Source organism: Acinetobacter sp. AOR14_HL, assembly GCF_027855175.1.
Classification (GTDB): domain Bacteria; phylum Pseudomonadota; class Gammaproteobacteria; order Pseudomonadales; family Moraxellaceae; genus Acinetobacter; species Acinetobacter calcoaceticus.
In genome coordinates this window covers 1-115,343 of record NZ_JAKTII010000005.1, presented here as the reverse complement: position 1 = coordinate 115,343, position 115,343 = coordinate 1, and the positions used below count along the sequence as shown (strand labels likewise).

The 115,343-nt window shown below is 38.6% G+C and carries 112 protein-coding genes, 1 tRNA gene and 3 pseudogenes (1 of these 116 running past the window's edge); 56 read left to right on the top strand and 60 right to left on the bottom strand.

Annotation, left to right across the window (positions count from 1 at the left end):
- Nucleotides 1-820, bottom strand: partial view of an excinuclease ABC subunit UvrB gene (gene uvrB / locus MKL38_RS05705; protein WP_005038916.1) — the start only. 1,202 nt of this gene lie to the left of the window's left edge; only the first 820 of its 2,022 coding nucleotides appear in the window; its start codon is at nucleotides 818-820; the stop codon falls past the left edge of the window.
- Nucleotides 821-1,000: 180 nt separating this feature from the next.
- Here uvrB and MKL38_RS05700 point away from each other — a divergent pair, with 180 nt between their 5' ends.
- Complete coding sequence (locus MKL38_RS05700; protein ID WP_005038915.1) at nucleotides 1,001-1,792, top strand: A1S_2505 family phage non-structural protein; 792 nt, start codon at nucleotides 1,001-1,003, stop codon at nucleotides 1,790-1,792.
- A gap of 175 nt (nucleotides 1,793-1,967) precedes the next feature.
- Nucleotides 1,968-3,404, top strand: a pseudogene (locus MKL38_RS05695) (diguanylate cyclase domain-containing protein); the annotation flags it as partial.
- Nucleotides 3,405-3,436: 32 nt separating this feature from the next.
- Here the strand turns inward: MKL38_RS05695 and MKL38_RS05690 are convergent.
- Complete coding sequence (locus MKL38_RS05690) at nucleotides 3,437-3,616, bottom strand: hypothetical protein (protein WP_045429644.1); 180 nt, start codon at nucleotides 3,614-3,616, stop codon at nucleotides 3,437-3,439.
- A 207-nt stretch (nucleotides 3,617-3,823) separates the two neighbouring features.
- Between MKL38_RS05690 and MKL38_RS05685 the strand changes: the two genes are divergently transcribed.
- On the top strand, nucleotides 3,824-5,059 hold the full coding sequence (locus tag MKL38_RS05685) for a pyridoxal phosphate-dependent aminotransferase (protein WP_270902774.1): 1,236 nt from the start codon (nucleotides 3,824-3,826) through the stop codon (nucleotides 5,057-5,059).
- 88 nt (nucleotides 5,060-5,147) lie between these two features.
- On the opposite strand, the gene MKL38_RS05680 is transcribed toward MKL38_RS05685, so the two are convergent.
- The gene (locus tag MKL38_RS05680; protein WP_270902773.1) at nucleotides 5,148-5,564 is read right to left on the bottom strand and encodes a GFA family protein; all 417 of its coding nucleotides are present in this window, start codon (nucleotides 5,562-5,564) and stop codon (nucleotides 5,148-5,150) included.
- Between the two features lie 186 nt (nucleotides 5,565-5,750).
- On the opposite strand from MKL38_RS05680, the gene MKL38_RS05675 reads away from it, so the two are divergent.
- Nucleotides 5,751-6,188, top strand: coding sequence for a PaaI family thioesterase (locus MKL38_RS05675; protein ID WP_005045861.1), 438 nt, complete (start codon nucleotides 5,751-5,753; stop codon nucleotides 6,186-6,188).
- 15 nt (nucleotides 6,189-6,203) lie between these two features.
- Here MKL38_RS05675 and MKL38_RS05670 read toward each other — a convergent pair whose 3' ends face one another.
- On the bottom strand, nucleotides 6,204-6,635 hold the full coding sequence (locus MKL38_RS05670; RefSeq protein WP_005038905.1) for a hypothetical protein: 432 nt from the start codon (nucleotides 6,633-6,635) through the stop codon (nucleotides 6,204-6,206).
- 41 nt (nucleotides 6,636-6,676) lie between these two features.
- Nucleotides 6,677-6,817 (bottom strand): annotated as a pseudogene (locus MKL38_RS05665) (hypothetical protein); the annotation flags it as partial.
- Nucleotides 6,818-6,869: 52 nt separating this feature from the next.
- Between MKL38_RS05665 and MKL38_RS05660 the strand changes: the two are divergent.
- Nucleotides 6,870-6,945: transfer RNA gene (locus tag MKL38_RS05660), tRNA-Asn, on the top strand.
- Nucleotides 6,946-7,131: 186 nt separating this feature from the next.
- Here the strand turns inward: MKL38_RS05660 and MKL38_RS05655 are convergent.
- From MKL38_RS05655 to MKL38_RS05595, 13 genes are all read right to left on the bottom strand, one after another.
- Entirely contained in the window at nucleotides 7,132-7,890 is a 759-nt protein-coding gene (locus MKL38_RS05655) for an SDR family oxidoreductase (protein WP_270902772.1), read from the bottom strand.
- 298 nt (nucleotides 7,891-8,188) lie between these two features.
- A complete protein-coding gene (locus MKL38_RS05650; protein WP_003650317.1) occupies nucleotides 8,189-8,833 on the bottom strand; it encodes a tRNA-(ms[2]io[6]A)-hydroxylase in 645 nt (214 codons plus the stop codon).
- A 6-nt stretch (nucleotides 8,834-8,839) separates the two neighbouring features.
- Nucleotides 8,840-9,565 carry a pyridoxine 5'-phosphate synthase gene (gene pdxJ / locus MKL38_RS05645; RefSeq protein WP_270902771.1) on the bottom strand — a complete coding sequence of 242 codons (726 nt, stop codon included), beginning with the start codon at nucleotides 9,563-9,565 and terminating at the stop codon, nucleotides 8,840-8,842.
- Nucleotides 9,566-9,578: 13 nt separating this feature from the next.
- Nucleotides 9,579-10,292 carry a DNA repair protein RecO gene (gene recO / locus MKL38_RS05640; RefSeq protein ID WP_270902770.1) on the bottom strand — a complete coding sequence of 238 codons (714 nt, stop codon included), beginning with the start codon at nucleotides 10,290-10,292 and terminating at the stop codon, nucleotides 9,579-9,581.
- Nucleotides 10,293-10,301: 9 nt separating this feature from the next.
- Nucleotides 10,302-10,499, bottom strand: coding sequence for an NF038104 family lipoprotein (locus tag MKL38_RS05635; RefSeq protein WP_004643661.1), 198 nt, complete (start codon nucleotides 10,497-10,499; stop codon nucleotides 10,302-10,304).
- Nucleotides 10,500-10,516: 17 nt separating this feature from the next.
- The gene (era, locus tag MKL38_RS05630; protein WP_080028321.1) at nucleotides 10,517-11,539 is read right to left on the bottom strand and encodes a GTPase Era; all 1,023 of its coding nucleotides are present in this window, start codon (nucleotides 11,537-11,539) and stop codon (nucleotides 10,517-10,519) included.
- A gap of 11 nt (nucleotides 11,540-11,550) precedes the next feature.
- Nucleotides 11,551-12,243, bottom strand: a complete 693-nt coding sequence (gene rnc, locus MKL38_RS05625) for a ribonuclease III (protein ID WP_004643662.1) — start codon at nucleotides 12,241-12,243, stop codon at nucleotides 11,551-11,553.
- On the bottom strand, nucleotides 12,215-12,589 hold the full coding sequence (locus tag MKL38_RS05620; RefSeq protein WP_004643664.1) for a DUF4845 domain-containing protein: 375 nt from the start codon (nucleotides 12,587-12,589) through the stop codon (nucleotides 12,215-12,217). The genes rnc and MKL38_RS05620 overlap by 29 nt, the downstream gene beginning before the upstream one ends.
- Before the next feature lie 24 nt (nucleotides 12,590-12,613).
- The gene (gene lepB, locus MKL38_RS05615; RefSeq protein ID WP_231762759.1) at nucleotides 12,614-13,441 is read right to left on the bottom strand and encodes a signal peptidase I; all 828 of its coding nucleotides are present in this window, start codon (nucleotides 13,439-13,441) and stop codon (nucleotides 12,614-12,616) included.
- Nucleotides 13,442-13,516: 75 nt separating this feature from the next.
- Entirely contained in the window at nucleotides 13,517-15,334 is a 1,818-nt protein-coding gene (lepA, locus tag MKL38_RS05610) for a translation elongation factor 4 (RefSeq protein WP_270902769.1), read from the bottom strand.
- 183 nt (nucleotides 15,335-15,517) lie between these two features.
- Nucleotides 15,518-16,066: a GNAT family N-acetyltransferase gene (locus tag MKL38_RS05605; RefSeq protein ID WP_270902768.1), complete on the bottom strand. Its 549-nt coding sequence runs from the start codon at nucleotides 16,064-16,066 to the stop codon at nucleotides 15,518-15,520.
- Nucleotides 16,067-16,086: 20 nt separating this feature from the next.
- Entirely contained in the window at nucleotides 16,087-16,539 is a 453-nt protein-coding gene (locus tag MKL38_RS05600) for an acyl-CoA thioesterase (RefSeq protein WP_198495320.1), read from the bottom strand.
- A gap of 125 nt (nucleotides 16,540-16,664) precedes the next feature.
- Nucleotides 16,665-18,041, bottom strand: a complete 1,377-nt coding sequence (locus MKL38_RS05595; RefSeq protein WP_270902767.1) for a Do family serine endopeptidase — start codon at nucleotides 18,039-18,041, stop codon at nucleotides 16,665-16,667.
- A gap of 230 nt (nucleotides 18,042-18,271) precedes the next feature.
- Between MKL38_RS05595 and nadB the strand changes: the two genes are divergently transcribed.
- Complete coding sequence (nadB, locus tag MKL38_RS05590; protein ID WP_270902766.1) at nucleotides 18,272-19,915, top strand: L-aspartate oxidase; 1,644 nt, start codon at nucleotides 18,272-18,274, stop codon at nucleotides 19,913-19,915.
- A gap of 57 nt (nucleotides 19,916-19,972) precedes the next feature.
- Here the strand turns inward: nadB and MKL38_RS05585 are convergent, their stop codons facing one another.
- The 4 genes from MKL38_RS05585 to pabC form a co-directional block, all read right to left on the bottom strand.
- Nucleotides 19,973-20,389, bottom strand: coding sequence for a PaaI family thioesterase (locus MKL38_RS05585; protein WP_005038892.1), 417 nt, complete (start codon nucleotides 20,387-20,389; stop codon nucleotides 19,973-19,975).
- A 134-nt stretch (nucleotides 20,390-20,523) separates the two neighbouring features.
- On the bottom strand, nucleotides 20,524-21,123 hold the full coding sequence (gene tmk / locus MKL38_RS05580) for a dTMP kinase (protein WP_005038890.1): 600 nt from the start codon (nucleotides 21,121-21,123) through the stop codon (nucleotides 20,524-20,526).
- Between the two features lie 9 nt (nucleotides 21,124-21,132).
- Nucleotides 21,133-22,203: an endolytic transglycosylase MltG gene (gene mltG, locus MKL38_RS05575; protein ID WP_270902765.1), complete on the bottom strand. Its 1,071-nt coding sequence runs from the start codon at nucleotides 22,201-22,203 to the stop codon at nucleotides 21,133-21,135.
- A 1-nt stretch (nucleotide 22,204) separates the two neighbouring features.
- Nucleotides 22,205-23,017: an aminodeoxychorismate lyase gene (pabC, locus tag MKL38_RS05570; RefSeq protein ID WP_270902764.1), complete on the bottom strand. Its 813-nt coding sequence runs from the start codon at nucleotides 23,015-23,017 to the stop codon at nucleotides 22,205-22,207.
- Between the two features lie 263 nt (nucleotides 23,018-23,280).
- Here pabC and MKL38_RS05565 point away from each other — a divergent pair, with 263 nt between their 5' ends.
- The 6 genes from MKL38_RS05565 to MKL38_RS05540 all read left to right on the top strand — a co-directional run bounded on the left by MKL38_RS05565 (nucleotide 23,281) and on the right by MKL38_RS05540 (nucleotide 28,747).
- Entirely contained in the window at nucleotides 23,281-24,288 is a 1,008-nt protein-coding gene (locus MKL38_RS05565) for a sulfate ABC transporter substrate-binding protein (protein WP_270902763.1), read from the top strand.
- A gap of 30 nt (nucleotides 24,289-24,318) precedes the next feature.
- A complete protein-coding gene (locus tag MKL38_RS05560; protein WP_270902762.1) occupies nucleotides 24,319-24,927 on the top strand; it encodes an RBBP9/YdeN family alpha/beta hydrolase in 609 nt (202 codons plus the stop codon).
- 80 nt (nucleotides 24,928-25,007) lie between these two features.
- Nucleotides 25,008-25,841 carry a sulfate ABC transporter permease subunit CysT gene (cysT, locus tag MKL38_RS05555; protein ID WP_003650283.1) on the top strand — a complete coding sequence of 278 codons (834 nt, stop codon included), beginning with the start codon at nucleotides 25,008-25,010 and terminating at the stop codon, nucleotides 25,839-25,841.
- Nucleotides 25,838-26,722 (top strand): sulfate ABC transporter permease subunit CysW, encoded by an 885-nt coding sequence (cysW, locus tag MKL38_RS05550; protein ID WP_045429575.1) that lies wholly within the window; start codon nucleotides 25,838-25,840, stop codon nucleotides 26,720-26,722. The genes cysT and cysW overlap by 4 nt, the downstream gene beginning before the upstream one ends.
- 11 nt (nucleotides 26,723-26,733) lie before the next feature.
- Nucleotides 26,734-27,795, top strand: coding sequence for a sulfate/molybdate ABC transporter ATP-binding protein (locus MKL38_RS05545; RefSeq protein ID WP_003650279.1), 1,062 nt, complete (start codon nucleotides 26,734-26,736; stop codon nucleotides 27,793-27,795).
- Nucleotides 27,796-27,823: 28 nt separating this feature from the next.
- A complete protein-coding gene (locus tag MKL38_RS05540; RefSeq protein ID WP_004790709.1) occupies nucleotides 27,824-28,747 on the top strand; it encodes a CysB family HTH-type transcriptional regulator in 924 nt (307 codons plus the stop codon).
- 89 nt (nucleotides 28,748-28,836) lie between these two features.
- Here MKL38_RS05540 and carO read toward each other — a convergent pair whose 3' ends face one another.
- Nucleotides 28,837-29,577: an ornithine uptake porin CarO type 3 gene (gene carO / locus MKL38_RS05535; RefSeq protein ID WP_198495315.1), complete on the bottom strand. Its 741-nt coding sequence runs from the start codon at nucleotides 29,575-29,577 to the stop codon at nucleotides 28,837-28,839.
- A gap of 287 nt (nucleotides 29,578-29,864) precedes the next feature.
- Between carO and dapD the strand changes: the two genes are divergently transcribed.
- The 8 genes from dapD to MKL38_RS05495 all read left to right on the top strand — a co-directional run bounded on the left by dapD (nucleotide 29,865) and on the right by MKL38_RS05495 (nucleotide 34,943).
- Nucleotides 29,865-30,686 (top strand): 2,3,4,5-tetrahydropyridine-2,6-dicarboxylate N-succinyltransferase, encoded by an 822-nt coding sequence (gene dapD, locus MKL38_RS05530; RefSeq protein WP_004643678.1) that lies wholly within the window; start codon nucleotides 29,865-29,867, stop codon nucleotides 30,684-30,686.
- Between the two features lie 78 nt (nucleotides 30,687-30,764).
- Nucleotides 30,765-31,475 carry a 7-carboxy-7-deazaguanine synthase QueE gene (gene queE, locus MKL38_RS05525; protein ID WP_270902761.1) on the top strand — a complete coding sequence of 237 codons (711 nt, stop codon included), beginning with the start codon at nucleotides 30,765-30,767 and terminating at the stop codon, nucleotides 31,473-31,475.
- 40 nt (nucleotides 31,476-31,515) lie between these two features.
- Nucleotides 31,516-32,184, top strand: coding sequence for a 7-cyano-7-deazaguanine synthase QueC (gene queC / locus MKL38_RS05520; protein WP_004643680.1), 669 nt, complete (start codon nucleotides 31,516-31,518; stop codon nucleotides 32,182-32,184).
- A 16-nt stretch (nucleotides 32,185-32,200) separates the two neighbouring features.
- Nucleotides 32,201-32,617, top strand: a complete 417-nt coding sequence (locus MKL38_RS05515) for a hypothetical protein (protein WP_017387866.1) — start codon at nucleotides 32,201-32,203, stop codon at nucleotides 32,615-32,617.
- 96 nt (nucleotides 32,618-32,713) lie between these two features.
- On the top strand, nucleotides 32,714-33,400 hold the full coding sequence (locus MKL38_RS05510) for a diphthine--ammonia ligase (protein ID WP_270902760.1): 687 nt from the start codon (nucleotides 32,714-32,716) through the stop codon (nucleotides 33,398-33,400).
- Nucleotides 33,401-33,418: 18 nt separating this feature from the next.
- Nucleotides 33,419-33,880, top strand: a complete 462-nt coding sequence (locus MKL38_RS05505; protein WP_270902759.1) for a peroxiredoxin — start codon at nucleotides 33,419-33,421, stop codon at nucleotides 33,878-33,880.
- A 118-nt stretch (nucleotides 33,881-33,998) separates the two neighbouring features.
- The gene (locus MKL38_RS05500) at nucleotides 33,999-34,568 is read left to right on the top strand and encodes a CAP domain-containing protein (protein WP_270902758.1); all 570 of its coding nucleotides are present in this window, start codon (nucleotides 33,999-34,001) and stop codon (nucleotides 34,566-34,568) included.
- A gap of 12 nt (nucleotides 34,569-34,580) precedes the next feature.
- Nucleotides 34,581-34,943, top strand: a complete 363-nt coding sequence (locus MKL38_RS05495; protein WP_004643686.1) for a glyoxalase superfamily protein — start codon at nucleotides 34,581-34,583, stop codon at nucleotides 34,941-34,943.
- A gap of 11 nt (nucleotides 34,944-34,954) precedes the next feature.
- Here MKL38_RS05495 and MKL38_RS05490 read toward each other — a convergent pair whose 3' ends face one another.
- A complete protein-coding gene (locus MKL38_RS05490) occupies nucleotides 34,955-35,530 on the bottom strand; it encodes a nicotinate-nicotinamide nucleotide adenylyltransferase (RefSeq protein WP_270902757.1) in 576 nt (191 codons plus the stop codon).
- Nucleotides 35,531-35,639: 109 nt separating this feature from the next.
- On the opposite strand from MKL38_RS05490, the gene MKL38_RS05485 reads away from it, so the two are divergent.
- The gene (locus MKL38_RS05485; protein ID WP_003650247.1) at nucleotides 35,640-36,440 is read left to right on the top strand and encodes an enoyl-CoA hydratase-related protein; all 801 of its coding nucleotides are present in this window, start codon (nucleotides 35,640-35,642) and stop codon (nucleotides 36,438-36,440) included.
- On the opposite strand, the gene MKL38_RS05480 is transcribed toward MKL38_RS05485, so the two are convergent.
- From MKL38_RS05480 to purL, 4 genes are all read right to left on the bottom strand, one after another.
- Nucleotides 36,433-36,753 carry an NGG1p interacting factor NIF3 gene (locus tag MKL38_RS05480; protein ID WP_080027602.1) on the bottom strand — a complete coding sequence of 107 codons (321 nt, stop codon included), beginning with the start codon at nucleotides 36,751-36,753 and terminating at the stop codon, nucleotides 36,433-36,435. The genes MKL38_RS05485 and MKL38_RS05480 overlap by 8 nt on opposite strands.
- A 70-nt stretch (nucleotides 36,754-36,823) precedes the next feature.
- A complete protein-coding gene (locus MKL38_RS05475) occupies nucleotides 36,824-36,949 on the bottom strand; it encodes a KGW motif small protein (protein WP_265597146.1) in 126 nt (41 codons plus the stop codon).
- 200 nt (nucleotides 36,950-37,149) lie between these two features.
- Nucleotides 37,150-38,355 (bottom strand): multidrug effflux MFS transporter, encoded by a 1,206-nt coding sequence (locus MKL38_RS05470; protein ID WP_270902756.1) that lies wholly within the window; start codon nucleotides 38,353-38,355, stop codon nucleotides 37,150-37,152.
- 76 nt (nucleotides 38,356-38,431) lie between these two features.
- A complete protein-coding gene (gene purL / locus MKL38_RS05465) occupies nucleotides 38,432-42,265 on the bottom strand; it encodes a phosphoribosylformylglycinamidine synthase (RefSeq protein WP_270902755.1) in 3,834 nt (1,277 codons plus the stop codon).
- Nucleotides 42,266-42,574: 309 nt separating this feature from the next.
- On the opposite strand from purL, the gene MKL38_RS05460 reads away from it, so the two are divergent.
- The 11 genes from MKL38_RS05460 to pal all read left to right on the top strand — a co-directional run bounded on the left by MKL38_RS05460 (nucleotide 42,575) and on the right by pal (nucleotide 52,963).
- The gene (locus tag MKL38_RS05460; RefSeq protein WP_003650236.1) at nucleotides 42,575-43,915 is read left to right on the top strand and encodes a deoxyguanosinetriphosphate triphosphohydrolase; all 1,341 of its coding nucleotides are present in this window, start codon (nucleotides 42,575-42,577) and stop codon (nucleotides 43,913-43,915) included.
- On the top strand, nucleotides 43,915-44,583 hold the full coding sequence (locus MKL38_RS05455; protein ID WP_270902754.1) for a hypothetical protein: 669 nt from the start codon (nucleotides 43,915-43,917) through the stop codon (nucleotides 44,581-44,583). Before MKL38_RS05460 ends, MKL38_RS05455 begins: the two co-directional genes overlap by 1 nt.
- An 8-nt stretch (nucleotides 44,584-44,591) precedes the next feature.
- Nucleotides 44,592-45,191, top strand: coding sequence for a Holliday junction branch migration protein RuvA (ruvA, locus tag MKL38_RS05450; RefSeq protein ID WP_270902878.1), 600 nt, complete (start codon nucleotides 44,592-44,594; stop codon nucleotides 45,189-45,191).
- A gap of 7 nt (nucleotides 45,192-45,198) precedes the next feature.
- Entirely contained in the window at nucleotides 45,199-46,203 is a 1,005-nt protein-coding gene (gene ruvB / locus MKL38_RS05445) for a Holliday junction branch migration DNA helicase RuvB (protein WP_004643694.1), read from the top strand.
- A gap of 204 nt (nucleotides 46,204-46,407) precedes the next feature.
- A complete protein-coding gene (locus tag MKL38_RS05440) occupies nucleotides 46,408-47,742 on the top strand; it encodes a M20 family metallopeptidase (protein WP_270902753.1) in 1,335 nt (444 codons plus the stop codon).
- A gap of 210 nt (nucleotides 47,743-47,952) precedes the next feature.
- The gene (gene ybgC, locus MKL38_RS05435) at nucleotides 47,953-48,360 is read left to right on the top strand and encodes a tol-pal system-associated acyl-CoA thioesterase (RefSeq protein WP_004643695.1); all 408 of its coding nucleotides are present in this window, start codon (nucleotides 47,953-47,955) and stop codon (nucleotides 48,358-48,360) included.
- 23 nt (nucleotides 48,361-48,383) lie between these two features.
- A complete protein-coding gene (tolQ, locus tag MKL38_RS05430; RefSeq protein WP_003650232.1) occupies nucleotides 48,384-49,082 on the top strand; it encodes a protein TolQ in 699 nt (232 codons plus the stop codon).
- Nucleotides 49,082-49,534, top strand: a complete 453-nt coding sequence (gene tolR, locus MKL38_RS05425) for a protein TolR (RefSeq protein WP_003650231.1) — start codon at nucleotides 49,082-49,084, stop codon at nucleotides 49,532-49,534. The genes tolQ and tolR overlap by 1 nt, the downstream gene beginning before the upstream one ends.
- A 3-nt stretch (nucleotides 49,535-49,537) precedes the next feature.
- The gene (tolA, locus tag MKL38_RS05420; RefSeq protein WP_270902752.1) at nucleotides 49,538-51,001 is read left to right on the top strand and encodes a cell envelope integrity protein TolA; all 1,464 of its coding nucleotides are present in this window, start codon (nucleotides 49,538-49,540) and stop codon (nucleotides 50,999-51,001) included.
- 93 nt (nucleotides 51,002-51,094) lie between these two features.
- Nucleotides 51,095-52,375 carry a Tol-Pal system beta propeller repeat protein TolB gene (tolB, locus tag MKL38_RS05415; RefSeq protein WP_270902751.1) on the top strand — a complete coding sequence of 427 codons (1,281 nt, stop codon included), beginning with the start codon at nucleotides 51,095-51,097 and terminating at the stop codon, nucleotides 52,373-52,375.
- A 27-nt stretch (nucleotides 52,376-52,402) separates the two neighbouring features.
- Nucleotides 52,403-52,963 (top strand): peptidoglycan-associated lipoprotein Pal, encoded by a 561-nt coding sequence (gene pal, locus MKL38_RS05410; RefSeq protein WP_009393712.1) that lies wholly within the window; start codon nucleotides 52,403-52,405, stop codon nucleotides 52,961-52,963.
- A 58-nt stretch (nucleotides 52,964-53,021) separates the two neighbouring features.
- Here pal and MKL38_RS05405 read toward each other — a convergent pair whose 3' ends face one another.
- Nucleotides 53,022-53,207 (bottom strand): NF038105 family protein, encoded by a 186-nt coding sequence (locus MKL38_RS05405; protein ID WP_003650227.1) that lies wholly within the window; start codon nucleotides 53,205-53,207, stop codon nucleotides 53,022-53,024.
- A gap of 184 nt (nucleotides 53,208-53,391) precedes the next feature.
- Between MKL38_RS05405 and MKL38_RS05400 the strand changes: the two genes are divergently transcribed.
- From MKL38_RS05400 to MKL38_RS05380, 5 genes are all read left to right on the top strand, one after another.
- Nucleotides 53,392-54,363, top strand: a complete 972-nt coding sequence (locus MKL38_RS05400) for a class 1 fructose-bisphosphatase (protein WP_045429509.1) — start codon at nucleotides 53,392-53,394, stop codon at nucleotides 54,361-54,363.
- 59 nt (nucleotides 54,364-54,422) lie between these two features.
- The gene (locus tag MKL38_RS05395; RefSeq protein ID WP_270902750.1) at nucleotides 54,423-55,199 is read left to right on the top strand and encodes a TrmH family RNA methyltransferase; all 777 of its coding nucleotides are present in this window, start codon (nucleotides 54,423-54,425) and stop codon (nucleotides 55,197-55,199) included.
- A gap of 159 nt (nucleotides 55,200-55,358) precedes the next feature.
- Entirely contained in the window at nucleotides 55,359-55,973 is a 615-nt protein-coding gene (locus MKL38_RS05390; RefSeq protein ID WP_005045802.1) for an RNA polymerase sigma factor, read from the top strand.
- Nucleotides 55,963-56,283 (top strand): hypothetical protein, encoded by a 321-nt coding sequence (locus tag MKL38_RS05385; protein WP_004643705.1) that lies wholly within the window; start codon nucleotides 55,963-55,965, stop codon nucleotides 56,281-56,283. The genes MKL38_RS05390 and MKL38_RS05385 overlap by 11 nt, the downstream gene beginning before the upstream one ends.
- Nucleotides 56,273-56,662 carry a DUF3106 domain-containing protein gene (locus MKL38_RS05380; RefSeq protein WP_004790640.1) on the top strand — a complete coding sequence of 130 codons (390 nt, stop codon included), beginning with the start codon at nucleotides 56,273-56,275 and terminating at the stop codon, nucleotides 56,660-56,662. The genes MKL38_RS05385 and MKL38_RS05380 overlap by 11 nt, the downstream gene beginning before the upstream one ends.
- 92 nt (nucleotides 56,663-56,754) lie before the next feature.
- Here the strand turns inward: MKL38_RS05380 and MKL38_RS05375 are convergent, their stop codons facing one another.
- From MKL38_RS05375 to cxpE, 4 genes are all read right to left on the bottom strand, one after another.
- Nucleotides 56,755-59,187, bottom strand: coding sequence for a CSLREA domain-containing protein (locus MKL38_RS05375; protein ID WP_270902749.1), 2,433 nt, complete (start codon nucleotides 59,185-59,187; stop codon nucleotides 56,755-56,757).
- Nucleotides 59,188-59,202: 15 nt separating this feature from the next.
- Nucleotides 59,203-61,053: a rhombotarget A gene (rbtA, locus tag MKL38_RS05370; protein WP_270902748.1), complete on the bottom strand. Its 1,851-nt coding sequence runs from the start codon at nucleotides 61,051-61,053 to the stop codon at nucleotides 59,203-59,205.
- Nucleotides 61,054-61,388: 335 nt separating this feature from the next.
- Nucleotides 61,389-62,087, bottom strand: a complete 699-nt coding sequence (gene hda / locus MKL38_RS05365; RefSeq protein ID WP_003650214.1) for a DnaA regulatory inactivator Hda — start codon at nucleotides 62,085-62,087, stop codon at nucleotides 61,389-61,391.
- Between the two features lie 20 nt (nucleotides 62,088-62,107).
- Nucleotides 62,108-63,301, bottom strand: a complete 1,194-nt coding sequence (cxpE, locus tag MKL38_RS05360; RefSeq protein ID WP_045429480.1) for a chloramphenicol efflux transporter CxpE — start codon at nucleotides 63,299-63,301, stop codon at nucleotides 62,108-62,110.
- A 135-nt stretch (nucleotides 63,302-63,436) separates the two neighbouring features.
- On the opposite strand from cxpE, the gene purM reads away from it, so the two are divergent.
- Nucleotides 63,437-64,507, top strand: coding sequence for a phosphoribosylformylglycinamidine cyclo-ligase (gene purM / locus MKL38_RS05355; RefSeq protein WP_004643711.1), 1,071 nt, complete (start codon nucleotides 63,437-63,439; stop codon nucleotides 64,505-64,507).
- Entirely contained in the window at nucleotides 64,504-65,133 is a 630-nt protein-coding gene (purN, locus tag MKL38_RS05350) for a phosphoribosylglycinamide formyltransferase (RefSeq protein WP_270902747.1), read from the top strand. Before purM ends, purN begins: the two co-directional genes overlap by 4 nt.
- A gap of 69 nt (nucleotides 65,134-65,202) precedes the next feature.
- On the opposite strand, the gene MKL38_RS05345 is transcribed toward purN, so the two are convergent.
- Together MKL38_RS05345 and sppA are read right to left on the bottom strand one after the other, a co-directional pair.
- Nucleotides 65,203-66,012: an alpha/beta fold hydrolase gene (locus MKL38_RS05345; RefSeq protein WP_270902746.1), complete on the bottom strand. Its 810-nt coding sequence runs from the start codon at nucleotides 66,010-66,012 to the stop codon at nucleotides 65,203-65,205.
- Nucleotides 66,013-66,033: 21 nt separating this feature from the next.
- Nucleotides 66,034-67,050, bottom strand: coding sequence for a signal peptide peptidase SppA (gene sppA / locus MKL38_RS05340; protein ID WP_017387852.1), 1,017 nt, complete (start codon nucleotides 67,048-67,050; stop codon nucleotides 66,034-66,036).
- A gap of 133 nt (nucleotides 67,051-67,183) precedes the next feature.
- Here sppA and MKL38_RS05335 point away from each other — a divergent pair, with 133 nt between their 5' ends.
- Nucleotides 67,184-68,167: a lysophospholipid acyltransferase family protein gene (locus MKL38_RS05335; RefSeq protein WP_080758339.1), complete on the top strand. Its 984-nt coding sequence runs from the start codon at nucleotides 67,184-67,186 to the stop codon at nucleotides 68,165-68,167.
- Here the strand turns inward: MKL38_RS05335 and MKL38_RS05330 are convergent.
- The 3 genes from MKL38_RS05330 to MKL38_RS05320 form a co-directional block, all read right to left on the bottom strand.
- On the bottom strand, nucleotides 68,120-70,552 hold the full coding sequence (locus MKL38_RS05330; RefSeq protein ID WP_270902745.1) for a DNA internalization-related competence protein ComEC/Rec2: 2,433 nt from the start codon (nucleotides 70,550-70,552) through the stop codon (nucleotides 68,120-68,122). The genes MKL38_RS05335 and MKL38_RS05330 overlap by 48 nt on opposite strands.
- Before the next feature lie 83 nt (nucleotides 70,553-70,635).
- Entirely contained in the window at nucleotides 70,636-71,322 is a 687-nt protein-coding gene (gene lolD, locus MKL38_RS05325; protein WP_198079535.1) for a lipoprotein-releasing ABC transporter ATP-binding protein LolD, read from the bottom strand.
- Nucleotides 71,315-72,550: a lipoprotein-releasing ABC transporter permease subunit gene (locus MKL38_RS05320; protein WP_045429455.1), complete on the bottom strand. Its 1,236-nt coding sequence runs from the start codon at nucleotides 72,548-72,550 to the stop codon at nucleotides 71,315-71,317. Before MKL38_RS05320 ends, lolD begins: the two co-directional genes overlap by 8 nt.
- 149 nt (nucleotides 72,551-72,699) lie before the next feature.
- On the opposite strand from MKL38_RS05320, the pseudogene MKL38_RS05315 reads away from it, so the two are divergent.
- Nucleotides 72,700-72,780: pseudogene (locus MKL38_RS05315) on the top strand (PilZ domain-containing protein); the annotation flags it as partial.
- 29 nt (nucleotides 72,781-72,809) lie between these two features.
- Here the strand turns inward: MKL38_RS05315 and MKL38_RS05310 are convergent.
- Together MKL38_RS05310 and MKL38_RS05305 are read right to left on the bottom strand one after the other, a co-directional pair.
- The gene (locus MKL38_RS05310) at nucleotides 72,810-73,718 is read right to left on the bottom strand and encodes a DMT family transporter (protein WP_151743881.1); all 909 of its coding nucleotides are present in this window, start codon (nucleotides 73,716-73,718) and stop codon (nucleotides 72,810-72,812) included.
- A 7-nt stretch (nucleotides 73,719-73,725) separates the two neighbouring features.
- Nucleotides 73,726-74,214 (bottom strand): YaiI/YqxD family protein, encoded by a 489-nt coding sequence (locus MKL38_RS05305; protein WP_016801978.1) that lies wholly within the window; start codon nucleotides 74,212-74,214, stop codon nucleotides 73,726-73,728.
- Nucleotides 74,215-74,460: 246 nt separating this feature from the next.
- Here MKL38_RS05305 and MKL38_RS05300 point away from each other — a divergent pair, with 246 nt between their 5' ends.
- Complete coding sequence (locus MKL38_RS05300) at nucleotides 74,461-75,402, top strand: hypothetical protein (RefSeq protein ID WP_270902744.1); 942 nt, start codon at nucleotides 74,461-74,463, stop codon at nucleotides 75,400-75,402.
- Nucleotides 75,403-75,435: 33 nt separating this feature from the next.
- Nucleotides 75,436-75,582 carry a hypothetical protein gene (locus MKL38_RS05295; RefSeq protein ID WP_005038822.1) on the top strand — a complete coding sequence of 49 codons (147 nt, stop codon included), beginning with the start codon at nucleotides 75,436-75,438 and terminating at the stop codon, nucleotides 75,580-75,582.
- Nucleotides 75,583-75,641: 59 nt separating this feature from the next.
- On the opposite strand, the gene serC is transcribed toward MKL38_RS05295, so the two are convergent.
- On the bottom strand, nucleotides 75,642-76,721 hold the full coding sequence (gene serC, locus MKL38_RS05290) for a 3-phosphoserine/phosphohydroxythreonine transaminase (RefSeq protein ID WP_270902743.1): 1,080 nt from the start codon (nucleotides 76,719-76,721) through the stop codon (nucleotides 75,642-75,644).
- 387 nt (nucleotides 76,722-77,108) lie between these two features.
- Here serC and MKL38_RS05285 point away from each other — a divergent pair, with 387 nt between their 5' ends.
- From MKL38_RS05285 to MKL38_RS05270, 4 genes are read left to right on the top strand one after another with little or no spacing between them, the layout of a single operon-like run.
- Entirely contained in the window at nucleotides 77,109-78,596 is a 1,488-nt protein-coding gene (locus MKL38_RS05285) for a TolC family protein (RefSeq protein ID WP_270902742.1), read from the top strand.
- Between the two features lie 12 nt (nucleotides 78,597-78,608).
- Entirely contained in the window at nucleotides 78,609-79,730 is a 1,122-nt protein-coding gene (locus MKL38_RS05280; RefSeq protein ID WP_270902741.1) for an HlyD family secretion protein, read from the top strand.
- Between the two features lie 3 nt (nucleotides 79,731-79,733).
- The gene (locus tag MKL38_RS05275) at nucleotides 79,734-80,864 is read left to right on the top strand and encodes an ABC transporter permease (RefSeq protein WP_270902740.1); all 1,131 of its coding nucleotides are present in this window, start codon (nucleotides 79,734-79,736) and stop codon (nucleotides 80,862-80,864) included.
- Entirely contained in the window at nucleotides 80,861-81,958 is a 1,098-nt protein-coding gene (locus MKL38_RS05270) for an A1S_2622 family ABC transporter permease subunit (RefSeq protein ID WP_270902739.1), read from the top strand. Before MKL38_RS05275 ends, MKL38_RS05270 begins: the two co-directional genes overlap by 4 nt.
- Before the next feature lie 45 nt (nucleotides 81,959-82,003).
- Here MKL38_RS05270 and gyrA read toward each other — a convergent pair whose 3' ends face one another.
- The 4 genes from gyrA to xerA form a co-directional block, all read right to left on the bottom strand.
- Nucleotides 82,004-84,718 carry a DNA gyrase subunit A gene (gene gyrA / locus MKL38_RS05265; RefSeq protein WP_003650180.1) on the bottom strand — a complete coding sequence of 905 codons (2,715 nt, stop codon included), beginning with the start codon at nucleotides 84,716-84,718 and terminating at the stop codon, nucleotides 82,004-82,006.
- 365 nt (nucleotides 84,719-85,083) lie between these two features.
- A complete protein-coding gene (locus MKL38_RS05260) occupies nucleotides 85,084-86,016 on the bottom strand; it encodes an electron transfer flavoprotein subunit alpha/FixB family protein (protein ID WP_004643792.1) in 933 nt (310 codons plus the stop codon).
- Nucleotides 86,017-86,033: 17 nt separating this feature from the next.
- On the bottom strand, nucleotides 86,034-86,783 hold the full coding sequence (locus MKL38_RS05255; protein WP_003650176.1) for an electron transfer flavoprotein subunit beta/FixA family protein: 750 nt from the start codon (nucleotides 86,781-86,783) through the stop codon (nucleotides 86,034-86,036).
- Nucleotides 86,784-87,244: 461 nt separating this feature from the next.
- On the bottom strand, nucleotides 87,245-88,135 hold the full coding sequence (gene xerA / locus MKL38_RS05250) for a site-specific tyrosine recombinase/integron integrase (RefSeq protein ID WP_270902877.1): 891 nt from the start codon (nucleotides 88,133-88,135) through the stop codon (nucleotides 87,245-87,247).
- Nucleotides 88,136-88,308: 173 nt separating this feature from the next.
- Between xerA and MKL38_RS05245 the strand changes: the two genes are divergently transcribed.
- Nucleotides 88,309-88,932 carry a LysE family translocator gene (locus tag MKL38_RS05245; protein ID WP_270902738.1) on the top strand — a complete coding sequence of 208 codons (624 nt, stop codon included), beginning with the start codon at nucleotides 88,309-88,311 and terminating at the stop codon, nucleotides 88,930-88,932.
- Nucleotides 88,933-88,981: 49 nt separating this feature from the next.
- Here the strand turns inward: MKL38_RS05245 and MKL38_RS05240 are convergent, their stop codons facing one another.
- The 6 genes from MKL38_RS05240 to MKL38_RS05215 form a co-directional block, all read right to left on the bottom strand.
- Nucleotides 88,982-89,587 (bottom strand): alpha/beta fold hydrolase, encoded by a 606-nt coding sequence (locus tag MKL38_RS05240; RefSeq protein WP_270902737.1) that lies wholly within the window; start codon nucleotides 89,585-89,587, stop codon nucleotides 88,982-88,984.
- Between the two features lie 102 nt (nucleotides 89,588-89,689).
- Nucleotides 89,690-90,535 carry a diaminopimelate epimerase gene (gene dapF / locus MKL38_RS05235; RefSeq protein WP_270902736.1) on the bottom strand — a complete coding sequence of 282 codons (846 nt, stop codon included), beginning with the start codon at nucleotides 90,533-90,535 and terminating at the stop codon, nucleotides 89,690-89,692.
- A 5-nt stretch (nucleotides 90,536-90,540) separates the two neighbouring features.
- Nucleotides 90,541-91,791 carry a diaminopimelate decarboxylase gene (lysA, locus tag MKL38_RS05230; protein ID WP_270902735.1) on the bottom strand — a complete coding sequence of 417 codons (1,251 nt, stop codon included), beginning with the start codon at nucleotides 91,789-91,791 and terminating at the stop codon, nucleotides 90,541-90,543.
- Between the two features lie 22 nt (nucleotides 91,792-91,813).
- Nucleotides 91,814-92,038 (bottom strand): LPS translocon maturation chaperone LptM, encoded by a 225-nt coding sequence (lptM, locus tag MKL38_RS05225; RefSeq protein WP_035357278.1) that lies wholly within the window; start codon nucleotides 92,036-92,038, stop codon nucleotides 91,814-91,816.
- A gap of 140 nt (nucleotides 92,039-92,178) precedes the next feature.
- Nucleotides 92,179-93,585, bottom strand: coding sequence for an amino acid permease (locus MKL38_RS05220; RefSeq protein WP_270902734.1), 1,407 nt, complete (start codon nucleotides 93,583-93,585; stop codon nucleotides 92,179-92,181).
- 310 nt (nucleotides 93,586-93,895) lie between these two features.
- A complete protein-coding gene (locus tag MKL38_RS05215; protein ID WP_270902733.1) occupies nucleotides 93,896-95,389 on the bottom strand; it encodes an alanine/glycine:cation symporter family protein in 1,494 nt (497 codons plus the stop codon).
- 343 nt (nucleotides 95,390-95,732) lie between these two features.
- Here MKL38_RS05215 and radA point away from each other — a divergent pair, with 343 nt between their 5' ends.
- Both radA and MKL38_RS05205 read left to right on the top strand, forming a co-directional pair.
- Nucleotides 95,733-97,121 carry a DNA repair protein RadA gene (radA, locus tag MKL38_RS05210; RefSeq protein ID WP_003650164.1) on the top strand — a complete coding sequence of 463 codons (1,389 nt, stop codon included), beginning with the start codon at nucleotides 95,733-95,735 and terminating at the stop codon, nucleotides 97,119-97,121.
- Nucleotides 97,122-97,203: 82 nt separating this feature from the next.
- Nucleotides 97,204-98,175, top strand: a complete 972-nt coding sequence (locus tag MKL38_RS05205) for a Tim44 domain-containing protein (RefSeq protein WP_270902732.1) — start codon at nucleotides 97,204-97,206, stop codon at nucleotides 98,173-98,175.
- Nucleotides 98,176-98,233: 58 nt separating this feature from the next.
- Here the strand turns inward: MKL38_RS05205 and epmA are convergent, their stop codons facing one another.
- The 5 genes from epmA to MKL38_RS05180 form a co-directional block, all read right to left on the bottom strand.
- Nucleotides 98,234-99,208, bottom strand: coding sequence for an EF-P lysine aminoacylase EpmA (gene epmA, locus MKL38_RS05200; protein WP_270902731.1), 975 nt, complete (start codon nucleotides 99,206-99,208; stop codon nucleotides 98,234-98,236).
- Nucleotides 99,205-100,272 (bottom strand): 4-phosphoerythronate dehydrogenase, encoded by a 1,068-nt coding sequence (locus MKL38_RS05195; RefSeq protein ID WP_270902730.1) that lies wholly within the window; start codon nucleotides 100,270-100,272, stop codon nucleotides 99,205-99,207. Before MKL38_RS05195 ends, epmA begins: the two co-directional genes overlap by 4 nt.
- Nucleotides 100,273-100,377: 105 nt before the next feature.
- Nucleotides 100,378-100,770, bottom strand: coding sequence for a YkvA family protein (locus tag MKL38_RS05190; protein WP_004643806.1), 393 nt, complete (start codon nucleotides 100,768-100,770; stop codon nucleotides 100,378-100,380).
- Nucleotides 100,771-100,913: 143 nt separating this feature from the next.
- Nucleotides 100,914-101,705 (bottom strand): formate dehydrogenase accessory sulfurtransferase FdhD, encoded by a 792-nt coding sequence (gene fdhD, locus MKL38_RS05185; protein WP_057085834.1) that lies wholly within the window; start codon nucleotides 101,703-101,705, stop codon nucleotides 100,914-100,916.
- Between the two features lie 78 nt (nucleotides 101,706-101,783).
- Nucleotides 101,784-104,192, bottom strand: a complete 2,409-nt coding sequence (locus MKL38_RS05180; protein ID WP_270902729.1) for an FdhF/YdeP family oxidoreductase — start codon at nucleotides 104,190-104,192, stop codon at nucleotides 101,784-101,786.
- A gap of 398 nt (nucleotides 104,193-104,590) precedes the next feature.
- Here MKL38_RS05180 and MKL38_RS05175 point away from each other — a divergent pair, with 398 nt between their 5' ends.
- A complete protein-coding gene (locus MKL38_RS05175; protein WP_270902728.1) occupies nucleotides 104,591-105,748 on the top strand; it encodes a glycerate kinase in 1,158 nt (385 codons plus the stop codon).
- Here the strand turns inward: MKL38_RS05175 and MKL38_RS05170 are convergent.
- Nucleotides 105,745-106,311: a TetR/AcrR family transcriptional regulator gene (locus MKL38_RS05170; RefSeq protein ID WP_270902727.1), complete on the bottom strand. Its 567-nt coding sequence runs from the start codon at nucleotides 106,309-106,311 to the stop codon at nucleotides 105,745-105,747. The two genes, MKL38_RS05175 and MKL38_RS05170, sit on opposite strands and share 4 nt — an antisense overlap.
- Nucleotides 106,312-106,433: 122 nt before the next feature.
- Between MKL38_RS05170 and MKL38_RS05165 the strand changes: the two genes are divergently transcribed.
- A complete protein-coding gene (locus MKL38_RS05165; protein WP_270902726.1) occupies nucleotides 106,434-107,219 on the top strand; it encodes an SDR family NAD(P)-dependent oxidoreductase in 786 nt (261 codons plus the stop codon).
- 33 nt (nucleotides 107,220-107,252) lie between these two features.
- On the top strand, nucleotides 107,253-107,858 hold the full coding sequence (locus MKL38_RS05160) for a nitroreductase family protein (RefSeq protein WP_151743855.1): 606 nt from the start codon (nucleotides 107,253-107,255) through the stop codon (nucleotides 107,856-107,858).
- Between the two features lie 77 nt (nucleotides 107,859-107,935).
- On the opposite strand, the gene adeE is transcribed toward MKL38_RS05160, so the two are convergent.
- Complete coding sequence (gene adeE, locus MKL38_RS05155) at nucleotides 107,936-111,049, bottom strand: multidrug efflux RND transporter permease subunit AdeE (protein ID WP_270902725.1); 3,114 nt, start codon at nucleotides 111,047-111,049, stop codon at nucleotides 107,936-107,938.
- 9 nt (nucleotides 111,050-111,058) lie between these two features.
- A complete protein-coding gene (gene adeD, locus MKL38_RS05150) occupies nucleotides 111,059-112,183 on the bottom strand; it encodes a multidrug efflux RND transporter periplasmic adaptor subunit AdeD (RefSeq protein WP_333724200.1) in 1,125 nt (374 codons plus the stop codon).
- Nucleotides 112,184-112,263: 80 nt separating this feature from the next.
- On the opposite strand from adeD, the gene MKL38_RS05145 reads away from it, so the two are divergent.
- Nucleotides 112,264-112,881, top strand: a complete 618-nt coding sequence (locus tag MKL38_RS05145) for a TetR/AcrR family transcriptional regulator (protein WP_270902724.1) — start codon at nucleotides 112,264-112,266, stop codon at nucleotides 112,879-112,881.
- A gap of 74 nt (nucleotides 112,882-112,955) precedes the next feature.
- On the opposite strand, the gene MKL38_RS05140 is transcribed toward MKL38_RS05145, so the two are convergent.
- Nucleotides 112,956-113,516: a TetR/AcrR family transcriptional regulator gene (locus tag MKL38_RS05140; RefSeq protein WP_270902723.1), complete on the bottom strand. Its 561-nt coding sequence runs from the start codon at nucleotides 113,514-113,516 to the stop codon at nucleotides 112,956-112,958.
- Nucleotides 113,517-113,927: 411 nt separating this feature from the next.
- Between MKL38_RS05140 and MKL38_RS05135 the strand changes: the two genes are divergently transcribed.
- Nucleotides 113,928-114,437: a helix-turn-helix domain-containing protein gene (locus MKL38_RS05135; protein ID WP_270902241.1), complete on the top strand. Its 510-nt coding sequence runs from the start codon at nucleotides 113,928-113,930 to the stop codon at nucleotides 114,435-114,437.
- Nucleotides 114,438-114,442: 5 nt separating this feature from the next.
- A complete protein-coding gene (locus MKL38_RS05130; RefSeq protein ID WP_270902571.1) occupies nucleotides 114,443-115,312 on the top strand; it encodes an IS3 family transposase in 870 nt (289 codons plus the stop codon).
- Nucleotides 115,313-115,343: the final 31 nt, after the last annotated feature.

The following is a 115,343-nucleotide window of genomic DNA, read 5'->3' as shown; positions in this document are numbered from 1 at the left end:
TGAGCTGATCTTGTAATTCATCTTTAATTGTATCGATAGCACGGGTCAAATGATCTTTTGGTGTTACATAGTGGCTTTTCGGATAAATCGTTATCCGAGAAACTTTACGAACCATTTTACCAGTTAGCGGGTCAAACCAACGGATTGAATCGACCTCATCATCAAATAGTTCAATACGAATCGCATGTTGATCAGATTCCGCTGGGAAAATATCAATAATTTCGCCGCGAATACGATAAGTACCACGTAAAAATTCAAGTTCATTACGCGTATATTGCATTTCAACCAATCGGCGGATGATTTCATCGCGGCTTACTCGATCGCCCTCAACCACATGCAGCAACATTTGCATATAAGCATTCGGGTCACCCAAACCATAAATTGCAGAAACCGATGCCACAATAATTGCATCACGACGTTCTAATAAAGCTCGTGTTGCTGATAACCGCATCTGATCAATGTGATCATTAATGGCTGAATCTTTTTCAATAAACGTATCCGAAGATGGAACGTAAGCTTCTGGTTGGTAGTAATCGTAATAACTTACAAAATATTCAACCGCATTATTAGGGAAGAAAGATTTAAACTCACCATAAAGCTGGGCAGCCAAAGTTTTATTATGAGCCATCACAATTGTAGGTCGCTGTGTTTGGGCGATCACATTTGCCATGGTATAGGTCTTACCTGAGCCCGTTACCCCTAGCAATAACTGATTACGAAAACCATGCTCGATACCATTGACCAGCTTTTCAATTGCCTGTGGCTGATCACCTGCTGGCTGATAATGAGTGACCAAATCGAAAGGTTGATTTTCGTTCAAAGTTATCTCTCTTTATGAAAAAATTGAATTTAACGTCTCCCCCATTAATGGGGATTTTTATCTTAATTTAAAGTGCAAATTGAGTTGGAAATTCAATGTAAAAGATTAAGCATCTTAACACTTGACCAATACCATAATCAGTTGCAACATGAAGCTATCCATTAAATAAAAAGCATAACCATGACCTATCAATATCATGATGAAAGTATTGTAACCGAACTTCCCGAAGATACAGTTTTTGTATTTGGAAGTAACCTTGCTGGACAGCACGGTAGCGGTGCAGCACGCGTTGCCAGTCAACACTTCGGTGCAGTTGAAGGTGTAGGTCGCGGCTGGGCTGGTCAAAGCTTTGCAATTCCCACCTTAAATGAACATATTCAACAAATGCCTCTTTCACAGATTGAGCACTATGTTGAAGATTTTAAGATATATGCAAAAAATCATCCTAAAATGAAATATTTTGTCACGGCTTTAGGTTGTGGCATCGCAGGTTATAAAGTTTCTGAAATTGCACCACTGTTTAAAGATATTCATCACAATGTTATCTTTCCAGAATCTTTTAAACCTTATGTTGAAGATAATGCAGTTTCTGAATTTCCGACATTAACCCAAAAGATGGTGAAAAGTTTCATTAATGATGATGTTATTTTTTACTTTAATCATGGAAGTGAATCTTTTGAAGAAGCCTTAGATAAAACAGATTTATCAAGTGCCGAAAAAGCCATTGCTCTTATTGTTTTAAATGAAGAACTGTACCCTCGGGATCGTTATGGACGAGGCCGTGATCATGAGCTGAGTGATATTTTAGGAAAGCTCAATGGTAAAATTTTTGATCTGCACGGAAACTCAGAGGGTGCCATGATTTTTGTAAGTGCTGTGGTTGCACTCATGGAACTTTACGATTTTGACGAGCAAGACTTTATCAAACTCTGGCGTGGTGAAAAGAATATTGACCACCCTATTAATCGTTAATTTTTCTTATAAATTTATGAGCTAAGCAGATAATATCTGCTTTCTCATTATTTTATTTTTACTTACATTTAATCTTTATATTTTTAATTATTCTAATAGATTTAAGTTCTTTAGCTTCCCAAATCTTAATTTTTCTCATTATACTTTAAGGCAAACTGAATACTTAAAGAAACATATGGAAACTTTAGATTCTTCAATTTTTGACCTTAGCCCAATTCCAATGTGGATTGAGGATTTCAGTGAAGTTAAACAACAATTTGACTTATGGAGAAATCAAGGTATTGAAAACCTCCATGAATTTTTAAGTCAAAATAAAAACTTAATCAGTGAATGTGCCCATAAAATTAAAGTCGTTCGCGTTAATCAAAAAACATTAGAACTTTTTGAAGCTAAAACTCACGAAGAGCTATATTCGAATTTAAATCTTATTTTTAAAAAAGAAATGTTCGAATCTCATATTTTTGAACTTGAAGAACTATGGAATGGTAAAACTCACTTTTCAAGTACGACTGTAAATTACACCTTATCAGGCAAACGTATTGATGTTCAGCTAAGAGGTTCTATTTTACCCGGCTCTGAATCGACCTTTGAGCGTGTATTAATTACCACCGAAGACATTACGCCCTATCAAAATGCACTTCGTGAGGAAGCAAAAAATCGTCGATTAGCTGAGTCTATGTTTATCTATTCTCCCACTTCTCTTTGGGTCGAAGATTTCAGCCGTATAAAAAATAGAATTGATCAACTCAGGTTATTAGGTATTGAAGATTTTAGAACTTTTCTAGATGTCCATCCTGAGTTTGTCCGTCAGTGTGTAGAAGATATTCTGATTTTAGATGTTAATCAGGCAACTCTTGATTTATTTAAGGCTCCTGATAAGTCGACACTTTTAAGAAATACACACAAGATTTTTGCTGAAGAGATGATTGAAACCTTTCGGGAACAACTCATCGAATTATGGCAAGGTAATATTCACCATAAGCGTGAAGCGATTAACTATGCCTTAGATGGGCAAATAAGAAATGTATTGCTTCAATTTACCGTTTTTCCGGGTTATGAAGACACTTGGGGACTGGTACAGGTTGCACTTACCGATATTACGGCGCGAAAAAAAGCCGAAAACTATCTTGAATATTTGGGGCAACACGATGTCCTGACCAAACTATATAATCGCGCTTTTTTTACAGAGGAACTTAATCGTTTAAACCGGAGTATTATTCGACCTGTTTCTTCAATTTTCTTAGATATGAATGGATTAAAAGAAACAAATGATCAGTTTGGTCATGATATTGGGGATGGCTTATTGCGCCGCGTCGGAAATATTTTAAGTCAGGCTATTTTAAATACAGCATATACGGCTTCTAGAATAGGTGGCGATGAATTCGTGATTTTAATGCCGGGGGCAGATGAGGCGAATGTTCTAATTATGCTTCAAACCATCCAAGAGCTTTTTAATATCGACAATCAATATTATTCAAGCCACCCAATTAGCATTGCAATTGGACATGCAACAACTCAAGCAAATGAACAAATTGAGGACATGTTGAAGCGAGCTGACCATCACATGTACCAAAAGAAAAAAAGCTATTATCAGGAAATTTTATTTAATCAATAAAAAAACAGGCATATTGCCTGTTTTCGAGATTAGCGTTTTCCCATAGAACGACGAGTACCACGCGGAGGCATCCACGTTCTATCTGCGTATTGCTCTGGTTTTGGACGCACTTGGTTGTGTACCGCGTCGTCGGCTGCATTGCTATCATTCGGCATTGGGAATGGCAATTTCACCAAAGCCTTTTTCTGTTTTGGCTGTTGCTCAGTCATGATTCATTCTCGAAATTTCGATTGCGACCTATTATAAATGATTTTCTCATTTCTTTCTAAAAAAGCTTCAATTGAATAAATATTGCTTAAGATGATTACTAAACTAAACTTTTTTACATCTGAAAAGGTTCACATCCGCAAATTACTTAATTTTTGCGATAAGATAGTATGCTTTTTATTTTTTAATCCCATAAGAGGAATATTGCCGTGGACGTACGTCTTTCTGATCGTGTCAATGCCATCAAACCGTCCCCTACACTTGCTGTAACCAATAAAGCTGCCGAACTTAAAGCTGCTGGCAAGAATGTGATTGGTTTAGGTGCTGGCGAACCAGACTTTGATACCCCTCAACACATCAAAGATGCTGCAATTGAAGCGATTAATAATGGTTTCACCAAATATACGGCTGTAGATGGTACTCCTGGGTTAAAAAAAGCAATTATTGCTAAATTTAAACGCGATAATAATCTTGATTATCAAGCAAATCAGATTTTGGTTTCATGTGGTGGTAAGCAAAGCTTCTTTAACTTGGCACTTGCTCTATTAAACAAAGGCGATGAAGTTATCATTCCAGCACCGTTCTGGGTAAGCTATCCAGATATGGTCATTATTGCTGAAGGTACTCCTGTCATTGTGAAATGTGGCGAAGACCAACGTTTTAAAATTACTCCTGAACAATTAGAAGCGGCTATTACTCCTAACACTCGTTTAGTTGTATTAAACAGCCCATCTAACCCGACAGGTATGATCTATAGCAAAGCTGAATTAGAAGCTTTAGCTGAAGTATTACGTAGCCATCCACAAGTGTTTGTTGCATCTGACGATATGTATGAACCAATTCGTTGGGAAGATGAGTTCTACAACATCGCAACTGTTGCTCCAGATTTATATGATCGCACGATTGTTTTAAATGGTGTTTCTAAAGCATATGCGATGACAGGTTGGCGTATTGGCTATGCAGCCGGCCCAGCAAAAATCATTGGAGCAATGAAAAAAATCCAGTCTCAATCAACTTCAAACCCAACTTCTATTTCGCAAGTTGCTGCTGAAGCTGCATTGAATGGCCCACAAGACGTACTTCAACCAATGATTAAAGCGTTCAAACGTCGTCATGACTTAGTCGTAAACGGCTTGAATGAAATCAAAGGGATTTCTTGCTTGCCTGCTGACGGTGCTTTCTATGCCTATGCAAACATTCGCCCACTCATTCGTGCAAAAGGCTTAAAGTCTTGCACCGAGTTCTCTGAATGGTTACTAGAAGAAACTGGTGTAGCAGTAGTGCCTGGTGATGCATTTGGTTTAGGCGGTTTTATGCGTATTTCATATGCAACAGCTGACGAAGTGCTCGTTGATGCGTTAGCACGTATCAAAAAAGCTGCTGACTCAATTGAAGGCGTAGATGCTGCAATTGCTTCTATTGAAGCTGAAAAAACAGCTAAGTAATTTATAATTAAAAAAAAGAGGCCTCCACTTCAAGTTGAGGCCTCTTTTTTATGAATAGAAGATTAAAAATTTTATTCGTAGCTACTATTTATGACTCAGCAGAATTAAATAAAGCCATGACCTCAGCTTCAGTCATTTTTTTTGTATCATTTTTAAAGGCATAAAAATCGGGTTTTGAATCAATAAAAATTTCCAGATCTAACTTTAAGTCATCTACTAGTTCATCTAAAGAAAATGCATTAATGTTGCAGTAGCCTTGATCCTTAGTTCTCCAAAAAATTGTAGTTCCACAAGCGTTGCAAAAGCCTCTTTCGCCCCACTCAGAAGAGTTAAAAATACTCAGATGCTCTTGTTGAATAAACTTTAGACTATCTTGTACAACATCAATCGTCATAATAACACCACTAGTTTGTCGGCGGCACATCGAACAATGGCAAACATGCACATCATGATTTTTTAGCTCTACCTCAAATGTAGTCTTACCACATAAACATTGACCGTTCATTATTATTTCCCATTGATAAGTTTTATATTTTTAATTTCATAAAATATTCTGTCTAATTAAAATTTACAAGTTTGTAAACTATAACTGAACTTATCACTTCATTTTTCTAACTTGACAATAGTACTTTTACATCATAATTTAAAATTAAGTTCCATTTAAGAACTTATAAAATTAAAGGACTCAAAAATGAAAAATCCCATGGAAATGACTGGTCTTGAATTTTTACAAGCGATGATTGATGGCCATATTCCAGCAGCAAGTATTAGTAAAACCATACCTATGCAACCTACTGAAATTTCAGAAGGTTCTGTTACTTTTAAAGCGCAAGCAGATCATAATCATCTAAATCCGCTAGGGGGCGTACATGGTGGTTTTGCTGCTACAGTTTTAGATTCTGTGACTGGCTGTGCAGTACATACGATGTTACCTGCTGGCGTAGGCTATGGAACCATCGATCTCAATGTAAAAATGTGTCGTCCAATCCCCAAAAACCATCCTTTAATTGCAACAGGTAAAGTCATTAATATAAGCAAAAATTTGGGTATTTCTGAAGGTAAAATTATTGATGAAGAAGGTAAACTTTATGCATATGCAACAGCAACCTGCATGATTATTCGCCCATAGTCATAAGAGGCAGCCTTAAACCGCTGCCTTTTTTATTGAGTAATCTGGATTATCTGGACGATCACAGGTTTGCGCCACTATATAAGGTGCCCAAATATTTTTAAGTTGAAGTTCTATAACTTCTTGATGTTCAGTAGACCAAGCTAGAACTTTATTTTTGCCCAGCAGTAACTCCCCTTCTAATTGAAAAATATATAGGGGTTTAGATTTATCTAATACTTTTGAACACTTTAAAACTTTTAGTGAACTATGCACATTCCATTTAGAACTGAACCAAAGCTGCAATAAATCACCTAAGTACAAGTCTTGCTTTTTAAAAGGATAAGCATCAATCGACGCACCCTCTACAGGTATGTAATAAGAGTCTGGTCGACTTAAGATATTGAGATAATTGCGTTGATAAAAATCAAAATTAGAAAAAATAGAGGCAACAGTAAGTGTTTTCATACTTATCTCCGATTTAGCCATTTTAGTGCTGGCAAGTTGGTTTAAATCCACACTGTTTGAATTTCTTCAAACGCTTGTTCTGTTTTGAATCTAGCAATTGAATTTTTAAAGCGCAAGTAATTTCTCAGCTCACCGCTCAACTGGTCAAATAAAAAGCATACAACACAAAAATGAAGGAAACATGGCGATTTTCACTTGACCCTTCTCAAAATCTCCTTATAATCGCATGCAGATTCTCCCATAGCTCAGTCGGTAGAGCGACGGACTGTTAATCCGCAGGTCCCTGGTTCGAGCCCAGGTGGGAGAGCCAAATACTAAAAAGCCCGCAGCATTAAAGCGGGCTTTTTTTTGCCATAAATTTATCAATAACTATAAAAAATCCCCTATCACAACATAGAGGATTTAATTATTAATCTATTAATTTCATTCAATGTCCGAATCAAAATTCAAAAGACATAGCATCTATAAACTCACTGTCGGTTCATTCTGAACCTTATTACTCTACCTCAACAACTTTTAGGGGATTAAAAGACTGAGAAGTCGGCATCATTTCAATACGGTTAATATTAATATGTGGAGGCTGTGATGCGACCCACGCTACCGTATTTGCAATATCTTCAGGCAAGATTGGGTTCTTTTTATCATACAAACTATTTACCTTTTCCTGATCGCCCTTAAAGCGCACCAAAGAAAATTCTGTACCACCACAAAGACCTGGCTCAATATTAGTTATTCGAATACCAGTACCTGACAGATCAGCTCGAAGGTTTAAACTAAATTGCTCCACAAATGCTTTGGTTGCACCATAAACATTACCACCCGGATATGGGTATGTACCTGCAATTGATCCCATATTGATGATTAAACCGGACTTTTTCTTCACCATATTCGGTAAAATTAACCGCGTAACAGTAATCAATCCCTTAATATTGGTATCCACCATGCTGTACCAATCATCCAAATCTGATTTATCTGCTGGCTCTAGGCCTAATGCTAATCCGGCATTGTTAACCAATAAATCAATTTGACTGATTTGGAATTCGGCTGGTAACTCAACCAATGCTTTATTTATATTTTCTACTGTATCTGTCATATCAAATACGAGTGGATAGAATTTTTCACCAAGCTCTTGCTGTAATTCTTTTAGTTTTTCTGCTCGTCTTCCACAGCCAATAACTTTATAACCTAACTCAATCAGTTTTTTTGAAATACTATAACCAAAACCCGCAGAAGCGCCTGTAACTAATGCTAACATTCTTATATCCTTAAAATATTCGACTACTTTAGTTGAACCGATTATGAACAAACCTATCTTTATATTTACATAATATTCGTTATTACTTTAAAAAATAAAAGATTTTTCTAAAAAATTTAATTATGGATAACAATATTTAAGGAAATTAATTATATAGATATGATTTTATCAGGAGTATCAGGTAATAAATACCGCATCCCAGATGCTAACCACTTATAAAAAATAATTAAAAATTTAAAGGTTAAAATAAAAAAAGTTTACCTAGAAAGATAAACTTTTTTATTCACAACTTTTTTGATTATGCAGGCACGCCGCTGTGAAAGCGGAAGGTATCATCAGGTGTTAAAATCAGGTTCTTTTCAACCTCGCGAATATGCTCAATGCGCTGCTGAATATCCTCTTTAGGATTTTTCATTTTTGCAGTTTTTGCAACATCAAGTGCAAGTGCCAAATAGTCTTCAAAATGACGAGACTCTGACTTAAGCAAATAGCGATAGTAGCGTCCTAACTCTTCATCTACACGTGGGGCAAGTGCATGAAAGCGTTCGCATGAGCGCGCCTCAACAAAAGCACCTACCACAAGTACATCAATTAAAGCTTCTGGCTCATAAGTACGAATCTCTTTACGCAACCCACCTGCATAGCGCCCTGCACTTAAGCCATCCCATTTCTGACCACGCTTGGCCATTAGCTCAAGCACTTGTTCATAATGGAGCATTTCTTCCCGTACTAGTTGTGCAAGCTTTACTTGCAAATCAGGGAAAAAACTATAGCGGAACATTAAGTTCATTGCTGTACTAGCTGCTTTTTTTTCGCAGTTAGCATGATCTTGCATCAAGATATCTAAATTATTGATCGCCTCATCCAGCCATGCCTTTGGCGTTTGGCATCCTAAAAAGGCCAAGACAGGTTGCATTAGTTCATCGTAATTGATACTCGACATAACCAATTATCCTGCCACCTGAATTGCTGCTTTCATATCTTTGACAGCTTGAACAAGACCTACAAAAATACTTTCAGCAATAATTGAGTGCCCAATATTTAACTCATGAATTTGTGAAATAGCAGCAATTGGACCAATATTTTTAAGGTTAAGGCCATGACCAGCATTTACCACCAAACCTTTTGAAGCTGCGTATTCAACACCTTTAATAATACGCGCCAACTCAGCCTGTTGATCTTGGTCCGTTGCTGCATCTGCATATGCACCCGTGTGCAACTCAATCGTAGGTGCGCCACATGCAACTGCTGCATCAATTTGAGCTAGATCAGCATCGATAAATAATGACACGTCACAGCCAATAGCAGCTAAAGTCTGAGTTGCAGCTTTAACTTTTTCAAAGTTACCTACTACATCCAAACCACCTTCAGTTGTTACTTCTTGGCGTCTTTCAGGAACGAAGCATACATGCTGTGGCTGAATTTCTTTCGCAAACTCGACCATTTCATCAGTAACAGCCAGCTCTAGATTCATGCGTGTTTTTAGTAATGGTCGCATACGACGTACGTCATCATCCTGAATATGGCGACGGTCTTCACGCAAATGCAAGGTAATCCCCTCTGCACCAGCTTGTTCACAAATGAGAGCAGCTTCTACAGGGTCTGGGTAAGTAGTACCGCGCGCCTGTCTTAAAGTAGCAACATGGTCTATGTTTACACCAAGCAATGCAGCCATAAAAAAATCCTAATTACGATTGAGTTTGAGTATTTTGAATCCACAACTGTCGACTTTTTAGGGGACGATCTCCTAAAAGCGATGTAATCATTTGACGGTATAGTTTACCTAATAATTGCAGTTGTTCGTGAGAAAAATCCTGTCCTTGCTCATAATCCACCATAGACAAAATCGCTTTTCCTGACAAAGAGGAACGACTCGCCTGCGCAACAGGAGCAAAACCTTCGGTCACTTGAAATTGATAAAACTGTTGAGACTGAATCGGTTGCTGCTGAGTATCAATTGAGAAATCAAGTGCGTACCCAAGTTCAGGCAAAAGCACATGTTCGAACTGACGCAATATCTGTCTTAAAAAAAGATCGGGTTGATCATTAGAAGCGAGCTGCTGTAACTGCAATAGAGTTAACTGATATTGCTCAAAAGATTGAGGCATTGCCTCTTCTAGTGGACATAGCCGAAGAATGATTTCACTTAAATAAAATCCGGCAAAAAATGCGTCACCGAAAAAGAAAACAGGCTGATTTAATATTTCTAACTTAGTAAAGTTCTTCAGCTCACTTTTACCAGTTGCTTGTAATCGGATAGGTTGATACTGAGGGGGCGGAGTCTGTCTTAAAATACCATCGACTCGCCCATACTCCTGAGTAAAAAGATGCACAATATGACTTTTTTCACGGTACTTACGGTGATGAATCATATATCCATGAAGGACTTCATTGCGCATCATAAAAAGAAACTATTCCTCAGATTCTTTTTCTTTTTTGTCATCATCACCATCAGGGATCACCGCACCTACAACAGCTGCTGTACCTTTGACAACACCTTTTGTAGTTTTATAAGCGATACCTACTGGTACGGTTACAAGCTTATATACACAACCTTGTAACATCAATGTACATCCAATTATAGCGACCAATGATGTAATTGTTTTCATACCAGTATCCTTATCCTTTAGATATCACTATACCCTAAGCTTTTTAAGGCACGCTCATCATCAGACCAGCCACCCTTCACTTTTACCCAAAGTGTGAGCATAATTTTTTGCTCAAACATCTTTTCCATGTCTTTTCGAGCATCCATACCGATTGTTTTAAGCTTGGCACCTTTTTCACCAATCACAATCGCTTTCTGGCCCGCACGATCTACAAAAATCGTTGCATCAATATAGGTACAAGCTGGTTTTAAACGACCAGTTTTCTCATTAACAGCAGCCTCTTCCGTTTTGAAAGATTCAATTTGTACTGTTAAATCATAAGGTAGTTCTTCACCTAACTGGCGCATGATTTTTTCACGAATAATTTCGCTAGCTAAAAAGCGTTCAGAACGGTCAGTAATCTGATCAAATGAATACAAAGGCGCTTGATAAGGAAGATACTTCTCAATCGTTTCACTCAAGTGTTCCAGATTTGCTCCGCGTAATGCAGATACAGGAACAATCTCAGCAAAATTCATAAGCTTGGCACGCTCTTGAATTAAAGGAAGAATATCTCTTTTATCTTCAAAAGTATCAGCCTTGTTAATCACCAAAATAACTGGCATTTCAGCATTCTTGAGTTTTTCAAGCACTAAGTCATCATTTGGGGTCCACTTATAAGCATCAATAACAAATAAGACCAAATTGACGTCGCGTAATGCAGAATGAGCTGCACGGTTCATCATTTTATTAATAGCGCGCACTTCTTTTTTATGCATACCTGGGGTATCTACATATACCGCCTGCATTTTTTCACGCGAATCAATACCAATAATTTTATGACGTGTTGTTTGAGGTTTACGCGAAGTAATCGAGAGCTTTTGACCTAATAAATGGTTCATGAGGGTAGATTTACCCACATTTGGACGTCCTACAATCGCCACAAATCCGCTCTTAAAATCCGAAGGAATTGTCACGCCTTTGGAACTAAAAAATTGATCAATCAGATTATTAGGATCTTGGTTATCATTTGAATCTGGATTGATTTGATCAGAATGCATCGACATGCAGGTTATTGCTCCAATAACTTTAAAATTTCCGCCGCTGCTGCCTGCTCGGCAAAACGACGACTTGAACCCTCACCATAAATCTTTGATAAACCATCTATCAAACATTCAACTTTAAAGTGCTGGTGAGGTGCATCACCCTGAATATCTACAACCTCGTAAACAGGGAGAGGTTTTTTACGTGCTTGTAGATACTCTTGTAAACGTGATTTCGGGTCTTTAAGTTGATCCGTAGGTTCAATATGGTCTAAATAGGGTACATACCATTTTAGCACAATATCTGTAAGTAAGTTGAGATCACCACTATCAATATAAATTGCACCAATAATCGCTTCTACCGTATCAGCCAATATTGACTCACGATGATGACCACCAGATTTCAATTCACCCGTACTTAATATTAAACACCGACTAAGTTGCAAATCGGTTGCAATCTTACCTAAAGCTTCCTGACGGACTAAAGTCGCTCGCATACGCGTTAGACGACCTTCGTTTTCATTTGGATAGGCATGATATAGATAATTGGCAACAATCATGCCTAATAATGAATCGCCTAAAAACTCCAAGCGCTCGTAATTGTATTTATGACTCACCGAACGATGAGTCAAAGCTAACTGTAACAACTCAAGCTGCTTGAATTGATATCCGATTCGACTCAATAAGCGAGGATCACTTAGTTTGAACTGATGTTTTATCAAAACTCTTCTCAAATGTTAAAACTAAATCAATATTTGATAAGAAAGGTTTTCTTACTTCATATTTCTTTTTGACTGTCAGACCAGACTGATTAAACACTTGCGCAATCTCTTTAAAGTGGAGATCACGAATATTGTTCATTTCCAGTCGCTGATCCATTTGTGTCACAAACTTCTGTGGTGTGATCTCAGAAGAACTTTCTTGTAAAAGCTCTTCTATTTGATTATTAATCAATCGATCATCCCAATATGCTGGCCAAACTGCAAGTACAGCTTTTACTGCAACTGCAAATATAACCACCCCAAATAAAATTGCTAAATACGAAGTACCTTGTTGTGCCTTACGCATTTCTTTTTTTCCTAATGGTTGTTTTTAATCTATTTTTCCATTTCGGCCAAAGTTAGGAAGATGTAAACCCGGTTCTTTATGCATCCACACATAGAATGCTCGCCCTGTTAAATTTTCTTCAGGAACGAAGCCCCAGAAACGACTGTCTGCACTTTGATCACGGTTATCTCCCATTGCAAAGTAATGTCCTTTTGGAACAGTCACTTCCCAATATAAACCGTCTTGGTTTGCATATTTACCATTTTCAACATAGTTGATAAACGGTGCTTGACGCGCCACATTTACGCCTTCAAGTTCACGCATCGTAAAGGTGTGCGTACCAATCGTCTCTTTATGATAAATAGACGTTGGGGTATCTAACACATCTTTTTCGCGACTAAACTGTGTTAATACTTTCGGTACTTTTTGTCCGTTAATAATCAATTGTCCATGATCATAAACAAGATGATCACCCGGTAAACCGATTACACGTTTAATATAACTAATGGTAGGTTGAGGTGGATAACGGAACACAATCACATCACCACGCTTTGGTTCTCCCACATCAATAATTTTCTTATTGACAATAGGTAAACGTACACCATAATCAAATTTATTAACCAGAATAAAATCACCAGTTTCTAGGGTAGGTACCATAGAGTCTGATGGAATATTAAATGGTTCATAAAGAAATGAACGAAGCACAAGTACTACAGCTAAAACTGGCCAAAAGTCATAGGCCCATGTAATAACAAAATTTTCGTTCCCGCGCCCTTTATTTGCACGCTGTTTGAATACAAATTTATCTAACAACCACACTGCAAATAGAATCAGCGTAACTGGAACAAGAATTAAATTAAAATCAAAATCCACACGACCTCACTCGCAGCCTAGCTGCTTGTCTTAAAGTGGGGGAAAAGTAATATCTTACTTCTCCCCCCTCATTTCTTATCTTTCTACTTTCAATACAGCCAAGAACGCTTCTTGTGGAATTTCAACACTTCCCACTTGTTTCATACGTTTCTTACCTTCTTTTTGTTTAGAAAGTAGTTTTTTCTTACGTGAAACGTCACCACCATAACATTTCGCTAATACGTTTTTACGCATCGCTTTTACAGTAGAACGAGCAATAATTTGTGCACCGATAGCTGCTTGAATAGCAACGTCGTACATTTGGCGAGGAATCAAATCTTTCATTTTCTCAACCAATGCAATACCACGATGACGCGCGTCATTACGGTGACAAATCATAGCCAAGGCATCAACCTTGTCACTATTAATTAATACATCAACCTTAACTAAAGCTGAACTTTCGAAACGCACGAAGTTATAGTCTAGCGATGCAAAACCACGAGAGCATGATTTTAATTTATCAAAGAAATCCATAACGACTTCAGCCATCGGGATTTCAAAGGTAATAGAAACTTGATTACCCAAGAATTTCATATCTTTTTGAACACCACGGCGCTCAATACATAGGGTCATTACATTCCCTAAGTACTCTTGAGGAACAAGGATATGACACTCTGCAATCGGCTCACGCAAATCTTCTACAGTAGATCCGTCTGGCATTTTTGATGGACTATCGATATAAATCGTTTCGCCCTTCTTGGTTAATGCTTCATAAATTACAGTAGGCGCAGAACTGATGAGATCAAGGTCATATTCACGCTCTAAACGCTCTTGTACAATCTCCATGTGTAGCATTCCTAAGAAGCCACAACGGAAACCAAAACCTAGTGCATCTGAGCTTTCTGGTTCAAAGAACAAAGCTGAGTCGTTGATCTGCAATTTTTGTAACGCTTCACGGAATGGCTCAAAATCACTCGCATCAATCGGGAAAAGACCAGCATAAACCTGTGGCTTAACCTTTTTAAAACCCGGTAAAATTGCAACATCAGGTGTAGCAGCAAGGGTAATAGTGTCACCTACTGGTGCACCAAAAATATCTTTAATACCCGCAATAACAAAACCTACTTCACCAGCTTCAAGAATATCTGTTTCAGTATGCTTAGGATTAAATACACCCACTGAAGTTACCGGATGAGTTTGTCCTGTCGATTTAACCAACATTTTGTCGCCCTTACGGATACGACCTTGTTTAATACGTACAAGAGAAACTACACCTAAGTAGTTATCAAACCATGAGTCGATAATTAATGCTTGCAATGGAGCATCACGATCGCCTTCAGGCGCTGGAATAACATCGACTAAACGCTCTAAAACGCCATCAACACCCAAACCTGTTTTTGCTGAACATGTCGGTGCATCTGTCGCTTCAATCCCGATGATTTCTTCAATTTCATGAATTACACGTTCAGGTTCAGCCTGTGGTAAATCAATTTTATTTAAAATAGGAAGAACTTCGAGACCTTGTTCAATTGCGGTATAACAGTTTGCAACTGATTGTGCTTCTACACCTTGTGCAGCATCTACAACCAATAGCGCACCTTCACATGCAGCTAATGAACGGGAAACTTCATACGAGAAGTCTACGTGTCCAGGAGTATCAATAAAGTTAAGTTGATATTCCTGACCATTCGGATGAGTGTAATACAGCGTGACAGAAGCGGCTTTAATGGTAATCCCACGTTCACGCTCAAGCTCCATTGAGTCTAAGACTTGGGCTTGCATTTCACGATCTTGTAGACCACCACACATCTGAATAAAACGGTCAGCCAATGTAGACTTACCATGGTCAATGTGAGCAATAATCGAGAAATTTCGTATATTTTTGATATCGACGGATTTTTTAGCTTGCGCCATGGGTTACCTTGAGAAAATATAGAGTGCTATGTAGCTTGTTTTAATACACAGCCAAAGCAGTTAAATTAATTGCGTGCGATTATAACAGATTGCAGATATGAAAAAGACATAAATTCTTTCTTTTAAAAAAGCTTTTTAAACTTCTCAACATAACAAACTATTTCTCTTTGAAGAGTATGTAAATCAGTACAGCTTTAGCTCAAACCTAAGCAGGCTTGCAGATAAATTATTGCCAGTATGATTAGCTGTCTTTCCAATCAATTTGAAACCAAGTTTGTGAACAACTTGCTGGGATCTAATGTTGGGCTCAAATATCTCAGCCCAAACATATTTTATTTTTCGTTGGAATAATCCCTCTTGTTTCAAAGAATGAATTAGCCCTGTAAGAGCTTCATGCATATATCCCGAACCCCATGCATGAGGATGAAGCTCATAACCAATGACTACCGCAAGATCATCACCAATTGGTTTGACAGCATTTACTCCACATGTTCCCAGCATAGTTGCATCTTGTTTAAGACGAATAGCATGTCTAAAACCTAGCCGTTGGTCCCATTTTTTATGCATTTTTTCAATTAGAGCCTGAGCTTCTTCTAATGCAGTAAAGGCTTTTAAATCATAAAATTCGAGTACGCTTGAATTTGAAAATAATTCAAAGACAAAATCTTTATCATCATCTGTAAGATCACTTAAAACCAATCGATCAGTTTCTATGGAAAATGAATACTCCAAATTTCAGCCTCTCTTTTTTACTAGCTAACATATGAAACAGTAAAATCATAAGGATTTATGCTTGAATCAAGCGGTTTGTATGCATGAGTAAAAGTTGGAGACATTCGTTTTGGGCGCCCTGTGGCAATTTCAATACATGCCCATTTGGTATTTCCAACAAATAATACAGCCTGATCTGATGGACGGAAAAATACATACTGGCGGAAAGAATAAAGAGCGTTGATATCATCTAACCATGTGCGTAATACAATTTGTTCACCTTCAAATGCAGCTTTACGATATTGCACATGATGCTCAACCGCGACCATTGCATGTTTTAACTCGAGGTATTTAGTGACCCCCACTCCTAACGTTTCAACATGAGCAGCAGCTACATCCTGCATCCACTGTACATACATCACATTATTCACATGTCCTAACGCATCAATATGATGTGGCTGTACCTGAATATGTAAATCAAAAATACTACTCACGAATGTTCACACTCTTATTTATTAACTTTCAAACTGAAATAAGTGTAGGTAGATATCACTATACGCTCAAGATAAATAACAAAAAACCACCCATGTTTAGGGTGGCTCATTGTTTCTTTTTAAGTTTACTGAATACGTAAACCAAGCATTGCGCGTTGTCCCTGACGAATAATTGCAATACGTGCTACCGTATTTTTTTGCAAGTTAGAAACAACTTTTGCAAAATCCTGACTATTTAAAATCTGGTTATTATTGACTTGAACAATCACATCACCCGGAATGATATTTGACAATGATGCTAAGCCACCACGGCGAACATCTTGTACATAGATACCACCTTTTACACTTAAAGCACTTTTTTCTGGTTCAGCCAAATCACGAATGCTCATTCCTAGAACTGGACCTTTAGATACAGCACCTTGTGCACCTGTGGCAGGCGTTTCATCTGGGGCAGTCGTTAAAGTTGCTGAAATATTACGGGTTTTATCATCACGTAATACTTCAAACTGAATAGTTTGATTCGGCTGTACTTTGTTTAATGCATACAGTAATTCACTGGTGCGCGATACCGGATTACCGTTATATTTCAAAATCACATCTCCAGCTCTCAGTCCTGCTTTTTGTGCAGGTGAGTTCGGAGAAATTTGAGTAATTAAAGCACCTTCAGGTTTTGGTAACTTGTAAGCATCGGCAAGGTTTCGGTCAATGTCTTGCATCATCACACCAAGATAAGAGCGTGTTACCTTACCTTTAGTTTTAAGCTGTTCGGCAACATCCATCGCTACGTCAATCGGGATAGAGAAAGACAAGCCCATATAGCCGCCAGTACCACTAAAGATGCGAGAGTTTACTCCAACCACTTCACCATTTTGGTTAAACAATGGACCACCAGAGTTACCTGGGTTTAACGCAACATCAGTTTGAATAAACGGTATAGAGGTTTCACCACTCATATTTCGTGATTTAGCGCTAACAATACCTGCCGAAGCTGAATAGTCAAAACCAAACGGCGAACCAATTGCTAAAACTGGCTCTCCCACTCGTAAGCGATCAACATTCCCCACTTTTAAAGCTGGATAGCTATTTCCAGTTACCTTTAACAATGCAACGTCTGTACGCTCATCACTACCGACCACCGTTGCATCAATTTCACGACGATCATTTAAAGTGATACTAATGCGTGAGGCATTTTCGATCACATGGTGGTTAGTGAGTAGGTAACCATCTTTACTAATAAAAAATGCACTACCGTATGCAGTTTTTTCTTGTGGACCTTGTTGCTGCGGAATGATGACCTGATTACCAAAAAAACGTTTTAAAATTTCAGGAACTTGCTGCTGCAACAATTCATCCTGAGTCATTTTTTTTACGACGTTTACACTCACCACTGCTGGACTAACTTGTTCAACGAGGTTTGAAAAATCAACAGTAGCATTTGCCTGAACAGCAGCAACTGTAAATACCGCTGCATACATTCCTTGTTGTAAATAGCGAGTTTTCATTTGGTGCTCACCCACAATTGGTCTACGAGAATAAGAATAAAACTGTTGTATCACAACGCTTTGGAGTTGTGCGTAACAATATGTTTATTTGTAAGACATCATCACAATGATTATTTTACGCATTGCAACTTTTTAAGCCAATTGCAATTTTTCTCTGAGTTAGAGCGCTTAAGCTCTTGCCTTTTTAGATAAAAAGGGGTGTCATTAGCGGACGTTTTAGATTGTTGCGAATGGACATGCCTAATTTACAGACAATTCACCACTTTGACGTGATTATTGTGGGCAGCGGCGGCGCTGGTTTAAGTCTGGCTTTATCGTTACCAAATCATTTTAATATTGCAGTCTTAGCCAAAGCTGCTTTAACCGAAGCAAGTACCTTCTACGCTCAAGGTGGAGTTGCTGCTGTTCTTGATGAGACTGACTCTATTCAACAGCACATTAATGACACTATGATTGCAGGTGCTCATTTGTGTGAAATGGATGCGGTACAACATACCGTAGAAGGTGGTCGTCCTTCTGTAGATTTTCTTTTAAAGCAAGGCGTGCAGTTTACCTTAGATGAAGATGAACAACTTCATTTAACCCGCGAAGGTGGTCATTCGCAGCGCCGTATTATCCATTCTGCGGATGCAACAGGTAAAGCTATTTCAACCACCTTGGTTGAACGTGCCCAAGAACGTAAAAATATTACTATTTTTGAAAACTACATTGCGATTGATTTAATTACATCACAAAAATTAGGACATGTTGACCAAGCGAATCGCGCTATTGGTTTATATGCATTAGATGAAAACACAGAACAGGTTCATACCTTCCTTGCTCCATTTACCGCGCTTGCTTGCGGCGGTGCAATGAAAGCTTACCTCTACACATCTAATCCAGATATTGCCACTGGTGACGGTATTGCCATGGCTTACCGCGCAGGTTGTCGTGTTGCGAATATGGAATTTAATCAGTTCCATCCAACTTGTCTCTATCACCCCCAAGCTCGCTCTTTTTTAATTACCGAAGCCATGCGTGGTGAAGGTGCTTATTTACGCTTGCCTGATGGTGAACGTTTCATGCTGCGTTTTGACGATCGTGCGGAACTGGCTCCACGCGATATTGTTGCACGTACCATTGATCATGAAATCAAACGCCTCGGTATTCGCCATGTGTGGTTAGACATCACGCACAAATCACCAGAGTTTATTAAAGAACACTTCCCTACACTTTATGCACGATTGCTTGAATTGGGCATCGACATTACCAAAGACATGATTCCTGTCGTGCCAGCAGCTCATTACACCTGTGGTGGTGTTGTGGTTGACTCAAATAGCCAGACCGATATTGAAGGCTTATATGCTATTGGGGAAACGTCTTATACCGGTTTACATGGCGCAAACCGTATGGCGAGTAATTCATTACTTGAATGCTTCGTCTATGGCATGAGTGCAGCAAAAGACATCGAAAATAAATTTGATAAAGATTTAAAACTACCAGAAGTACCAAGTTGGGATGACTCTCAAGTCACCAATCCAGATGAAGATGTGGTGATTTTACAAAACTGGGATGAGTTACGTTCTACCATGTGGAACTACGTTGGTATTGTAAGAACCACAAAACGTTTAGAACGTGCTTTACACCGTATTGAAATGTTAAAACGTGAAATCACTGAGTATTATCAAGACTACCGTGTTAGCAAGAACCTGATTGAACTGCGTAATCTTGTTCTCGTATCTGAAATGATTGTTCGTTGTGCGATGCAGCGCAAGGAATCACGTGGTCTACATTACACACTCGATTATCCGGAAACCTCGAGTGAGATTCGTAAAACAGTTTTAACTCCTCCAAATTTTGCAGTAGAACAGCCATTGGTTAATACTGATATTTAAGCTGTTTTTCTACAAAAAAAGCACAGTTCAAACTGTGCTTTTTATTTGGTTTGATATTTATGATTTAGGTGGAATTGAATAAGTCGCGGTCACATGTGCAACGGGTTCATCCAACCCTACTGAATAAATCCAAACCTCACCCACCACCAAGCTCTTTCCTACTTTCATGAGTTTACACTCACTGCGTAAGTCTTGATCACCCGCAGGTTTGCGTAAAAAGTTAATATTAAAGTTAGTCGTCACAGCTAAACCAATAATTCCGATTTCACCTAAGATAGCAATATATAAAGCAAAATCTGCTAAGGTCATCATGGTTGGACCTGATATGGTGCCACCGGGACGTTGATGCCTTTGATCGACATGATAATAAACAACTGCGGCTTTGGGCGAGACTGATTCAATAGTGCAATGTTCAAGACTTGGTGGAAATTCCTTTTCAAGAAATGCCACGATTTCTTCTTTTGAGCTTTTCATCCTTGTTATTCTTCAATCTATAAATCATATGTAAGATAGCATAAGAAAATAACAGATATTTTCTATGACGATTCAAACCAGAATTGTCATCATTTTTAACCACTCTTATAAAAATAAGAGTGGTCAATCAATTTTTATCTTAAATATTGCAATGCCTGTTCAAATACCTGATCAGGACTTTGTGTAGCATCTAAACGCTTAATCCGTTCAGGTTCAGCTTTCCATAAGGTTTCATAACCTTCACGAACCTTAGTGAAAAAACTTAACTTTTCTTGTTCAAAACGGTCTAAAGCTCCACGTTCACGCGCACGATCCATCCCGAGTTCAATCGGAGCATCTAGCCAGAAAGTCACTTCTGGCATGCGTGAAACAAAGTTTTGATTTAAAAGCTGTAGCTTATCTTGGCTTAAACCACGACCAGAACATTGATAAGCAAAACTTGCATCGGTAAAACGATCACTTAATACAATTTTATTAGATTCTAAAGCAGGCAAAATGACCTGTTGTAAGTGTTGAGCACGTGCCGCATAAATGAGTAATAGCTCGGTATCATGACTCATATTTTCATCATGATTCACTGCCAAAAGCATTGAACGAATTTGTTCAGCTAGCGGAGTACCACCCGGTTCACGTGTTAAAACAACTTGTTTACCTTGCTCTTCAAAATGCTGATGAATTTTTCGAATGAGTGTAGTTTTACCTACCCCTTCCGTGCCTTCAAAGCTAATAAACATCTCTTTTCCTTATTTTTTCGATCTCAACACGGATAAGTACTCTTGCACCGCTTGATTATGCGCTTGCAAGCTTGCCGTAAATTTATGTCCACCATTACCAGTTGCTACAAAATAGATGTTGTTTGAATCATCTGGATGCAATGCAGCTTCAATTGCTTTTTGGCTTGGTAAAGCAATTGGCGTTGGTGGTAAGCCATTAATAGTATAAGTATTATATGCTGTTGGAGTACGCAGGTCTTCTCGGGTAATGTTTCCCTTATAGTTATTGCCCATACCGTAAATAACAGTTGGATCCGTTTGTAAACGCATACCAATTTTTAAACGGCGGACAAAAACACCAGAAACTTGTGTAAGTTCACTATCTAAACTTGTTTCTTTCTCAACAATAGAAGCCATAATTAATGCTTCATATTTGTCTTTGTAAGGTAAATTCGGCGCACGATTTGCCCAAGCTGCATCTAAAGCTTTGATTTGACGATGATATAAATCGGTAAGAATTTTCTTGTCAGTCTCACCTTTGGCAAAGAAATACGTATTAGGTGCAAACAAACCTTCTGGATGATCATAAGGAATGCCAAGCGCCTTCATAAGTTGATCATCGGGTAAATCTAATATTGTATTTTTTACGTTTTTATCATTTTTTAATGCAGTAATAAGCTGTTTAAAAGTTGTGCCTTCAATAACCAAAACACGGTTCATCTGAGCATTATCCGCATCAGATAACATCTCTAATACTTCTCTTACACTCATACCCTGTTCAATTTCATACACACCAGCTTTCATGCTGTCATGAATCATAAATTTCTGATAAAGCTTTAATACCACTGGAAAGCTAATTTTGCCTTCTTTCGCCAACCGATCAATAAAACCAGAATAGGTCTCACCAGATGTAATGGATAACATCTGTTTTTTGCCTTCAATCGGATAAGCTTTAAATAGACTCGACCATAAAATGGCAAAAGTAGAAATTAAAACAATAAACAGGCCAATTAGAACCAATCGCTTAGAAAATTTTGGAGCTTGTTTTTTGTTATTTTTCTTGGCGTTTTTTGCTTTCGCATTCACAGGTGGCTTCGGCATATTAATGAATCTGATTTAAGTTAAGGAGATGAAATAAATCTATGCATGCCTGTGTTTCTAACGTTTTCGCTCCTAAATGAGTGACCACTCGCATAGGATGTAAAGCATTACAAAAGAATAGACTTTGTATTTCAGATACTTCATCTAACTCAATTACACGTACTTCACAGGCAATACCATGGTGCTGCATACGTGCTAAAATTTCTGCCCGCATTACACCGTGGACGCCATTATAACGAAGTTCAGGAGTAATCCATCTATCATTTAAACGAATAAAACAATTACTACTGACCCCTTCAACAATATAACCTTGTACATCAGTAACTAATGCTTCAGCCCACCCAAGTTGATCTGCTTCTTTTTTTAGCAATACTTGTTCAAGACGGTTTAAAGATTTAAGCCCGACTAAGCTTGGCATGGTTAAACCTAAGGCCTGATTTAAAACGCCACACTGAATAAAGTCCGGCTGAAATGGCTCTAAAGCTTTCGGATAAAACCAGATATAAATATCAGCCTGATGCTTTGGCAAACTATAACCACGGTCACCTATCCCACGACTAATCACAATTTTTAAAGTGCCATTGAGCACAAGATGCTGATTTTGTAGTTGCTGCAAACTTTGTTCTACTAATTCAAAATCCGCAGTTAAAGACAGTTTTTGACATGCAAGTTTTAGGCGTTCCCAATGTCTTTCTTTAAGCTCAATCTGGTTTTGAAAAACACGAATTGTGGTAAAGCATCCATCTCCATAATGAAATGCTCGATCCAGTAAAGGAATGGTTTCAACAGGTTGCCCATTTTTAAAACACCACATGTTTAATCCACCCTTTGCTTAAAACGATCCAACAATACAACACCTTTCATTTAAATAATAAATGACTGATTTTAAAAAATTATACCGATTTCGTATCTACTTTTGAAACTTGTTGTATATCAAGATTTAAGAATAACTTATCTGTTTTTACTATTTCTATTTTTTTCATATTAAATTCGTTTTTTATTATTTTTTTAGAATAAAGACTAGCGCTATTCTGCGTTCATGTTTTGAACATTTCATATTTTTTGAGGACTTATCTCATGCGTTTTTCTCAGTTAAAAGTCGGGGTTATCGCTGCACTTCTTTCAGTTTCATCATTTGCAGCTCAAGAATTTTTAAACGTCTCTTACGATCCAACTCGTGAGTTATATACAGATTTCAATAAACAATTTGGTGCTTACTGGAAAAAACGCACTGGGCAAGATATTGAGTTTAAACAATCACACGGCGGTTCTGGTAAACAGGCACGTGCTGTTATCGATGGCTTAAATGCAGATGTAGTGACATTAGCGCTCGCAGCAGATATCGATGAAATTGCTGAAAAAGCAAAATTACTTCCAACTGACTGGCAGAAAAAGTTACCGCAGAACTCTACCCCATACACCTCAACAATTGTGTTTTTAGTGCGTAAGGGTAACCCTAAACAAATTAAAGACTGGGGTGATTTAATCAAACCGGGCGTAGAAATTATTACACCAAACCCGAAAACATCTGGTGGCGCTCGTTGGAATTATCTTGCAGCTTGGGCTTGGGCAAAACATCAACCAGGTGGTAATGATGCAAAAGCACAAGAGTATGTTCGTCAAATTTATAAACATACTAAAGTTTTAGATTCAGGTGCTCGTGGCGCAACCACTACTTTTGCTGAACGTGGCATTGGTGACGTCTTACTTGCTTGGGAAAATGAAGCACATTTAGCGCTTCGCGAACAGCCGGGTAAATTTGAAATTATTACCCCTTCTCTTTCAATCCTAGCTGAGCCTCCAGTTGCAATTGTTGAAAAGAATGCGACTAAAAAAGGCAACCTCACAATTGCAAAAGGTTACCTCAACTACTTGTATTCGCCAGCTGGCCAAGAAATTGCAGCACGCAACTTCTACCGTCCACGCAATGCAGCCGTTCTTAAGAAATACAGCAACGTATTTAAGCCATTGAAGCTTGTAACCATCGATAAAGAGTTTGGTGGTTGGACGAAGGTACAAAAGAAACACTTCGACAATGGTGGTGTTTTCGATCAAATCGTGAAAATCAATAGTACAGAGAAGTAATTCTTTGTACTAAAGATAAGGAGAACAGACATGATTCATACTGTAATTGTTCCAGGTGTAGGTGGAAGTGAACATCAGCATTGGCAATCTTGGTTGCAGCGTCAACTCGTGTCTAGTTCTCGTGTTGAGCAAAAAAACTGGGATAGACCAGTATTAAGTGAATGGGTTGAACAATTCGTTAAAACAGTTCAAGTAGCGCAAGCTCCTGTACAAATTGTTGCGCATAGTTTTGGTTGCTTAACGAGTGTTGCTGCTTTAGCAGAATATCCAGAGTTAAAGAGCCAAGTTAAGAAACTTATTTTGGTTGCTCCAGCAAATCCAGCACGCTTTGGGGAAGCTGGTTTTGCCCGCCATAGCTTGACCGACTACAAAACATATTTTCATCAGTTAAAAATTGATGTCCCAACATCTCTGCTCATTAGTGAAAATGATCCATGGCTCGGCTTTTTTGATGCTTTACAACTTGCTAAGTCGTGGAAATTAAATCCAGTTAATCTTGGTGAAGTCGGCCATATTAATGTTGCTTCAGGTTTTGGACCATTTCCAGATTTGCTGAATTACCTGATTCCAGAAGATTCGATGTGTAGTCACGCATCTATCGACCCGGTAAAAACTCATTTCTCTTTGAAATTTGCTTAATACCCATCTTTATATCGCACCGTTTATCTTTATTTATTCGCTTACTGGTTTCAGCAGGCTTTTCTCTTTGAGGAAATATCATGTCGCAGCGATCCCGAGTGCTGCCTGGGTTTGGTCTATCTTTGGGCTTCACCCTCGCCTATGTGTCTTTTATTGTGCTTATTCCATTAGCCGCAGTCTTTATCAAATCATTTGGAATTGGATGGGACGGATTATGGGAAATATTAACATCTGAACGTATTTTAAAATCGCTTCAACTCAGTTTTAGTTCAGCTTTAATAGCAGCATTTATTAATGTTGTGTTTGGCTTACTTCTGGCTTGGTGCCTTGTACGTTATAACTTCCCAGGGAAACGTCTGGTTGATGCATTAGTCGATCTACCTTTTGCTCTTCCAACTGCAGTTGCAGGTATTGCACTTACCTCACTCTATGCACCTACTGGCTGGATTGGTCAATATCTCGAACCTCTAGGTATTCAGGTCGCATATAGCCCAATCGGTATTACATTGGCATTGGTCTTCATTGGTATTCCATTCATTGTAAGAACAGTTCAACCAGTACTCAGTGATATCGAAACTGAGCTTGAGGAAGCAGCTTCAGCACTTGGCGCAAATCGCTGGCAGACGATTACTAAAATTATTTTACCGATATTACTACCAGCTTTGTTCACAGGTTTTGCTTTAGCATTTGCCCGCGGTGTGGGTGAATATGGTTCAGTTATTTTTATTGCGGGTAACCAGCCGTTTAAAACAGAAATTGCTCCACTCATGATCATTTCACGTCTTGAAGAATATGATTATGCAGGTGCAACAACGATTGCTGCGGTCATGTTAGTTCTCTCTTTCATCATTTTATTTGCCATTAATTTACTTCAAGCGTGGGCAAACCGTCGTACAGGGAGAAATGTCACATGAACCTACATACTGACAGCAATGCGCTTGCGCTTAAATTGCAATCACGAGATGCGACACGTGAACCAACTTGGGTACGTTACACACTCATTACCGTGGCTCTGATTTTTTTCTTAAGCTGCCTAATGTTGCCACTCATTCTGGTTTTTGTAGAAGCATTTAAACAAGGACTTGAAGTCTATGTTCAAGCGTTGATTGATCCAGACACGCTATCGGCAGTGAAATTAACCTTATTAACCGCAGCAATTGCTGTACCAATTAACGTGATATTTGGTGTTGGCGCTGCATGGGCTGTCTCTAAGTTCCAGTTTAAAGGTAAGGCAATTTTAACCACCATCATTGATATGCCTTTTTCGGTTTCACCCGTTATTGCTGGTTTAATGATTGTATTGATTTTTGGTGCGCAAGGCTGGTTTGGCGGATGGTTAATGGAGCATGACATCAAAGTTTTATATGCCGTACCCGCAATTGTTTTGGCCACTATCTTTATTACAGTTCCATTTGTCGCACGTGAGTTAATTCCACTCATGGAAGCTCAAGGGACTGAAGAGGAAGAAGCAGCGATTGTACTCGGTGCATCAGGATGGCAAACCTTTTGGAAGGTCACTCTACCAAACATTAAATGGGGTTTAATTTACGGCGTGATTCTATGTAATGCCCGCGCAATGGGTGAGTTCGGCGCAGTATCTGTAGTTTCTGGCCACATCCGTGGTGAAACCAATACCCTGCCACTTCATGTCGAAATTTTATATAACGAGTACACCTTTAGCGCAGCGTTTGCCGTGTCCTCATTACTTGCTTTCTTAGCCCTATTAACACTGGTATTGAAAACGTGGTTAGAACTACATCAAGACAAACCAGAACCGCATTCAACTGATTCGTAAGGAATGAAATCATGAGTATTCAAGTTAAAAATATTGAAAAACACTTTGGTGCATTCCATGCGCTTAAAAATATTTCCCTAGACTTTCCTGAAGGTGAACTGGTTGCCCTACTCGGCCCATCTGGTTGCGGTAAAACAACCCTACTTCGTATTATTGCGGGCCTAGAATCAGCTGATGGCGGTCAAGTGTTACTTGAAGGCGAAGATGCAACCAATGTACATGTGCGTGAGCGTCAGGTCGGTTTTGTATTTCAACACTATGCTTTATTCCGTCACATGACTGTATTTGACAATATTGCCTTTGGTTTACGTGTTCGTCCACGTGCAACACGCCCTTCAGAAGCTGAAATTAAAAAACGTGTTACTCGTTTACTTGATCTAGTTCAACTTGGATTTTTGGCAGACCGCTACCCTGCTCAGCTTTCGGGCGGACAACGTCAACGTATTGCTTTAGCCCGTGCCTTGGCAGTAGAGCCACGAGTATTATTACTTGATGAACCTTTTGGTGCGCTAGATGCAAAAGTGCGTAAGGAATTACGCCGCTGGTTACGCAACTTACATGATGAGTTGCATATTACTTCAATTTTCGTGACCCACGATCAGGAAGAAGCACTTGAAGTTGCCGATCAGATTATTGTAATGAATAAAGGTAATGTAGAGCAGATTGGTTCGCCTCGTGAAGTTTATGAAAAACCATCAACACCATTTGTATTTGATTTCTTAGGTCAGGCAAATCGTTTTGAAGGTGAAAACACAGGCGGTATTATCCGTATTGGCAATGACCGTATTCAATTACCAACGTTAGTTGAGGCGCCTCAAGGAAAAGTGATTGCTTTTGCGCGTCCAGATGAGTTACATATTCACTCGCAACCTCAGGCGAATACTATTGAAGCGACTTTTGTACGTGAAATCTGGATTGCTGGAAAAGTTGTGGCGGAATTACAAGACCGTAATGGACGTTTAATTGAGATTGCTCTAAGCAATGAAGCTGCAAAATTACATGCGTTTAAACCGAATCAAACCGTTTGGGTAAGTGCATCTCAACTGCACTTATTTGCAGATCAAGTTGCTTAAGAAATATATTTGGTAAGGAAAAGTGTGAATGAACTTTCAACAATTAAGAATTATCCGAGAAACTGTACGCCAAAACTTTAACTTAACCGAAGCATCAGCTGCGCTCTACACGTCCCAATCAGGCGTAAGTAAACATATTAAAGATTTAGAAGACGAGCTAGGTGTACAACTTTTTATAAGAAAAGGTAAACGTCTTTTAGGTTTAACCGAACCAGGACAATCTCTTCTTGGCATCGTTGAACGCATGTTAGTTGATGCTGAAAATATTAAACGTCTTGCGGAAGACTTTAATAAAGTTGATGAAGGGACATTAACGATCGCGACGACCCATACTCAAGCACGTTATGTACTGCCTCCAATCGTCAATCAATTTAAGAAGTTATTTCCTAAAGTTCATTTGATTTTACAACAAGCCAGCCCTGTTGAAATTTCAGAAATGCTCTTACAAGGTGAGGCTGATATTGGAATTGCTACAGAGTCTTTAACGACTGAAGAAAATCTAGCGAGTATTCCTTACTATCAATGGCAACACAGTATTATCACACCGCAAAATCATCCTTTAGTGAAGGCGGACAAGATTACGCTTGAACTTTTAGCGGACTACCCACTCATTACTTATCATGGCGGTTTCACAGGTCGATCTAAAATTGACAAAGCTTTCGAAGAAGCTCACCTCGATGCAGATATCGTGATGTCAGCTCTTGATGCAGACGTTATCAAGACTTATGTCGAATTGGGCATGGGAGTCGGAATTGTCAATGATGTAGCTTATGACACAGAGCGTGATCATCGTTTAAAACAAACTAAAACTGATATTTTTGGTGTCAATACGACATGGATTGCTGTGCGTAAAGGCCATCTATTACGCGGTTATGGTTACGAGTTTATTTCTTTATGCTCACCTGATGCCGATATTAAAGCACTTAAGAAAATTGCTTATCCAGATGAATAAAAATTAAGGAAAAAATAAAAGAGCTTTTTAGCTCTTTTTTTTTATTAAACACAAAAAAACGAGCCGCAGCTCGTTTTTTCTTTAGGATCTTACCAGTAGAAGTTCACACCAACTTTACCAACTGGTAACCATTGGTATTTATCGTCATTTGCGATTTTACGCGCTTCCGCATTTACTGCTTCTTCAAGTGACTGATCACCAGTAGTAGTAGCTGAACCTGTTGAAACAAGTTTAACTGTTGGGTTACCAGTGTAGTAAGCACCTACTTCACCAAATACGCCCCAGTTTTTATTAATTTTAGGTGCAAAACCAAAACCTAAATATGGAGCAATGTCATTTTTATAAGACATTTTACCATTAATTTTTACTCCGCCCTCATTAGCAAGGAAGTCTTGATTATTGACACGGAATGAACGAGTCGCATCAACATTACGAGATAAATCGTAATCATTATCAAGATAACCTGCACCAGCCGCTACATATAGGCCTTGAGCCCAACGGTTAGTACTTGCACCCCATGGACGAATCTCGGCATTTAAATAGACATTGTTATTGTCCATATCTAGATCATAAGTTGAGCCATTAACTTTTACGTCATCAGACCAAGAAATGTCACCACCATTATAACCAAGTGCCAAACCTACATATGGGTTTGCTTGCCACAATAAAGCACCACCGTAACCAGTTGTACCCACCTCAGCACGCACTCCCACAGGAATTAATTGGTTTTTGTCAAATGCGTAGCTGTCATGAACAACGGCTTCATCTGCCATTGCAGCACCAGCAGCAAATAAAGCTGTTGTTGTTACTAAAACACGTAATGCTTTCATAGTTTTCTCCTCAAAAAGGCTCTGTTTTTAATTTTGTGACTGAAATCATAATAAAGAGAGCTTAGAGTCTTTTTTATACAAAAAATGCTAGATTTCTGTTATTTTTTGATACAAATTGAGTTAAATTTTTATTTTCAAATCATTTTTGTGTAAAAAACACTTGATTATCTAATAAGCTTAATTTCATTTACCTCATTTATACCCTCGATTAAACGTAACACGTTTTTTCAAAGATTCTTGTCACAAATTAGTGTAAAATCTTTAAAATTTTTTATGGAAGGAAGATCATGTCTCAGCTTTCTACGATCATTGAGCAAGCATTTGAAGACCGCGCAAACCTTACTGCAGCAGATTGCCCAAGCGAAATCCGCCAAGCTGTTGAAGAAGCAATTGCTGGTTTAGATAACGGTACACTTCGAGTTGCTGAAAAAATCAATGGTGAATGGGTTGTTCACCAATGGTTAAAAAAAGCTGTTTTATTATCATTTAAACTCAATGACAATAAACCAATCGAGTCATGTGATCTTCGTTTCTACGACAAAGTTGAAACTAAATTCTCTGGTTGGACTGAAGAACAATTTAAAGCAGCAGGTGTTCGTGTTGTTCCTCCTGCTGTAGCACGTCGTGGTAGCTTCCAAGCTAAAAACGTAGTGTTAATGCCATCTTATGTCAACATCGGTGCTTACGTAGATGAAGGCACAATGGTTGATACATGGGCAACTGTAGGTTCATGTGCTCAAATCGGTAAAAATGTTCACTTGTCTGGTGGTGTAGGTATCGGTGGTGTTTTAGAACCATTACAAGCTAACCCAACCATTATTGAAGACAACTGCTTTATCGGTGCGCGTTCAGAAATCGTTGAAGGCGTTATTGTTGAAGAAGGCTCAGTCATTTCAATGGGCGTTTTCATTGGTCAATCGACTAAAATTTATGACCGCGCAACTGGCGAAATCCATTATGGTCGCGTTCCTGCAGGTTCAGTTGTTGTAGCAGGTAGCCTGCCGTCTGCTGATGGTAAATACAGCTTATATGCTGCAATTATTGTGAAAAAAGTTGATGCGCAAACACGTGCAAAAACAAGTTTGAACGATTTGTTACGCGCTGACTAATTTCAGTTTGATCAAACATCTCTACGGTCAACACTGATCGTAGAGATTTTATTTTTTATATAGTGTGGTATTTCTAGAATGGCTTCCTTACGTTCCTCTGCAATCCCTGTCTCAGACCCTGCGTCCGGTTTACGCATTACCGAGATTTTTTACTCGTTGCAGGGTGAAGCAAATGCCTCTGGCCTACCGACTGTATTTATTCGTCTAACGGGCTGTCCATTACGTTGTAGCTATTGTGATACCACTTATTCTTTTGAAGGTGGTGAACGTTTTTCACTTGAACATATCATTGAAACAGCTACTCAATTTCAAACGCCTTATATTTGTGTAACTGGTGGTGAACCACTTGCACAGCCAAACTGTTTGATTTTATTACAACGTCTATGTGAAGCTGGCTTTGATGTTTCTTTAGAAACCAGTGGCGCGCTCGATGTCTCAAAAGTAGATTCGCGTGTTTCTAAAGTTCTCGATTTAAAAACTCCAACTTCTGGTGAGGAACATCGTAACCTCATCAGCAATCTTGATCATTTGACTACGCATGACCAAATTAAATTCGTCATTTGTAACCGCGAAGATTATGAATGGTCAAAGCAACAAGTTGAAAAATATCAACTGCATAAAAAAGTCAGTACCGTTTGGTTCTCCCCTGCCTTTGCAGTTGAAAATGGTGCTGTTGGCCTGCCACGTCTAGCACGTGATCTGGCACAGTGGATACTGGATGATAAATTACCCGTTCGTTTCCAACTTCAGTTACATAAACTGCTGTGGAATGACGAATCAGGTCGCTAATCACTCAATAAAATAAATCATTCCGAATATGGAGAAAAATATGCGCCCTCGTGCCATTGTTTTACTTTCAGGCGGCTTAGACTCAACCACTTGCCTAGCTTGGGCACAAGCACGCTATGAATGTATTGCTATTAGTTTTATGTATGGTCAACGCTCAACCACTGAACTCGATGCAGCAAAAGCATTAACTCAACGTGCAGGTGTTGAACATCGTGTAATTAATATTGATTTGGCTAATTTAGGTGGGTCTGCACTTACAGACCATAACATTGCTGTACCAGAACAATTACAAGAAGGCATTCCTGTAACTTATGTACCAGCACGTAACACAATTTTCCTTTCATATGCCTTAGCAGCAGCAGAAGTATTCAATGCTGAAGCAATTGTTATTGGTATCAATGCTGTTGATTATTCAGGATATCCTGATTGTCGCCCTGAATTTATTGACGCTTTTGCCAATATGGCACGTTTAGCAACGAAAGCTGGCGTGGAAGGAAAACCACTTAAATTTGAAACACCCCTGTTACATTTATCCAAAGCGAATATTATACGTTTAGGGATTGAACATGGCGTAGACTATAGTCAAACGGTATCTTGCTACCAAGCAGATGCTCAAGGACGTGCGTGTGGCAAATGTGACAGTTGCCGTTTGCGTAAAGAAGGCTTTATCGAGGCCGGTGTTGCCGACCCAACACGCTATATACCGTAATAAGTAGGTAAAATTTATGAAGTTGTTAAAATCAAATCTTATTCTTTCATCTTTGTTTTCAACTGTTGCTCTTATGGCTGGTACAGCACATGCTGCGGAAAACCCAGTTCAAGCAGCATATAAAAGTACTAACGTTAAAGGTGCATTAGTTAACGTTTGTAAAGATCAAACAGCTAAAGGCGGTAAACTAAGTTCATCTGAAGTTAGCAAATTCTGTAGCTGCCAAGTTGAAGCACAAGGTAAAGTCACTGAAGCACAAAAATGGGAAATCCAAAGTGCAATCAATGCGAAGAAAAGCCCAAGCTCTCTAGGATTTGTACAACAACAAAACCGTGATCTTAAAGCATGTTTCGGCCCTCAGTTAACAACTAAGCTTGAAAAATTAACTGAAGATGCAATGAAAGCAGCTCAACAACAAGCTCCTAAAAAATAAGCTTTTGCTATTCCAAATTAAGCCTGCATTTATGCAGGCTTTTTTATAGCTCTGTTAAAATGAAATCGATCTTGACCAATTCATTTGAAATAAATCATGCAAGAACAATGGAAAACCAACGCAATTAACAAACAGTCTATTGTCTCATTTAGTGGAGGTAAAGACAGCTCCCTTGCACTCTACCATGCAATGCAAACTGGTACGGTTAGTGGACTCATCGTCATGCTAGAAGAACAAGGCCAGCGCTCTCGTTCACATGCCATGCCACTTGATATTATTCAAACACAAGCTAAAGCAATCGGCCTACCAGTATTTATGGCTTCATCGAGCTGGAATGACTATGAAGCTAAATTTATTGAATTACTCATTCAGGCAAAACAACAAGGTGCCGAGGTACTTGTTACAGGTGACCTTGATATGCCTAAACATGGGTGTTGGCATGATCGGATTACTCAACAAGTGGGACTCAAATTAGGTATGCCTCTTTGGCTTCGTCCACATCGTGAGGTGGTTGAAGAGTTTATCAATCTTGGTTTCCGTAGTGTCATTGTGACAGTGAACTTAGAACTAGGCATGACCATTGAAGATCTAGGCAAAACTTTAACCTTAGAATATATCCAAGAACTTGAGAATCGCGGTATTGATCCATGTGGTGAAGGCGGTGAATTTCATACAACTGTGATTGATGGACCAATTTTTAACAAAGCAATTCCTGTAAGAAAACTCAATATTGTTTATCATGAAGAATATGCTTTTTTACCACTTGAATTAGATCAAATTTAGCTTTTTGAAGGATGAGAAATGACTGAAAATATTCAATTACCAAATCAGGTTTTTCCTACTACCCACGGTGAAGTGAACTTGGCCGAGGTCGAGAATGAATGGTTAATCATTTATTTCTACCCAAAAGATTCAACCCCAGGGTGTACAACACAAGCAGTCGGTTTCTCTTGTTTAAAAGACCAATTTGAAGCTTTAGGTACACGTATTTTCGGTGTTTCACGCGACTCGGTAAAGACCCATCAAAACTTTACTGAAAAACAAGCGCTCACGATTGACCTCATTAGCGACAAAGAAGAAGTGCTCTGTAATCATTTTGATGTCATTAAAGAAAAAAACATGTATGGCAAAAAAGTTATGGGAATTGAACGCTCTACTTTCATTTTCCATAACAAAACCTTAGTTAAAAGCTACCGTAAAGTCAAAGCAGCAGGACATGCTGAACAAGTACTTGAAGACCTAAAAGCCCTTCAATCGGCTTAATAAAGTTATGCAATAAAAAAGCGAGTATCGAACTCGCTTTTTTATTGCAAAGAATTGCTCAATAATTTGACTTTGGCGTATGATAAAAACATTAGAATAATTATTTTAAGGCGTTCACATGAGTCTACTCAAAAATTACTCTTTACTGCCTTTGACTCTTTTTATCGGTGCATGTAGTGCAAATACATTACCCATGCCAACCGACACCCCCCCATCTATTTCCCAAATTCAGAAAACTGCCATTGAAATAAGCTGCCAAGATTTGCAAAACCCAGCTTATCAACAGGCCATACTTAATACAATTAACCAGATCCGCCAACAACCACGCCAGTGTGGTCAACAATTTTTCCCTGCTGCTAAACCGCTAAGTTGGAATAATAATTTATATAAAGGTGCACTTTCTCATAGTGAAGATATGGCAAGACACAACTTTCTCGGACATGTGAGTTCAACAGGACTAGATTTAAAGTCACGTTTGAAAATTTATAATACACTCGGTAAAGCCAACGGTGAAAATGTCGCTAGCGGCCAGAAAACTTTGAGTGAAGTTATGTCTAAATGGCTGCCGAGTCCTCTACATTGTAGTAATCTAATGAACCCCAAATTTACAACTTACGCAATCGCTTGTGCTTCCGATCAGTCTGCAAAACAAAAGAGCTATTGGACTCAACAATTTGGTACACGTTAAAAGGAAAAAATGATGCAATCAGGTTCAATCACCCCAATTTTAAGAATTTTTGATGTTGATTTGGCCCAATCATTTTATCTTGAATTCTTAGGTTTCCAACTTGATTGGCAACATCAATTTGAAGATAACTTTCCGTTATATCTACAAATTTCCAAAGATGATTGCGTTATTCATTTATCTGAGCATTTTGGAGATGCAAGCCCACATAGTGCAATCCGCATTTATTGGGAACCTATTTATGAGTTGCATAGCGAATTGAGTCAAAAAGATTATAAATTCGCCAAACCTCAGGTTGAAAAAACAGATTGGGAAACACTTGAACTCAGTATCACCGATCCGTTTTCCAACCGAATTATCTTTTGGGCAGATGCTTAAGCTATATACTCTTATTCAAACTCATCTAAATTAGAGAGGTCATCCTCTTCAAAGTGTTGCTGCAGTTGCTGATAGATACGTGTTTTTTGAAATTCATCCAAAAACTGAATGGTTCCTACAGGAAAAAATTCAGTTTGGATTTCACCACGATAATATGCTTCACGCATCGGAGTAGCTGAAATAGAATCTTTTAAACTATCGAGTTCAACCATAATCCATTCAGGGAAAAGTTTTAAATAATAAGAAGACTCATCTTTAAAATGTCCAATCAAACCTACTTTTGAGTTCGGTTCAATCACGCCATTCACTAAAGATTTGACTTGTTTCACCCATTTTTCATCATTATAAACATCGACTACATGCACAAATTTAATACGTTTTTGCTCATCTAATGAAAAATTAGATAAAATCATTTGCTCTCGTTCAATCGCAAGAAATGGATTTTTAATATTACGTTCCATTTGCGCAGAGCCTAATGCCAAAACCACATAGTGGCTTTGCTGTAAGGCAATTTCAATTGTCTGCATATGAGCCAAATGAAATGGTTGAAAGCGACCTATAAAAACGAGATAGTCAAATTTATACATAATTAGATTTTCACTTTTTATGAACTCATCAGTAACGCTCATTACAAAAAATATGCGCCATAATGAGAACCTAAAAATTAACAACGTGGTTTAAAGCAAGGATAGTACGATGACACTTAGCTGTATTCAACAACCTCATCAACATTTAAACGCAAATTTAGAAGGTGGCGTACTCACCTTAGCCATAAATCGCCCAGATGCAAAAAATGCATTGTACGGCGAACTTTATTTATGGATTGCCAAAGCACTGAATGAAGCCGATCTCAATAAAGAAGTTAGAGTAGTCGTTCTACGCGGTGTAGAACAAGATTTTACAGCTGGCAATGACATGAAAGATTTTATGGGTTTTGTACAAAATCCTAACATCGGCCCAGCAGGAGAAGTCCCACCATTCGTTTTACTTAAAGCCGCTGCCAAATTATCAAAACCACTTATCATTGCGGTAAAAGGCGTTGCAATTGGTATTGGCGTTACAATTTTATTGCATGCAGATCTGGTTTTTGCTGACAATACAGCCCTTTTCCAAATTCCATTTGTAAGCCTAGGTCTTTCTCCAGAAGGTGGCGCAAGTCAATTACTTGTTCAACAAGCTGGCTACCATAAAGCAGCTGAGCTGCTATTTACTGCGAAAAAGTTTAATGCAGAAACAGCGGTACAAGCAGGTTTAGTCAATGAAGTAGTTGAAGATGCTTATGTTTCAGCTCAACAAACTGCTCAACAATTAACGGCCTTGCCTCTTGCATCTTTAAAACAAACTAAAGCGCTCATGAAGCATAATTTAGAGCAGATTATCGAATGTGTTGATCATGAAGCTGAAATCTTTATGCAACGTGTTCGCTCACCTGAAATGCTAGAGGCTGTTCAAGCATTTATGCAAAAACGTAAACCAGATTTCTCTCAGTTTAATTAAAATCAATTTCTATGATTTGAATAAACTCAAAGGCAGGCTCTTCATAAGGATGGCTTGCCTTTAATGCTTTCGCTACAGCCCTTGCGTTTTCTTCAAGCACAATTGTTTCAACACGCCACTCATCAACTTGTTCAAGTTCATCTAGCTGCCCAATATAGGGAGCAGCCCCTTTAACTGGCTTAAACTGCCCTATTCCTTTTACTTGCCATGCGCAGTGTTCATAATTACCGATACCACCTGCACCAGCAGAGAAAATGGCTTGTTTAGTTAATTCAAGATGTGACTCAGGCACGTAATAAATCAGCTTTAACATAACAAGAATGACTCAAAACTTTTATGAACAAGGTTTAGATCATACCGCTAAGCAAGCTTTAGAAGCAAAATCAGCTCATCATTGCTAAATAATTTGCTCCAATAAAAAGTATTTGAATAGCAAGCGCCAAGCCAAATAAGCGCCAGCCCTTATCTTTGGTATACATTGTTCTTATGTGATACTTATTTTTCATCATTTTGATCTCCGATTTTTATCGTTGTTACAGAGAAAGCAAAAATTGAACCAACCTTGAACCAAGCATACGGGGATAAATAGCTCTATGTCTATAGTCTCATAAGTTGTCTAAAACGCTTAAAAGAGCTGCACTCATCCATATGCAAATCTTAGTCTGAAGAAAAGTTTAAAATTCAGTAATCTATCTTCATCTTTATAATTTTAAGCATCCGATTTCTTTAAATATCTATTCTCATATATTGTCATAGCAAAAGCTAAACCACACAAAATCACAAAACCACAGGTCATTGGAATCAATGTACCGTTATATAACTGCCCAATGATAGAAGCAAGAATAAGTGACAATACAGAGGAAGCTGCACCAATAATAGCCGATGCCATTCCAGCAACATGCCCCATCGGTTCCATCGCAATCGCATTTAAATTACCAAATAAGGTTCCAAACAATAAAAACAAAATACAGGCATAAAGCATAAACATCCAAAATGATACCGTTACGCCTAAGAGTTGAATCAACAAGAAAATCAAAGAAATTAAGCACAGTCCAAGAAAGCCATAAATACAGATTGGACGCATGCCAAACTTCATGACAATTTTAGAGTTTGTAAATGATGCGATTCCCATCACACCCGCAAGCACAGCAAAGTAAGCACTAAACTCTTGCCCTGTTTTACCAAATTGCTGCATAAAAATTTGCTGGGAAGTTCCTAAATAACCAATAAATCCACCAAAACAGAATCCAGCACACAATAGATAGCTCATGGTGGTTTTATTACTTACGACCTCTTTAAAGCCTTCCTTAAATGCTTTTATACGCATAGGTAAACGATTTTCGGGAAGTAAAGTCTCTTCTAGTCGCAAAGCGACCCATGCTCCCACAACTGTGGCATAGACCATATATAAAACAAAGATTTCACGCCAACCAAAGAAATGAATAATGAGTTGCCCTAAACTCGGTGCAATTGCTGGAGCAACCATAAATACCATCATAATTAAAGACATGATGCGAGCCATTTGAGCTCCGCTGTATTTATCTCTAACGATTGAAATAGAAGCAACGTAAGGTCCTGAAACACCGATACCTTGAATAAAGCGCCCGACTAAGAACCATTCAAAACTTTGTGTAGAAAAGCACAATAAACTTCCCAGAAAATAAATAATAATTCCTGTGAATAAAATCCGTTTACGACCGATTGCATCGGATAATGGACCTGCAATGAGCTGTCCAATGGTCATTCCTGAAAAGATACCAATGATGACCCATTGCGACTGGTTATTATTTTTTAAGTCAAAAACTCGTCCAATCTCGCCTAAAGCAGGTAAGACTGCATCTATCGAAAAAGAAACAATAGACATGAGCAATGCCATCAGCAGTGCGAACTCGCGGAAATGGATTTTTGATTTCATTTTTCTTCTCCACTATTTTTAATATTCTAGTACACATAAATAAGCCACCTTACGGTGGCTTATTTCAATCTTTACATTAACCAATAAACTTACGCGCATTTCGGAACATACGCAACCATGCACCGTCTTCAGTCCACTCTTCTGGTTTCCAAGAATGCTGAAGCGCACGGAAAGTACGTTCTGGGTGTGGCATCATAATCGTTGCACGACCGTCTTTAGAAGTAACACCAGTAATCGCTTCAGGCGAACCATTCGGGTTCAATGGATAGTGCTGAGTTGGGTTACCAAGGCTGTCAACATAGCGTAATGCCACTTGGTTAGCTGCGTTCAAGCTTGCAATGCTAGCTTCACTTGCAACAGCACGACCTTCACCGTGTGCAACAGCAATCGGTAAGATTGAACCTTCCATACCATCAAGCAATACAGAAACAGATTTTTCAACACGAACGTTTACGCTACGAGCTTCAAAAACTTCTGACATATTGCGGTGGAAACGCGGCCAGTGTTCAGCACCTGGAATAAGTGGCGCTAATTGTGACAACATTTGGCAACCATTACAGATACCTAAGCTGAACGTTTCATCACGATGGAAGAATTGTTCAAACTGATCACGTAATTTAGCGTTGAACAATACTGATTTTGCCCAACCACCACCAGCGCCCATTACGTCGCCGTAAGAGAAACCACCACAAGTCACCAAACCTTCAAAATCACTTAGGCTAACACGACCAGCAAGTAAATCACTCATGTGCACATCAACAGTATTGAAACCAACCTTATCAAAGGCTGCTGCCATTTCAATATGACCATTTACACCTTGTTCACGTAAGATTGCCATATTTGGGCGACGTGTGTTGATAAACGGCGCTTCAACAGGTTCATTCAAGTCGAATGTTGGTTTAGCAATCAAACCTTGATGTGCATTATCAGTAATTAATGAAAATTCCTGATCAGCAGTTTCTACGTTATCACGTAGACGTTGGATCTGATGAGATACCTCAGACCAAGCTTGTTGTAATTCAGCACGATCTAAAGTTAAACCATTTACAGATAATTGATCTGTGTTGTTTACACGACCAACTACAGCAATTGCATCTTTCAAGCTAGAAGCAGCAATTTCTGCTTGCAAAGCTTCCCAATCAGTTGCTTTGATTTGAAGTACTGCACCAATTTCTTCTGCAAACAAACTTGCTTGAGTTTGGTCTTCTAATGCAACACCTAAACGCGCAGCGAACATCATTTCAGCTACAGAGGCTAATAAACCACCATCACCGATGTCATGGTAAGCCTGAATCAAGCCACGGTTGTTCCAGTCTTGGATTAAAGCGAAGAACGCTTTGAAATCATCAAAACTATCAACGTCAGGAGTGATTGAACCAATTGCTTTATATACTTGAGCAAGAATCGAACCACCTAAACGGAACTGACCTTTAGATAAATCAATACGTACAAGTACTGAATCTTCTAAATTTTTAAGTTCAGGTGTTAGGGTCTTACGGACATCAGTCACTGGAGCAAACGCAGTGATTACACCTGTCATTGGAGAAGTTACGGCTTTATCTTCACCGTCGTCATTCCAAGTTGTGCGCATTGAAAGTGAGTCTTTACCTACTGGAATCGCAATTCCCAAAGCAGGACACATTTCCATACCAATTGCTTTCACGCCTTCAAACAATGCTTGGTCTTCACCTTTTTGACCAGCAGCAGCCATCCAGTTTGCAGAAAGTTTGATATCGCTAATTTGTTCAATGTTCGCACATGCAATATTGGTAATTGCTTCAGCAACTGCTAAACGAGCAGATGCCGCTGGATTTAACAATGCAACTGGTGGACGTTCGCCCATTGCCATTGCTTCACCAGTGAAACCTTGCAAACTTGTTGTCGTTACTGCTGCATCTGCAACAGGAACCTGCCAACGACCAACCATTTGATCACGTGCAACCATACCTGTAATTGAACGGTCACCAATTGTGATCAAGAATGATTTAGACGCAACTGTAGGATTTTTCAATACGCGGAAAATCGCATCTTTCAAATCAACTTTTGAAGCATCGAACTCATCGCCACTACGTTCAATAGTTTCATAAGAACGTTGCATACGTGGCGTACCACCAAGCATTACTTGCATTGGGATATCAACAGCATCGTTTTGGAACAATGGATCTTCAACTGTTAAGTGACGTGCTTCTGTTGCTTCACCTAACACAGCAAATGGACAACGTTCACGCGCACAGATTGCTTCAAACTGATCCAAAGATTCTGGGCGAATTGCGAGAACATAACGTTCTTGTGCTTCATTTGACCAGATTTCCATTGGGCTCATGCCAGGCTCTAATGAAGGAATCTTACGAAGATTAAGTACTGCACCTAACTCATGGTCATTCACAAGTTCAGGCATAGCATTTGATAGACCACCAGCACCAACATCGTGTACAGAAACGATTGGGTTGAAGTCTTCTAAACGCCAGCAAGTATCAATCACTTCTTGACAACGGCGTTCCATTTCTGGGTTTTCACGTTGTACAGATGCGAAATCAAGGCTTTCACCCATTGTACCGCTATCTACTGAAGATGCAGCACCACCACCAAGACCGATCAACATTGCAGGGCCACCCAATACAATGAGTAAATCACCTGGTTGAATCGCATCTTTTTCTACATGGTCTGGACGGATATTACCGTAACCACCAGCGATCATGATTGGCTTATGGAAGCCTTTCACTTCACCATTTACATTCTGTTCGAAAGTACGGAAATAACCATTTAATGCAGGACGACCGAATTCATTGTTAAATGCCGCACCACCTAATGGACCTTCAATCATGATTTGTAATGGCGATGCCATACGTGAAGGTTTACCGTAGTTTTCTTCCCAAGGTTGTTCAAAACCAGGAATGTTTAAGTTCGAAACTGTAAAACCTGTTAAACCAGCTTTTGGTTTACCACCACGACCTGTAGCACCTTCATCACGGATTTCACCGCCTGAACCAGTTGCAGCACCAGCAAATGGAGAAATTGCTGTTGGGTGGTTATGAGTTTCAACCTTCATTAAAATATGAGCAGCTTGGCTCTTATATTTATAAACAAAGTGACCATTTTCATCCGCTTTCGGATAAAAACGCATCGTGTCATAACCCACAATCACTGAAGCGTTATCTTTATAAGCAGATAACACATCAGTTGGAGATTCTTTATAAGTGTTTTTAATCATCTGGAACAATGATAATGGTTGTTTTTCACCATCAATTGTCCATTCAGATCCAAAGATTTTATGACGACAGTGCTCAGAGTTTGCCTGTGCAAACATCATCAACTCGATGTCATTTGGATTACGACCAAGCTTACCAAATGCTTCAGTTAGGTAATCAATTTCTTGTTCAGATAACGCAAAACCAAACTCATTATTCGCCTTAACCAAAGCTTCTTTGCCTTGACCTAAGATATCAATTGAATTTAATGGTTTTGGTGCCGTTTCTGAAAATAATGCTTTTGCATCATCAATTTGAGCAAAAACTGTTTCTGTCATACGGTCATGAAGTACTTGTTTAACTTCATTAGAAAGTTCAGAAACACCTTTTAACGTAAATAAAAGGCCACGTTCTAAACGATGCACTGGCGTATTACAGTTTTTGAAAATATCAGTTGCTTTAGAAGACCAAGGTGAAATAGTACCCACACGTGGTGTAACTAAAATCTGAATCTCATCACTTGCAGATTGACGAAGTTCAAAAGACTCACCGTCATTCAATAATTGCAAAGCAGATTGATGTTGCTGCTCGTTGAGCGCTTGATCAAACAAATAGACCCATTGGCTGTCAAAAGATTGAACAGAACTAATTGACGATAAACGTGTTAATAGTTGAGCTTTCTTAAAAGAAGAATGTGCTGCTGCACCGGCCACGATAAACATGTTGATTTTGGCTCCACGGGCAGGTCTTGTGAACCTTACCGCAATGTGACTTTAGAGAGAGCGCATATTCTACTGCTTCTTGCTAAAATCAGCTAGATGTAGAATCAGTATTCTGTAACCTAATTCTGCAAGAAGTGATTAGTTTTTTGTTCAAAATCATTTTTTTATGCATTCTAACTGAAAATAAATTGTTTCATGTTTATTCAATAACATAATAAAACCTGAACTAAGACAAACTATGTCGCACCAAGCTAGTGCTTTTAACTTTTTTTTGGCATGATCAGGTTTTACAGTTTTGAATAATGATAAATGGAACAAATGCGTTGGTTAGAGCTGCTTTCTGCAGTTCGTTTAGGTAGTAAAAAAAGCAGTACAGAACTGGCTCGTAGCCCATTCCATAAAGATTATGATCGTATTATATTTTCTCAAAGTTTTCGTCAGCTAAACCGTAAGACGCAAGTCCACCCACTCGCACAGCATGATGGCATTCATACCCGTTTAACTCACTCTCTTGAAGTTTCCTGTATTGGCCGCTCAATGGGTATGCTTGCTGCAGAAAAAATAAAAAATGAGTTACCCGTCTGGATTTCTCCTGCAGATGTCGGCGCAATTATTCAAGCAGCGTGTCTTGCCCATGACATTGGCAACCCACCTTTCGGACATGCGGGTGAATACGCGATTCGTGAGTGGTTTGACGATGCTTCACATGATGATTTTTTGAAGAAACTAAGTCCCGAAGAAGAAGCAGATGTTCGCCAGTTTGAAGGTAATGCTCAAGGATTACGTTTATTAAGTCGAATTGACTATCATCCAAATGATGGAGGAATGCGCTTAACCTATGCAACCCTAGGTGCTTATTTAAAGTATCCATGGCTTTCAAAAACCATTGCGTCACAAGGTGATCGCCCTTCTCATCAACGAGCAAAGTTTGGTTGTTACCAGTCTGAAAAAGAAATTTTAAAACAGATTGCTGAACAACTCGGGCTTATTCAGTTAGGTGAATATCATTATTGCCGTCACCCACTGACCTACTTATTAGAAGCCGCTGACGACATTTGCTATGCCTTAATTGACTTAGAAGATGGCATTATCTTAAATATGCTGAGTTACCAAGAAGTTGAACCAATTTTCTTAAATCTTATTGCCGATTATGGTCAGCCTGAAGAATTGTCACACCCAGACAGTACGTGGCAACAAAAGATTTCAGCATTACGTGGTCGTGTTATGAAACGGCTTGTGGATGAAGTTACTACAGCTTTTGCTAAACATCATTATGAAATTATTACCGGTCAGCTTAAAGGCAACCTTTTACAATATTGCTCACCCGATATTGCAATTGGTATCGAAACAGCCAAAAATTTGGCACGTGATAAAATTTTTGAACATCCACAAAAGTCTGGTTTAGAAATTATTGCACATCAAAGTTTGCAAACAATTTTGGATGCATTTGTACCTTTGACCACGCCACATAAATCTTTGAGCTTTAAAGAACAACGTTTAATGTCTATCCTTAATCTGTATGGTGCTAACTTTAGCAATAATCACTACAGTAATATTATGCAAGTACTCGATATTATCAGTAAGTTCTCAGATCATCAGGCTTATAGCTTGGCTCAAGAGTTACAAGGTAATAAAATAGGTTTGTTTTAATGGTAAGTCGACATGTAGATAAAGGGCTCTATCCCTCATCTTTTATGTATTCAGATCAGTGGGTAAAATGTCCTAAATGTTCTCATCTGAGTATCTTGAAATATGACAGTCCTTTGTCACCAGTGAATGCGCCTTATCACGGAACTTTTTCTTTTAGTTGTCTAAATTGTTGTTATCAAATTAAAGCTGAAGATAGTTCAATATCGAGTTGTCACAATGGTCATTTTTACGCCACAGCTTACCAGCGTTGCCACAGTTGTGGTGGGTCATGGCTCAAAGCAAATCAAAAGCTGAATAATTCCGGAGCATATCCTCCGTATATTCAAGCTAAATGTCATCTATGCCAAAATTTTTCAAAATTTGAAAAATATAATATAGCTTTTGTTTTAGACCAAAAATTTGGTTATACAAACTATGGTCTTGAACTTTATTTGAAAACTTCAAGTAGGCATGGAGAAATATATGTTTATAACCCTACACATTTAAAAGAATTAAAAATTTTCGTTGTCGCTAATTTGAGGGAACGGACTAAACAGACTGGTAATAGCAGTTACTTTTCGCGTTTACCCGCATGGATAAAATCCACGCGAAATCGAAAAGAAATTTTAAAAGCCATTTTGCGTTTAGAACAAATGGCATCTACTATTCAACCATTAACAAATAAGTGAAAGATTCAATGATCGGATGTTTAATTGGCGAAGTGTTTGCCCTAGAAGCCCCTACTGTCTTACTGAATGTAAATGGTGTGGGTTATGAAATTGATACGCCACTTTCAACATTTTGCCAATTACAAAAAGGCCAAAAAGTTACGTTATGGACACATTTGGTTGTCCGTGAAGATGCTCAACAGCTTTACGGTTTCAGTGATGCTCAAGAAAAAATAATTTTCCGCACCTTATTAAAAGTAAATGGTGTCGGCCCGAAAATGGCATTAGGGATTCTATCGACGTTAAGTGTTGAGTTACTAGTGCACACGATTGAACATGACGACATCAACACATTAATAAAAGTCCCAGGCGTTGGCAAAAAAACAGCCGAGCGTTTAATGATTGAACTTCGTGACCGTTTCAAAACTTTGGCTCAAGGAACTTCTTCTTCGGCTACCCTGCCTCAAATTCAGTTTGCTGCAAACTCACCTGTGGCAGAAGCAGAAGCAGCTTTGCAATCTTTAGGTTACAAGCCACTTGAGGCACAAAAAGCTGTTGCTGCTGTTAAAGCCGATTACACCGAATCAGCCGATATTATTCGCGCTGCTCTAAAATCAATGATGAAGTAAAACACTTATGCAAGACCGTTTAATCAGTGGAGCAGAAAAACCAGAAGATCATTTTGATCGGGCGATTCGACCAACTTCACTTGCCGACTATATTGGGCAACCTGTAGTACGCGAACAAATGGAAATTTTCATTGGCGCTGCTCGCGGTCGTGGTGAAGCACTCGATCACACGCTGATTTTTGGTCCACCCGGCTTGGGTAAAACCACACTTGCCAACATTATTGCGCGTGAAATGGGCGGTAATCTTAAATCTACTTCGGGGCCAGTTTTGGAGCGTGCGGGCGACTTAGCTGCAATGCTTACCAACCTTGAAGAAGGCGATGTCTTGTTCATTGACGAAATTCATCGTCTTTCTCCAGTTATTGAAGAAATTCTTTACCCAGCGATGGAAGATTACCAACTGGATATCATGATTGGTGAAGGTCCTGCTGCTCGCTCAATCAAACTGGATTTACCACCTTTTACACTCGTCGCTGCGACTACACGTGCGGGCTTGCTTACTTCGCCACTACGTGACCGTTTCGGTATTGTACAACGTCTTGAGTTTTACTCTGTAGAAGACCTCACTCACATCGTGTCGCGCTCTGCAAACTTAATGAATGTGCCAATTACAGTTGAGGGTGCAGAAGAAGTTGCACGCCGTGCACGTGGAACACCTCGTATTGCCAATCGTCTATTACGTCGTGTGCGTGACTATGCACAAGTAAAAGGTACAGGTGAAGTGACACATGACATGGCGCAACGTGCTCTTGATATGCTCAATGTTGATAAGGCAGGCTTAGACACCCTAGACCGACGTTATTTGAGCATGCTACTAGAGCGTTTTGATGGTGGTCCTGCTGGAGTTGAAGCGCTAGCAGCAGCAATGGCTGAAGATAGCGGCACTCTTGAAGACGTTCTTGAACCGTATTTAATTCAACAAGGTTATGTCATGCGTACTGCTCGAGGTCGTATTGCTACCAATCAATCTTATTTACAGTTTGGACTGACCCCACCTGAGCCTAAAAACTAGCCAAAGGAAGAGAATTTTCTCTTCCTTTTTTAATTTAACTATTCTATTTAACTAAAATAATAATTGTCTTATCAATCAATTAGTGACTCGATACCTTTTAAGTCTTTCTTTATACCTTATTGATTTTTTAATATTTTTAAAAACTGAATTATAAGAAATCAAGATATTAAATCTTATGAACAATAATATTTTTAGGATAAGGACATGTATAAGAAAGCCGCTTTATTTTTGCCACTCGCCCTTATAAGTCAGCTAAGCCTAGCAGATTGGGTCAATGATGCTGCTCAACAAAATGAAAATCAGATTATTCAGCTAAGACAAAACATTCACCAACATCCGGAACTGGGCAATATGGAGTTTAAAACATCAGCCCTTGTTCAAAAAGAATTGAAATCTTATGGCATTCAGGTCAAAACTGGTTATGCAAAAACTGGCGTAATCGGTATTTTAAAAGGCGACAAACCCGGCCCTATCATCGCACTTAGAGCTGATATGGATGCTCTGCCGATGGAAGAAAAAAGCGGCCTACCCTTTGCAAGTAAACAAAAAGCAATTTATCAAGGCAAAGAAACTTATGTGATGCATGCTTGCGGACATGATGCACACACTGCAATGTTATTAGGCGCAGCAAAAATTTTGGCTGCTAATAAAGATAAAATATTGGGCACAGTTGTTTTTGTTTTTCAACCTGCTGAAGAAGGTGGTGCAGATATAGATAACTTTACTCATGGCGATCAAATCGGTTCTAGAAAAATGATCGCAGACGGCGCCTTTAAAGACTATAAGCCAGAAGCTATTTTTGGAATGCATGTCATGGCAGGCATGAAAAGTGGTCATCTTTACTATAAAGATGGGGCCATTTTAAATAGTGCAGATCACTTACGTATTCAGGTCAATGGCAAACAGGTACATGGCTCTACCCCATGGTTAGGCAAAGATCCAATTTATGCATCTGCACTGATGATTAATAATTTACAAAGTCTTATTAGCCGAAGAACAGATCTGACTGAAGGTATGGGCGTAATCACTATCGGCAATATTCAAGGTGGCACTGCAGGAAATGTAATTCCTGAACAGGTCAATATGATCGGGACTATTCGCTCCAATAACGAGCAAATAAGAAATAATATCTTAAAAAGCTTACCGGTCATGATAGAGCATAATGCTCAAGCCAATGATGTAACTGCTAAAGTTGAAATTGCACCTTATGCACCAGTGACCATGAATGATAAAACCCTTACTCAACTTATTCAGCCAACTTTAGCCAAAGTTGCTGGAGATTCAAAATTACATGTTTTAGATCATAATGCGAGTGCAAGTGAAGATTTTGCATATTATGGCAAACTGATGCCTTCATTCTTTGTTTTCTTAGGAGCTACACCAGAAAATCAAGATTTAAGTCAGGCTGCACCGAATCACAATCCTTATTTTATTGTAGATGACAAGGCCTTAAAAACAGGAACCGAGTTACATGTAAGGTTCGTATTAGATTATCCGAATATATCAAAACAAGTTCAAACCACATGGAAACCATCATAATTTAAAAGCATGCTAGCCATAAGATGTACTGTTTTTAGACTAGAAATACAGCGATCGCAATTGAAAGGTTGTGCCATAGGACTTAGTATGCAATCTGCTAAACTGCCCCGTATTTAAAGCATATACGTGGCTTCGAATAAAATTGATGTTTTATTCAGCAGTCATATTTTAAATGCAAAGCTCTATAGTGAACTAAAACGGAATCCTCTCATGGCGAATCATTTTGAATTCAACATTCGTGTTTATATTGAAGATACGGACGCAGGTGGTATTGTTTACCATGCCAACCACATTCGCTATATGGAACGTACACGTACTGAATGGCTCCGTGCTTCTGGCGTTGATCATTACTGGCACCAAAAAGACTACAACTTTGTTGTACACAAAATTGACGTAAAATACATGCGTCCTATTTTAATGGATGATTTAATTACTGTTACAGCACGTGTAGTTTCATGTAAAGCTGCGTCATTTGTGTTGCAACAAAATATTTATCGTGGTGAAATCTTGCTTGCTTCTGGCGAGGTTGAGTTGGCATGTTTAAGTAAAGAACTGATAGCTCGTCGTCTTCCAGAAGAAATACGTGATCTTATTCGTAAAGAATTGGAACAAGACTAAAAAAACAACCGGCATATGTAACTATGGCAACAAACATTGAATCAACCCTGCATATTTCTGACCTTATTTTACAGGCAAGTCCAGTCGTTCAGTTGGTCATGCTAATTTTATTATTAGCATCAATCTTTAGTTGGTATCTGATTGCCAAGTTACATATGAGTTATAAAAAAGCACATCAAGAAGATGAACATTTCCAGAAAATGTTCTGGTCTGGTGCTGAACTCAATACGCTTTACAACAATGCTCAACTCAACTCAAAACGCTCAGGTCTTGAAGATATTTTTTATCAAGGGTTGAGTGAATTTTTTAAACTTAAAAAACGTCAGGCCCCTGTTTCACAAACAATTGAAGGGACTGAACGTATTTTACGTGTAGGTTTGAGTCGTGATCAGAGCCATTTAGAATATGGCTTAGGTAGTTTAGCAAGTATCGGTTCTGTAGCTCCTTATATTGGTCTATTCGGAACTGTTTGGGGCATTATGAATGCCTTTATCGGTTTAGCCGCTGTTGATCAAGTTACTCTGGCAACTGTTGCGCCGGGTATTGCCGAAGCACTTATTGCAACCGCAATTGGTTTATTTGCTGCAATTCCTGCTGTATTGGCTTTTAACCATTTCACATCTAAAAGCGAAAGTGTTTACTCTGATCGAGCTTTATTTGCTGAAGAGATGATTGCTTTATTGCAACGTCAGTCTGTGGGTTCATCACAGGAAGATGCATAATGGCAATTCAGCGTTCAGGGCGCTTTGAGCGCATAAAAAAACCACTAAAAAGTGATATGAACGTCGTACCCTATATTGACGTTATGCTCGTACTTTTGGTTATTTTCATGGTGACTGCTCCCATGATTACTAGTGGTATTAAAGTCGATTTACCTCAAGCAAATAACCATCCAATCGAATCAAAAGATATGCCTGCTATGGTAACGATTGGTAAAGATGGCAATATTTATCTTCAGTATGAAGATTACAAAGATAGTGAGCCATTATCTCGTGAAAAACTTGAAGAAGTTTTAAGCGATGCTCAAAAACAAGCTGAACAAGAAAATAAACAACTCACAGTTTTAGTCAATGGTGATAAGTCTCGTCCTTATGGAGAGGTCGTATCACTGATGGCAAGTTTACAAGAAGCAGGTTTAACTCAAGTTGGCCTTCTGACAGAGCCTTTAAAATAAGCTATGAATAAAAATCAAAAGCCACACTTTAAACAAAATGCGATTGCATTGAGCTTTACAATTGGAGTTCATGCAATTGCTATTGTTGGCTTGCTTTTTTTAGGCTTGAGTAAACCACCTGAACAGCCAAAAAAGCTAACAACTATTTTAGTTAAGCCAGAAGATTTACCTCCTCCTTTAGCGAAAGAAATTGAACAAGAGACAACTGCTACAAATGAAGCAAAAGAGGTGTTAAGCCCTATTGTGGATGAAACTCTTCCTCAAAATCTTCCAGCAGTGCCCCCTCCTCCGACTGCACAGCAGCTCGCTGCTGAAAAGCAAAAAGCTGAACAGGCACAACAAGCAAAATTAGCTGAACAAAAGCGTAAAGCTGAAGAGGCTGCAAAAGCTAAACAAGCAGCAGAACAGCAACGTATAGAAGAAATACAAAAGCAGCAAGCTGAAGCTAAACGCCAAGCTGAGGCTAAAACAAAATCTGAAGCCGAACAAAAACGCAAAGCCGAACAAAGGGCGAAAGCTGAAGCAGATGCTAAGGCTAGACAAAAAGTCGTTGAAGAGGCTAAGCGTAAAGCTGAGACCGATGCAAAGCTGAAACGTGAGGCTCAAAAGTCTGAAAATGCTAAACTTTTAGCCCAGCAAGAAGCTAAACGTAAAGCCGATGCAGATGCGAAAGCTAAGCAACAAAAAGCTAATGACGATGCTAAACGTAAAGCTGACGCCGATGCAAAAGCTAAGCAACAAAAAGCCAATGACGACGCTAAACGTAAAGCCGATGCCGATGCGAAAGCTAAGCAACAAAAAGCTAATGACGACGCTAAACGTAAAGCTGACGCCGATGCAAAAGCTAAGCAGCAAAAAGCAAATGAAGATGCCAAACGTAAAGCTGACGCCGATGCAAAAGCTAAACAGCAAAAAGCCAATGACGACGCTAAACGCAAAGCTGATGCCGATGCAAAAGCTAAACAGCAAAAAGCCAATGACGACGCTAAACGTAAAGCTGATGCAGATGCAAAAGCTAAACAGCAAAAAGCCAATGACGACGCTAAACGTAAAGCTGACGCCGATGCAAAAGCTAAGCAGCAAAAAGCTGCTGATGATGCTAAACGTAAAGCTGAAGCAGAGGCCGAAGCGAAAGCTGCATCTGCTCAAAAAGCACAAGAAGAGGCAGCTCAAAAGAAAGCTGAGGCTAAAAAAGTTGCTTCTTCAGCTAGACGTGATTTTGAGCAAAAAATTCGACGCTCTTGGGATGTTCCGACGGGCAGTAGTGGTAAAACAGTTGGTGTTCGTTTTACCCTCTCAGATTCGGGAAGTGTCAATTCAATTGTAATCACGCGTTCAAGCGGAGATGATGCTTTAGATGCAAGTATTAAGGCCGCAATTCAAGCCTCTGCGCCATATCCTATGCCATCAGACCCAGATGCAAGGCGCGAAGCAAGAAGTGTTACCTCTACATTTAGAGCGCAATAATTTTGAAAGAGTTACATGCTTTAAATAGTTTAAGGCATGTAACTATGCTACAAAATCAACAGTCACAAAAATACCAGCTATGACTTTAAACTTATGAATACGAGCCGCAAACACCTGCTATCTTTAGCATTGATCACCGCATTAAGCCCTCTAGCTCCTACAGCTGCTTTTGCCCAGTTATATCTGGAAATTGCTAAAGCACCAGATCAGGCACCTAAAATTGCTATTGTCCCGTTTAACAATGACAATGGGCTCTCTCCTATTGTTGAAACTGACTTAAACCGTTCTGGACGCTTTACAAGCTCATCTAAAAATTTACCTGCTAATGCTGCAATCAATCAGATTCAAGCTTCTGACTGGCAAGCTGCCGGAATTCCATATGTAGTTACAGGACAAATTAAACAAACAGCTACGGGTTTTGAAGTTCATTACCAACTTTATGATGTACAAAAGCAGCAATACATTTTAAATGAACTTTTAAATGTACCAGTTTCACGTATACGTCAAGCTGGCCATATGGTAAGTGATGCTATTTATCAGGCACTTACAGGCATTCCGGGTGATTTTAGTGGCCGTATTGCCTATGTACTCAGAAATCCGGCAACTCCTGCAGAACGTTATACTTTACAAATTGCAGATACGGATGGTGAACAACCAAAAACTGTTTTGTCATCTCGTGATCCAATTCTTTCACCAGCATGGACACCAGATGCTAAGAAAATTGCTTATGTTTCATTTGAAACCAAACGTCCAGCAATTTATTTACAAGATTTATCTACAGGGACGCGTGAAGTACTCACAAGCTTTAAAGGCCTAAATGGCGCACCGAGTTTTTCACCTGATGGTCAATCAATGCTATTTACAGCATCTATGAATGGCAACCCTGAAATCTATCAAATGGATTTATCAACTCGCCAAGTCAAACGTATGACAAATGACTCGGCAATTGATACCGAAGCACGTTATACACCAGATGGAAAATCGTTTATTTTTACTTCTGACCGTGGTGGTTCTGCCCAAATCTATCGTTATACCTTTGCTGATGGCTCAGTAAAACGTCTAACGTTTAAAGGTTCATTTAATGCACGTGGAACTCTGAGTGCAGATGGCAAAAAGATTGCTCTTGTTCATCGCCCAAGTGGCAGCAGTTATAAAGTTGCAATTCAGGACATTAATACTGGCATCACCAATATTCTTACCCCAACCAGTTTAGATGAATCACCAAGTTTCTCACCAAATGGGCAAATGGTGGTCTACGCAACTCGTGAAGGCAACCGTGGCTTGTTGTCTATTATGTCTACTGATGGACGTTTCCGTATGAATTTACCAAGTGAACAAGGTGAAGTACGTGAACCGGCATGGGCACCAAAATAACTTTTAATTCCATTGATGGAGATGATCATGAAATCAATCAAATATTTAGCTTTACCCTTTCTTAGCGTAGCACTTGTGATGACAGGTTGTGCTAGCCGCAAACCGGCAGCGACTACAACAACTGGTACAAATCCAAGTACGGTAAACACTTCTGGTTTAAGTGAAGATGCAGCATTAAATGCTCAAAATTTGGCAGGTGCTTCATCGAAAGGTGTAACTGAGGCAAATAAAGCTGCTTTGGCTAAACGCGTTGTTCATTTTGATTATGACAGCAGTGACTTATCTACTGAAGACTATCAAACTCTCCAAGCTCACGCACAATTTCTTATGGCAAATGCAAATTCAAAAGTTGCTTTAACTGGTCATACAGATGAACGTGGTACACGTGAGTACAATATGGCTTTAGGTGAGCGTCGTGCTAAAGCTGTGCAAAGTTATTTAATTACCAATGGCGTAAACCCACAGCAACTTGAAGCTGTAAGTTATGGTAAAGAAGCTCCTGTTAATGCAGGACATGATGAATCTGCGTGGAAAGAAAACCGCCGCGTTGAAATTAATTATGAAGCAGTACCCCCTTTATTAAAATAAAGAATATGCATAAAAAAACGCTCATATTTTTATGAGCGTTTTTTTATAACAACAAAACTTAGGAAGATTTCTTTTCTTCTTCAGAATGTTGCATCGATTCAATCAAATCATGCTTATTAAAATCTTTATATTCAGGTTTTGCCTCATAATCTTTCCAAGCATCCTGAACATTCTCTTTCGAAATTTCATCTAGATTGATTGGTTCACCTGCCGTTGGGGTCGCATCAAACTTCTTTGTTGTCATTTCGATTCTCCTAAAATATACAGTCCGTTGTTATATAATCAACATACCACTTAAAATGGGGGTTGTAAGCATAAATCCAACACAAATAAAGTAAGATAATTTTTATTTTGTGACATTCTCATCTAGAATATGCCACGTATTTATCTGACTCATTTTGATGCTTGAAGCACAGGAGCTATTTTCTATGTCCAACCTCACCTTGTCCCAATTTTTAGAACAACAAAAAGGGAATCTAACACCGGAGTTGGCTCAAGTCATCGATACTATCGCCACAACCTGTAAAACTATCGATCAAGCCTTACAAAAAGGTGCGCTCGCTGGTATTTTAGGAAGTGCTGGTAATGAAAATGTTCAAGGTGAAACGCAGAAAAAACTTGATGTGATTTCTAATGACTATTTAATCGATGCATTAAAAGTTCATCCACAAGTAGGTGGTCTTGCTTCTGAAGAGCTTGATGAATTCACACCAGCCCAAGAAAATGGTAAATATCTAGTTTTGTTTGACCCATTAGATGGTTCAAGTAACATCGATATTAATATGTGTGTAGGTACAATTTTCTCTATTCTGCCGGCAAAAAATGCGGTAACACAAGCAGAAGATTTCATGCAAGCTGGTACACAGCAAGTTGCTGCTGGTTATGTACTTTATGGCCCATCAACCATGATGGCTTTAACAGTTGGAAATGGCGTAGCATTCTTTACTTTAGACCCAGAAACTCAAACATTCTTGCTCACTACTGACAATGTTCAAGTTGCAGCAGATACTCAAGAGTTTGCAATTAACGCTTCTAATCAGCGTCATTGGGAAGATCCTGTAAAACAATATATTGATGAATTACTTGCAGGTAAAACCTCTGTTCGTGAAAAAGATTTCAACATGCGCTGGGTAGCATGTATGGTGGGTGATATTCACCGTATTTTATGCCGCAGTGGTATTTTCCTTTATCCATATGACTTAAAAGATCCGAAAAAAGCGGGTCGCTTACGTTTAATGTATGAGGCGAATCCAATGAGTATGCTCATTGAACAAGCTGGTGGCGCATCAACTACAGGCCGTGTTCGCATTTTAGACATCGAACCAACAGAACTTCATCAACGAGTTCCTGTGATTATTGGCTCTAAAAATGAAGTTGAACGCGTAACAAGCTATCATTAATAATTTTAATTACTTAGGGCATCATAGTATGATGGTGCCCTTTTGTTGGATATTTCCTTATGGCTGTTATTTTTTTAGAATCAAAAGACAATGCAAAAATTAAACATTTGCGTGGATTAATCGAACTTAGTAACGCCCGAAAAAAACACCAGCAAACAGTTCTTGAAGGCACTCATCTTTGTTTAGCTTGGCTACAGCAACAGAAGAAGCTTTTCTCTTTATTTACAACAGAACAAGCATTAGAACACGACGATTTAAAAGAAATAATCGAACTGCATCAAGGTCATATCTTTGTTATTAGTGAAGTCTTATATAGAGATTTGAGTACATTAGGTACGAGTCTGCCTTGTTTAGCTATTATCGATTTACCTAAAACTGCATCAACGATCGATTACAACGTAGATACTTTAATTCTGGAGAATATCCAAGATCCTGGTAACGTAGGCACATTGCTACGTTCAGCAGCAGCAGCAAATATTAAACAAATTATTTGCACACAAGGCTCTGCATCACTTTGGTCTCCGCGAGTTTTAAGAGCAGGTATGGGAGCCCATTTTAGCTTACATTGTTTTGAAAACTTCCAACTCACAGATATTCTTCCAAAATTTCAAATCCCAGTTTTTGTTACAAGCTCACATCGCTCAACAAGCCTCTACTCACAAGATCTTTCAAAACCCTGTGTATGGATTTTAGGAAACGAAGGTCAAGGTGCTAGTGATTACGCATTAGATCACGCACAATCAGTGACTATTCCTCAACCAGGTGGACAAGAGTCATTAAACGTAGCAATTGCAGGATCTATTTGTTTTTTTGAAATGGTTCGTCAACGCCAATAAAACGTTAATTTATTTTACATCTCACATATTTGTGAAAAAAATCAATTACACTAGTAAAAAATAGCCGATTGTTGTCAACCTCCCACCTCTTTTCAACGTTATATAAGAGATATATTGAAGATAAGGTGGGTATGTCCAATGACAGGATTTTCCATCTCCATGGATTTAGCACCGAAAAAGTCTCGATCGGAAACATCTAGTGCTCATGCAAGCACGGCTGAGCAACGCCTGAAAGTTTTCATGCAAGATGTAACTGGTCGTGCTTTGGTGATGATGGAGAGTGCTACCCAAGGTCAACAAGGTATTGCAATGGATTTGGTTCAAGAAGCATTTATTGCTTTACACAAATCTTATGCCGATAAAAGTACTGAAGAATGGTATCCCCTGTTTTATACGATTTTAAACAACAAACTTCAGGATTGGCGCCGCAAAGAATCTCGTAGAGCAAACCCATTTTCATTCTTCAAAAAAGTTAGTCTGGACAATGACGACGACGAAATTATTGATGTAGTTGATGAAAAAGCCATTAATCCTGCGGATTTTCTCGATCAAGCAGTGACTATCGAAGAAATTCGAGAAGCGATTTCAAAGCTACCAGTTCGTCAACAACAGGCTTTTATGTTACGTGCGTGGGAAGGTTTTGACACACACACAACAGCTCAGATCATGAACTGTACCGAAGGTAGTGTAAAAACCCATTATCACCGAGCAATTCAGGGACTTAGAGAGTACTTGGCCCATTTAAATCCCTTGGGAGGTTCTGATGAATCATGATGATTTCACTAAAAAGGTGACGTCTAAACTTGATAGTTTGGCACATCACCATAAAAATAAAACAGTGGTCATGAATCATGTGCTTGACCATATTCAACAAAAACCAGCCTCTTTTTATAGTGTCTGGAAAATGTCTGGTTTTGCACTTGCAGCAGCGATCACAGGTTTTGTAATTTTACCTAATTCAGCAGATATTGTTGATAAGCCGCAGAATCAAGTGATTGTAAATCCTAAATTATCTCCACAAATGGTGGAAGATTTAGAAATGCTAATGGTCTTGGGTGAGGATAAAGTACAACATGGCAGCTAAAAAATTAGCTCTTATCCTTTGTTCATTAAGTTTCTTGCAAACTAGTTTTGCAGGTTTTGAACGATTTTGGATTTTTTCTAAAGATGCCAATACACAAGTTGATGACACATGGAATGCTCTTTCTGAAGAGGAACAACGTGCAGTTATTAAACGTTACCAGAGCTTAAAAGAGTTACCAGCGAATCAAAGTACGAACCTACAGCAACGTATGGACTGGTTTACTCAGCTCCCCGATGCTGAAAAAGAAAAAATGCGTGAAGCATGGCAAAAAATGAGTACACAAGAGCGTAATGATTTACGCCAGCGTATGCTTAAAGCGAATGGTGAAGAAAGAACAGCTATTCGTGAAGAATATATGAATAAGTATTTAGAACATTAATATAAGTATATGAAGTTCACACACCGTGAGTTTCATGACTTATATACTTTCCATAAAAAAGCCTCCAATTGGAGGCTTTTATTTTATATAATTTATTTACGGTAGCGTCTATAGACCGCTAAACCAAGTAAAGATGCTATAGATAAAATTCCTAAGCTACCACCACCGCCCCCACTTCGAGAATCATCAGTAGTAGTTGCGGTACTTATTAGATTAATTGTCCCAGGTTTCGCTGAAATTAATCCATTAGCATCATAGACATTATAAGATAGTGTATCGTTAAAAGTGTTAAAGACATTTTTAGCTTGAATATAAATATTACCACCGTAACATGTATTTTTACTGTCTTTACCAGGACACGGTCCTTCTCGATCTGCTTTAACGACCGTAAAAATTCCATCTTTCGAAGTTTTGCTTGGTAAATAGATGGGTAACTCTATACCTTTTTCATTTACCCAAAATTGAGGCTTATCAGGCTTTGTAATAAGTGTACTAACTGGCCCATCACCATCATCATTCGCATATTTGAGTAAATTCAAAGGGATCATTTCATTTGCTAAATACTTAAATGTTATTGTGCCATCTCCAGAAACAGGAGCAATATTTGCAAATTTTGCTTTAATTAATCCACTACTAAGTTCCACACCTGCTTTAGTGGTAATTGTATATTTACAAAATTCATTAGTTGTACTTGAAGTAGGATCATCATCAACACGATAAAAAAGAATTTGCTGTACTGCTGGATTCCACACACATCTCTGGTTTTTCTTAGTCTCTGTTTTAGGATCTAAATCTTCTACTTTTTGTGCCACACCCAAAGGTTCTGCTTTAACATTATAATCAGCCGTATTAAAAAACTTTAATACATGGTTAATGTCTTCAGTTGGTAGAGGAAAACCATAATTTTTTAAATCAATGTAAATTGCTCGATATTTTGTATTTACATGAGCCGTATCATTTTTAAACTTATCAAGTAAATCCTTAAATTCAGCTAAACGGACTTTATAGTAAACGATAAAGTTTGATGGTGTAGTTGGATCTTTAAGCAGGCTATCATACAAATCATAGCTTTTTTGATATGTCTCTATTAAAGTCGTAAATGAAATATTACCTAAACCTTCTAGATCACCTGCCGTAAGTTTCATTAATTCAACTGAACCAATATCACAACTATTTTTATTTAAAGTTTGATAATAGTATGTATTACTAACCAATCTAGCTAACCCACGCTGATCTTGAGGTTGGCAGGTAACTTTACTTTCTAAATCTACATCAATTAAGTCTTCTGCTGAAAAATTATTTTTAGGATAGTAAATTGGTAAAAAACCATTATTTTCATTAGGCCCTTTTATAAGCTCTAATAAAGTATTTAAAGTATTATTTTTTACATCAAGATTAGTGTTGCCCTCAGGAACTACTTCTTTAGGTACATCACATTTTGGTGCATTGCCTGTTAAATTTAACGCATTAAACCTCAAATCTAGTCCAGTATCTTTTTCCTCAGCTGCTGCTCCAAGTAAATATCGACAAGCATAAGACCCGTTATTAAAAGCTAATACATTAAAATCTAATTTTTTATTACCTAATTTATCATATAAAAAAGTTGTGTTTGCTGAGTTCTCAACAATCGTATTATTTTGCAATATTAAACTACTAGCCGAACTTAAATTACTGGTTTGATTTTTTGCTGGATCAGCATCTCCTGTAAATTTAAGAATACTACCGTTAGTCGGACTCGCAATATTTTGTGCAATTGTATTATTTGTAAAGGAGGCTGTAGGGCTACCACAAAAATTAAAAGCACTTATCGAACTAGTCGATCCATTATTAACAAAACTATTTGAATCCAATGATATAGTACGTGCGCTATATGAGGTATTAAACATACAACTCATTGCCAGAATACTACCATCAGTTGACGTTTGGCCATTATTTTGAATTAAAGAATGACTCATCGTTAAACTAGCAGTATTACCCCCAAGGTAAATCGCTCCACCTTTAGAAGCCTGTGAGTTCAATATTTGACTATTTTTTAAAGTTACATCGGCGCCAGCATAAATTGCACCACCAGATTCAGTAGTTTTACCATTTTCTAAAATAATATTAGTTAATGTTAACGGTTGCTGATAAATAGCCGTATTAAAGATACGTGATTTCCCCCCAGCATTTATACGAGTTTCAAGCGCCTTTTGGGCTGGATAGTCATTCGTTAAAACTCCTTTTCGCTCCCAATCTGTCGCTTCTTTCCCAATAATATTCAAACCAATTTTAGGGGTTAATTCTTTATTTAAGGTGTAAGTACCACCTTCCAGTTGAATTGTATAGTTTGCATCAATTGCAGAAACTTCACATCCACCATAAGATTTACGCATTTCTGCTGCCGTAATAGCTTCACGTAAAGAACATGCATTCATGTTCTCATTATCTTCATCAGCAAATGTTGTAACTTTTATTGTTGTTTGAGCCATTAAAGGCATTGCTGCGATAACAGTAATTACACCCAGTGCTTTTTGATAATTTTTCATAGCCCACATCCCTGTTTATGACTTGAAACGGCGTAATGCAATTAATCCAAATAACCCTAAAATTAAACCACCGCCTACACTTCCCCCACCGCCAGTACTCACCGATTTATCTTCAATTCCAGATAAAGGTTCCTGAACAATTCTTGTTGGGATAGTAATATATTGAAAATCTTCACCCTCATTAAAACGAGATACGCTAGTAACTACTTGAATACTAAAAATATCTGCACCATGCCAATTTCCATTTGGCGTATAAATCACATTACCATTTTGATCTAAGGCTATAGTGCCTTTTGAAACTGGTGTATCTGTACTTTGTCTAACTTTAAGACATCCTGGTTGCCAGTCTTTGCGATCAGTACGCTCACCAAACAATCGCTTACACGTAGCAGGCGTAACCAAATCAGCTTCACTTAAAGAACCTAAAATACCGAATTTTGCAACCTGACCATATTTAATATCTTGACCAACTGAAGAGACTTCACTATCTACAATATATTCGATTGCACCTAAATCACAGAGCTCATCATATCCACTCCGACTCTTACCACGTTGATCGTATCTTTCACAACTCGCTAAACCAATTGAAGAGCCATCACTATAAAGACGTCCTTTATTAATGATCAATGATTCAGCTAAATTTTTATAATTCTCAAGTAATCGTGGTCTAAAGAAACCCAGAAAGCTATTTTTTGGCGTGTTATAAGGGCATAACAATCCATTTTGAGCAGTTACATCGCACACACCTTCATCAGTATCTCCCGCAATTAATTTTTCATTAGCGGGATAAAGAATATTAGGAAGCTTTGAGGTCGCATTCCGGTTACATTCAGCGGTAACCAAATTACTTTGTATAATTGCTTTATCGCTTGTACCTACCTGACAATTTAGAGTATTCCCTACTAATATACTGTTTGAAACAGAAGCATTTCCTTGAGGAGCATCAAGAAATAGACCTTTGTCATTTTTAATCATAGTGATGTTATTAACAAACATCCCATCTCGGATATTTGCAATAAAACCACCTTTATTATGAAAAATTGTACTATTACTTAATCCAATAGCACGTGAAGTTAAATATCCCCCAGTACTTTCATCTGCAAACTTAGTTTGAACATACAATAAAGCGTTATCTGCGGCTGTAACTTCATTATCACGTAAAACAGATTGAGTAATGTAATAAAGAGGCATTTCACTATATAAAACTGCTCCCTGACCCGCTTTATTATTCTGTATTAAATTATTGGTAAGGGTAACTGTACCAGCTGTTCTTGTAGTATTAGATAAATTACCAGCATTATAAATTGCACCACCACGAGTGGCGTAACCATTAAGCAAACGTGAATTTTTAATAGTTAATTGTTCATGGTTATAAATTAACCCGCCATCTAATGCTGAAGTTTTAGAGCCAGCCCCTTGTAAATTAAGGTCACTCAAAGAAACTGAGAAAGAGGCTTTTTCAACATTATTATCATCAATTTTAAACAGGCGGTCTGTACCTGCCATTTTAATGCTAGCGTTATGGGTTCCTGGAGCATCATTATCAATAAAACTAGAGTCACTCTCTGTAAGAATATTGAGAGGCCCTGTAATTGTTATACTTGTATTCAATGCATATTCTTTATCACGCTTCAAAATAATATTTGAAGAGGCGTCTTTACCTCCGCATCCGTGATAACCAGTTGCATATTTTTCAACATCAGCAGCATTGGAAGATGCTCGATAATTAAGAAACTGTACGGCCTCACGCAACGTACATAGCGTATCGTCTTTATCTTCATCAATTAAGCTTGTGACTTGAATATCGGCAGAATAAGCGTGTCCAGCAGCAGCCAATAAAGCAAAAGCAATGCTCCGTTTGAGCATACCCATCTCCTTACATCTTTTTTCATTTTTTTTGTCAATATTGCAAAAATTTCACTTTTGCAATCGCATCCTTTGTGCGTACTTTGTCACAGCAAGTAGAATTTCTCAAGACATTTTGGTCGGTCTGTAGAGTCATTTTTGAACCAGATTACAAAAAGCTTCATACATTCAAAAAACTTTTTTAAATACAAAAATTGACTCATTTAAAAATTAGAAGGAAATTTAAAAAGATGTAAATGCAAGTACTCTGAAATTAGAAATCTTGTGCCAAAGACTCTATTTTTAATAGGTTTTTATAAATTTAGGCAAGGCAATAAAGCAGAATGAAAGAATATCTATTGTTGATATTCATCAATCAAAGCATAAATTTGCCTTAAAGTTGCATTCGAAAGTTTTGTTTTTTCGCCTTTGAGTAATTTTTCTAATTGGGCAACTGTCTGTAGTAAAAGAGAAGCTTGATGAGGGCCATGTAACAATAAATAGTCAACAATTTGCTGATCAAAATGAATACCACGTCTAGACATTACAGATGTAACCAAAGCATAGCGATCCGCATATAAACTTCCACTCGGTACCTTAACACTGACAGCTTGGGTAAGTCGTGATTGTAAGTCTGGTAATTCCAACTTTAATTCGATAGGTGCTACACGCGAAGAAAATACCAACTGCCCTTCGTGATTATTCATTAAATGAAAGACAGCTTTTTGCCAATGGGGCACACCACTAATCGATTCAATATCATCCAGAGCAACAAGGTCATAATGCTCTAAAGATGTAATTGCTTCGATAGGAGCATCCAGGAGTTCAAGCAAAGAAACTTTAATCGCAGATTTGCCTATTTCTAAATAAGAGTCACAAATTGCGGAAAGTAAATGACTCTTACCTGTCCCTGCCCCACCATAGATATAAAACCTACTGACTAGACCAGCATGTAGTTGACGCACAGCATCGACTACATTCCCCCAACTTGGTCCCGAGAAATCACTGATTCGGGCATCAAGTTGAGGTTCTATATCCAGTTGGAGTTGACGCATATATCGAATTAACCTTGAAATTATTTCTGGTCAGATGGTTTCAGTTTATCTGTATCTTGCTGTGTTTTAACCTCAAGATCAAGCTTAGTGCTTTCGGTTTCTACATGAATTTGCTCAATATCACCTTGTTGTATGACTAACGCAGACGGTGAAGCGTAAAGTGAGCTTCTTTCATAGTTATCTCTTAAGTGTTTCAACAACACTACAATAACAGCCGCAACAGGCAATGCAATTAACATTCCCAAGAACCCTGCAAGCTGCGCGCCTGCCAATACTGCAAAAACAACTGCTACAGGAGATAGACCAATTTTATCGCCCAGTAAGAATGGCTGTAGAATATAGCCCTCTACCGCTTGGCCAATCATAAAAACTACACCAACGAGTAATAAATGCATCCAGTCCAATCCGAACTGGAACAAGCTTGCGATAACCGCTGCAATAATACCTACTGCAAACCCTAAATAAGGAATAATACTAGCAAGGCCAGCCACCATACCAATAATAAGACCAACTTCCAAACCAATAAGCTGCAAACCAACCGCATATACTATGCCTAGCAATAGCATGACGAGAAACTGACCTTTAACAAATGCCCCTAAAACACTATGGCATTCACCAACGATCTGCAAAGTAGTTGCTTCATATTGACGTGGAATGAGACGACGTAAGTTCTGTAACATACGATCCCAGTCTAGTAAAAAATAAAAAGCAATAATTGGAATTAAAACGACTGTTCCACCAATCTGAATAAAATTCAAACCAGACTGGGCCAATTTTAATAACACTGACTGAATACTATCGGCACTATAATTGGTTTGAACATATTCCATCACAGCTTTTGACATCTGCTCTGTGTCAATTTCCATTGCCTGAAGATTAAAAGTTGAAGATACCCAAGGCAAAAAGGTAGCGTTAATCCAGTGAATACCAGCTGGAATACTATCTCGGGCATAAACCAATTGTTTCCAGATTAGAGGGACCAAATACCACAAAGCGATGGTTAGAGTTACACCTATTCCTATAAACACCACGCTAATTGCTAACCAGCGAGGCAATTTGATTTTTACCAGAACATCAACAAGTGGACTGAATAAATAAGCCAGGAAAAAAGCGCCGATAAAAGGAATGACTACAGGCTTGAGTAAGTACAATACCCATACCAGCAATACAATACCTGCGAGTAAAAAAATACGGCGCAGTATACGATCTTGCATAAAATCTAGCCTTTTTTGATTTAATCGTTATAAATGAAAAAATATTTTTATTAAAGATAGCATTTTCGAGCATAAATAACATAAGAGTTTCGTATATTCAGGTTATAATCTGCCGCCAATGCGGAGACTTCATTTATGAGCAACTCAACTTCTACCCCAAATACCGGTTTAAGCTATAAAGATGCGGGTGTCGACATTGAAGCGGGCGACGCACTGGTCGATCGTATCAAGTCAGTCGCTAAACGTACAAGTCGTCCTGAAGTAATGGGCGGTCTTGGTGGCTTTGGTGCACTATGCAAAATTCCTAAAGGTTATGAAGAGCCTGTTTTAGTTTCTGGAACCGATGGTGTAGGAACTAAATTACGTTTGGCACTTAATCTTAATCGTCATGACACAATCGGCCAAGATCTTGTGGCTATGTGTGTAAATGACCTTTTAGTTTGTGGTGCAGAACCATTATTCTTCCTTGATTATTATGCAACTGGTCACTTAAATGTTGACGTTGCTGCAAATGTTGTTACTGGTATTGGTAAAGGTTGTGAGCTTGCAGGTTGCGCACTTGTAGGTGGGGAAACCGCAGAAATGCCAGGCATGTATGAAGGCGAAGATTACGATCTTGCTGGTTTTGCTGTTGGTGTTGTTGAGCAAAGTAAAATTATTGATGGCTCTAAAGTAAAGTCTGGTGATGTGCTTATTGGTGTTGCATCAAGTGGTGCTCACTCAAATGGTTATTCATTATTACGTAAAATTTTAGACGTTAAAAATGTTGATTTAACTCAAACGATTGATGGCCGTCCTCTTGCTGATGTAGCAATGGAGCCAACTCGTATTTATGTAAAACCAGTTCTTGAGCTATGCAAACAAGTTGATGTACATGCTATGGCACACATCACTGGTGGCGGTTTACCAGGTAACTTACCTCGTGTATTACCAAATGGTGCACAAGCTGTCATTGATGAAGCTTCTTGGGAATGGTCTGAATTATTCCAACTTCTACAACGCGAAGGCAATGTAGAACGCTTTGAAATGTACCGTACGTTTAACTGTGGCGTAGGTATGGTCATTGCTGTTGATGCAAATGATGCAGAAAAAGCAATTGAAGTGCTTAATGCTCAAGGTGAAAAAGCTTGGAAAATCGGACACATCCAAGAAAATGCTGAATCAGTAGAAGGTGCAGACGAAAAAATTCGTGTGATCTTTGCATGATAAAAATTGCTGTTCTAGTCTCTGGGAACGGCAGTAATTTACAAGCCTTGATAGATGCAAATCTATCAGGGCAAATTGTAGGTGTACTGTCTAATAAAGCAGATGCTTATGCCCTAGAGCGTGCTGAAAAAGCTAATATTGCTACGGCTGTTATTTCGCATAAAGACTTTCCAACTCGTGAAGTGTTTGATGAAGCAATGCATCAACAACTCTTAGCTTGGCAAGTGGATGTAGTTATTTTAGCCGGCTTCATGCGCATTTTAACTCCCACCTTTGTCAATAAATGGCAAGGGAAAATGCTGAACATACATCCTTCACTTCTTCCAGCTTACAAAGGCGTGAATACTCATCAACGTGTTTTAAATACAGGTGATCGTTTACATGGTTGTACCGTACACTTTGTAACTGCTGAACTAGATTCCGGTCAATCAATTGCTCAATCAGCCGTTGAAGTAAAAGAACATGATACTGCCGCTTCATTAGCAGATCGAGTACATACACTTGAGCACTTTATTTACCCACAAGTAGCAGAGTGGTTATGTAACGGTCAACTTACATGGAAAAATGGTCAAGCTTATTTCCGTGATCAAGTTCTTAAACACCCTATTCGTTTTGCAAATTGGTAAAGCATTTTACTTACAAGCAGAAATAAAAAAAGGACATGCTAGCATGTCCTTTTTTTATAAGTTTAAAAATTAATTTGGCTGAGTATGAATCAATTTCTTTATAGAGTTTACTGTATCAGTAGGATGTTCTAGAGGGAACATATGCCCCCCTTCAACCACAGTAAACGGAATTCCCATTTTTCGCTTTGCCATTTGAGGAAAGCCTCTTTTTAAGAAATCACTTCCTTTACCCACAACTAAATGTACGGGCATCTTAGGTTTTGGCATAGGTAGCCACCACCAAGAAGGATTTTTTCGGAAAATTGCAACTTCATCTTCACGAGAAATAGTTAAAGTAACTCCACCGCGGACCGAGTCTTCTTTTAAAGCATAGTCAATGTAAGCTTGAAAACAATCTTCATCAAAATCTTTATAAAAGCCTTTAGGACGCAGTAATTCGGCCGCCTGTTCTCTCGATTCCCAATGTTCACGACGACGTGCAGATAAACCTGCTGGTGTCATCGCATCAACTAATTTAGGACGAAATAGTTTTGCCATGTGAAATGCAAATGAATATCGTCCTAAAATAAGAGGCGGGTCTAACATAATCACTTGAGAAAAGAGTTCAGGGCGCTGAAAAGATGCCATCAACGTTAAAACCGAACCAAGAGAATGCCCAAGTCCAATAACTTTACGTCCTTTCGCCTGCCGCACAATACTGTCAATTACCTGATCAACCAAAGCAGGCCAATGGTTAGTCACAGGATAACGTTTATCAGGACCAATCAGGGGAACATAAATAATGTCATATTCCCCTTTCAACTGGTCAAACAGTTTTTGATACACTTTTGAGGGTACGCCATTCGCATGAGCAAAGTGTATAACTGGTTTCATTGACATACCGCTATCCTAAAACAGATTTTATTGTAATTTTGCGCTTTGACGAGTCTGCACTTCTTGAGCAATAGATTCACTTACCCCTTGCCCTATTTGTGCACCCATACGACCTAAAATTGATTGTAATGGGTTACGCTCAATTGTGTAGTCAACTTTATTATCAAGGTTTAGTTCACGCATCAAGCTCGTAATGTTACCTGAACGGTCAGCAACACCTAACTGAATTGCTTGGTCACCAGTCCAGAACAAACCAGAAAAAATAGCTGGATCATTCGATTTCAAACGCTTTCCACGTCCTTCTTTGACTGCGGTAATAAAATGAGTATGAACATTATCAAGAACAGATTGAATGTGCTGCTTTTGCACAGGATCAATCGGTTTTGTCATACTTAAAATGTCTTTATTCGTTCCTGCTGTTAAAGTGCGATCTTCAATACCAAGTTTCTGTGCTAAACCAGTAATCCCATAGTTAGGCATAATGACACCAATTGAGCCCACTAAACTCGATGGATTAACAATAATCTCATCTGCAGCAGAAGCGATATAGTACGCACCCGATGCACCCATATCACCAATAACGGCGTAAACCTTTTTATCTGGATGCTGTTTTTTTAAATAACGAATTTCCTGCCAGATTTCATCAGACTGAACTGGAGAACCGCCTGGTGAGTTAATATTAAGTGCAACAGCTTTACTATTTGATGCCTCAAAAGCACGCTTAAGCGCTTTATTGGTATCTTCACTATTCACAGATTGATTGCTTGAAGCATCAATAGTTCCAATAATATCTACCACTGCCAGATGAGCACTGCTGCTACTTACAGCAGATCCTTCTTTACTGGTTGAGCAGCCTTTACCCATGAGTACAATAATGAATAACAAATAAATAAAAGTTAATGTTTTAAAGAAGATACCCCAACGGCGACTTCGACGCTGTTCCTCTACAGAGGCAAGTACAGCCTTCTCGAGAATTTGCCATTCTGGTCCATTTTGTTTAGGGATTATAGGTTCATTTTGTGGTTTTGGCGGCCAATCGGACATAAAATTCCAATCCAAATTAATCTAAAATGATGTCATTATATACGTTGATTTGATAAAAACTGTCTAAATAATATGATTTCATTTATAATAATTTTATCTTTTTTTAATTATTGCTTCCTTTTTCCCGCGATAGATGACCAAATTAGATACAAAAAGCATGAACTACTACCTACTCAAAACTTTTAGCCGCCAGCCAATTCAATTTGGACGTTTTCTTGCTCGTATGTTGGCAGGGTTAATCAATACTTTAAAAATTACTAAAACATCAAAAAGTATAGAACTAAACTTACAAATCGCCCTTCCACATTTAACGCCACAGCAGCGAATAGAAATTACGCAACAAGCTATTCGTAATGAGGTCACCTCATACTTTGAATTTTTAAGTATTTGGGGTTCATCAAATAGCAAGAATATCGAAAGAATTCATCATATTGAAGGCGAACATTACTTTCACGAAGCACTTGCAGCAAAAAAAGGTGTAGTTTTGATTGTTCCACATTTTGGTACATGGGAAGTCCTGAATGCTTGGTGTTCACAATTCACTTCAATGACAATTTTATACAAGCCAGTAAAAAATGAAGATGCAGACCGTTTTGTTCGAGAAGCACGTAGTCGTGAACAAGCCCACTTGGTTCCTACTGACGAAACTGGTGTAAGACAAATTTTTAAAGCTTTAAAACAAGGTGAAACTACCGTAATTTTGCCTGACCATACGCCTAACGTCGGCGGCAGTATGATCAATTATTTTGGTGTTCCCCTTGCCTCAAGTAATTTAAGTACCAAGCTTATTCAAAAAACTAAAGCAAAAGCTTTATTCCTTTACGCGATTCGTAACGAAAATGACGGCTTTACGATGCACGTTGAACCTATGGATGAGAAGATCTACGAAGGTAGTGCGGATGATGGAACTTATGTCATTCATCAGGCTATTGAACAACTCATCCATCGTTATCCAGAACATTACCACTGGAGCTATAAACGTTTTAAGGCAAATCCCGCTTTAGATAATATTTACAATATTGATCCAAATGAAGCACTTCAAATTGTAGATAGACTTAAAGCCGAAGCTTCACAAAGTTCTGTGAAGCCAAGTGCGCTCAAAACGTCGAGTGTATAAAATCATTTGATGATTGCGAGATACAAAACTTAATGTTCCTTGCTCAATTGTACTTTTAAAAGGAATATTAAGTGCTTGTATTCTCGCTATCACCTCGTTGCTTGGATGACCGTATCGGTTATTAAAACCGGCAGAGGCAACAACAAGCTTGGGATTTAAAGTCGCTAAGAAGTCATAGGCAGAACTATGTTTACTACCATGATGACCTAATACCAAAACATCTACCTTTAAATCAGGATATTCTTTTATCAATTGATATTCTGCTTCCCATCCAGCATCCCCCATAATTAAATAATTTTGATAACCCTTTACTTGTTTTAAATGAATATAAACGACACAAGAATATTGATTTTGATTAGAAGGAACTAAATTTAAATCATTTTCTTTAGGCCAAAGTATTTCAATATCTAACTGGGGATATTGCCATTTTTGCCCTTGATGACAATAGGTAAATGGTTCTTTCACCTTCTCTGCCCATAGCTCATTTGATATGACTTGTTTGATAGGAAAAGCCTGAGCGATAAAAGGAAATGCCCCACTATGATCTTGGTCAAGATGAGATAACACGACATGATCTAATTCTTTAATACCTTTCTGACGTAAATATGGAATTACTACATTTTGACCAATACTAAACGCCTTCTCATCATAAGAACCACCCGTATCAATTAACCATGTCTGCTCTGGATGTTGTAGAAAAATCGCTTGTCCTTGGCCTACGTCTATAATATTTAATTGGATTTGCTGGGATGACTTATTTGGAATGATTAAGGGTAAACAACATATAAGCCCCCAAGATTTCGGTAAAACACCACGTGGTAAAAATAAGATAATAATGACACAGCTAAGACACACTAAAGCAAGCGGTGTCAGACTAAAACCTTGCAACGGTAGAGATGATTTCTCTAAAAGACTAAAACATGTCAGCACCATACTGAGCAAAATATCATTAATCTGAAAGAGTGCATTTCCAAGTGAATTAAAAATAAGCCACACACAAGCAGCGAAAATATTTAAAGGAACAATAACTCCTCCTAACAGAGGAACAGCAATAATATTTGTGAGAGGTGCTACCCATGAAATCTGCTGAAAGAAAATCAACATTAGAGGACATAGAGCAATAAATATTTTGCCCTGAGATTCAATTAAGGTTTTAGTTAAAAGAATTATTCTAGATAGCAAGCTCAATGAAGCAAGATTTGGAGCCTGTACTATGGTTTGATAGATGCGTAATAAAATAAAGCAAGAACCATAAGAGAGCCAAAAACCTGCCGATAAGACACTAAATGGATCGAAAAGCAAAAGTAGACTTGCACTGTAAACCAAGAGTGAAAATGGCTTAACAGGCAGTTTAACAAACAATAAAAAGGCAAATAAAAATACTGAAAGTAAAGTTCTTAAAGCTGGAATTTCAAAGCCGACAAAAGCTGTATAAATCAAAACACCAAAACATAACGGAATCATTGCCAATATTTGCTTGGGTTGCCACAAATAAAGCTGGGAATAATAACGTCGTACTAATTGATGTAATCCCCAAGATAACAAGATTGCAAAAATGAGAACATGAGGCCCTGAAATGGCCAACAAATGAGAGATTCCTAACTGTTTAAATTGATTTTTAGTATCCTCATTTAAAAGACTTTCATCCCCTGTTAAAAGCGCTAATAACAATCCTTTATTCTGAAATGGAGATATTTTTAGCATTAATCTAAATTTTAGACGAAGTTTTTCTATATTTAGTTGTTGTCTAGTCAAAAAATTTTGTTGCTGTTTTAAGTGATTTTGATAACCCAACCGATAAATTTCATCAGAGCTTAAAGGTTCAATATGCTGAACACTGAAACCTGACATTATGTTTCGTTGAATGAACCATTGTTCTTGATCAAAAGCACCTGATACTGCATAACTATGAGCTGGTCTGGTTTTACCCGAAATTCGATAGTAATGGCCTAATTGTAATTTTGGCCCCTCTATTAATGCACTCTCATTTTCATTTTTTAAATATAACAACCAATTCACCACATGGGATGACCGCCCTAGAACCTGAGCGAGTTGCTGTGTCTTATTATCTTTTTCTTCACTTATTCGGTCTATATACACAACAATGTCTAAAGACTCAGGTTGTATCTCCCGTAGTTGTAGTCTTTCATTTAAGGCATGCTGAGCATACTGATGGCCTATAATAAAAAGGCTTAGACCGCAGATTAAATAATAAACTCCTTTTAATATGGGGCGATTTACAACAAGATGGCGCTTAAAAATATAAAAAATTAAGCAGATAAAGAGCAAAACTTTACCAATCCAACCATATTGCATTATTAAAGGAAGATCTATTCCCATGAATGCAATACCTACAATCCACCCCAGTAAAATAAGCTTTAACATTTAAAATCATATCGTTATCTTTTTAGGGGCAAAATTAAAGCCCAACTAAGTGGGCTTTAACAATGTGATTTAATGACAATTTTTTAAGAACCGCTCACCCAAAGACCATCTTCCATATGCAAGATTGAATCTGCTGCCTGAGCTAACTGCTCATCATGAGTCACAATGAGCATTGCCATATTGAGTTCTTTCTTAAGATCGGTCAGTAATTCAAAAATGCCTAAAGCCGTTTTACGATCTAGGTTTCCGGTTGGTTCATCAGCCAAAACAACCGCAGGTTGAGTGACCAAAGCACGGGCCAAAGCGACACGTTGGCGCTCACCGCCGGAAAGCTCACCTGGCTGATGATCCATACGATGAGATAAACCCACTCGTTCTAGTAAATATTCAGCTTGTGCTTTTACCGATTTGTATTGGCTATCTGGGCGAAGCATAAGAGGCATTGCCACATTTTCAAGCGCAGTAAACTCAGGTAACAAATGGTGAAATTGATAAACAAAACCGAGGTATTTGTTACGTTGAAAACCACGCTCGGCTTCACCTAAATTATCAAAACGCTGACCATTTAAAAATACTTGTCCTTGCGTTGGTTGCTCTAGACCGCCTAGTGCATGAAGCAAAGTACTTTTGCCTGAACCACTCGCACCAACAATCGAAACAAACTGCCCTGCTTCAACTTGTAAAGAAAGACCTTTAATGACTTCAACCTTAGATTTACCATCATCAAAATGTTTATAGATATCTTTCGCTTCTAAAACAATTTTACTCATAGCGCAGTGCCTCGGCAGGTTGAACTTTGGCCGCACGAAGCGCCGGATAGATAGTCGCCAAGAAGCTTAGAAGTAAAGACACAATTACAATAATCGTCACATCTTGCCATCTTAAATAAGAAGGTAGGTAATGCACAAAGTAAGCATCAAATAGATTTAAGCCCAACACATTGTTAAACCATGAAATGATATCACTAATGGTTAAAGCCAAAATTACACCTAAAACCGTACCCGCAACTGTACCAATCACACCAATCACGGTGCCTTGCACCATAAATATTTTAGTAATCATCGATGGTGACGCGCCTAATGTACGTAAAATGGCGATATCAGATTTTTTATCAGTAACAACCATCACTAAAGACGAAACGATATTAAATGCTGCAACCACAATGATAAGTACAAGTAACAAACCAACTAGTGTTTTTTCCATTTGAATGGCATTAAACAGATTGCCATGCGTATAGGTCCAGTTCGTCGCGTAGAAATTACTTGGTAAACTTTTTACCAAGTCGTCAGCAACTTGTGGAGCGGCAAAAATATCATCTAGTTTTAAACGGACACCTTGAGCACCATCTGGTAAGCGTAATAGGGTTGACGCATCATATAAAGCGATATATCCCACCATAGAGTCGACTTCGGCGCCTACACTAAAAATACCAACCACTTTAAAGCGTTTGAAACGAGGTACTACACCTGCTGGAGATGGCGTTGCTTCAGGTAAAACCAATGTCACACTGTCGTTTAGACGTAAGCCTAATGAATCGGCCATATCTTTACCAAGGACAATACCAAACTCACCCTTTTTAAGTGAATCTAAGCTACCAGCAACAATATGATTTTGAATAATAGACACATTCTTTTCATATTTTGGGTCAATACCCGTCACCATAATACCTGCGACTTGCCCTTGCGCGGTTAACATACCTTGCAATTGGGTAAAAGGTGCAACCCCAGTTACATGTGGATGATGTTCAACTCGTTTTACCAGTTCAGGCCAATCCGTGAGGATTTGTGTAGATGAAACTGTAGCTTGCGGAACCATTCCCAAAACACGGTTTTTTAGTTCTCGATCGAAACCGTTCATCACAGAAAGTACCGTAATCAGCACAGCGACACCTAGTGTCAAACCGATCATCGAAACCAATGCAATAAAAGAAATAAAATGATTACTGCGTCTTGCGCGAGTATATCTCAACCCTATATACAGTGAGATTGGTTTAAACATACCTTCTAAATCCAAGGTGATTGATGGGAAATAGCAGATGCTCATGTCAAATCGCATCCACATCTACTATTTGACCATATCGTTAGATGCTGTATTAAGGTTTAAAAATCAGTAAGTTCTGATCTTTCCTTAACAATCCTAATATTATATTGCTGCGCTATTTTCTACTACTTAAGTTGGGAGATCAATTTGATCATGCATTTCGCTACGAATTAGAACAATTTAATGAATAAGCTCAACAAATTACCCAAATCTTCTCCTATTTAGACTTAATATGCCGAGCAAAATTTCGATTTGCTTGAATGTCTTTATAGAAATATAAAAATAGTCCAAACAAGATAATTAAAGCACCTACAAAAACCATAATCGAAAGTTGTTCATGATTTAAAGCAGCTCCAATCATCATGGCTAACATTGGCGTAATAACTGTCGTTAAAGATAAAGTCGTTGCCTGAATATTTTGTATAAGCTTGAAATAACAAAACATGGCGACTAATGAAGCCATCAGTACCGTATAAATTAAGGCAAATAAAGATTTGGCCTCTGGTAAATGTGTCGGTGCATATTGCCAAATAAATGGAATAAGACAACTTGCCAAAATCGAAGAAACTAAAATAGAGCCTGTTGCCTGAGCCATAGGCTGAATTTGTGCATTAACTTTCTTAACCCAGAAAATTGAAAAAGAATAGACAAAAACACTGATCAGCATAAGAACAATGCCAAATGGATGCACATGCTGGTTCGATCCATTCAAGCAAATAATCGCTAAACCACTTACGGCAATAGCCATACCTAACCATTGCAACTTATAAAGTTGCTGACCGAATGCAAAACGGCCAATCAGCCCAGCCATAATGGGTGCTAAACCAAACATAAGCGCAATCATGCCTGAACTTAAATATTGGGTAGCAGCATATGTGAAAATTTGAGAACCAATTAAGCTAAAAGATCCGGCAATGTAACTATGAATTGCTTGTCGATGAGTTGGAAAAGGCGTTTTTAAAATCAGTAATACGGTTACTGCCAAAGGCAATGCAATAAAAAAGCGTAACAACAATGCCCACATAAGATGTAAATCGGACACACTCCAAACAATGGCTAATGGAGTTGTTGCCCATATAAACACTAACAAGGCATAGGTTAAAGCCAAATTGGTTTGCGATGGCATGCGATGCTCACTTAGCTGTTTTACGTTTTTGCTTTAAAATTGTTTGATCTAATGCACTCGAAAATTCACGCTTATCCCGCTCTGAAATAGGTGGCGGTCCACCAGTTTGCACACCCGCGCCACGAAGCGTATCCATGAAATCACGTAGATGTAACCGCGCTTTAACATTAGCGGTTGTATAAACCTCACCTCGGGGGTGAATAGCAACGCCACCCTTTTCAATGACTTGAGCCGCTAGTGGAATATCTTGCGTAATGACAATGTCATTTTCAATCATACGATCAACTATTTCTTTGTCGGCCTGATCTGCACCACTTAAAACCTGTATTGACTTGATGCGGACAGAAGGCGTAATCCCAACATTTTGATTAGCAACAAAGATGACTTCTAACTGATAACGATCTGATGCGCGCAAAATCACTTCACGTAATATTCTTGGTAAAGCATCTGCATCTACCCATAGCTTAAATGGCAGCAAGTTATTCTCTATTTCCATTAAAAATATAAGTCTAACAGATGCTTTTCTAAGGTGAATAGTAATAAACATTAAACTTATTTTTAATTTAGTGTTTAAGTTTTTTAAGAGCCAGATCTACCTTTTATTTTATAATTAGCAGCAATATCTATCTTTCAATGACTAAATATGTGCTTTTACAAGAGAATTTACATATGGTGACTTGAAAAATAGCAAACACCCTCGATTTAATATAACAAGTAATGTGAACCCAACAGCATCATGCTTATGAAAAATCAAAACAGTCCAGAAGTTATTAAAGTAAATGACCAAAATTTTGGTAGTCATGGCGAACATTGGAATCTATTGACGTCCCATCCTGAAACAGATGTACCAAAATGGTTAGGACTAGCACTTGATGCACCTGTAATGCCAATGGGCTTATGTGAACATGAAGAAGAGATGGATCAATCTTTTTGGTTGATTCAAGGCCCACAAGACCAAAAAGTTACAATCAACCAGATTATTGCGGTTGAAAATCAGAAACCTCGCGCACTCAAAACAGCCTTTCCAAGTTTTGAAAGTCCATATCAATATAATGCGAAAATTGAACGTATCATTACTTGTGACTCTGCAACACAAGCAGTCTTAAGTTTAAAACTAAATAAAGATACAACGGTTTATGCATTTGATAATTTATTTAGCGTTAATTCTTGTCAATATGACAAAACCCAAGACTATCAAGTTCAATTTAATGCATGGGCTTATGAATTAGAAACTGTTCCAGCAGGTGAAAAAATTGTTGTTGATGACCCCGCATCAATTAAACATCACCGTGCATTAAATGCAATTTTAACTGAACATAATGGTATTGCTCCTGAAAATTTACAGGAACTCATTAATGAATGGCAACCAAAAACTCCAGAAGATCAAGAACCTGTAACCGTTGATTTTTCTAAAATGGTTGCTTATTTATATGGTGAAAATCTTGGTCAAGAAGATGAAGCATGGTTCCAAGGTAATATTGTTGGCAAAACTTCTATGACATTTATGGAGGCAGAATATACCCTTTATGATGTTACTTTGGTTTTAGAAGATGATCTTCCTGCCATATTAGTGCGCATTGCAACCAAAAACGATTTGTATAAAAACTTTAATATTGGCGAATATATTCGCGGTAATATCTGGATTCAGGCGACTATTTGTGCTAAAAAGGGTGAAACTAATTGAATTTCACTAATATTTTAATAATTAGGTTATTGAATGAAGATTATACCCGAACAAACTACCAGCCTCATTCAATCTAGTAGCCTGCGCGTAAAGGTCGATACTGGTGCGTTTTGCTTTTTTGTATTGGGTATGTTTTTAGCTGCCATATTCATGCACCAGTTTGGTTTAGTTCCTTTTTAGTTTATAAAATTTATTCAAAAATAAAGCCCTCATTTGAGGGCTTTATTTATTTGATTTGCTTAACCATTACGCTTTGCAAAATCATCCATAAAGTTGATTAAAGCCTGTACGCCTTCTAATGGTACGGCATTATAAATACTTGCACGCATACCACCGACAGAGCGATGTCCAGCTAAGTTTAATAAATGGTTTGCTTCCGCTTCTTTTAAGAATTGCTTTTCTAAAGCTTCATCTGCCAAGGTAAACGGTACATTCATAATTGAACGGTTTGGAATTGCAATCGGGTTATTGTAGAAATCGCTTGAGTCGATATAACCATATAATAACTGAGCTTTTGCAAGGTTAATTTTATGGATAGCATCTACCCCACCCTGCTCTAGCAACCACTCAAATACCAAACCAGACAAGTACCAAGCGTAAGTTGATGGTGTATTCACCATAGAACCATTTTTCGCTTGGTCACCATATTTCAAGATACTTGGAATTTCTGGTTTAGCTTGATCAAGTAAGTCATCACGAATAATGACAATTGTTAAACCAGCAGGACCAATATTTTTTTGTGCGCCAGCATAGATCAAACCAAACTTGGTAACATCTAATGGAGCAGATAAAATACTTGATGAATAGTCACAAACGAGTGGTGCTTTTACATCAGGAATTCCTGCAAACTGTAAGCCACCAATCGTTTCATTATCTGCATAATGTACATAGGCTGCGTCGTCAGATAAATTCCATTCGCTTTGTTCAGAAATTGCGAACTTACCATCTACTTTAATACCAGCGTCTACAACATTAATGTCGCCATAACGTTTTGCTTCTTTTAACGCTTTTTCAGACCAGATACCAGTATCAATATAATCAGCTTTATTGTTCTTACCCAAAAGGTTTAAAGGAATCGCAGAAAATTGTAATGACGCACCGCCTTGTAAAAACAGTACTTTATAGTTTTCTGGAATATTCATTAACTTACGTAAATCTGCTTCAGCTTTTTCAGCCATAGCAACATAGTCAGCACTACGATGACTCATTTCCATGATGGATAGACCTTTACCATGCCAATCCAACATTTCTTGTTGAGCTTTTTCTAAAACGGCAGTAGGTAATGCAGCAGGACCAGCACAGAAATTGTACGCGCGCATGATTTTTCCCTTGTATAAAGTCAAACACAATAAAAATGGCATTTAACCACAGATTGCTTAAGCTTGCAGCAGCTTCTCAAGTAAATATTTCAATGCTGGACTACATTTAGGTTTATTTTTTCAATTATTGTTCTATATATTTCTCTGCTTTAACTTCCAATTTTATCGATTTAAAACATTTTTTATTCAATCAAGATCAGCTTGACTTGTGATTATGATTTCACATACTTTGATAGGGATTACAAATATATAGGCTTCGTCATATTCAATAATTAAAGGGACCTTAAACCATCTTGTTTTTATACAAATGTATAAGAAACAAGATGATAATTGAATTTAATAACAAGAAATTTAAACTATAAGGGATGCCAGAAATTGTTATTTAAAATGCCAGTACATCGATATAGACAGTCTATTTGCCCCTTTTTCTTTAAACCCAAACATCTTGCTTTGGCCTTAGGACTTTTTTTCACAAATCATTTATATGCTCAAAGCTTAAGCTATGCTGAAGCGGAACAACAAGCTTTGAAAAGTTCTTATAGCACTCAAGCTAATCAAGCTTTGCAGCAAGCGTCTCAACTAGAAGCTGAAGCAGTGAAAGGACTCGGATTACCGCGAGTTGATTTAAATGTTAGAGCATATGCCTTTCATAGCGAAACAGATGTACCTCTTGGCTCTTTTAAACAAAAACTTGAGAATGATTTAAGCCAAGGGCTGAATGACAAACTTTCACAGTGGAACAATGTCATTCCATCAGATGTACTGGGGCAAGTTCAAGAAGGCGCCAATCAAACCATCCATGATGGTATAAATCGCTTTCCCGACTATGCGAATCTGACTATAGAAGATCAAGTTGTACGCCCTTCTATTTCGGTCGTTATGCCACTATATACAGGCGGCTTAACCAGCAGTGCAAAAAAAATAGCCAACATTCAAGCACAGCGTTCGGAACTTTCAAGTCAACAGCAACAAGATGTACAGCGGTTTGAAGTTGTACAAAGTTATTTTAATGTTCAATTACAGCAGCAACTGGTAGCAAGTAGTTTATTCAACTTTAATGCCATGCAAAAACATTACAGCAATGCCCTAAAGCTCGAACAGCAAGGATTTATTAGTAAAGGGCAACGCATGCAGTTTGAAGTCGCGTGTAATAATGCGGAACGTACTTTACAAAGTACTCAAGCCAACTTAAATGCCAGTCGCTTTAGCCTTAATAATCTTCTACATCAACAAAATAATGTCGATTTAAGTACCCCATTATTTGTAAATAACACTCCAAGCCAAACTCTAGAATCACTTTTAACCAGTTATTCGCAAAAATCCAGTCTTGTACAAAAAATGCAGATGGATACCCAACTGGCTAACGTAAATATTCAAGCTCAACAAGCTGCAAAAAAACCAAGTCTTTTTGCATTTGGTGAATATGCCCTTGATGAAAATGAAAACTGGATTGTCGGTGTAATGGCAAAATACAACCTATTCTCTGGTGTAGATAAAAATAAGAATATCCATGCTGCCGAATTAAAGCGTTATGCTTCTGAACTTATGACCGAACGTACTAAACAAGAAATTGAGGCGCTTCTGAATAAGTCATATAACGAACTCAACTCTGCTCAGCAAAGCCATCAACTCTTACAAAGAAACGTAAATGCCGCTCAAGAAAATTTGCGTATTCAAGAACTGTCTTTCCGTGAAGGAATGGGTACAGCAACCCAAGTGATTGATGCACAAAATGCATTAAGCGCGTTAAAAACTGAAATGGCTTTAAATGCTTATAAATATGTCATATCACTCGCGACTTTACTACAAAGTCACGGCTCAATTGACCAGTTTAAAGCTTACGTTAATCAACCACATACCGACTATATTCGTTAAGGGGAGTATAAAATGAATCAAGAATCATCTCATTCAGAACAGGATTCTCTTGCTGCGGATACGGTAGAAATTAACCAATCTCAAAAAAACGATCAAGCGAGTGACACCCCTGAATCAAACATAAATAACGGTGACTCTCAACCACCTAAAAACTCCAAGCTTAAACTAATTATTGGCTTAGTAATTATTGCGCTATTAGGTTTAATTATTTTTGGTTTGTGGAAAAGTTATCAGCCAAAGCCTATTGAACTACAAGGTCGGGTTGAAGCCGAAACTATTCACGTGAGTACGAAAGTTCCAAGTCGTATTGAAGAAATTTATGTACAAGAAGGCCAGAAAATTTCCAAAGGCCAGCCACTTGTTCGCTTGGTTAGCCCAGAAATAGAAGCTAAAAAGCAACAAGCCTTGGCAGCTTTACAATCAGCTTTAGCATTTCAATCTACGGTAGACCGCGGTTCTCAGCAAGAAAATATCGATACTCTCTATGCCAACTGGCAAAGCACCAAAGCACAAGCAAACCTTGCAAAAACCACTTACCAACGTGGTGAAAATTTATATAGACAAGGTGTTATTTCACGCCAAAGACGAGATGAGATGCTAGCGGCTCAAACTTCTGCGCAAGAATTAAGTGAAGCCTCTTATCAACAATACGCTCGTGCAAAACGTGGTAGTACAAGTCAACAAAAATCTACAGCAGATGCACAGGTTGAAATTGCAAAAGCAGCTGTAGGCGAAGCAAAAGCACTTGAAGCTGAGACACGTTTATTCTCCCCTATTTCAGGTACAGTTTCAAAAACTTACGGGAAGCCTTCCGAGTTAGTCGCTATGGGTGTACCTGTTGTCAGCATTTTAGAAGATGATGATTTATGGGTCAGCTTAAACGTAGGTGAAAATCAATATGCCTCTGTTTATAAAAATAAAACCCTTGAAGGATTCATTCCTGCACTTAATCAAAATGTGACTTTTAAAATTAAAAATATTGATGCTGAGGGTGAATTTGCCACTGTAAAAACTACTCGCCAAACTGGAGGCTATGATATTCGTAGCTTTAAACTTCATCTTGTACCTGAAAAACCAGTGCAAGATTTAAAAGTGGGTATGAGTGTTCTATTTAAAATTAAAGAAGAAAAATAACGCATGTTTGCCAGTATATTACGTGAACTAAACTATCTAAAAAGCAATAAATGGGATTTGTGCATGGTGACACTTATCCCCGCTTTTATCATTTTTTTGTTTAGCAGCATGTTTTACGCAGGTAAAGCTGAACATTTACCCATTGCCATTATTGACCAGGACCAAAGTGAACTCAGCCGCAATATTGAAAAGTATCTTTCGTTGAATCATACGGTAGATATTAAAACAATTACGGCAAGCCCTACTGAAGCGGATCAATTACTTAACGAAACTAAAATCTGGGGTTATGTTTTCATTCCAGACGGTGCTGAAAAGCGTTTTGTGAAAGCGCAAGATGCTCAAATCAGCATTGCTTTTAACCAGTCTTTCTTTAGCGTAGGAAATACGATTTCTTCAGCAATGCTGGTAAGTACCCTCAATGCTTTAGCAGACTATGCAGGCCAAAGTTATCTTGCAAATAATATTCCCTATTTAGATGTACCTACAGCTCATGTAAAAGTATCAACGCTTTACAACCCGAGCATGAGCTATGAGTTTTATTTAGAGCCATTTATGGTTCCTGCCGTATTGCATCTGTTGCTATGCTGCTGTGTTGCTTTTGCAATTGGACAAGAACTAAAACGTAATACCCTCACTCAATGGGTGAACCGAGAAAATTTTATTCAAGGCTTATTGGCTAAAAATTTGCTCTATAGCCTTATTTTTTGTGTATGGACATGGCTATGGATGTTTTGGCTAGTTGAAATCCGTGGCTGGTTCGTAGCGGGTTCCTTAAGTTTATTGCTGGTTGCACAGTTCTTACTTTATTTTGCCTATGCTCTGATTAGCAGTACGGTCATTCTTGCCACTAAAAATTTAAGTAAAACTTTTGGCTTTATTGCCGTCTATGGTGGCTCATCTTTAAGTTTTGCAGGCGTTACTTTGCCTTTAAATAATGCACCGATTTTCACTAAATTTTGGTCCCTCATTATTCCCTATACACCTTATGCCAAGCTGCAAACCGAACAATGGGTCATTGGTAGTCCACTTTTCATTTCAATGATTCCCTTTTTAATACTTCTGGGTTACTGCCTTATTTACTTCTTTTTAAGCTCTCTGCTGCTTAAAAAATTAATTCGGGGAGCAACAACATGAAAGAGTTTTTAAAGGCTTATGGGCAAACATTTAAAGATATTGTTAGTAATAGCTCGGTTTTCACAACTCTGATTTTATCGGTCATTCTTTATAGCTTTTTTTATCCAACCGCCTATAAAGCAGAACGTGCTGAATCAATTCCAATCGTGATAGTTGATGAAGAACAAAGCCTATTAACCTCTCAATTAATCGGCCAAAGTGCAAATAGTCCACATGTTCATATTGTTACCGTTACAAGTAATTTTTTACAAGCGGAACAAATGGTGCGAGAACAAAAGGCCGATGGTATTTTACTTTTACCAAGCAACCTAACTCAAAGCTTACGCCGAGGAGAAACTGGTGGAATTGGCTTATATTTGAGCACAACCAACTTTTTAAAAACTAAAGAAATTGGTTTAGGGTTAGCTACATCCATTGAAGCGACCTTAAAAGAATATGTCGAAAAATTTGGAGAGCGCACACATTTCCAACCAGCCCTTTCTATTCATCAAGTCCCTTTATTTAACCCGCTTTCAGGATATGGAAGTTATATTTTTCCAGCTGTTGCAGGTTTAATTATCCATCAAACGATTGTGTTAGGTTTAGCAATGCTAATCGCAAGCTACCGTGAACAACACCAAAAAATTACAGGTGTTCGCTTCGCTGGAATTTTTGCAAGTATATTTACCATTGGCTGTTTAGGATGTTTTTATCTCTTCGGTTTTACCTTATGGTTCAATGACTATCCACACGGTGGGAACTTTACTGGTTTGCTAGTCGCCGTTCCTATTTTTATTAGTTGTGTGATTGGATTAGGCATGCTGATTGGCTCACTTTTAGATATGCCAGAACGTGCTGGACATATTATTGTGTTTAGCTCTGTTCCCCTATTCCTATTAACTGGAGCTGCATGGCCTCATCAAGCCATGCCCGAGTGGTTACAATGGTTTGCTTGGTGTTTACCCTCTACACATGCCGTACAAATGTTTGTACAACTTAATCAGATGGGTGTTCCTTTAGCAACGGTTGTACCAAAATTGATATTTCTTGCGACAGCCGGATTAATATTAATGTGCTTAGCTTATTATCGACTTGTTAAAAAATCTTCTTCATAAAAATAAAAAAGGAAGCTTACGCTTCCTTTTTTATTTAATTTCTACTTACTCTTCTGATGCATCGTCATTCGTAGACACTGCATCTTCGGTATCTAATTCTGAAGTATCAACCTCTCCTTCGAGAAACTCTTCTTCATCTTCAACCGCTTCAATAGACACAACACCCACCAAGGTTTCTTCTTCGCTTAAACGAATTAGACGTACACCTTGTGCATTACGACCAGTCATTGCAACTTCTGCCGCGCGAGTACGAACTAATGTACCACCATCAGAAATAAGCAACAGTTCTTTGCTTTCATCAATAGATACCGCACCCACAAGCTCACCATTACGTTCACTTGTCTTAATTGCAATAACACCCTTACCACCACGTTTTTTGGTTGGGAAGTCATTTACAGGAGTACGTTTACCATAACCATTGGCACTCGCACACAGCACTTCACCCGTTTCAGGAACAACAACAAGCGATACGATGCGACTTACTACACTTAACTCTGCTGAATCTTCATTATCATCAGATTCATCATTTTCAATTTCTGCATCTTCTTCACTTAAAGTGTTGCTTGCAATGCTAACGCGCATACCACGGACGCCTTTAGCAGTACGACCCATTGAACGCACATCGGTTTCAGCAAAACGAATTGCCTTACCTTCATTTGAGAACAACATGATTTGCTGATTACCATCAGTAATCGCAACACCAATTAAGGTATCCTCTTCATTAAGTTCAATTGCACGTAAGCCATTTGAACGAATGTTAGAGAACTGCTCTAAATCAACACGTTTAACTGTACCTGAAGCTGTTGCCATAAATACGTAATGGTTTTCTAGGAACTCTGTTAACGGCAAGATCGCAGTTACTGTTTCGTTCGCATCTAAAGGTAACAAGTTTATAATCGGGCGGCCTTTTGCACCACGTGATGCTTGAGGCACTTCAAATACGCGAAGGCGATATACTTTACCTACGTTAGTAAAGCACAGCACAGTCGCATGGTTTGAAGCCACGATTAGGTGTTGAATAAAGTCATCACTCTTCATTGAAGTTGCAGACTTACCACGGCCACCACGGCGCTGAGCCTGATAATCAGAAAGCGGTTGAGTTTTTGCGTACCCTGTTTGTGAAACCGTTAATACAACTTGTTCTTCTGGAATTAAATCTTCACGACTAAAATCAATACGTGATTCAATAATTTCCGTACGACGCCCATCACCATACTGTTGTAATACTTGTGCTAATTCTTCACGAATCACAGCCATCAATAAATTGAAATCATTAAGAATTGCCGTAAGTTCAGCAATTTGACCTAAAATTTCAGTATATTCAGCATGTAATTTATCTTGCTCAAGACCCGTTAAACGATGTAAACGCAATTCTAAAATTGCACCTACTTGCGTTGGAGATAGACGATAAATCGATTCAGATAAGCCAAATGGACGATCTGGGTTTTCACCTTCGATTTCATCTGGGCGAACAGAAATAGCACCAGCTTTTTCGAGTAAAGAAACGACACCACCGCCAGCCCACTCACCTGCTAGTAAACGCTCACGCGCTTCAGCTGGGTTAGCAGAAGTTTTAATGGTTTCGATAATTTCATCAATATTGGCTAAGGCAACGGTTAAGCCTTCCAAGATATGACCACGTTCACGTGCTTTACGCAATTCGAACATGGTACGGCGTGTCACTACTTCTTGGCGGTGACGAATAAATGCCGCAATAATATCTTTCAGATTCATCAATTTTGGTTGTCCATTGTCAAGACAAACCATGTTGATGCTGAATGAGTTTTCAAGCTGTGTATTTAAGAATAAGTTATTTACAATGACTTCTGCGTTTTCACCGCGTTTCAAGTCAATCGCAATACGCATACCGTCTTTATCAGACTCATCACGAAGCTCTGAAATACCTTCAAGTTTTTTCTCTTTAACTAACTCGGCAATACGCTCAATAACTCTTGCTTTGTTAACTTGATATGGAATTTCAGTAAAGACGATGGTTATACGACCTGTCTTTTCATCTTCTTCGAAATGGTACTTACCACGAATGTGTAGTCGGCCTTTACCTGTACGGTAAGCATCAACAATACCTGATTTACCGTAAATAATACCGCCTGTAGGGAAATCAGGACCAGTAATATATTCCATCAATCCTTCAATCGAGATATTCGGATTGTCGGCATAGGCTAAACATGCATTCACAACTTCTGTCATGTTGTGTGGTGCCATGTTTGTTGCCATACCAACAGCAATACCGGCAGCACCATTAATTAGCAAGTTTGGAACACGTGTCGGAACCACCTGAGGAATACGCTCAGATCCGTCGTAGTTATCTTCCCAGTCAACAGTGTCTTTTTCTAGATCTGCAAGAAGTTCGTGCGCTAACTTTGTCATACGGACTTCGGTATAACGCATTGCAGCTGCACTATCGCCATCAATCGAACCGAAGTTACCCTGACCATCTACCAATAAATAACGTAAGCTAAAGTCTTGAGCCATACGTACAATGGTTTCATAAACAGCTGAGTCACCATGAGGGTGATATTTACCGATTACGTCCCCAACAACACGTGCAGATTTCTTGTAGGCTTTGTTATAGTCATTGCCTAATTCGTGCATGGCAAATAGCACACGACGGTGAACAGGTTTTAGACCGTCTCTCACATCCGGCAATGCACGAGATACGATTACACTCATCGCGTAATCTAAATATGAATGCTTGAGTTCATCCTCAATGGCAATCGGTCGGATTTCCGATACGCTCATGCATACTCCTTCTTACAGATAGAAATTTCCATCTGCTTATATGTCTTGATCTTGCAAAAAATTTAGTTCCGAAAACTGAACTAAAGTCGAAAAAAATATAGCTGTATAGTATAGCACAAAAGCGCTTTGGAATGTACGGAATCTACATGGTCAATCTGGTGATATTTGTATAATTTAATTGCATATTATTCTTATCATATCGCTGTAATGAGCATAGGTTCACCTTATTAAAACTATGTGATTTTTATTCTATAAAAATCAAACCTAAAATGAGATAACAAATCCAAATTAGTGTTTAACATCCATCTCTACAATAAAAAAACCCTTAGTAAAAACTAAGGGTTTTTGACTTTAACCAGTAAAGATTAAAGTTTAGATACCAACTCTGGTACCACAGTGTTCAAATCACCAACTAACCAGTAGTCAGCAACACTGTTGATTGGCGCTTCTTCGTCTTTGTTGATTGCAACAATAACTTTAGAATCTTTCATACCAGCCAAATGCTGGATCGCACCAGAAATACCGACAGCAACATAAAGATCAGGTGCAACGATCTTACCAGTTTGACCAACCTGGAAGTCGTTAGGTACAAAACCTGCATCAACTGCCGCACGTGAAGCACCTTGTGCTGCACCAAGCTTGTCAGCTAATGGATCAAGTACTTTATGGTAGTTCTCACCAGAACCTACACCACGACCTCCAGAAACAACAATGCGAGCAGCTGTCAATTCAGGACGGTCAAGTTTCACGATTTCTTCAGATACAAAATTAGAAATACCTGCATCTTTCGCTTCACTTACTGCTTCAACGGTAGCAGAACCACCTTCAGCAGCTACTGGATCAAATGCTGTACCACGAACTGTACCAACAATGATTGCTTCGTCAGATTGAACAGTAGCAATCGCGTTACCTGCATAGATCGGACGCTTGAATGTGTTAGCAGACTCAACAGAAATAATGTCTGTGATCATGCTTACATCAAGAAGAGCAGCAACACGTGGAAGAATGTTCTTACCAGTTGTTGTAGACGCAGCTAATACGTATTTGTAACCTTTAGCCAAATCAGCAACTAAAGCAGCTACGTTTTCAGCTAACTGGTTTGCATAAGCAGCATTGTCAGCAAGTAAAACCTTGCTTACACCCGCAACTTTAGCAGCAGCATCAGCAACTGCCTGAGCACCAGAACCAGCAACTAATACAGTAATATCACCACCGATTTTTTGTGCTGCAGCAACAACGTTTAAAGTAGCACCGTTAAGTACTTGGTTGTTGTGATCAGCGATAACTAAAATACTCATGATTTTATCCTTCCGTATTAGATCACTTTCGCTTCATTTTTCAATTTTTCAACAAGCTCATCTACAGATTTCACTTGTACGCCAGCTTTACGTTCTGCTGGAGCTTCAACTTTAACAGTTTTAAGCTTAGTACCAGCTGTAACGCCATAATCAGCAGGAGATTTAGTATCAAGTGGCTTCTTACGAGCTTTCATGATGTTAGGCAAAGCTGCATAACGTGGCTCATTCAAACGCAAGTCAGTTGTAATGATTGCTGGAAGTGCCAGTTCAACAGTTTGTAAACCACCGTCAACTTCACGAGTTACTTGTACTTTGCCGCCATCAACTTTCACTTCAGAAGCGAATGTACCTTGGCCCGCACCTAATAATGCGCCAAGCATTTGACCTACTTGGTTAGAGTCATCATCAATTGCTTGTTTACCAAGAAGGATAAGTTCTGGTTTTTCAGCATCAACAACACCTTTTAAAATTTTAGCAACTTCTAAAGCGCCAATTTCATCAGTGGTTTCAACCAAAATACCGCGGTCTGCACCCAAAGCCATTGCAGAACGGATTTGTTCTTGAGCTTCTTTAGGACCAACAGAAACAACAACGATTTCTGATACTGTTCCTTTTTCTTTTAAGCGAACCGCTTCTTCCACTGCGATTTCACAAAATGGGTTAATTGACATTTTAACGTTAGTAAGGTCAACCCCACTATTGTCCGGCTTAACACGAACTTTGACGTTGGCATCAACCACGCGTTTTACAGCAACAAGAGCCTTCATGTAATCCTCGGCTGTTCTAGCAAAAGTAAATGTTGAGAAAAGTATATTAACTCTTCAATTAAAATTTTTTAGGTACCCTATCTTGCAATGTGTTTGGCATTTCGGTCAAGTCACAATTTTCCAGAACAGCACAAAAAAAATGAAACCATCAGTTCATAAAAAAAATATTGTGCCTTATTAGGTGCTATTTCATTCTTTTTACACTCTATTTTATATATTGATTTTTATTATCTTTTTATCTTATTTAGCTTATTAGCCAGAAACATAAGATCGCCTTTAAATAATCGAGATTAGATGTTTTTGACTCAGGGGTACCGACAAAATATCCAAAGATCAAAATGGTCAATTTGACTATTTTCCCTATTTCTCTTAAACAAATTTCTAAAAAAATACAAATGATGTCTACATTCGTATAAGACTTGCCATTTTAGTCAACTTTATTATTAAGATAGTTTTTAAATCTATTCGTTCTTTTGCGCTCTTGGATGAGCTCGATCATAGACTTGCGCCAAATGATCAAAATCAATATGCGTATAAATTTGTGTGGTAGACAAATTACTATGCCCCAACATTTCTTGAACTGAGCGTAAATCACCACTGCTTGATAACATATGGCTAGCAAAACAATGCCGCAATAAATGAGGATGTAAATCTACATTCACACCGGCTCTTTGCGCTTGAAGCTTTACACGCTTCTCGATTTGACGTGGGGTTAATACACCACCTCTTTGAGAAATAAAAACAAAAGTATTTTGATCAAAATGGCCTTTCCAGATTTTGTAAATTTTTAACCAATTCAATAGGCTTTCTTTCGCCTTTTTTCCAAATGGTACAATACGGGTTTTATTTCCTTTACCTGTAATACGCACCAGTTGCCGATTAAAATCTATATCTTTAATTGTTAAACCTTGCAGTTCAGCCAGACGCAAACCACTTGAGTAAAGCAACTCCAACATAGCTTTATCACGTAACCACAGTTGCTGATCAATCGGTTTTTCAGGCATAGGTTGATCTAAAATCTGATTAACCGTTTCTATGTCAATCATACCGGGCAAAGGTCTAGGCTGACGTTTGAGCTTAAAATCATCAGTAGGATTAATTTCTAGATATTTTCCTTGTTCTGCCCATTTCATGAACTGGCGAATGGAAGTGAGATGACGCTGCATACTACTTGAACTTAACTGGTCCTGCTCAACACGCTGGGCCAAATATTCACGTAAATCTGAAGCTTCAACATTTCTTAAATCAATTTGTTTGAGATCACAAAACTCAAGAAAGCTTTTAACGTCTCTTTCATAAGCAGTAATCGTGTGCTCAGACTGGTTCTGAATTTTTCTTTCTTTTAACCACATTGAGAGCAGTTGTAATGCAAAATCCAAATTGCTCTCCATTGATTTGCTCATTTTATTTTTTCAGTGTACCAAAAAGTAGTTGATCAGGAAAATTGAGATCGTACAGCATAACAACTCACTACCTTATATATGTATTACACTTTAGCTCAAGTATTTGTCGAAACCTTGCTGCCATGACCACCATACTCATACCCTATCTACTTGCAATTACCTTACTTACGCTTACCCCGGGTCTGGATACGACTTTAATTATTCGCACCGCTACACTTGAAGGTAAATCTAAAGCATTCCAAGCAGCAGTAGGCATTAGCCTTGGCTGTATCGCGTGGGGAATTGTAGTTGCTTGTGGTCTGGGTGCTTTGCTCATGGCTTCTGATTTAGCTTTTAATATATTGAAATGGATGGGGGCCGCTTATCTTGCATGGCTGGGTGTGAATATGATTTTAAAACCGCGTAGTCAACTTGCAGATATGCAAGGGAGTAATTCAAATATACCCACTTCACAAAATTGGTTTATTAAAGGTTTCTTGGGTAACTTACTTAATCCTAAAGTCGGCATTTTTTATATTTCATTTCTTCCCCAATTTATTCCACCGCAAGCATCGGCTGTCACTTGGGTCATGGGGCTTGTGATGATTCACGTGGTGATTGGAATGTTATGGTCAACTCTATTAATTTTGGCTATGCAACCACTGTCACGTTATCTAAAGCAACCTAAATTTGTGAAATATATGGACCGTATTACAGGCAGTATTTTTGTGTTGTTTGCTTTGAAATTGGCTTTGAGCAAAAAGTAAATCTAAAAAAGCGTGCTGATATCTAGCACGCTTAATATAACTTAAAGAGTTACTTCAGCTTTTTTAAATAGTCTTTTATTTGGATTGCAACTTCATCGGCATATTTTTCTGCCAACTGATGATCTCCCCCTTTAACAATATGCAATGTTGAACTTTTAAATATCTGATTTAAGTATGTCCCCACTTCAACTGGACTCACAAGATCTTGGTCGCCCCATATCAATAAAACACCGATATCAATTTCTGCTAAAAACTTCTCATAATTTACTTTTGTTGTAATAAACCAATCTGGATATTTTAAAAATGTTTGGCGGTATGCTTCACGCCAATCTTGAACATTAAATGGGCTCAGATCGATTCCACCGGAAGTTGCAATCAAGACCAGCCCTTTAACCAGTTGAGGTTTTTGCAACGCTGCCGCAACAGCAAAAATGCCACCCATAGATTGCGCAATAATTACAGATTCTTCATTAATTTGATTAAGAACATAGTTTGTTAGGTCTTCAAAATTTTTGACCTCTACAGATTCTGGTGTATCTCCAAAGCCCGAATAACCAATAATTTTTGTACGGTACTGCTGAGGTAGTTTTTCAATTAATGGATGCCAAAAACTAATACTTCCTGAAGCACCGGGTAAGAAAGTTAAATTATTCATATTTCTTATAAAGTAGTTAAATCAAATATTATTGTACATATAAAAGAAAGCCTCTTTTATCAGTTTAGTTGATGAAAAGAGGCTTCTATTTAGGTAACGCTATTAGCCTTGGAAATAACGTAAATCCAAACGCCCATCATACACATGGGTTGTTGGACCAGTCATCCAGACCACATCGCCTTCTTGCCATTCGATTTGTAGTTTACCACCAGCAAGTTCAACTTCAACTGAATTAGCAAGTAAGCCACGGCGCATACCACTTACCGCAGCAGCACAAGCACCTGTACCACATGCAAGTGTTTCACCTACACCACGTTCAAATACACGAAGGCGCACATGGTTTTCATCAATTACTTGCATAAAACCAGCATTCACGCGTTCAGGAAATCGTTGATGTGATTCAACTTGTGGGCCAATACCTGCTACATCTGCTGTGAGTACATCTGGAACAATAGTAACTGCATGTGGATTACCCATGTTGACCACATCAATACTAATGTTTTGGTCATTGGCTAACTCAAGTGTATATAAAGCTTCTGGTTGTTCAGCAACAAATGGAATTTCATTTGGTAAAAATTTTGGGTAACCCATATTCACGCGTACCCAACCATTTTGCCCAAGTTCTGGCTTTACAATACCTGCCTTGGTTTGAACAGTAATATTGGTTTTGCTTGTTAAATGACGCTCATGTACAAAACGAGCAAAACAACGGACACCGTTACCACATTGTTCAACTTCAGAACCATCGGCATTAAAAATACGATATTTAAAATCTGCTTCTGGTAAATCTGGTGGTTCAACAATCAATAGCTGATCAAAACCAATACCAAAATGACGGTCAGCTAAGCGTTGAATTGTTTCTGTATCTAAATAAGCACGCTGGCTAATCAGATCAACCACCATAAAGTCATTGCCTAAGCCATGCATTTTAGTAAATTCTAATAACATCTCATTTACTCCTCAGGCAATAAACGTTCTTTTTCCCAAAGGGATTCAACTGTTTCACGCTCACGAATCAAATGAGCTTTATCGCCTGATACCATTACTTCAGCGGCACGTCCACGTGTGTTGTAATTTGAGCTCATTACAAAACCATAAGCACCAGCACCGAGAACAGCTAACAAGTCATTTTCTTTTAAAGCCAATGATCGATCTTTACCAATGAAGTCACCTGTCTCACAGATTGCACCAACAAGATCCCAAGTTTTTTCTTCAGTATCTGAACTTGGTACCACAGGTTGGATATCCATCCATGCTTCATATAATGCAGGGCGAATCAAGTCGTTCATTGCAGCATCAATAATGGCAAAGTTACGATGACTCGTTGGCTTGAGCAAATCAACTTTTGTTAAAAGCACACCTGCATTTGCACTAATGCTACGGCCCGGTTCCATATAAACCTTAAGACCTAACTTTTCTAAAGCAGGTTTCATTGAGTTGGCATATTCTTCAACACTTGGTGGTGTCTCATCTTTATAACAAACACCTAAACCACCACCGATATCAATATGTTTAAGATTGATGCCAAGTTTTTTTAATTCATCAATCATCAACATGACACGATCTAAAGCATCAACAAATGGCTTAGTCTCGGTTAATTGCGAACCGATGTGGCAGTCAATCCCAATAATTTCAAGGTTGGGTAAAGATGCAGCATATTGATAGGTTTCATAAACAGTATCACTTGGAATACCAAATTTATTTTCTTTAAGACCTGTTGAAATATAAGGATGTGTTTTTGCATCTACGTCTGGATTTACACGTAAAGAAATCGGAGCTTTCTTACCCAAACGAGCCGCAACTTTTTGAAGACGGTCTAGTTCTGCGTATGACTCTACATTAAAACAGGCAATGCCTACATTTAATGAGGTTTCAATATCAGCTTCGGTTTTACCTAAACCAGAAAAAACAACTTTAGATGCATCTCCACCCGCTTTTAAAACACGCGCAAGCTCACCACCTGATACGATATCAAAACCAGCACCAAGTTTTGCCAATACATTAAGAACAGCTAAATTTGAGTTAGATTTCACCGCAAAACAGATTTGATGATCAATAAAGTCAAAGGCACGGTCCATATCTAAGTAATGTTTTTCAAAAGCTGTTTTTGAATAAACATACAACGGTGTGCCAAATTGCTGCGCAAGCTGCTCCAGAGAACATTGCTCTGCATGCAATACTCCATTAATGCGAGTGAAACTCATGAATGTGTCCTTATTTCAAAGCTTAAGGTGATGTAGTTTGGGTTGGAACTGTTGAAGATTCGTCTGCTTGTTCAGCTTTTTCATCTTTTTGTACAGCTTGTTTCGATTCGTTATTACGATAGAGCAAGTATTTTGCGCGTTTGTCATAATTTGGATCAGAAGGCAGTTGCAATGCTCCTGACTGACCACAAGCGGTAAGCAAAATACTGCTGCTCAATAAACTGATGAGGCAAATGACACGACGCATCTGAGCACCTGATTTAAACAATTCGGTGCAGTATACCGTGATCAGGCAAACGGCTAAAGAGTAAACTTAGCAGGAAAAACAATATCGATAAAAAAACGCCAGCTTTTCAGCCAGCGTTTGATTATCACTCATTAAAAAGCTTATTTTTTATTGCGTGGTTTATAGAAGAAGAAATAACCAATCAGCAAAATAATAAACCAGATTGGACTGACTTTAAGCGCTTTAAACGTATCTGGCTCTAAAGACAGCACATAAATCATGCCAACAAAGAAAATAATGGTGATCCAACATGTAAATAAACCACCCGGTAATTTAAATGTTGATTTGGCATGTAGTTCAGGGCGCGTAGTGTAATAGCGGATGTAACTCCAGATAATTAACAACCACACACAAATGAACAGAATCGTTGAAAGTGTTGTTGCAAGCGTAAACGCCTCAACGGTATTTGGCACAAAATACTGTAAAGCCGCACCTAACAATAAGCACGCAGCAGAAAAATACAATGCATTCGCTGGTACTGCACGTTTGTTCAATTTACCAAAAGCTTTTGGTCCTTGGTCTTCACGTGATAGACCAAATAACATACGACTTGTTGAAAACACGCCGCTGTTCATTGATGACATCACTGATGACAATACCACTAAGTTCATCAAGATTGCTGCTGCTGCAACACCTGCTTGACTAAACAAGTTTACAAATGGACTGATAGCTGGATCAATTCGATTCCATGGCGTTACAGACATAACAATAAGTAGTGCCAATACGTAGAAAATAATGATACGGATTGGAATTGAGTTAATTGCTTTTGGTAAGTTACGTGCTGGGTCTTTAGTTTCCGCAGCCGTTGTTCCGACAAGTTCTACACCAACGAAAGCAAAGATCGCAATCTGGAAGCCAGCCAAGAAGCCATGCACTCCTGTTGGGAAGAAACCGCCATTTACCCAAAGATGTGTAAATGAAGCAACTTCACCTGTAGTAGAAGTAAAGCCAGTAAAGATCATCCACAGACCTACAGCAATTAAAATAACAATTGCTAGAATTTTAATGAGTGCAAACCAGAACTCCAACTCACCAAATAAGCGAACTGTTAATAAGTTCAAGCCCATAATAAATACGATGGCTGCAACACTGATCATGGCACCTTCGACAGGCGAGAAAGGTAGACCATTATTGAAAAATTGTAAGTAATAGATAATTGCAGAAAGGTCGGCAATACCAATGGTGATCCAACATAACCAGTACGTCCATCCTACAAAATAACCTGCCCATGGGCCGATTAAATCTGTTGTGAAATCAATAAATGATTTATAGGCCAAATTTGAAAGGAGTAATTCACCAAGCGCACGCATGACGAAAAACACCATCGCACCAATGATCAGATAAATGAATAAGATTGATGGGCCAGCAAGACTAATCGTTTTGCCGGATCCCATAAACAACCCCGTACCAATTGCACCGCCAATCGCGATCAGCTGTAAATGCCGATTTGAGAGGCTACGATGGAGCTCACCTTGTTCATGAGACTCGCTCAGATTTTGATTCGACATCTTATCAATACACTCCAGTAATTTTTTTAGTCCGTTAGCTAAAATCAAAAAGACGATATCGCACCATTTGCAGGTATCTTTTACATGTATATTTTTGAAAACTTTTCAGCTAACTAATTTTTGTCTGTATTGCTGATGATTTCAAGCTACACACAATTATGGCTGATAATACGCACAAGCTCATTTCAAAACAACGCACTTCTAAGTCAACTTTTGTCTGACAAGTTCATTCGTTCATACAAATAAAAAAGGCAGTCCTAAGACTACCCTTCCGGAATTAAATAACTAAATAAACTAAATTTTTGAAACTTTATTTCTGTTTATTTTTCAATTTTTCTTCCCAGAATGTCGCATTTTTTATTCCTAATTTAACAGGATCAAATGTAAATTCTGTTACTCCGGCTTTTTGCTGTGCCTCATAATCCTTCAATGCTTTAATAGTAGGTTTCCATATAAAATAAGTCACAATAATACCAACGATGTTGATCCATGCCATTAAACCTACACCAATGTCACCAATACCCCATATATAACCAGTTGCACTAAGAACACCGTAGGAAACCGACAAAATAATAAAGCACTTAACCACAAATAATAGTGATGGAGATTTTGTAATATAGCTTAGGTAAGTAATGTTAGTTTCAGCAATGTAGTAATAGGCAACAATAGTTGTGAAAGCAAAAAAGAAAACAGCTAAAGCCACAAAAATTTGGCCAAAATTACCAAACATTGTACTTACAGCCATTTGGGTGAATGCAGGAGAACCAATTTCAACTGTAGCTCCCACATTTTGCACAATAAATTGACCTGCTTCTAAGGTACCTTGTACGTTATACATCCCTGTAATTAAAATCATGAATGCTGTGGCAGAACAAACAAATAAAGTATCCACATAAATTGAAAATGCTTGAACAAATCCTTGTTGAGCCGGATGCTGAACTTCAGCTGCAGCCGCTGCGTGAGGACCTGTTCCTTGACCTGCTTCATTTGAATAAACACCACGTTTTACTCCCCAACCAATCGCCGCACCAAGACCCGCCATAGGAGAAAAAGCATCTTCAAAAATTAATTTAATTACTCCAGGGAGTTCATGGATATTGGCAATTACAATAATGACAGCCATTAAAATATATCCAGCAGCCATGAATGGCACCACGAACTCAGCAAAACGTGCGATCCGCTTGATTCCTCCAAAAATAATGATGGCAAGCAAACTTACAATTACGATAAGTGCAACAAGTTTAAATAATCCAATATCTCCAAAAATAATTGTTCCTTCACCTGTAATCTGGGTAAAAGCTTTACCTACAGCATTTGCTTGGATACCTGGCAAAAACAAACCACAAGAAATAATCGCAGCAATAGCAAACACGATTCCTAACCAGCGTTGTCCTAGCCCCCTATCAAAATAAAAAGCTGGACCGCCACGGTATTGCCCTTGATATTCAACCTTATAGATTTGGCCTAATGTCGATTCAACATATGCTGTACTTGCTCCTAGAAATGCCACTAGCCACATCCAAAAGACAGCACCAGGACCACCAAAACCAATTGCTGCCGCGACACCTGCAATGTTACCAACACCTACTCGACCAGATAATGAAACTGCAAGCGCCTGAAAAGATGAAATCCCCTGTTCAGAAGAAGTTCCTTTTATTAATAACCTTACCATTTCTTTCATTTGGCGTACTTGAACGAATCTAGTCAAAATAGAAAAAAATAAACCCGCGCCTAAGCACAGGTAAATCAGTCCTTTACTCCAGATTATGCTATTTACCCAATCAACAATTTCTGCTGCACTCATAGATATCAACCTTTTGTATTTTTAAAATACAATACTCATATTATTTTGTTCGTTTTTTACTTCAGCAATATCCATGCCATTTCTATAATAAACAGGTAGATATATACATTAGTAAAACACCTTCCTTGGGGATAGATTAGATTTTTTATATCCACTGAAAACAAACTCTATCTGACTTGTAAAAATCCTATATCGTGTTATTTTTGATGTCTTTCCCTTTTAGTTCCTAAAAAGCTCCCCCTTTTCTAATTCCTAATCTTTTACATGAAAAATTTAGGAAAAAGAGCTAAGGACTCTCTATAGAACTATATTTATATAATATCGAGCAAAATTTCAATTTTTTATGAGTAAAGTCAAAACTATTTACCGTTGCGAGCAATGTGGTGCCGATCATCTCAAATGGGCAGGTCAATGTTCAGAATGTGGTGAATGGAATTGCCTGACCGAAGTCAGACTTGAACCAACCACTGCGCACCGAGCACGTCCCAAAACTGGGGGCTATGCAGGCCAAGCCGCGAATATTACAACACTCAATAAAGTCTCAGTTTCCCATGAAACTCGCTTACAGACAGGTATTAGCGAATTTGATCGTGTACTTGGCGGAGGCTTGGTTACCGGTTCAGTCGTACTGATCGGCGGTGACCCGGGTATTGGTAAATCGACCATTCTGTTACAAACAGCGACCCACATGGCAAGCGCGAAAAGCTCTGCACTTTATATTACGGGTGAAGAATCTTTATCTCAGGTTGCTCTTCGTGCTCAACGTCTTGATTTGCCTACTGACAAATTAAAAGCCATGGCAGAAACCTGTGTAGAACGAATTTGTGAGGTTTTAGAACAAGAAAAGCCTGCGGTAGCTATTTTAGATTCTATTCAGACGCTTTACACCGAAACACTTCAATCGGCACCAGGTGGCGTTTCTCAAATTCGTGAATCTGCTGCATTACTTACACGCTATGCAAAAAATAGTGGCACGGCACTATTTCTTGTTGGTCATGTGACCAAAGAAGGTGCACTTGCTGGCCCTCGTGTTTTAGAGCACATGGTGGATTGTGTACTTTACTTTGAAGGTCAATCCGACTCACGCTATCGAATGATTCGTGCGGTTAAAAACCGTTTTGGTGCGGTCAATGAACTGGGTGTATTTGCCATGACAGATAAAGGGTTACGTGAAGTTGCTAACCCTTCTGCCATTTTCTTGAGTCGTTATGATGAAGCAATTCCCGGTTCAATTGTCATGATTAGCCGTGAAGGGACTCGTCCTCTTTTGGTCGAAGTACAAGCTTTAGTTGACGATGCACAAGGCCAACCACGACGCGTCGCATTAGGCCTTGAACAAAACCGTTTAAACATGCTCCTTGCTGTTATGCATCGTCATGGCGGTGTCCAAACCACAGGACAAGACGTCTATGTGAATATAGTGGGTGGCTTAAAAATTACCGAAACAGGTTCAGACTTAGCGGTTTTGTTAGCCTGCGCTTCAAGTTTACGTACTAAAGCTTTACCTCAGCAGCTTGCGGTTTTTGGCGAAGTTGGTCTTTCTGGTGAAATTCGTCCAGTTCCTAATGGTCAAGAGCGTTTAAAAGAAGCTGCTAAACATGGCTTTAAATATGTCATTTTACCAAGAGGTAATGCGCCGCAAAAAGCAATTCCAGGCGTACAAGTCATTGCGGTTGCCCGCCTGCATGAAGCATTGACCGAAGCAATGCAATTGAGTGATGAATTGACATAAAAAAATATACTTTTATAGTTGAAATTTAGGGTAAATACCTGCATAAATACTATTGTAAATTAATTTTAAACAGGAATTTCCTATGGAAGTACACCAGCGTGGCTTGATTAGCGGTATTTTAATGGCTGCTTTAGCAATTTCTCCTCTTGCTGAAGCTAAACGTGCAGGTGGTGGTAAAAGCCACGGTATGGCGCGCTCTACCACTTCAAGCCAGTCATATCAACAACCTCGTCAAGTGACCCCAGTTCAACAACCTGCTACAGCGCCTCAGAAATCTGGTCCAGGCGTTGGTTCAATGGTTGCAGCTGGTGTGGCTGGTGCTGCCGTAGGTGCTGTTGCAGCAAATGCTTTAGCTGATGACAAACCAACATCAACTGAGCAGCAAGCCACTCAGGCTGAAGCCCAACAAGAGAAAAAGGGTGGTATCCCTAGCTGGATTTGGGTATTACTTGCAGCAGCTCTCGCCTTTTTTGTATTCCGCAAATTTGGCGCAAAAAAAAAATTAGCAGCTAATAATCCTTACGCACCAAACAACGGCGGTCAAAACCCATTTGGCCGTTCTGCTGCACCACAAGCGACACCACGTAATGCTGGCGATAATACAAACATCTTTGGTCAGTCTGTGACTGGTGGTGCTGCAACCCAAGCTCCTTTTGGCGGTGTAACAACCAGCAATGGCAACCAACTTCCAGACGGTAGTGAACCAGCTGCGTTCTTGCGTATTGCACGTCAACGTTTTAATCACATCCAATCGATGAATACTTCAAGTAACATTGAAGAAATTCGCCGTTACTTAACACCAGAACTTTATACTTCTATGTATAACGACATCATGGAAAACCAAGATCAAGACGTTGCTGAATTTAGTAATCTAAATGCGATGGTTGTAGACAGTGCGACTGAAAATGGTCAGTACGTTGTGAGCGTACGCTTCACAGGTAATGTGAGTGAAGATTTAAACAGCTTGCCACAACCATTTACTGAAATCTGGCACTTTGTTAAACCTGCTGGCTCTCAGCAAGACTGGGTTGTTGCAGGTATTCAACAAGCTTAAGCTGAATAAATCCTAAATAAAAAAGCCACAATATTGTGGCTTTTTTATTTGTTAGTTTTTAAGCAATGTCTGCGGGGAATGTAATGACTTTTTCAATTTTGACCTGATCCATTGCAACCATTAATAGACGGTCTATCCCTAAAGCAATTCCTGAGCATTCTGGCATATGAGGTAAAGCAGCTAATAGATGTTCATCTAAAGGCATGACATGGAGGTCTTGCTTAGCCCGCTCTGCATTGTCTGCTTCAAAGCGTGAACGTAACACCTCTGCATCAAGCAATTCATCATAGGCATTTGCCAGCTCTAAACCTTCAATATAAACCTCAAAACGCGCAGCAACTTCTTCCCCATCTTCATCGAGTTTTACCTTTGCCAAAGATGCCATTTCTGGTGGAAAGTCAGTTAAAAACACAGCTGCATCAAACCCCAAACTTGGTTCAACAAAATGCGAGAATAACAAATCGATATAAGCTAAACGATCATCGCCCAAATCAAGGTTTAAGCCCACACGATTTGCCGTATCTTTGAGTTGCTTCAAAGTTGCTTGTAATGGGTTAATGTCTAAACGGTCCTGAAAGGCATGTTTATAACTTAGAATAAACGGACGAACTTCACCAAAACGATGCTGCAAACAGCTTTGCAATAAATCGGCGGTTTCATGCATTAAAGCTTTTAGATCAAAACTCGGGCGGTACCATTCAAGCATCGTAAATTCACTATTGTGTTTACGCCCGTGTTCATCATCTCGAAAAACTTTACAAATCTGGTAAATCGGCCCACTGCCACTCGCCAATAACCGTTTCATGGCAAACTCTGGCGAAGTTTGTAAATATTGAGTTTGCAATTTGCCATTGATATGACGCAAAGCCTGAACAGAAGCTAAATGCACATCGGTGACACCTGCTTGTGAAACAATCGGTGTTTCAACTTCCATGACGCCACGTTCTGCAAAAAACTGACGGATTTGGGTGTAGAGCTTGGCACGAGCTTTTAAGGCATCAATTGAACAAGTAGGTTGATAACTTAAACTCATGCCTGCGGTCCTCCATGTGCTGCCCACTCCCGACGTAGCGGATAGTTCTTACGTAATAAATCAAATGCTTTTTGCTCTACCTTACCGTCTTTAATACAAGCACGTATGTTGGCATCGTCTTGTGCAATATCATAAATTTGAGTTAATTTTTGCTTTAACACAGCCTTTAAGTCATGACCTGAAAAATAATCTTCGCACGCAGGCAATTGTGTTTCGAAACGCTTATTTATATCGAATCGAAATTTTTGGCAAAACGCTTCGTAAATCATTTGTGTACCGCGGGCCTTCCCTTCAAGGCTATAACCAGCAATATGCGGTGTTGCCAAAGCCAACATATCGAGAAGCTCTTCTGAGATGACTGGCTCATGTTCAAATACATCGAGCACAACTTTACGTTTTGTACGCTGAATATCTTCGATTAAAGCCGCTTCTTTAACAACTGGGCCACGCGCACTATTAATTAAAATTGTATTAGGTTGAAGTGCTGCAAACGCTTGCTCATCAAAAAGGTGATACGTCGCATGCTCACCATTTTTAGTTAAAGGCACATGAATTGAAATTGCATTCGCTTGTTGCAAGAGCATTTCTAAGTTTACATTTTCAATTGAATCTAACTGTACATATGGGTCAAAGCCAATCACATTCCAGCCAAGCAACTGAGCCATATATGCTAAACGTTTACCCACGTTTCCAAGCCCAACAATGCCTAGGGTAAATTTTTCTTGTTGTTCTAAAAAGTTGGCATCTAAATGCATTAAAGCAGTAATTACATATTCAGCAACTGCTTGGGCATTACAACCTGCCGCATTTGCCCACGTAATTCCTTGTTTTTCTAAAGCTGGAATATCTAAATGATCGGTACCAATTGTGGCACTACCTACATATTTTATTGAAGTGTCTCGAATTAAACTCTCGTTAACTGCTGTTACCGAGCGAACCAGTAAAGCCTCTGCGTCTTTTACATCTGCATGAGTTAAGGTACGCCCTGCATGGTGTTGAATATCGCCAAACTCTGAAAAAAAGTAATCGGTAAATGCCAAATTTTCATCTGCGACGATTTTCATTGTCTGCAACTCATAGCTTATAAAAACGTTATTATCCTTTGAGTTGTAGCAAAGTACAATGTTAATGCCTTTAAATTAGTACTCTATATCTTGAACCTTGAGAACTTATAAACCACCGCCAAAATAGAAATAAGCCATCACAGCCAAAGTTATCCAAACTAGAATAATCAACACAGCAACCAAATAATTTTGAGGACGGCGTTCTTGTTGTTCAAGCCATTCTTCAGCTTGTTGTTCTGCCTCTAAAATGACATGTTTGGGTGTAAAGCGAACAGCTAACCAAATGAGTATTGGTAAAATTAAAGCTTCATCAAGTAAACCCAAAACAGGAATAAAATCTGGAATTAAATCAATGGGACTAAAAGCATAAGCTACCGCTACAATAGCAATAATTTTTGGTAACAACGGCATTTGCGGGTGCTTTGATGCAAACCACAACATAATAATTTGTTTTTTTAGACGTTTTGCCCAATCTTTTAGAGACTGCAACCAAGACACTGGGACACACTCCGACCTACCGAAGTCTGATAATAAAGTATAAAACTCATGCCTAGCTTAAAATTAGAAAAAATAGAAATGTAAATTTCTATCTTTTTGATCATTCTTTAAATGAGAGTTTATTTAATGGTTATTTTAAGGCTTCATACTTCGGTATATAAAACAAAGCCATCACCACGACAAAAACTAGCCAAAGTTAGACCCGATATTTTTGCCAACCGAATAGCCATGCTGGTTGGAGCGGAAATTGAAGCCAACAAACCTATATTTAACTGAGCGCATTTACGAATTAATTCATAGCTTGCACGACTGGTCATGACAACAAAACCCAAACTGGTGTCATAGTTTTCTTGGGCTAAATAACCGAGTAATTTGTCTAAAGCATTGTGACGCCCCACATCTTCAAATAAAGCGACAATTTGGCCGTCAACGACCCAAGCTGCTGCATGAGCACCTCCTGTTAAAGCAGTAATTTCTTGCCGATTCTTTAAATGAGCAATCGCCATCGGAATTTGCGCAAGCCATTCTTTAGAAGGTTCGGTGGTAATTTTAGGAACATCGAGATGAAACTGCTCTAAACTTTCAATACCACATAAACCACAGCCGGTACGCCCAACCATCATTCGTCTACGTTCTTTTAATGTGGCAAATGCTCTAGATGAAATCGTCATTTCAACTTCAATACCTAATTCACTTTGATGCACCTCAATGGCATATAGTTCTTTTAAGCTCGTTAAAATTCCTTCAGAGAGACTAAAACCTTTAGCAAACAAACTCACATCGGTAGGTGTTGCCATCATCACTGCATGAGAAATACCGTTATATACCAAAGCAATTGGATACTCTTGAACAATATTATCTAAAACACTTTCAGATTCGGTTTTCTTAAACCGCTGTACTTGTAATGTTTCAACCCCATAAGAATGTGGTGTCAAAATAATTTCCTTTATATTGGAATGGCGCCTTTTGGAAGCGCCATCTGTTTCAATTACATTTCTAATATCACCTTTGATTTAAAGGCTGCTTACTTTTCTATCTGCATCTTCAGGGTCAACTGCTGTTGCCAAATTAAAGTGTTCAGGTGCATCACCAGCATGCAAAATAACAGGAACACTTTTTGAAGCTGGAATCTTGGCATATTTATCATGACTGCTTAAGGCCACTAAAGGATTAGTCTCTGGATAGTAAGCGGCTAAGCTGCCCCGTGGAATGTTGTAAGGCACGATTCGGAAACTATGCACAATACGTTTAACACCATCCGAGAAAACACTTTCAATATCGACCCACTGGTTTGCTTCGAAGCCAGCTTCATCAATATCGGCCTGATTCATAAACAATACACGGCGTTGACCAAAGACCCCACGGTAACGGTCATCAAGACCATATAGCGTCGTGTTGTACTGATCGTGAGAACGAGTCGTCATTAAGGTATAAACTTTACTCTCGGTATAGGCAGCAGCATATTGATTTTCTTTATCGCCATAGACTTCATTAAGTGGCGTAATCATAAACTGTGCTTTACCACTTTTTGTATTCCAGATGTGCTGATTGGCTGGATGCTCTAAGTGGAATCCACCTGGTTCATAGACACGTAAATTAAAATCATGGAATTCATCAAAGACATCGGCAATTGAATCACGAATACGGTCATAGCTTTCGATGTACCATTTCCATTTAATTTGGCTATCTGGTAACACTGCCTCTGCCATTCTTGCCACAATGTCTGGTTCCGATAAAATATTCTCAGAAATTGGAGTGTTACGCCCTGCTGACAGATGAATATTACTCATCGAATCTTCGACTGAAATTGCCTGTGGGCCATGAAGTTGCTCATCAATTTCGGTACGGCCTAAACATGGCAAAATCAGTGCCTCTTTACCACACACCAAATGACTACGGTTTAACTTGGTTGCAACATGAACGGTTAAATTACACTTTCTGAGAGCTTCTTGAGTATACGGTGTATCCGGAGTCGCAACTGCAAAGTTCCCACCCAAACCAATAAATACTTTGACCTCGCCTTCAGCCATCGCTTTAATGGTTTCGACGACACCATGTCCATTTTTTCTAGGGGATTTAATCCCAAACACGCGGTCAATGTTGTCTAGTAATTTAGGGCTAGGCAGTTCATTAATGCCCATGGTTCGGTCGCCTTGCACATTACTGTGTCCACGAACCGGACATAGGCCTGCACCTGGCCTGCCAATTTGCCCACGAGCCAACAATAAATTCGCTAACATATGTACATTGGCAGTTCCGTGGCGATGCTGGGTAATTCCCATACCCCAACAAAAAATTGAACGCTCAGACTCTAAAAAGAGTTTGGCTAGTTTTTCTAAATGTTCAGCAGACAAACCTGAATGTTTATAGATATCTGCCCATTCAGTTTTTTCAACCTCAGCAATCATTTCATCAAAACCAATGGTATTGACCGCAATAAAGTTTCGGTCAAAAACACTTGGTTTTCCTGAGGCAAGGGCTTTTTTATCCCACTCATTTAAATGCTTTAAAATACCTAACATCAGTGCATAATCACCACCAATTTTAGGTTGGAAATAATAACGGCTAATAGGTGTACTGCCATTGGTCATCATTTCAAGTGGTGCTTGTGGGTCTTGGAAACGTTCAAGTCCTCGTTCTTTAATTGGGTTAATCGCAACAATGTTGCCACCACGTTTAGACACTTCACGCAAAGTGCCTAACATACGTGGGTGATTGGTTCCGGGATTATGCCCAAAACTAAAAATTGCATCGGCTAAATCAAAGTCTTCTAGGGTGACTGTGCCCTTTCCTAAACCAATCGAATCAAGCAGTCCAACGCTTGTGGTTTCATGGCACATGTTCGAACAATCTGGAAAGTTATTTGTACCAAAGCTTCGCACAAATAGTTGATATAGAAATGCCGCTTCGTTACTGGCGCGACCAGACGTATAAAACGCAGCTTGGTCTGGGTTGTCTAGCGCATGTAAATGCTTAGCAATAATCTGAAAAGCTTCATCCCATGAAATAGGTACATATTTATCAGTTGCTGCATCGTAGCGGACTGGATCGGTTAAACGCCCTAAGTCTTCAAGAAAAAAATCACTTTGTTCAGACAACCAACTGACTGTATGACCTGCAAAATATTCAGGAGTAACTGTTTTACTGGTTGCTTCAAAGGCAACCGCTTTTGCTCCGTTTTCACAGAAATTAAACGCATGAGCATTTTTCTTTTCAGGCCATGCGCATCCCGGACAATCAAAGCCTGTAGGTTGGTTAATATTGAGTAAGGTAATTGAACCTTTTTTTAAAATATCTTGTCGTTTTAGATTTCGAGCGACACTCAGTAGTGCCCCCCATCCCCCAGCAGGATGAGTGTAGGGTTCAATTCGCGCAAAGCCGTTATTTTCTTGTATATGCTTTTGTTCTTCAGAATTATCCACTTTGTCATCCTCTTATTTCTTTTTACACATTCAACAGATGCAATAAATTCACAATTTAATTATGGTTATATCTACGCTATCTGCTGTCTAGCTTATGGGTAGAGTCCGCTTTTTATGCTATTCCCAATATTTTAAAAGCTGGCTCAATCGTTCTTATAATATGTGCCATATTTTTTATAATTACAATAATTTAGCCAAATCTAAAAAATCATTTAAATTAAATAATAACAATACCTTAACATCAGAAAGATCTATTTTTTTACAGATAAAAACATAATTAACTTTATATTTTTCACAAATAGAAATGGTGTGATGAACTGAAATTTACGTCATTTTAAGTAGGTTTTTATTGGTTTAAGCAGTATAAATTAATTGAAAAAAACAGATTTAGAGAACGTATGAAGGTTGTGATTGCGCCAGATTCTTTTAAAGACAGCCTGTCGGCTTTGGGCGTAGCACAGGCAATTGCTCAAGCATGGCAAGAGGTTTTTCCTGAGGCCGAAACAATTCTATGCCCTATGGCAGATGGGGGTGAAGGCACACTTGAAGCAGTGTTAGAAGTCTGCAAAGGTGAATGGCGTGAAAAAACTGTGGTTGGACCCTTAGGTAAACCTGTTCAGGCAAAATGGGGATGGTTAGAACAACAAAAAATAGCCATGATTGAAATGGCTCAAGCCAGCGGCATACAGTTAGTGCCACCTTCAGAACGTGATGCCTGCCAAAGCACAACTTTTGGAACAGGCCAGCTCATTTTAGATGCTTTAGACGCAGGTGCAAAAGACATTATTTTAACCGTGGGCGGTAGTGCAACCAACGATGGCGGCACTGGTTTATTAACTGCATTAGGCGCACATTTATTAGACTCGAACCAACATGTTTTACCCGCTGGTGGTCTCGGTCTAAGTAACCTGTCAAAAATTGATTTAACCCATTTCGACCCGCGTATTCAGCAGACACGTTTTTTACTGGCTGCCGATGTCACCAATCCACTTTGCGGCCCAAACGGTGCATCCTATATTTTTGGTCCACAAAAAGGTGCTACCCCTGCTCAAGTACAGTTACTTGATCAAGCCCTTGCCCATTTTGCCGATGTCTCTGCACAACTTCTTGGTTTCGATAAAAGAGATGAAGCGGGTTCGGGTGCTGCGGGTGGTTTAGGCTTTGCAGCTAAAAGTTATTTAAATGCTGAATTTAAAGCTGGAGTTGAAGTTGTAGCTGAGCTCAATCAGCTTGCTCATAAAATCTCTAACGCAGATTGGGTCATTACAGGTGAAGGCAAATTTGACCAGCAAACCTTAAATGGCAAAACAGTTTTTGGTGTGAGTCGAGTCTCAAAAAAGAAAAATGTGCCTGTTATTGTGATTGCAGGTACTTTAGGTGAAGGCTACCAAGCGCTTTATCAACACGGTGTTACGGCTGCTTTTTCACTAACAAATGGTCCAATCACACTAGAACAAGCCTGCGAACAAGCAGCAGAACTCATTTTCGAAAGAACAATCGATATTGCGAGATTAATTCAGTTTAGCCAAACCAGTTTGAGAGATATGAAAGTTTAATCGGCTAACTTTAAAAGGCTCTCTTTACAGCTTTCCAATATTTCATCGCTAAGGTTTGATTGGTCTGGGCAGGCGCGAGACAAGGCAATTGCCCCTACAGATTGGGCAAGAATATTAATAGCTTGCTTTCTCAACTCTGGCGCTTCCAAAGAAACTTGTTTTGCTCGTTCATTCATAATGAACTGAATAAGTTGCTCAATACCCTCTTCAAATTCGACTTTTACTTCGTCTGGCTGTCGTGCAGCATCACAAGATAATGCTGTTAAGGTACAACCCAAATCTCGGTTATCTCGATGAGTGCGAGACACATAAAGCTGAATAAATTGAGTTAAGTTTAAACCTTCTATTCTTTTTAAAATCTGCTCAAGCCCGTGCTTAACGGTAATCGAGACAAGGTCTGTTTTCGAAGTGAAATGTTTATAAAAGCCGCCGTGAGTAAAGCCTGCGCTAGACATTAATTCGGCAATGCCAACTCCGTCATAGCCTTTGTTACGAAAGAGTTGAGTCGCCTTTTCAACAATTTTTTCTCGGTTTTCTTTTACCTGAGTTTTACTGACTTTCATGTTGGCCTACTCACTTTTTATTCACCCTACCGCTTATAATTATACATTGATTATGGTTGACATCAAAACTTGCATATTTTAGATTATAGTCATCATCTAAAATTAAAGCGTGGAGACATCACATGTCAGTTCAATCAAAAGTACTTATTACAGGAGCTTCGTCGGGAATTGGTTCTGTCTATGCAGACCGATTTGCTCAACGTGGCCATAACTTAATCTTGGTTGCACGAGACACCAACCGCTTAGATAAAATCTCAAAAGACCTTCAAGAAAAATACGGTGTTCAAGTCGAGTTCATTCAAGCCGATCTATCAAAAGATCAAGACATCAGTAAAATTGAAGATGTACTCAAAAATGATGCTGATATTGAAATTTTAGTAAATAACGCAGGTATTGCACTGAACGGAAACTTTTTGACTCAAGATATTAAAGACATTGAAAAACTCATTACTTTAAATATGACTGCGGTTGTTCGGTTGTCTCATGCAATTTCGCAACCTCTTCTACGCAAAGGTAAAGGCGCTATTATTAATTTAGGTTCAGTGCTTGGATTAGCGCCTGAATTTGGTTCGACCATTTATGGCGCAAGTAAATCTTTCATCCAATTTTTTAGCCAAGGCTTACATTTAGAGTTAAAAGATCATGGCGTGCATGTTCAAGCGGTATTGCCTTCTGCAACTAAAACCGAAATTTGGGAACGTTCAGGCATCGACTTAAGCCAAGTTCCACCATTAATGAATGTCAATGATTTGGTCGATGCAGCTCTGATTGGTTTTGACCGTAAAGAAACGATCACAATTCCTGTGCTAAAAGACGAAAATCAATGGAATAATTTTGAAAAATCACGTATCACATTACTACCAAACTTTTCTTCGGCTGAAGTAGCCCAACGTTATAAAACTAACTAATGCTGCTACCCAATTCTCAAGTAGGAAAATCTTATGAACGTTATTGATGCCATTCAGAAACGTCGTGCTATTAAACGCTTCGATTCTTCATTTCAACTCTCTGAAGAAAATAAACAACAGTTATTACATGAAGTTTTAGCAAATGCACCAAGTGCGTTTAATTTGCAGCACTGGCGCCCTGTTGTAATTGAAGACGCTGAACTAAGACAAAAAATTCGTACCATTGCTTGGGACCAGCCACAAGTTACCGAAGCATCATTACTGATTGTGCTATGCGCAAAAGTAAGCTCGTGGGAAGCCGATGCTAAACGTGTGTGGGATGGAGCTTCTCCGGAAGTTCAAAATATTATGGTTGGTGCAATTGACCAATATTACCGTGACCGCCCACAAACCCAACGTGACGAAGTGATGCGTAGTGCGGGTATTTTTGCTCAAACTTTAATGTTGCTTGCCCAAGAGCATGGTTTAGACAGTTGCCCAATGGATGGTTTTGACTTTGATGCGATGGCGAAGTTAATTAACTTACCTGAAGATCATGTGGTGTGTTTAATGATTGCGGTTGGTAAGTCAGCTTCCGAGCCCTACCCACGTGTGGGCAAACTTCCTTTTGATGATGTAATTATTAAAAATACATTCTAAGTTATTAAACTTTTAGGCCCTCACGCTATTTATGGCATGAGGGCCTAACTGTTAATGACATTCTTATTTTTTTGGAATCATTTTTCTCGCCTAGTGTTTAACCTATTCGTTAAACGACGCACTAAAAGAAAAAACAAAGGCACAAAGAAAATAGAAAGTAGTGTTCCTGAAATCATACCTCCAGTTACTGCTATACCAATTTCTTTTCGGCTCACAGCACCCGCACCTGTAGACACAGCCAAAGGCAGAACGCCAGCAACAAAGGCAAGAGATGTCATAATAATTGGTCTTAATCGCTGACCCGCACCTTCAATAATGGCGGCCATTAATGTATGACCAGCCTCTAACTTAGCTGCCGCAAATTCAACAATTAAAATAGCATTCTTAGCAGAAAGCCCAATGGTCGTGAGCATAGCCACTTGGAAATAGATATCATTGACATACCCTGCCAGACTGGCAGCAATTACTGCTCCAATAAGCCCTAGTGGAATCACAAGCAGCACTGAAAGTGGAATAGACCAACTTTCATAAAGTGCTGCAAGACACAGAAAGATAAAAATAATAGATGCCAAATATAACCAGATCGTTTGACTACCCGCTAGCTTTTCTTGATAAGACAATCCACTCCACTGAAGATTAAAGCCTTGTTGTTTATCAATTAACTGCTGCATTTTATCCATAGCCCCACCAGAACTTTCACCAGCTGCGGCAGCCCCTTGAATTTGCACAGATGAAAGACCATTAAAGCGTTGCAACATTTGAGGTCCCATTTGCCATTTTACAGAAGAGAAGCTAGAGAATGGTGTCATTTGACCAGTAGCGCCACGGACATACCATTGTCCAATATCTTGAGGTAAAGAACGATATATAGCCTCACCTTGTAAATAAACCCGCTTTACACGTCCTCTATCAATGAAGTCATTAATATAAGATCCGCCCCAAGCAGAGGATAATGTATTACTAATATCTGCCTGAGCTAAGCCAAGAGCACTCGCTTTTCTTTGATCGATATCAACTTGTAACTGGGCTTTATCTTCTAGGCTATTCAAACGTACTGCGGCTAGACCAGAATCAGTATTTGCTTCTTTAAGCACATTATTTTGTGCAGAGAGTAAAGCATCTCGTCCTTTATTTTCAGCATCTTGTAACCAAAGTTCAAAACCACTTGATTGTCCAAGACCTCTTACAGCGGCGGGTGAAAGTACCTGAACTCGTGCTTCACGTAGTGATTTAAAATGTGCGTTTGCACGAGCGATGATCGCTTCTGCTGTATTTTCACTACCTTCTCGGTCATCCCAATGTTTGAGTCCGGCAAATGCCATTCCAACGTTTTGCCCACTGCCCGCATTATTTCTTCCCATCACCATAAAAATTACATTGAGATTATCCTTTTCTTTCGTCAAAAAATAATCTGATATCTGATTACCTATACGTTCTGTTTCAGATAATGTAGTCCCTACTGGGGTGCTAAATTGGACCATAACTGAACCTTGGTCTTCTTGTGGTAAAAACCCCGTATTCATGCGTGTATATTGCCAAGCCAATAGCGCAGTAATACCTAAGAATATGAACATGAATATTTTTGGTTTTTCTAAAATCACGAGTAATTTTTTACGATACCCAGTTTGTCCTTGTTCAACTTTATGATTAAACCAAGTAAAAAATCTTCTCTGTTTATGTTTTCCATTCACTGGCTTAAGTAACGTAGCGCATAAAGCGGGCGATAGTGTTAATGCAACAATTGCTGAAAGTACCATGGCTGATACAAGCGTTACCGAAAATTGACGATAGATAATCCCGACCGAACCACCAAAAAATGCCATAGGTAGAAATACCGCCGCGAGTACCATTGCAATACCGACAAGCGCGCCAGATATTTCTTGCATTGAAATTAAGGTGGCTTGCCGAGCATCAAGATTTTGCTCATGCATAACCCGCTCGACATTTTCTACGACCACAATTGCGTCATCTACAAGCAAACCAATTGCCAAAACCATCGCAAATAAAGTTAAAGTATTAATGCTATACCCAAGCACACTCAATACACCAAAAGTCCCCAACAACACAACGGGAACGGCAATCGCTGGAATTAAGGTCGCACGCCAACTTTGTAAAAATAAGAACATGACAATAATGACGAGGACAATCGCTTCCGCTAAAGTTGTAATGACTCCATTGACAGAAGCTTCAACAAATGGAGTACTGTCTCGTGGATATGCAACCTTTAGACCCGCTGGCATAGCGGCAGTTAGTCTTGTGACCTCAGCTTTAACTCGCTCAGCCGTTTCTAATGCATTGGCACCAGACGCAAGTTGAATAGACATACCCGAAGCTGCTTTTCCATTCAGACGTGTAGAAGTCTGATAACTCTCTGCACCACGCTCTACTCGGGCAACATCTTTAAGTAATACGACCGCACCATTTGTTTGTGTACGCAAAATAATATTTTCAAATTGGCTCACAGTTTGTAGCCGAGATAATGCTGTTACTGTTGCATTTAAAGCCTGTCCATCACGGGTTGGTAATGCGCCCAACTCTCCTGCTGTAATTTGCGTATTTTGTGCTTCAATCGCAGTTCTAACATCTGAAGGCATTAAGCCATAACTGTTTAATTTATGCGGATCAAGCCAGATGCGCATTGCATATTGAGCACCAAATACGGTGATTTCACCCACTCCATCTACCCGACTTAAGGGGTCTTGAAGTGTACTCACCATATAGTCAGATATGTCGACAGAAGATCTCGTGCCACTTTCATCATAAAGCGCAAAGACCAATAAACTATCACCCTGTGACTTTGTTACTGTTATTCCTTGTTGCTGCACCTCTTGAGGTAAGCGACTAAGTGCCTGATTCACCGAATTTTGTACTTGAACCTGAGCAGTGTCAGGATTGGTATTTTGATCAAAACTAAGGCTTATTCGTGCTTGACCTGCCGAACTACTACTTGATGAAAAATAAAGGAGGCCATCAATCCCTTTAATTTGCTGCTCCAAAATCTGGGTGACACTATCTTCAACAGTTTTGGCCGATGCTCCCGGATAATTCGCTGTAACATTCACTCCAGGTGGTGCAATATCAGGATATTGCTCAATGGGTAAAGTTAAAATAGAAATTGTCCCCAACGCCATAATACAAATAGAGAGGACCCAAGCAAAAATAGGTCGTGCAATAAAAAAACTCGACAACATACGCAATCCTCAGCTCATTGGGGTTGGTTCAATAGACATACCAACACTTAAACTTTGCAGACCATCAACAATGACCCGATCACCTGACCTCAAACCAGATATCACTAACCAACGATTATCAATCGCACTCCCTAAAGTAATTTTTCGTTGTTCGGCTTTATTATCTTTTCCAACAACCCATACAAGAGCGTTCCCATCGGCATCGCGAATAAGTGCACCTTGTGGAATCAATATACTTTCGGGACGTGTACCAGTTTCGAGTTCTGCGCGCACATACATTCCCGGCAATAAAGCATTATTGGGGTTAGAAAATGCAGCTCGTAATGTGACACTTCCAGTAGCTTCATCCACAGCAATATCACTAAACTTGAAGGTTCCCTTTTGGGAATAGTCTGTCCCGTTATTAAGCTGTAACTGAACTGAAAGTTCAGCGGGTTTTATTCCATTTTCAGTAAGCTGTTTACGCAATGCCATGTATTCATCACTAGACTGAGTCAAATCAACATACATTGGATCTAGTTTTTGAATCGTTGCTAAAGGATCTGTTTGAGCAGAAGTGACTAAAGCTCCGCGTGTAATCGAAGAGCGTCCTATCCGTCCTGAAATAGGTGCAGCAACTTGTGTATAACGTAAATTGGTTCGGGCTGTTTTTAGTACAGCTTCATTTACTGCAACAGTCGCCTTCGCTTGTTCATATGCACTTTGAGCATTATCGAGTTCTTGCTGACTAATGCCATTTACCTTAATTAATTCTTTATAGCGCTCAGCTTGCAGACGAGTCGAATTTACTGTTGCTTTAGCAAGTGCAAGGTTCCCCGCAGCTTCATCAACGCTATCCCGATAAAGTGAAGAATCAATTTTATAAAGTGGTTGCCCCTTGCTGACTTGAGACCCTTCTTTAAACAATTGCTCGACAACCACTCCGTTCACTTGTGGACGTACCTGAGAAATTTCTGAGGCTACCGTTCTTCCAGCCAATTCATATGTAGATTCAATTGTTTCTGGCTTTATAGTGATAATACCCACCTGTTGAATATTTTTAGTAATAGGCTTGTCAGAATCACACCCATTAAGAAAAAGTAGTAAAGGCAATAACCACAAGGACTTATGATAAAAAAAACCCAAACCAAACATATTTTGGCACCCTAGACTTATAGACAATTTATTTACTTTACTGTAAAGTAAATAAATAGGATGTGCAAGAAAACCCCAATATGTTAAAAAAATCTCCAGGTCGCCCTTCTCGAATTCGCCCTACTATTGTGGCAGCAGCACGTGCATTATTTCTAGAACATGGATTAGAAGTCCGCCTAGAAATGATTGCTACTAAAGCAGGAACAAATCGACAAACGCTATATAATCACTTCCCTACAAAGACTGCCCTACTTATTGAAGTTTTTGAGCATTTCAAAACAGAAATGGCAGTGCCATTCATTGAACAATATGAGTTGAAAAATAAGCGACTAGATCAACTGCTGTTAGAAATTGGACAAGCTGTACAAAATCACTTTTACAATCTTGATGTAATTCGTCTGCAAAGATTACTTATTATTGCTTTAGTTGAAATGCCTGAAATTCTTCCAAAAATTCAGCAACGTGCTCAAGGAAATATTAAACGATCTTTAAGCCAAATTCTGGAAACAGCTAACAATACTGGTCTGATTAAAATTGAAGATCCAAATGAAGCAACAAAAGCTTTTCTTGGTGCTGTTATGGGATATGCATATCCAGCCACACTGATAGGTGGAAATGTACCAACCCAACAAGAACTACAACAGTTAAATGAAGAGGTTTGCCGAACCTTTTTAAAAGCATGGCAATATAAAGAATAGATTTAAAAAAAGCCCTTTGATAAGAAGGGCTTTTTATGAAATAGCTAAACTTGAAAAGCGATGAAGGATACATACTACGCCGCTTTAAACTGCTTCAAAAAACATTCTAATATCTTCTCTCTATCCCCTACTTGACCCGAGCTTAAAAGCTGAATAATCGCGCCTTCAATCATATATAAAAATAGTTTGGCATCCTGAAAAGTCGCATCGTTTTTTAGCTTTATAAGTTGGCTATAGATTTCATTAAGTAGCCACGTTCTATACCTCACTGCAATTTGATAGGCTTTGGGATAGGTCAGTTTCGTTTCAAAAATGGCTTTAAATAATACGTAGTACAACCCTTCTAAATCGGTATGTAAAAAATAAAGTGCTTTTAGTTTATCCATCACACCTGCACCTTGGTCGTAGTCAGCAATTGATACTACTTTTTCTTTTAGGCGTTCTTTTTGCACAGTTAAACAGATTTCGATAAACCGCTCTTTAGAGTGAAAATAATGATAAAAAGTCGCTTTTGGAATTTGAGAATCTTTCACGATTCTGTCTATTCCAACAGTATGAAATCCGTGGTTGTGAAACAGATTAATCGATTTATTTACGACTTGTATGGCACGTGGTGAGATCACTAAATGTCGCATATTTTTACCGTTATAAAATTATTGTTGTAGATAAACGAGATACTTTTTTGGGAGAAAAAAAGGCATAGCAAAGCCGTAAAGACTGTGCTTGGCACATCTCAAGTTTTATTGTTGATTAAGTTTTTTGGTCGTGACGATTTAAAGCCTGAAAAGCCCAATGGCCATCAAACTGCTTTAAAAGTTTAAGTTGTGTCGATATAGACTTTGGCAAAGGCTGCCAAGAAATTAAGAATGTGCAAAGCCAACTCCTTTTTATTGGGAGTTCTGCCAGACATGAATAGGAATTATGGTGGCAGAACGAAAGGGGGTTAGCAGACTGGTCAAACGTGGCCAGCACACCCGAAGGTGTCCCCCTCCCGTTCTGAACTGCACCCCATAAGTTAGACTTTTTAAACTTATAAGGTGTGACCTATGCCAGTTCCAAAGCATTCAAAAGAGTTAAAACTCAAAGTAATTCAGGCTTATTTAGATGGTAGTAAAGGCTATAAAATTCTTTCCAAAGAGTTTAATGTAGATCTCCAAACCATTCGGTTATGGATTGAAAACTATAAGGCACATGGTACTGATGGGCTTAATATTAAAATTCAAAAAACTTATTATTCTTCAGAATTTAAAATCAATGCAATACAAATGCTTCTTGATAAGATACCCGTAAGAGAAGTAAGAAGACGGTTAAATCTGAGCGGGACGTCAATTTTAAGAAGATGGCTAGCTCTGTATCATAAAGAAGGGATTGCTGGGTTTAATACTAAACGGACTTATACCAATATGACTAAGCAAGATAAAACTAAAACAGTGAAACCAACAAGAGATGATAAAGACAAGTCTCAGCAAGAGCTCATTGATGAGCTTACAGCTTTACGCGCAGAGGTCGCTTTTTTAAAAAAGCTAAAAGCCTTAAAACTGAAGCAACGTACTTAAATTCAATTTGTACTGCAGACAGTGTTCAAATTATTTCAGAATTAAGGCAAATTTATCCATTAAAGCTCTTACTCAGTATTGCCAAGATAGCCCGTAGTACTTATTTCTACCACATGAAAGCTATACGCTCTAATGATAAATATACTGAGTTAAAACAGCAGATTAAGTCCATATACCATAAGCATAAGGGATGCTATGGCTATCGTAGAATTACTCTTGCTCTGAAAAGTACAGGAATAATGATTAACCATAAATGTGTATATCGACTCATGAAAACTATGGGACTTAAATCACGTATCAGAGCACTAAAATATCGCTCATATAAAAGTGGTTGTGTCGGGATAGTGGCTGATAACGTTTTACAACGGCAATTTAAAGCAAATCGACCAAATCAGAAATGGGCAACTGATGTAACGGAATTTAATGTGAACGGTGAAAAACTTTACCTATCCCCGATTATAGATTTATTTAATGGGGAAATTATTACATTCCGAATCCAACGCAAACTCAATTATGAGTTAGTAAAAGATATGCTCATTCATGCTTTGGCTAAACTTAAACGACATGAAAAACCAATTCTCCATTCCGATCAAGGATGGCAATATCAAATGGCTCATTACCAACAGCAATTAAAACAACAGGGTTTAATTCAAAGTATGTCTCGTAAGGGAAATTGTTTGGATAATGCTGTAATAGAAAGCTTCTTCGGAATATTAAAATCGGAGTGCTTTCATGGTGAAAAATTTCAATCAATTGATGAATTAGAGAAAACCATACAAGAGTACATTCATTATTATAATCATGAGAGAATCAAGGTGAAGTTACAAGGTTTATCCCCTGTACAATATAGAAATCAGTTTTTAAAAACTGCTTAATTAGCTGTCCAACTTTATGGGGTCAGATTAT

What these genes read in the sequence shown, in the direction of transcription:
- MKL38_RS05455 (WP_270902754.1), top strand. Translation starts at nt 43,915, where the DNA reads ATGGTAAGTCGACATGTAGATAAAGGGCTCTATCCCTCATCTTTTATG.
- MKL38_RS05480 (WP_080027602.1), bottom strand. Translation starts at nt 36,753, where the DNA reads ATGTTAAAGCTGATTTATTACGTGCCTGAGTCACATCTTGAATTAACT.
- MKL38_RS05540 (WP_004790709.1), top strand. Translation starts at nt 27,824, where the DNA reads ATGAACTTTCAACAATTAAGAATTATCCGAGAAACTGTACGCCAAAAC.
- MKL38_RS05585 (WP_005038892.1), bottom strand. Translation starts at nt 20,389, where the DNA reads ATGAAAAGCTCAAAAGAAGAAATCGTGGCATTTCTTGAAAAGGAATTT.
- epmA (WP_270902731.1), bottom strand. Translation starts at nt 99,208, where the DNA reads ATGAGTTTAAGTTATCAACCTACTTGTTCAATTGATGCCTTAAAAGCT.
- MKL38_RS05565 (WP_270902763.1), top strand. Translation starts at nt 23,281, where the DNA reads ATGCGTTTTTCTCAGTTAAAAGTCGGGGTTATCGCTGCACTTCTTTCA.
- MKL38_RS05440 (WP_270902753.1), top strand. Translation starts at nt 46,408, where the DNA reads ATGTATAAGAAAGCCGCTTTATTTTTGCCACTCGCCCTTATAAGTCAG.
- MKL38_RS05655 (WP_270902772.1), bottom strand. Translation starts at nt 7,890, where the DNA reads ATGTTAGCATTAGTTACAGGCGCTTCTGCGGGTTTTGGTTATAGTATT.
- MKL38_RS05690 (WP_045429644.1), bottom strand. Translation starts at nt 3,616, where the DNA reads ATGACTGAGCAACAGCCAAAACAGAAAAAGGCTTTGGTGAAATTGCCA.
- dapD (WP_004643678.1), top strand. Translation starts at nt 29,865, where the DNA reads ATGTCTCAGCTTTCTACGATCATTGAGCAAGCATTTGAAGACCGCGCA.
- MKL38_RS05470 (WP_270902756.1), bottom strand. Translation starts at nt 38,355, where the DNA reads ATGAAATCAAAAATCCATTTCCGCGAGTTCGCACTGCTGATGGCATTG.
- purL (WP_270902755.1), bottom strand. Translation starts at nt 42,265, where the DNA reads ATGTTTATCGTGGCCGGTGCAGCAGCACATTCTTCTTTTAAGAAAGCT.
- MKL38_RS05495 (WP_004643686.1), top strand. Translation starts at nt 34,581, where the DNA reads ATGCAATCAGGTTCAATCACCCCAATTTTAAGAATTTTTGATGTTGAT.
- MKL38_RS05240 (WP_270902737.1), bottom strand. Translation starts at nt 89,587, where the DNA reads ATGAATAATTTAACTTTCTTACCCGGTGCTTCAGGAAGTATTAGTTTT.
- pdxJ (WP_270902771.1), bottom strand. Translation starts at nt 9,565, where the DNA reads ATGGCTGCATTGCTTGGTGTAAACATAGACCATGTTGCTACTTTAAGA.
- MKL38_RS05700 (WP_005038915.1), top strand. Translation starts at nt 1,001, where the DNA reads ATGACCTATCAATATCATGATGAAAGTATTGTAACCGAACTTCCCGAA.
- MKL38_RS05345 (WP_270902746.1), bottom strand. Translation starts at nt 66,012, where the DNA reads ATGTCAATGAAACCAGTTATACACTTTGCTCATGCGAATGGCGTACCC.
- adeE (WP_270902725.1), bottom strand. Translation starts at nt 111,049, where the DNA reads ATGTTGTCGAGTTTTTTTATTGCACGACCTATTTTTGCTTGGGTCCTC.
- ruvB (WP_004643694.1), top strand. Translation starts at nt 45,199, where the DNA reads ATGCAAGACCGTTTAATCAGTGGAGCAGAAAAACCAGAAGATCATTTT.
- MKL38_RS05170 (WP_270902727.1), bottom strand. Translation starts at nt 106,311, where the DNA reads ATGAAAGTCAGTAAAACTCAGGTAAAAGAAAACCGAGAAAAAATTGTT.
- adeD (WP_333724200.1), bottom strand. Translation starts at nt 112,183, where the DNA reads ATGTTTGGTTTGGGTTTTTTTTATCATAAGTCCTTGTGGTTATTGCCT.
- MKL38_RS05275 (WP_270902740.1), top strand. Translation starts at nt 79,734, where the DNA reads ATGTTTGCCAGTATATTACGTGAACTAAACTATCTAAAAAGCAATAAA.
- tmk (WP_005038890.1), bottom strand. Translation starts at nt 21,123, where the DNA reads ATGTTTATTAGCTTTGAAGGCACGGAAGGGGTAGGTAAAACTACACTC.
- MKL38_RS05380 (WP_004790640.1), top strand. Translation starts at nt 56,273, where the DNA reads ATGGCAGCTAAAAAATTAGCTCTTATCCTTTGTTCATTAAGTTTCTTG.
- gyrA (WP_003650180.1), bottom strand. Translation starts at nt 84,718, where the DNA reads ATGAGCGTATCGGAAATCCGACCGATTGCCATTGAGGATGAACTCAAG.
- carO (WP_198495315.1), bottom strand. Translation starts at nt 29,577, where the DNA reads ATGAAAGCATTACGTGTTTTAGTAACAACAACAGCTTTATTTGCTGCT.
- mltG (WP_270902765.1), bottom strand. Translation starts at nt 22,203, where the DNA reads ATGCCGAAGCCACCTGTGAATGCGAAAGCAAAAAACGCCAAGAAAAAT.
- MKL38_RS05510 (WP_270902760.1), top strand. Translation starts at nt 32,714, where the DNA reads ATGCAAGAACAATGGAAAACCAACGCAATTAACAAACAGTCTATTGTC.
- MKL38_RS05635 (WP_004643661.1), bottom strand. Translation starts at nt 10,499, where the DNA reads ATGAAAACAATTACATCATTGGTCGCTATAATTGGATGTACATTGATG.
- purN (WP_270902747.1), top strand. Translation starts at nt 64,504, where the DNA reads ATGATAAAAATTGCTGTTCTAGTCTCTGGGAACGGCAGTAATTTACAA.
- cysW (WP_045429575.1), top strand. Translation starts at nt 25,838, where the DNA reads ATGAACCTACATACTGACAGCAATGCGCTTGCGCTTAAATTGCAATCA.
- MKL38_RS05680 (WP_270902773.1), bottom strand. Translation starts at nt 5,564, where the DNA reads ATGAACGGTCAATGTTTATGTGGTAAGACTACATTTGAGGTAGAGCTA.
- MKL38_RS05505 (WP_270902759.1), top strand. Translation starts at nt 33,419, where the DNA reads ATGACTGAAAATATTCAATTACCAAATCAGGTTTTTCCTACTACCCAC.
- MKL38_RS05375 (WP_270902749.1), bottom strand. Translation starts at nt 59,187, where the DNA reads ATGAAAAATTATCAAAAAGCACTGGGTGTAATTACTGTTATCGCAGCA.
- pabC (WP_270902764.1), bottom strand. Translation starts at nt 23,017, where the DNA reads ATGTGGTGTTTTAAAAATGGGCAACCTGTTGAAACCATTCCTTTACTG.
- MKL38_RS05165 (WP_270902726.1), top strand. Translation starts at nt 106,434, where the DNA reads ATGTCAGTTCAATCAAAAGTACTTATTACAGGAGCTTCGTCGGGAATT.
- pal (WP_009393712.1), top strand. Translation starts at nt 52,403, where the DNA reads ATGAAATCAATCAAATATTTAGCTTTACCCTTTCTTAGCGTAGCACTT.
- MKL38_RS05135 (WP_270902241.1), top strand. Translation starts at nt 113,928, where the DNA reads ATGCCAGTTCCAAAGCATTCAAAAGAGTTAAAACTCAAAGTAATTCAG.
- MKL38_RS05280 (WP_270902741.1), top strand. Translation starts at nt 78,609, where the DNA reads ATGAATCAAGAATCATCTCATTCAGAACAGGATTCTCTTGCTGCGGAT.
- MKL38_RS05650 (WP_003650317.1), bottom strand. Translation starts at nt 8,833, where the DNA reads ATGTCGAGTATCAATTACGATGAACTAATGCAACCTGTCTTGGCCTTT.
- MKL38_RS05390 (WP_005045802.1), top strand. Translation starts at nt 55,359, where the DNA reads ATGGATTTAGCACCGAAAAAGTCTCGATCGGAAACATCTAGTGCTCAT.
- MKL38_RS05320 (WP_045429455.1), bottom strand. Translation starts at nt 72,550, where the DNA reads ATGTTTAAACCAATCTCACTGTATATAGGGTTGAGATATACTCGCGCA.
- MKL38_RS05300 (WP_270902744.1), top strand. Translation starts at nt 74,461, where the DNA reads ATGAAAAATCAAAACAGTCCAGAAGTTATTAAAGTAAATGACCAAAAT.
- MKL38_RS05260 (WP_004643792.1), bottom strand. Translation starts at nt 86,016, where the DNA reads ATGAGTATTTTAGTTATCGCTGATCACAACAACCAAGTACTTAACGGT.
- MKL38_RS05205 (WP_270902732.1), top strand. Translation starts at nt 97,204, where the DNA reads ATGGAAGTACACCAGCGTGGCTTGATTAGCGGTATTTTAATGGCTGCT.
- MKL38_RS05175 (WP_270902728.1), top strand. Translation starts at nt 104,591, where the DNA reads ATGAAGGTTGTGATTGCGCCAGATTCTTTTAAAGACAGCCTGTCGGCT.
- MKL38_RS05485 (WP_003650247.1), top strand. Translation starts at nt 35,640, where the DNA reads ATGACACTTAGCTGTATTCAACAACCTCATCAACATTTAAACGCAAAT.
- queE (WP_270902761.1), top strand. Translation starts at nt 30,765, where the DNA reads ATGGCTTCCTTACGTTCCTCTGCAATCCCTGTCTCAGACCCTGCGTCC.
- tolQ (WP_003650232.1), top strand. Translation starts at nt 48,384, where the DNA reads ATGGCAACAAACATTGAATCAACCCTGCATATTTCTGACCTTATTTTA.
- xerA (WP_270902877.1), bottom strand. Translation starts at nt 88,135, where the DNA reads ATGTGGTTAAAAGAAAGAAAAATTCAGAACCAGTCTGAGCACACGATT.
- tolR (WP_003650231.1), top strand. Translation starts at nt 49,082, where the DNA reads ATGGCAATTCAGCGTTCAGGGCGCTTTGAGCGCATAAAAAAACCACTA.
- MKL38_RS05675 (WP_005045861.1), top strand. Translation starts at nt 5,751, where the DNA reads ATGAAAAATCCCATGGAAATGACTGGTCTTGAATTTTTACAAGCGATG.
- MKL38_RS05295 (WP_005038822.1), top strand. Translation starts at nt 75,436, where the DNA reads ATGAAGATTATACCCGAACAAACTACCAGCCTCATTCAATCTAGTAGC.
- MKL38_RS05475 (WP_265597146.1), bottom strand. Translation starts at nt 36,949, where the DNA reads ATGATGAAAAATAAGTATCACATAAGAACAATGTATACCAAAGATAAG.
- MKL38_RS05515 (WP_017387866.1), top strand. Translation starts at nt 32,201, where the DNA reads ATGAAGTTGTTAAAATCAAATCTTATTCTTTCATCTTTGTTTTCAACT.
- MKL38_RS05285 (WP_270902742.1), top strand. Translation starts at nt 77,109, where the DNA reads ATGCCAGTACATCGATATAGACAGTCTATTTGCCCCTTTTTCTTTAAA.
- MKL38_RS05490 (WP_270902757.1), bottom strand. Translation starts at nt 35,530, where the DNA reads ATGTATAAATTTGACTATCTCGTTTTTATAGGTCGCTTTCAACCATTT.
- MKL38_RS05385 (WP_004643705.1), top strand. Translation starts at nt 55,963, where the DNA reads ATGAATCATGATGATTTCACTAAAAAGGTGACGTCTAAACTTGATAGT.
- MKL38_RS05545 (WP_003650279.1), top strand. Translation starts at nt 26,734, where the DNA reads ATGAGTATTCAAGTTAAAAATATTGAAAAACACTTTGGTGCATTCCAT.
- cxpE (WP_045429480.1), bottom strand. Translation starts at nt 63,301, where the DNA reads ATGCAAGATCGTATACTGCGCCGTATTTTTTTACTCGCAGGTATTGTA.
- MKL38_RS05560 (WP_270902762.1), top strand. Translation starts at nt 24,319, where the DNA reads ATGATTCATACTGTAATTGTTCCAGGTGTAGGTGGAAGTGAACATCAG.
- MKL38_RS05670 (WP_005038905.1), bottom strand. Translation starts at nt 6,635, where the DNA reads ATGAAAACACTTACTGTTGCCTCTATTTTTTCTAATTTTGATTTTTAT.
- hda (WP_003650214.1), bottom strand. Translation starts at nt 62,087, where the DNA reads ATGCGTCAACTCCAACTGGATATAGAACCTCAACTTGATGCCCGAATC.
- sppA (WP_017387852.1), bottom strand. Translation starts at nt 67,050, where the DNA reads ATGTCCGATTGGCCGCCAAAACCACAAAATGAACCTATAATCCCTAAA.
- MKL38_RS05400 (WP_045429509.1), top strand. Translation starts at nt 53,392, where the DNA reads ATGTCCAACCTCACCTTGTCCCAATTTTTAGAACAACAAAAAGGGAAT.
- MKL38_RS05460 (WP_003650236.1), top strand. Translation starts at nt 42,575, where the DNA reads ATGGAACAAATGCGTTGGTTAGAGCTGCTTTCTGCAGTTCGTTTAGGT.
- lepA (WP_270902769.1), bottom strand. Translation starts at nt 15,334, where the DNA reads ATGGCGCAAGCTAAAAAATCCGTCGATATCAAAAATATACGAAATTTC.
- MKL38_RS05255 (WP_003650176.1), bottom strand. Translation starts at nt 86,783, where the DNA reads ATGAAGGCTCTTGTTGCTGTAAAACGCGTGGTTGATGCCAACGTCAAA.
- MKL38_RS05270 (WP_270902739.1), top strand. Translation starts at nt 80,861, where the DNA reads ATGAAAGAGTTTTTAAAGGCTTATGGGCAAACATTTAAAGATATTGTT.
- MKL38_RS05145 (WP_270902724.1), top strand. Translation starts at nt 112,264, where the DNA reads ATGTTAAAAAAATCTCCAGGTCGCCCTTCTCGAATTCGCCCTACTATT.
- MKL38_RS05305 (WP_016801978.1), bottom strand. Translation starts at nt 74,214, where the DNA reads ATGGAAATAGAGAATAACTTGCTGCCATTTAAGCTATGGGTAGATGCA.
- MKL38_RS05500 (WP_270902758.1), top strand. Translation starts at nt 33,999, where the DNA reads ATGAGTCTACTCAAAAATTACTCTTTACTGCCTTTGACTCTTTTTATC.
- dapF (WP_270902736.1), bottom strand. Translation starts at nt 90,535, where the DNA reads ATGTTATTAGAATTTACTAAAATGCATGGCTTAGGCAATGACTTTATG.
- MKL38_RS05405 (WP_003650227.1), bottom strand. Translation starts at nt 53,207, where the DNA reads ATGACAACAAAGAAGTTTGATGCGACCCCAACGGCAGGTGAACCAATC.
- MKL38_RS05310 (WP_151743881.1), bottom strand. Translation starts at nt 73,718, where the DNA reads ATGCCATCGCAAACCAATTTGGCTTTAACCTATGCCTTGTTAGTGTTT.
- MKL38_RS05595 (WP_270902767.1), bottom strand. Translation starts at nt 18,041, where the DNA reads ATGAAAACTCGCTATTTACAACAAGGAATGTATGCAGCGGTATTTACA.
- lolD (WP_198079535.1), bottom strand. Translation starts at nt 71,322, where the DNA reads ATGAGTAAAATTGTTTTAGAAGCGAAAGATATCTATAAACATTTTGAT.
- radA (WP_003650164.1), top strand. Translation starts at nt 95,733, where the DNA reads ATGAGTAAAGTCAAAACTATTTACCGTTGCGAGCAATGTGGTGCCGAT.
- cysT (WP_003650283.1), top strand. Translation starts at nt 25,008, where the DNA reads ATGTCGCAGCGATCCCGAGTGCTGCCTGGGTTTGGTCTATCTTTGGGC.
- tolB (WP_270902751.1), top strand. Translation starts at nt 51,095, where the DNA reads ATGAATACGAGCCGCAAACACCTGCTATCTTTAGCATTGATCACCGCA.
- purM (WP_004643711.1), top strand. Translation starts at nt 63,437, where the DNA reads ATGAGCAACTCAACTTCTACCCCAAATACCGGTTTAAGCTATAAAGAT.
- MKL38_RS05195 (WP_270902730.1), bottom strand. Translation starts at nt 100,272, where the DNA reads ATGAAAATCGTCGCAGATGAAAATTTGGCATTTACCGATTACTTTTTT.
- serC (WP_270902743.1), bottom strand. Translation starts at nt 76,721, where the DNA reads ATGCGCGCGTACAATTTCTGTGCTGGTCCTGCTGCATTACCTACTGCC.
- queC (WP_004643680.1), top strand. Translation starts at nt 31,516, where the DNA reads ATGCGCCCTCGTGCCATTGTTTTACTTTCAGGCGGCTTAGACTCAACC.
- MKL38_RS05160 (WP_151743855.1), top strand. Translation starts at nt 107,253, where the DNA reads ATGAACGTTATTGATGCCATTCAGAAACGTCGTGCTATTAAACGCTTC.
- recO (WP_270902770.1), bottom strand. Translation starts at nt 10,292, where the DNA reads ATGATGCGCAATGAAGTCCTTCATGGATATATGATTCATCACCGTAAG.
- MKL38_RS05330 (WP_270902745.1), bottom strand. Translation starts at nt 70,552, where the DNA reads ATGTTAAAGCTTATTTTACTGGGGTGGATTGTAGGTATTGCATTCATG.
- MKL38_RS05140 (WP_270902723.1), bottom strand. Translation starts at nt 113,516, where the DNA reads ATGCGACATTTAGTGATCTCACCACGTGCCATACAAGTCGTAAATAAA.
- MKL38_RS05215 (WP_270902733.1), bottom strand. Translation starts at nt 95,389, where the DNA reads ATGAGTGCAGCAGAAATTGTTGATTGGGTAAATAGCATAATCTGGAGT.
- ruvA (WP_270902878.1), top strand. Translation starts at nt 44,592, where the DNA reads ATGATCGGATGTTTAATTGGCGAAGTGTTTGCCCTAGAAGCCCCTACT.
- MKL38_RS05335 (WP_080758339.1), top strand. Translation starts at nt 67,184, where the DNA reads ATGACCAAATTAGATACAAAAAGCATGAACTACTACCTACTCAAAACT.
- lptM (WP_035357278.1), bottom strand. Translation starts at nt 92,038, where the DNA reads ATGCGTCGTGTCATTTGCCTCATCAGTTTATTGAGCAGCAGTATTTTG.
- MKL38_RS05220 (WP_270902734.1), bottom strand. Translation starts at nt 93,585, where the DNA reads ATGTCGAATCAAAATCTGAGCGAGTCTCATGAACAAGGTGAGCTCCAT.
- MKL38_RS05395 (WP_270902750.1), top strand. Translation starts at nt 54,423, where the DNA reads ATGGCTGTTATTTTTTTAGAATCAAAAGACAATGCAAAAATTAAACAT.
- era (WP_080028321.1), bottom strand. Translation starts at nt 11,539, where the DNA reads ATGCATTCTGATCAAATCAATCCAGATTCAAATGATAACCAAGATCCT.
- tolA (WP_270902752.1), top strand. Translation starts at nt 49,538, where the DNA reads ATGAATAAAAATCAAAAGCCACACTTTAAACAAAATGCGATTGCATTG.
- MKL38_RS05620 (WP_004643664.1), bottom strand. Translation starts at nt 12,589, where the DNA reads ATGCGTAAGGCACAACAAGGTACTTCGTATTTAGCAATTTTATTTGGG.
- nadB (WP_270902766.1), top strand. Translation starts at nt 18,272, where the DNA reads ATGGACATGCCTAATTTACAGACAATTCACCACTTTGACGTGATTATT.
- ybgC (WP_004643695.1), top strand. Translation starts at nt 47,953, where the DNA reads ATGGCGAATCATTTTGAATTCAACATTCGTGTTTATATTGAAGATACG.
- lysA (WP_270902735.1), bottom strand. Translation starts at nt 91,791, where the DNA reads ATGAGTTTCACTCGCATTAATGGAGTATTGCATGCAGAGCAATGTTCT.
- rbtA (WP_270902748.1), bottom strand. Translation starts at nt 61,053, where the DNA reads ATGCTCAAACGGAGCATTGCTTTTGCTTTATTGGCTGCTGCTGGACAC.
- MKL38_RS05245 (WP_270902738.1), top strand. Translation starts at nt 88,309, where the DNA reads ATGACCACCATACTCATACCCTATCTACTTGCAATTACCTTACTTACG.